General features: G+C 71.2%; 103 protein-coding genes, 5 tRNA genes and 2 pseudogenes (2 of these 110 only partly in view). 32 read left to right on the forward strand and 78 right to left on the reverse strand.

Annotation, left to right across the window (positions count from 1 at the left end; genetic code table 11):
• The 3 genes from ACWD1Z_RS24205 to ACWD1Z_RS24215 form a co-directional block, all read right to left on the reverse strand.
• Nucleotides 1-635: the 5' portion of an aldehyde dehydrogenase family protein gene (locus ACWD1Z_RS24205; RefSeq protein ID WP_451121699.1), read on the reverse strand. It extends 811 nt beyond the left edge of the window; the window shows 635 of its 1,446 coding nt (coding positions 1-635); the start codon lies at nt 633-635; its stop codon lies off the left edge, out of view.
• Nucleotides 636-769: 134 nt separating this feature from the next.
• Nucleotides 770-2,455, reverse strand: coding sequence for a PucR family transcriptional regulator (locus ACWD1Z_RS24210; protein WP_451121700.1), 1,686 nt, complete (start codon nt 2,453-2,455; stop codon nt 770-772).
• A 110-nt stretch (nt 2,456-2,565) separates the two neighbouring features.
• Nucleotides 2,566-4,656, reverse strand: coding sequence for an ATP-binding protein (locus tag ACWD1Z_RS24215; RefSeq protein ID WP_451121701.1), 2,091 nt, complete (start codon nt 4,654-4,656; stop codon nt 2,566-2,568).
• 241 nt (nt 4,657-4,897) lie between these two features.
• Here ACWD1Z_RS24215 and gabT point away from each other — a divergent pair, with 241 nt between their 5' ends.
• Both gabT and ACWD1Z_RS24225 read left to right on the forward strand, forming a co-directional pair.
• Nucleotides 4,898-6,232 carry a 4-aminobutyrate--2-oxoglutarate transaminase gene (gabT, locus tag ACWD1Z_RS24220; protein ID WP_451121702.1) on the forward strand — a complete coding sequence of 445 codons (1,335 nt, stop codon included), beginning with the start codon at nt 4,898-4,900 and terminating at the stop codon, nt 6,230-6,232.
• A 133-nt stretch (nt 6,233-6,365) separates the two neighbouring features.
• Nucleotides 6,366-7,208, forward strand: a complete 843-nt coding sequence (locus ACWD1Z_RS24225) for a phosphatase PAP2 family protein (RefSeq protein ID WP_451121703.1) — start codon at nt 6,366-6,368, stop codon at nt 7,206-7,208.
• Here ACWD1Z_RS24225 and ACWD1Z_RS24230 read toward each other — a convergent pair.
• The 8 genes from ACWD1Z_RS24230 to ACWD1Z_RS24265 form a co-directional block, all read right to left on the reverse strand.
• Nucleotides 7,147-8,940 (reverse strand): chitinase, encoded by a 1,794-nt coding sequence (locus ACWD1Z_RS24230; protein WP_451121704.1) that lies wholly within the window; start codon nt 8,938-8,940, stop codon nt 7,147-7,149. The two genes, ACWD1Z_RS24225 and ACWD1Z_RS24230, sit on opposite strands and share 62 nt — an antisense overlap.
• A 112-nt stretch (nt 8,941-9,052) precedes the next feature.
• The gene (locus ACWD1Z_RS24235) at nt 9,053-9,499 is read right to left on the reverse strand and encodes a hypothetical protein (RefSeq protein ID WP_451121705.1); all 447 of its coding nucleotides are present in this window, start codon (nt 9,497-9,499) and stop codon (nt 9,053-9,055) included.
• 113 nt (nt 9,500-9,612) lie between these two features.
• A complete protein-coding gene (locus ACWD1Z_RS24240) occupies nt 9,613-11,031 on the reverse strand; it encodes an NAD(P)/FAD-dependent oxidoreductase (RefSeq protein WP_451121706.1) in 1,419 nt (472 codons plus the stop codon).
• Between the two features lie 24 nt (nt 11,032-11,055).
• Nucleotides 11,056-11,856, reverse strand: coding sequence for an ABC transporter permease (locus ACWD1Z_RS24245; protein WP_451121707.1), 801 nt, complete (start codon nt 11,854-11,856; stop codon nt 11,056-11,058).
• Entirely contained in the window at nt 11,857-12,786 is a 930-nt protein-coding gene (locus ACWD1Z_RS24250) for an ABC transporter permease (RefSeq protein ID WP_451121708.1), read from the reverse strand.
• Entirely contained in the window at nt 12,786-13,943 is a 1,158-nt protein-coding gene (locus ACWD1Z_RS24255; protein ID WP_451121709.1) for an ABC transporter ATP-binding protein, read from the reverse strand. Before ACWD1Z_RS24255 ends, ACWD1Z_RS24250 begins: the two co-directional genes overlap by 1 nt.
• Nucleotides 13,940-15,187 (reverse strand): polyamine ABC transporter substrate-binding protein, encoded by a 1,248-nt coding sequence (locus tag ACWD1Z_RS24260; RefSeq protein WP_451121710.1) that lies wholly within the window; start codon nt 15,185-15,187, stop codon nt 13,940-13,942. The genes ACWD1Z_RS24255 and ACWD1Z_RS24260 overlap by 4 nt, the downstream gene beginning before the upstream one ends.
• Before the next feature lie 51 nt (nt 15,188-15,238).
• Entirely contained in the window at nt 15,239-16,774 is a 1,536-nt protein-coding gene (locus ACWD1Z_RS24265; protein ID WP_451121711.1) for a gamma-aminobutyraldehyde dehydrogenase, read from the reverse strand.
• 211 nt (nt 16,775-16,985) lie between these two features.
• Here ACWD1Z_RS24265 and ACWD1Z_RS24270 point away from each other — a divergent pair, with 211 nt between their 5' ends.
• Entirely contained in the window at nt 16,986-17,540 is a 555-nt protein-coding gene (locus ACWD1Z_RS24270; protein ID WP_451121712.1) for an NADAR family protein, read from the forward strand.
• A gap of 133 nt (nt 17,541-17,673) precedes the next feature.
• Here ACWD1Z_RS24270 and ACWD1Z_RS24275 read toward each other — a convergent pair whose 3' ends face one another.
• A complete protein-coding gene (locus ACWD1Z_RS24275; RefSeq protein WP_451121713.1) occupies nt 17,674-18,378 on the reverse strand; it encodes a DUF4190 domain-containing protein in 705 nt (234 codons plus the stop codon).
• A gap of 61 nt (nt 18,379-18,439) precedes the next feature.
• Between ACWD1Z_RS24275 and ACWD1Z_RS24280 the strand changes: the two are divergent.
• Together ACWD1Z_RS24280 and ACWD1Z_RS24285 are read left to right on the forward strand one after the other, a co-directional pair.
• Nucleotides 18,440-19,596, forward strand: a pseudogene (locus tag ACWD1Z_RS24280) (adenosine deaminase); the annotation flags it as partial.
• Nucleotides 19,597-19,604: 8 nt separating this feature from the next.
• Entirely contained in the window at nt 19,605-20,297 is a 693-nt protein-coding gene (locus ACWD1Z_RS24285; protein ID WP_451121714.1) for a glycerophosphodiester phosphodiesterase, read from the forward strand.
• Between the two features lie 69 nt (nt 20,298-20,366).
• Here the strand turns inward: ACWD1Z_RS24285 and ACWD1Z_RS24290 are convergent, their stop codons facing one another.
• The gene (locus tag ACWD1Z_RS24290) at nt 20,367-21,806 is read right to left on the reverse strand and encodes a gamma-aminobutyraldehyde dehydrogenase (RefSeq protein WP_451121715.1); all 1,440 of its coding nucleotides are present in this window, start codon (nt 21,804-21,806) and stop codon (nt 20,367-20,369) included.
• Nucleotides 21,807-21,976: 170 nt separating this feature from the next.
• On the opposite strand from ACWD1Z_RS24290, the gene ACWD1Z_RS24295 reads away from it, so the two are divergent.
• The 7 genes from ACWD1Z_RS24295 (at nt 21,977) to ACWD1Z_RS24325 (ending at nt 28,674) form a co-directional block, all read left to right on the forward strand.
• Nucleotides 21,977-22,507: an Lrp/AsnC family transcriptional regulator gene (locus ACWD1Z_RS24295; protein ID WP_451121716.1), complete on the forward strand. Its 531-nt coding sequence runs from the start codon at nt 21,977-21,979 to the stop codon at nt 22,505-22,507.
• Nucleotides 22,508-22,526: 19 nt separating this feature from the next.
• A complete protein-coding gene (locus ACWD1Z_RS24300) occupies nt 22,527-23,891 on the forward strand; it encodes an aspartate aminotransferase family protein (protein WP_451121717.1) in 1,365 nt (454 codons plus the stop codon).
• A 192-nt stretch (nt 23,892-24,083) separates the two neighbouring features.
• The gene (locus tag ACWD1Z_RS24305) at nt 24,084-24,824 is read left to right on the forward strand and encodes an ABC transporter ATP-binding protein (RefSeq protein ID WP_451121718.1); all 741 of its coding nucleotides are present in this window, start codon (nt 24,084-24,086) and stop codon (nt 24,822-24,824) included.
• Complete coding sequence (locus ACWD1Z_RS24310; protein ID WP_451121719.1) at nt 24,806-26,155, forward strand: hypothetical protein; 1,350 nt, start codon at nt 24,806-24,808, stop codon at nt 26,153-26,155. Before ACWD1Z_RS24305 ends, ACWD1Z_RS24310 begins: the two co-directional genes overlap by 19 nt.
• A 120-nt stretch (nt 26,156-26,275) precedes the next feature.
• Nucleotides 26,276-26,683, forward strand: a complete 408-nt coding sequence (locus ACWD1Z_RS24315) for a VOC family protein (RefSeq protein WP_389415603.1) — start codon at nt 26,276-26,278, stop codon at nt 26,681-26,683.
• A 26-nt stretch (nt 26,684-26,709) separates the two neighbouring features.
• Nucleotides 26,710-27,831, forward strand: coding sequence for an LOG family protein (locus tag ACWD1Z_RS24320; protein WP_451121720.1), 1,122 nt, complete (start codon nt 26,710-26,712; stop codon nt 27,829-27,831).
• Between the two features lie 150 nt (nt 27,832-27,981).
• Nucleotides 27,982-28,674 carry an LAETG motif-containing sortase-dependent surface protein gene (locus ACWD1Z_RS24325; protein ID WP_451121721.1) on the forward strand — a complete coding sequence of 231 codons (693 nt, stop codon included), beginning with the start codon at nt 27,982-27,984 and terminating at the stop codon, nt 28,672-28,674.
• A 66-nt stretch (nt 28,675-28,740) separates the two neighbouring features.
• On the opposite strand, the gene ACWD1Z_RS24330 is transcribed toward ACWD1Z_RS24325, so the two are convergent.
• The 10 genes from ACWD1Z_RS24330 to rpsB all read right to left on the reverse strand — a co-directional run bounded on the left by ACWD1Z_RS24330 (nt 28,741) and on the right by rpsB (nt 39,169).
• Nucleotides 28,741-29,760, reverse strand: a complete 1,020-nt coding sequence (locus ACWD1Z_RS24330) for an ABC transporter ATP-binding protein (protein ID WP_451121722.1) — start codon at nt 29,758-29,760, stop codon at nt 28,741-28,743.
• Complete coding sequence (locus ACWD1Z_RS24335; protein WP_451121791.1) at nt 29,760-31,361, reverse strand: ABC transporter permease; 1,602 nt, start codon at nt 31,359-31,361, stop codon at nt 29,760-29,762. The genes ACWD1Z_RS24330 and ACWD1Z_RS24335 overlap by 1 nt, the downstream gene beginning before the upstream one ends.
• Nucleotides 31,362-31,396: 35 nt before the next feature.
• Nucleotides 31,397-32,479 carry a thiamine ABC transporter substrate-binding protein gene (locus tag ACWD1Z_RS24340; protein WP_451121723.1) on the reverse strand — a complete coding sequence of 361 codons (1,083 nt, stop codon included), beginning with the start codon at nt 32,477-32,479 and terminating at the stop codon, nt 31,397-31,399.
• Between the two features lie 221 nt (nt 32,480-32,700).
• Nucleotides 32,701-33,807: a 23S rRNA (adenine(2503)-C(2))-methyltransferase RlmN gene (gene rlmN, locus ACWD1Z_RS24345; protein WP_389414722.1), complete on the reverse strand. Its 1,107-nt coding sequence runs from the start codon at nt 33,805-33,807 to the stop codon at nt 32,701-32,703.
• Nucleotides 33,808-33,892: 85 nt separating this feature from the next.
• Nucleotides 33,893-34,345, reverse strand: coding sequence for an SRPBCC family protein (locus ACWD1Z_RS24350; protein WP_451121724.1), 453 nt, complete (start codon nt 34,343-34,345; stop codon nt 33,893-33,895).
• Nucleotides 34,346-34,451: 106 nt separating this feature from the next.
• Complete coding sequence (locus ACWD1Z_RS24355) at nt 34,452-35,576, reverse strand: phosphatidate cytidylyltransferase (RefSeq protein ID WP_451121725.1); 1,125 nt, start codon at nt 35,574-35,576, stop codon at nt 34,452-34,454.
• Complete coding sequence (gene frr, locus ACWD1Z_RS24360) at nt 35,576-36,133, reverse strand: ribosome recycling factor (RefSeq protein ID WP_389414725.1); 558 nt, start codon at nt 36,131-36,133, stop codon at nt 35,576-35,578. Before frr ends, ACWD1Z_RS24355 begins: the two co-directional genes overlap by 1 nt.
• Before the next feature lie 144 nt (nt 36,134-36,277).
• Nucleotides 36,278-37,036, reverse strand: a complete 759-nt coding sequence (pyrH, locus tag ACWD1Z_RS24365; RefSeq protein WP_389414726.1) for a UMP kinase — start codon at nt 37,034-37,036, stop codon at nt 36,278-36,280.
• 186 nt (nt 37,037-37,222) lie between these two features.
• Nucleotides 37,223-38,059: a translation elongation factor Ts gene (gene tsf, locus ACWD1Z_RS24370; protein WP_451121726.1), complete on the reverse strand. Its 837-nt coding sequence runs from the start codon at nt 38,057-38,059 to the stop codon at nt 37,223-37,225.
• Nucleotides 38,060-38,242: 183 nt separating this feature from the next.
• On the reverse strand, nt 38,243-39,169 hold the full coding sequence (gene rpsB / locus ACWD1Z_RS24375) for a 30S ribosomal protein S2 (protein ID WP_451121727.1): 927 nt from the start codon (nt 39,167-39,169) through the stop codon (nt 38,243-38,245).
• A 272-nt stretch (nt 39,170-39,441) separates the two neighbouring features.
• On the opposite strand from rpsB, the pseudogene ACWD1Z_RS24380 reads away from it, so the two are divergent.
• Nucleotides 39,442-39,867, forward strand: a pseudogene (locus ACWD1Z_RS24380) (M23 family metallopeptidase); the annotation flags it as partial.
• A gap of 168 nt (nt 39,868-40,035) precedes the next feature.
• On the opposite strand, the gene ACWD1Z_RS24385 reads toward ACWD1Z_RS24380, so the two are convergent.
• The 18 genes from ACWD1Z_RS24385 to proS form a co-directional block, all read right to left on the reverse strand.
• The gene (locus ACWD1Z_RS24385) at nt 40,036-40,593 is read right to left on the reverse strand and encodes a TetR/AcrR family transcriptional regulator (protein WP_451121792.1); all 558 of its coding nucleotides are present in this window, start codon (nt 40,591-40,593) and stop codon (nt 40,036-40,038) included.
• A gap of 85 nt (nt 40,594-40,678) precedes the next feature.
• Nucleotides 40,679-41,521, reverse strand: coding sequence for an RNA polymerase sigma factor WhiG (whiG, locus tag ACWD1Z_RS24390; protein WP_451121728.1), 843 nt, complete (start codon nt 41,519-41,521; stop codon nt 40,679-40,681).
• 282 nt (nt 41,522-41,803) lie between these two features.
• The gene (gene dprA / locus ACWD1Z_RS24395) at nt 41,804-42,964 is read right to left on the reverse strand and encodes a DNA-processing protein DprA (RefSeq protein WP_451121729.1); all 1,161 of its coding nucleotides are present in this window, start codon (nt 42,962-42,964) and stop codon (nt 41,804-41,806) included.
• Entirely contained in the window at nt 42,961-44,586 is a 1,626-nt protein-coding gene (locus ACWD1Z_RS24400) for a YifB family Mg chelatase-like AAA ATPase (protein WP_451121730.1), read from the reverse strand. The genes dprA and ACWD1Z_RS24400 overlap by 4 nt, the downstream gene beginning before the upstream one ends.
• Nucleotides 44,586-44,948, reverse strand: coding sequence for a YraN family protein (locus ACWD1Z_RS24405; RefSeq protein WP_451121731.1), 363 nt, complete (start codon nt 44,946-44,948; stop codon nt 44,586-44,588). Before ACWD1Z_RS24405 ends, ACWD1Z_RS24400 begins: the two co-directional genes overlap by 1 nt.
• A gap of 88 nt (nt 44,949-45,036) precedes the next feature.
• The gene (locus ACWD1Z_RS24410; protein ID WP_003965949.1) at nt 45,037-45,345 is read right to left on the reverse strand and encodes a DUF2469 domain-containing protein; all 309 of its coding nucleotides are present in this window, start codon (nt 45,343-45,345) and stop codon (nt 45,037-45,039) included.
• A 56-nt stretch (nt 45,346-45,401) separates the two neighbouring features.
• Nucleotides 45,402-45,887, reverse strand: a complete 486-nt coding sequence (locus ACWD1Z_RS24415; RefSeq protein WP_451121793.1) for an NUDIX hydrolase — start codon at nt 45,885-45,887, stop codon at nt 45,402-45,404.
• Nucleotides 45,888-45,906: 19 nt separating this feature from the next.
• The gene (gene lepB / locus ACWD1Z_RS24420) at nt 45,907-46,671 is read right to left on the reverse strand and encodes a signal peptidase I (protein WP_451121732.1); all 765 of its coding nucleotides are present in this window, start codon (nt 46,669-46,671) and stop codon (nt 45,907-45,909) included.
• Nucleotides 46,672-46,722: 51 nt separating this feature from the next.
• Nucleotides 46,723-47,682, reverse strand: a complete 960-nt coding sequence (gene lepB, locus ACWD1Z_RS24425) for a signal peptidase I (protein WP_451121733.1) — start codon at nt 47,680-47,682, stop codon at nt 46,723-46,725.
• The gene (gene lepB, locus ACWD1Z_RS24430) at nt 47,573-48,664 is read right to left on the reverse strand and encodes a signal peptidase I (protein WP_451121794.1); all 1,092 of its coding nucleotides are present in this window, start codon (nt 48,662-48,664) and stop codon (nt 47,573-47,575) included. Before lepB (ACWD1Z_RS24430) ends, lepB (ACWD1Z_RS24425) begins: the two co-directional genes overlap by 110 nt.
• Nucleotides 48,657-49,352: a signal peptidase I gene (lepB, locus tag ACWD1Z_RS24435; RefSeq protein WP_451121734.1), complete on the reverse strand. Its 696-nt coding sequence runs from the start codon at nt 49,350-49,352 to the stop codon at nt 48,657-48,659. The genes lepB (ACWD1Z_RS24430) and lepB (ACWD1Z_RS24435) overlap by 8 nt, the downstream gene beginning before the upstream one ends.
• 45 nt (nt 49,353-49,397) lie before the next feature.
• Nucleotides 49,398-49,748: a 50S ribosomal protein L19 gene (gene rplS, locus ACWD1Z_RS24440; protein ID WP_030041016.1), complete on the reverse strand. Its 351-nt coding sequence runs from the start codon at nt 49,746-49,748 to the stop codon at nt 49,398-49,400.
• A gap of 132 nt (nt 49,749-49,880) precedes the next feature.
• On the reverse strand, nt 49,881-50,714 hold the full coding sequence (gene trmD, locus ACWD1Z_RS24445; protein WP_451121735.1) for a tRNA (guanosine(37)-N1)-methyltransferase TrmD: 834 nt from the start codon (nt 50,712-50,714) through the stop codon (nt 49,881-49,883).
• On the reverse strand, nt 50,714-51,256 hold the full coding sequence (rimM, locus tag ACWD1Z_RS24450) for a ribosome maturation factor RimM (RefSeq protein ID WP_250074586.1): 543 nt from the start codon (nt 51,254-51,256) through the stop codon (nt 50,714-50,716). Before rimM ends, trmD begins: the two co-directional genes overlap by 1 nt.
• Before the next feature lie 88 nt (nt 51,257-51,344).
• Nucleotides 51,345-51,584, reverse strand: coding sequence for an RNA-binding protein (locus ACWD1Z_RS24455; RefSeq protein ID WP_005479813.1), 240 nt, complete (start codon nt 51,582-51,584; stop codon nt 51,345-51,347).
• Between the two features lie 2 nt (nt 51,585-51,586).
• On the reverse strand, nt 51,587-52,006 hold the full coding sequence (gene rpsP / locus ACWD1Z_RS24460; RefSeq protein ID WP_451121736.1) for a 30S ribosomal protein S16: 420 nt from the start codon (nt 52,004-52,006) through the stop codon (nt 51,587-51,589).
• Between the two features lie 285 nt (nt 52,007-52,291).
• On the reverse strand, nt 52,292-52,888 hold the full coding sequence (locus tag ACWD1Z_RS24465) for a hypothetical protein (protein WP_186282930.1): 597 nt from the start codon (nt 52,886-52,888) through the stop codon (nt 52,292-52,294).
• 260 nt (nt 52,889-53,148) lie between these two features.
• Nucleotides 53,149-54,561: a proline--tRNA ligase gene (gene proS / locus ACWD1Z_RS24470; protein WP_451121737.1), complete on the reverse strand. Its 1,413-nt coding sequence runs from the start codon at nt 54,559-54,561 to the stop codon at nt 53,149-53,151.
• Nucleotides 54,562-54,759: 198 nt separating this feature from the next.
• On the opposite strand from proS, the gene ACWD1Z_RS24475 reads away from it, so the two are divergent.
• Together ACWD1Z_RS24475 and ACWD1Z_RS24480 are read left to right on the forward strand one after the other, a co-directional pair.
• The gene (locus tag ACWD1Z_RS24475; protein WP_451121738.1) at nt 54,760-55,617 is read left to right on the forward strand and encodes a class I SAM-dependent methyltransferase; all 858 of its coding nucleotides are present in this window, start codon (nt 54,760-54,762) and stop codon (nt 55,615-55,617) included.
• 154 nt (nt 55,618-55,771) lie between these two features.
• The gene (locus ACWD1Z_RS24480) at nt 55,772-56,377 is read left to right on the forward strand and encodes a hypothetical protein (protein WP_451121739.1); all 606 of its coding nucleotides are present in this window, start codon (nt 55,772-55,774) and stop codon (nt 56,375-56,377) included.
• 78 nt (nt 56,378-56,455) lie between these two features.
• Here the strand turns inward: ACWD1Z_RS24480 and ffh are convergent, their stop codons facing one another.
• From ffh to nsdA, 5 genes are all read right to left on the reverse strand, one after another.
• Nucleotides 56,456-58,009, reverse strand: coding sequence for a signal recognition particle protein (gene ffh / locus ACWD1Z_RS24485; RefSeq protein WP_451121740.1), 1,554 nt, complete (start codon nt 58,007-58,009; stop codon nt 56,456-56,458).
• A gap of 83 nt (nt 58,010-58,092) precedes the next feature.
• Complete coding sequence (locus ACWD1Z_RS24490) at nt 58,093-60,540, reverse strand: [protein-PII] uridylyltransferase (RefSeq protein ID WP_451121741.1); 2,448 nt, start codon at nt 60,538-60,540, stop codon at nt 58,093-58,095.
• A 27-nt stretch (nt 60,541-60,567) separates the two neighbouring features.
• Nucleotides 60,568-60,906: a P-II family nitrogen regulator gene (locus tag ACWD1Z_RS24495; protein WP_030990174.1), complete on the reverse strand. Its 339-nt coding sequence runs from the start codon at nt 60,904-60,906 to the stop codon at nt 60,568-60,570.
• Nucleotides 60,903-62,243: an ammonium transporter gene (locus ACWD1Z_RS24500; protein ID WP_451121742.1), complete on the reverse strand. Its 1,341-nt coding sequence runs from the start codon at nt 62,241-62,243 to the stop codon at nt 60,903-60,905. Before ACWD1Z_RS24500 ends, ACWD1Z_RS24495 begins: the two co-directional genes overlap by 4 nt.
• Nucleotides 62,244-62,568: 325 nt before the next feature.
• Nucleotides 62,569-64,059, reverse strand: coding sequence for a transcriptional repressor NsdA (nsdA, locus tag ACWD1Z_RS24505; protein ID WP_451121743.1), 1,491 nt, complete (start codon nt 64,057-64,059; stop codon nt 62,569-62,571).
• Between the two features lie 458 nt (nt 64,060-64,517).
• Between nsdA and ACWD1Z_RS24510 the strand changes: the two genes are divergently transcribed.
• Entirely contained in the window at nt 64,518-65,174 is a 657-nt protein-coding gene (locus tag ACWD1Z_RS24510) for a bifunctional DNA primase/polymerase (RefSeq protein ID WP_451121744.1), read from the forward strand.
• A gap of 613 nt (nt 65,175-65,787) precedes the next feature.
• Here ACWD1Z_RS24510 and ftsY read toward each other — a convergent pair.
• Complete coding sequence (gene ftsY / locus ACWD1Z_RS24515) at nt 65,788-66,996, reverse strand: signal recognition particle-docking protein FtsY (RefSeq protein WP_451121745.1); 1,209 nt, start codon at nt 66,994-66,996, stop codon at nt 65,788-65,790.
• Between the two features lie 105 nt (nt 66,997-67,101).
• On the opposite strand from ftsY, the gene ACWD1Z_RS24520 reads away from it, so the two are divergent.
• Nucleotides 67,102-68,073, forward strand: a complete 972-nt coding sequence (locus ACWD1Z_RS24520; protein WP_451121746.1) for an LLM class flavin-dependent oxidoreductase — start codon at nt 67,102-67,104, stop codon at nt 68,071-68,073.
• Nucleotides 68,074-68,153: 80 nt separating this feature from the next.
• On the opposite strand, the gene ACWD1Z_RS24525 is transcribed toward ACWD1Z_RS24520, so the two are convergent.
• The 4 genes from ACWD1Z_RS24525 to ACWD1Z_RS24540 form a co-directional block, all read right to left on the reverse strand.
• The gene (locus ACWD1Z_RS24525) at nt 68,154-69,569 is read right to left on the reverse strand and encodes a sugar porter family MFS transporter (RefSeq protein WP_451121747.1); all 1,416 of its coding nucleotides are present in this window, start codon (nt 69,567-69,569) and stop codon (nt 68,154-68,156) included.
• A 185-nt stretch (nt 69,570-69,754) separates the two neighbouring features.
• Nucleotides 69,755-73,312: a chromosome segregation protein SMC gene (smc, locus tag ACWD1Z_RS24530; RefSeq protein WP_451121748.1), complete on the reverse strand. Its 3,558-nt coding sequence runs from the start codon at nt 73,310-73,312 to the stop codon at nt 69,755-69,757.
• A gap of 214 nt (nt 73,313-73,526) precedes the next feature.
• A complete protein-coding gene (locus tag ACWD1Z_RS24535) occupies nt 73,527-73,730 on the reverse strand; it encodes a hypothetical protein (RefSeq protein ID WP_250074615.1) in 204 nt (67 codons plus the stop codon).
• A 377-nt stretch (nt 73,731-74,107) separates the two neighbouring features.
• Nucleotides 74,108-74,389, reverse strand: coding sequence for an acylphosphatase (locus ACWD1Z_RS24540; RefSeq protein ID WP_250074617.1), 282 nt, complete (start codon nt 74,387-74,389; stop codon nt 74,108-74,110).
• A gap of 159 nt (nt 74,390-74,548) precedes the next feature.
• Between ACWD1Z_RS24540 and ACWD1Z_RS24545 the strand changes: the two genes are divergently transcribed.
• Nucleotides 74,549-75,706, forward strand: coding sequence for a CAP domain-containing protein (locus tag ACWD1Z_RS24545; RefSeq protein ID WP_451121749.1), 1,158 nt, complete (start codon nt 74,549-74,551; stop codon nt 75,704-75,706).
• Nucleotides 75,707-75,768: 62 nt separating this feature from the next.
• Here ACWD1Z_RS24545 and ACWD1Z_RS24550 read toward each other — a convergent pair whose 3' ends face one another.
• The gene (locus ACWD1Z_RS24550; RefSeq protein WP_389414752.1) at nt 75,769-76,353 is read right to left on the reverse strand and encodes a flavodoxin family protein; all 585 of its coding nucleotides are present in this window, start codon (nt 76,351-76,353) and stop codon (nt 75,769-75,771) included.
• A gap of 107 nt (nt 76,354-76,460) precedes the next feature.
• Between ACWD1Z_RS24550 and ACWD1Z_RS24555 the strand changes: the two genes are divergently transcribed.
• Nucleotides 76,461-76,862 carry a winged helix-turn-helix transcriptional regulator gene (locus ACWD1Z_RS24555; protein ID WP_451121750.1) on the forward strand — a complete coding sequence of 134 codons (402 nt, stop codon included), beginning with the start codon at nt 76,461-76,463 and terminating at the stop codon, nt 76,860-76,862.
• Here ACWD1Z_RS24555 and mutM read toward each other — a convergent pair.
• The 8 genes from mutM to recG form a co-directional block, all read right to left on the reverse strand.
• Nucleotides 76,835-77,695 carry a bifunctional DNA-formamidopyrimidine glycosylase/DNA-(apurinic or apyrimidinic site) lyase gene (mutM, locus tag ACWD1Z_RS24560; RefSeq protein ID WP_389414754.1) on the reverse strand — a complete coding sequence of 287 codons (861 nt, stop codon included), beginning with the start codon at nt 77,693-77,695 and terminating at the stop codon, nt 76,835-76,837. The genes ACWD1Z_RS24555 and mutM overlap by 28 nt on opposite strands.
• Before the next feature lie 81 nt (nt 77,696-77,776).
• Nucleotides 77,777-78,583, reverse strand: coding sequence for a ribonuclease III (rnc, locus tag ACWD1Z_RS24565; protein ID WP_389414755.1), 807 nt, complete (start codon nt 78,581-78,583; stop codon nt 77,777-77,779).
• A gap of 7 nt (nt 78,584-78,590) precedes the next feature.
• Nucleotides 78,591-78,764 carry a 50S ribosomal protein L32 gene (gene rpmF / locus ACWD1Z_RS24570; protein ID WP_028802425.1) on the reverse strand — a complete coding sequence of 58 codons (174 nt, stop codon included), beginning with the start codon at nt 78,762-78,764 and terminating at the stop codon, nt 78,591-78,593.
• A 2-nt stretch (nt 78,765-78,766) separates the two neighbouring features.
• Nucleotides 78,767-79,414, reverse strand: coding sequence for a YceD family protein (locus ACWD1Z_RS24575; protein WP_451121751.1), 648 nt, complete (start codon nt 79,412-79,414; stop codon nt 78,767-78,769).
• A gap of 129 nt (nt 79,415-79,543) precedes the next feature.
• Nucleotides 79,544-80,590, reverse strand: coding sequence for a cell division initiation protein (locus tag ACWD1Z_RS24580; RefSeq protein WP_451121752.1), 1,047 nt, complete (start codon nt 80,588-80,590; stop codon nt 79,544-79,546).
• Nucleotides 80,591-80,648: 58 nt separating this feature from the next.
• Nucleotides 80,649-81,128: a pantetheine-phosphate adenylyltransferase gene (gene coaD / locus ACWD1Z_RS24585; protein WP_389415608.1), complete on the reverse strand. Its 480-nt coding sequence runs from the start codon at nt 81,126-81,128 to the stop codon at nt 80,649-80,651.
• A 26-nt stretch (nt 81,129-81,154) separates the two neighbouring features.
• Nucleotides 81,155-81,742, reverse strand: a complete 588-nt coding sequence (gene rsmD, locus ACWD1Z_RS24590; protein WP_451121753.1) for a 16S rRNA (guanine(966)-N(2))-methyltransferase RsmD — start codon at nt 81,740-81,742, stop codon at nt 81,155-81,157.
• Nucleotides 81,743-81,852: 110 nt separating this feature from the next.
• Nucleotides 81,853-84,060, reverse strand: coding sequence for an ATP-dependent DNA helicase RecG (recG, locus tag ACWD1Z_RS24595; RefSeq protein WP_451121754.1), 2,208 nt, complete (start codon nt 84,058-84,060; stop codon nt 81,853-81,855).
• 187 nt (nt 84,061-84,247) lie between these two features.
• Here recG and ACWD1Z_RS24600 point away from each other — a divergent pair, with 187 nt between their 5' ends.
• Together ACWD1Z_RS24600 and ACWD1Z_RS24605 are read left to right on the forward strand one after the other, a co-directional pair.
• The gene (locus tag ACWD1Z_RS24600) at nt 84,248-86,074 is read left to right on the forward strand and encodes an HSP90 family protein (protein WP_451121755.1); all 1,827 of its coding nucleotides are present in this window, start codon (nt 84,248-84,250) and stop codon (nt 86,072-86,074) included.
• The gene (locus ACWD1Z_RS24605) at nt 86,074-89,019 is read left to right on the forward strand and encodes a tetratricopeptide repeat protein (RefSeq protein ID WP_451121756.1); all 2,946 of its coding nucleotides are present in this window, start codon (nt 86,074-86,076) and stop codon (nt 89,017-89,019) included. The genes ACWD1Z_RS24600 and ACWD1Z_RS24605 overlap by 1 nt, the downstream gene beginning before the upstream one ends.
• A gap of 87 nt (nt 89,020-89,106) precedes the next feature.
• Here ACWD1Z_RS24605 and ACWD1Z_RS24610 read toward each other — a convergent pair whose 3' ends face one another.
• Complete coding sequence (locus ACWD1Z_RS24610; RefSeq protein WP_451121757.1) at nt 89,107-90,762, reverse strand: DAK2 domain-containing protein; 1,656 nt, start codon at nt 90,760-90,762, stop codon at nt 89,107-89,109.
• A 254-nt stretch (nt 90,763-91,016) separates the two neighbouring features.
• Between ACWD1Z_RS24610 and rpmB the strand changes: the two genes are divergently transcribed.
• Nucleotides 91,017-91,202 (forward strand): 50S ribosomal protein L28, encoded by a 186-nt coding sequence (gene rpmB / locus ACWD1Z_RS24615; protein WP_004924906.1) that lies wholly within the window; start codon nt 91,017-91,019, stop codon nt 91,200-91,202.
• Nucleotides 91,203-91,209: 7 nt separating this feature from the next.
• Here the strand turns inward: rpmB and thiD are convergent, their stop codons facing one another.
• Together thiD and ACWD1Z_RS24625 are read right to left on the reverse strand one after the other, a co-directional pair.
• On the reverse strand, nt 91,210-92,073 hold the full coding sequence (gene thiD, locus ACWD1Z_RS24620; RefSeq protein WP_451121758.1) for a bifunctional hydroxymethylpyrimidine kinase/phosphomethylpyrimidine kinase: 864 nt from the start codon (nt 92,071-92,073) through the stop codon (nt 91,210-91,212).
• Nucleotides 92,070-93,035: a thiamine-phosphate kinase gene (locus tag ACWD1Z_RS24625; RefSeq protein ID WP_389414764.1), complete on the reverse strand. Its 966-nt coding sequence runs from the start codon at nt 93,033-93,035 to the stop codon at nt 92,070-92,072. Before ACWD1Z_RS24625 ends, thiD begins: the two co-directional genes overlap by 4 nt.
• Before the next feature lie 206 nt (nt 93,036-93,241).
• Between ACWD1Z_RS24625 and ACWD1Z_RS24630 the strand changes: the two genes are divergently transcribed.
• A complete protein-coding gene (locus ACWD1Z_RS24630; protein ID WP_328678679.1) occupies nt 93,242-93,475 on the forward strand; it encodes an Lrp/AsnC family transcriptional regulator in 234 nt (77 codons plus the stop codon).
• A 20-nt stretch (nt 93,476-93,495) separates the two neighbouring features.
• Entirely contained in the window at nt 93,496-93,996 is a 501-nt protein-coding gene (locus ACWD1Z_RS24635) for a DUF3515 domain-containing protein (protein WP_451121759.1), read from the forward strand.
• A 1-nt stretch (nt 93,997) separates the two neighbouring features.
• Here ACWD1Z_RS24635 and ACWD1Z_RS24640 read toward each other — a convergent pair whose 3' ends face one another.
• From ACWD1Z_RS24640 to ACWD1Z_RS24650, 3 genes are read right to left on the reverse strand one after another with little or no spacing between them, the layout of a single operon-like run.
• The gene (locus ACWD1Z_RS24640; RefSeq protein ID WP_451121760.1) at nt 93,998-95,155 is read right to left on the reverse strand and encodes a D-alanine--D-alanine ligase family protein; all 1,158 of its coding nucleotides are present in this window, start codon (nt 95,153-95,155) and stop codon (nt 93,998-94,000) included.
• A gap of 58 nt (nt 95,156-95,213) precedes the next feature.
• On the reverse strand, nt 95,214-96,224 hold the full coding sequence (locus tag ACWD1Z_RS24645; RefSeq protein WP_451121761.1) for an NAD(P)H-dependent glycerol-3-phosphate dehydrogenase: 1,011 nt from the start codon (nt 96,222-96,224) through the stop codon (nt 95,214-95,216).
• Nucleotides 96,221-96,997 (reverse strand): lysophospholipid acyltransferase family protein, encoded by a 777-nt coding sequence (locus ACWD1Z_RS24650; protein ID WP_451121762.1) that lies wholly within the window; start codon nt 96,995-96,997, stop codon nt 96,221-96,223. The genes ACWD1Z_RS24645 and ACWD1Z_RS24650 overlap by 4 nt, the downstream gene beginning before the upstream one ends.
• Before the next feature lie 154 nt (nt 96,998-97,151).
• Here ACWD1Z_RS24650 and cofC point away from each other — a divergent pair, with 154 nt between their 5' ends.
• Nucleotides 97,152-97,790 carry a 2-phospho-L-lactate guanylyltransferase gene (gene cofC / locus ACWD1Z_RS24655; RefSeq protein ID WP_451121763.1) on the forward strand — a complete coding sequence of 213 codons (639 nt, stop codon included), beginning with the start codon at nt 97,152-97,154 and terminating at the stop codon, nt 97,788-97,790.
• A gap of 42 nt (nt 97,791-97,832) precedes the next feature.
• On the forward strand, nt 97,833-98,036 hold the full coding sequence (locus tag ACWD1Z_RS24660) for a cold-shock protein (protein ID WP_186282898.1): 204 nt from the start codon (nt 97,833-97,835) through the stop codon (nt 98,034-98,036).
• A 68-nt stretch (nt 98,037-98,104) separates the two neighbouring features.
• Here ACWD1Z_RS24660 and ACWD1Z_RS24665 read toward each other — a convergent pair whose 3' ends face one another.
• The 4 genes from ACWD1Z_RS24665 to leuC form a co-directional block, all read right to left on the reverse strand.
• On the reverse strand, nt 98,105-98,740 hold the full coding sequence (locus tag ACWD1Z_RS24665; protein WP_451121764.1) for an HU family DNA-binding protein: 636 nt from the start codon (nt 98,738-98,740) through the stop codon (nt 98,105-98,107).
• Nucleotides 98,741-98,877: 137 nt separating this feature from the next.
• Nucleotides 98,878-99,108, reverse strand: coding sequence for an SCO5555 family protein (locus ACWD1Z_RS24670; RefSeq protein WP_389414771.1), 231 nt, complete (start codon nt 99,106-99,108; stop codon nt 98,878-98,880).
• A 277-nt stretch (nt 99,109-99,385) separates the two neighbouring features.
• Entirely contained in the window at nt 99,386-99,979 is a 594-nt protein-coding gene (gene leuD, locus ACWD1Z_RS24675; protein ID WP_389414772.1) for a 3-isopropylmalate dehydratase small subunit, read from the reverse strand.
• Between the two features lie 6 nt (nt 99,980-99,985).
• Complete coding sequence (leuC, locus tag ACWD1Z_RS24680; protein ID WP_451121765.1) at nt 99,986-101,416, reverse strand: 3-isopropylmalate dehydratase large subunit; 1,431 nt, start codon at nt 101,414-101,416, stop codon at nt 99,986-99,988.
• Between the two features lie 193 nt (nt 101,417-101,609).
• On the opposite strand from leuC, the gene ndgR reads away from it, so the two are divergent.
• The gene (ndgR, locus tag ACWD1Z_RS24685; RefSeq protein WP_250074667.1) at nt 101,610-102,326 is read left to right on the forward strand and encodes an IclR family transcriptional regulator NdgR; all 717 of its coding nucleotides are present in this window, start codon (nt 101,610-101,612) and stop codon (nt 102,324-102,326) included.
• Nucleotides 102,327-102,508: 182 nt separating this feature from the next.
• Here the strand turns inward: ndgR and ACWD1Z_RS24690 are convergent.
• The 8 genes from ACWD1Z_RS24690 to ACWD1Z_RS24725 form a co-directional block, all read right to left on the reverse strand.
• Nucleotides 102,509-102,581 (reverse strand) — tRNA-Glu (locus tag ACWD1Z_RS24690).
• A 28-nt stretch (nt 102,582-102,609) separates the two neighbouring features.
• Nucleotides 102,610-102,681, reverse strand: a tRNA-Gln gene (locus tag ACWD1Z_RS24695).
• A 19-nt stretch (nt 102,682-102,700) separates the two neighbouring features.
• A tRNA-Glu gene (locus ACWD1Z_RS24700) sits at nt 102,701-102,773 on the reverse strand.
• 29 nt (nt 102,774-102,802) lie between these two features.
• A tRNA-Glu gene (locus ACWD1Z_RS24705) sits at nt 102,803-102,875 on the reverse strand.
• Between the two features lie 21 nt (nt 102,876-102,896).
• Nucleotides 102,897-102,968, reverse strand: a tRNA-Gln gene (locus ACWD1Z_RS24710).
• 255 nt (nt 102,969-103,223) lie between these two features.
• Nucleotides 103,224-104,708 carry a glutamate--tRNA ligase gene (gltX, locus tag ACWD1Z_RS24715; RefSeq protein ID WP_451121766.1) on the reverse strand — a complete coding sequence of 495 codons (1,485 nt, stop codon included), beginning with the start codon at nt 104,706-104,708 and terminating at the stop codon, nt 103,224-103,226.
• Nucleotides 104,701-105,477: a fumarylacetoacetate hydrolase family protein gene (locus ACWD1Z_RS24720; RefSeq protein WP_451121767.1), complete on the reverse strand. Its 777-nt coding sequence runs from the start codon at nt 105,475-105,477 to the stop codon at nt 104,701-104,703. The genes gltX and ACWD1Z_RS24720 overlap by 8 nt, the downstream gene beginning before the upstream one ends.
• Nucleotides 105,478-105,557: 80 nt before the next feature.
• Nucleotides 105,558-105,746 carry a hypothetical protein gene (locus tag ACWD1Z_RS24725; protein WP_451121768.1) on the reverse strand — a complete coding sequence of 63 codons (189 nt, stop codon included), beginning with the start codon at nt 105,744-105,746 and terminating at the stop codon, nt 105,558-105,560.
• A 570-nt stretch (nt 105,747-106,316) separates the two neighbouring features.
• On the opposite strand from ACWD1Z_RS24725, the gene ACWD1Z_RS24730 reads away from it, so the two are divergent.
• The 5 genes from ACWD1Z_RS24730 to ACWD1Z_RS24750 all read left to right on the forward strand — a co-directional run.
• Nucleotides 106,317-109,985 carry a nitrate- and nitrite sensing domain-containing protein gene (locus tag ACWD1Z_RS24730; RefSeq protein WP_451121769.1) on the forward strand — a complete coding sequence of 1,223 codons (3,669 nt, stop codon included), beginning with the start codon at nt 106,317-106,319 and terminating at the stop codon, nt 109,983-109,985.
• A gap of 9 nt (nt 109,986-109,994) precedes the next feature.
• On the forward strand, nt 109,995-110,408 hold the full coding sequence (locus tag ACWD1Z_RS24735) for a roadblock/LC7 domain-containing protein (RefSeq protein WP_023546525.1): 414 nt from the start codon (nt 109,995-109,997) through the stop codon (nt 110,406-110,408).
• 111 nt (nt 110,409-110,519) lie between these two features.
• Nucleotides 110,520-110,918: a DUF742 domain-containing protein gene (locus tag ACWD1Z_RS24740; protein WP_015657618.1), complete on the forward strand. Its 399-nt coding sequence runs from the start codon at nt 110,520-110,522 to the stop codon at nt 110,916-110,918.
• Nucleotides 110,899-111,474, forward strand: coding sequence for a GTP-binding protein (locus ACWD1Z_RS24745; protein WP_015657619.1), 576 nt, complete (start codon nt 110,899-110,901; stop codon nt 111,472-111,474). Before ACWD1Z_RS24740 ends, ACWD1Z_RS24745 begins: the two co-directional genes overlap by 20 nt.
• 379 nt (nt 111,475-111,853) lie before the next feature.
• Nucleotides 111,854-113,254, forward strand: the 5' portion of a protein-coding gene (locus ACWD1Z_RS24750; protein WP_451121770.1) for a sensor histidine kinase. It continues 1,809 nt past the right edge of the window; 1,401 of the gene's 3,210 nt are visible here — the first part of the coding sequence; it begins with the start codon at nt 111,854-111,856; its stop codon lies off the right edge, out of view.

A 113,254-nucleotide genomic window follows, 5' to 3' on the forward strand; every position in this document is an offset into this window, starting at 1 on the left:
CGGTCGTTGGCGACCGGCAGGATCGACCAGGAACCGGCGGGCAGCTCGGTCTCGGCGAGCAGGTCACCGAGGATCAGTCCGGAGAGCGGGGTCGCCGGGGCCGGCTTGAGGATGATCGGGGCGCCGGCGGCGATCGCGGGGGCGACCTTGTGCGCGCACAGGTTCAGCGGGAAGTTGAACGGCGCGATGCCGAGCACGACCCCCTTCGGGAAGCGCCGGGTCAGCGCCAGCCGGCCCTGGCCGCCGAGGTCGGTGTCCAGGCGCTGGGCCTCGCCGCCGTTGAAGCGGCGGGCCTCCTCGGCGGCGAAGCGGAACACCGAGACGGCACGGCCGACCTCACCGCGGGCCCACTTGATCGGCTTGCCGTTCTCGGCGGAGATCAGCTGGGCGATCTCCTCGGTGCGCTCGGCAAGACGGCGGCTGACGTGGTCCAGGGCGGCGGCCCGCACGTGCGCCGGGGTGGCGGCGAACTCGTCCCGCACGGCGTACGCGGCGGCCACGGCCTCCTCCACCTGGGCGTCGGTCGGCACGCTCACCTTGCCGACCACCCGGCCGTCCCACGGCGAGGTGACGTCGAAGGTGTCCGCGCCGGAGACCTGGCGGCCGGCGAGCCAGAAGGCGTGGGTGGAAGTCATGTGATTCCCGGCCCTTCCGCGTTGGGGGTGGGTGTTCCTCGGTTCGGGGTCCACGGTAGGGGGGCGGGGGCGGCGGGGCGTTTGTCCGAGTCGTAGTAGTGGCGGGGCAGGGCACTACGGATTGGCGCGGTGGGCTATTCGACGGAGGTCGCCTTCAGCGCCAGCCACAGCTCCATGCGGACGTCCGGGTCGTCCAGGGAGCGGCCGAGGATCTCCTCGACGCGCCGCATGCGGTAGCGCAGGGTGTGCCGGTGGACGCCGAGGTCGGCCGCGGCCGCGTCCCACTGGCCGTGCCGGGACAGCCAGGCCCGCAGGGAGGCGACCAGATCGCCGCGGCCGGTCGCGTCGTGGTCGTGCAGTGCCCTGAGCAGCCCGTCGGCGAAGGCCCGTACCGCGTCGTCCGCGAGCAGCGGCAGCACCGATCCGGCCGCCAGCTGCTCGTGCTCCACGCACACCCGCCCGCGCCGCCGGGCCACCGACAGCGCCTGCTCTGCCTGCTTGTAGGCGGCGGCCGCGGCGATCGGGCCGGCCGGCGCGGAGAGCCCGACGACCAGTTCGTCCTCCGCACCGGCCGCCGTCTCCCGTACGGCGCTGCCCGCCCGCGCCGCCTCCAGTGCCGTCGCGTACTCCGCGCACGCGGCCACCGCGGCGCCGCCGTCCGCGGCCAGCACCACCAGGCGCTCCCCCTCCGGTACGACGAGCACCGCCTCCCCGGCGCGCGCGGCGGCCGACTCGACGATCTCGGCGAGCGCGCCGAGCGGGTCGCCGTCGGTGCCGGAGGCGGCGGCGAGGGCGGCGGCCGAGGGCTTGGCGCCGGACGGGACGCGCGGCGGGTTCTCCACGGCGGCCAGGGCGGCCGAAGCGGAGCCCGACACCACCACCGACTCCGCGACGATCATCCGGAAGGGGGCGTCCAGCAGCACGCCGTACAGGTCCCCGGCGACCGCGCGGGCGTGGTCCGGCTCGCCCGCGAGCAGCATGCGCAGCACCGCGGTGCCGATCCGCTGCTCGGCGGCGTGCAGGGAGCGGGAGCGTTCGGTGGTCAGGGTGAGCAGCGCGATGGCCGAGTGGACGGCGTACCGCTCGGCGGTGCCGAGGGCCGCGGCGGTGCCGACCGCGAGCGCCGCGCGCGGCCGGCGGCCGGTGCCCAGGGAGTGCAGTTCGACCCGGTCCTCGTTGTCCGGGCCGCCGACGACCGACGAGGCGGGCGCGGGCCGTTCCCGCAGCCGTTCCACGTCCGCGGTGATCCGCGCCGCCCGGCGGCCCGCCCACTCCGGGGCGGTGGCGACGACGGCGCCGGAGGCGTCGTAGAGCGCGGCCCAGCCGTCGACCTGCGAGGCGAGCGCGGTGAGCAGCCCCTCGGGGCCGTCGGTCAGCGCCTGCCTGGTCAGCTCGCGCTGGGCGGCGAACCCCGCCGTCACCGCCCGGTACTGGTCGGCCGCGATGGCCGCCGACACGGCCTTGCTGATGGCGAGGAAGGGGGTGCGGCGCGGTACCTCCAGCAGCGGCAGCCCCTCCTGCCGGGCCGCCTCGACCAGGGCGGCCGGGATGTCCTCGTAGTTCACCCCGACGGCGAACCCGAGCCCGACGACCCCGGCGCCGGCCAGCCGCTTCACATAGCGGCGCATCGCCTCGGGGTCCTCCGCGTCCAGCTTCAGGGCGGTGATCAGCAGCAGCTCCCCGCCCTCCATGTAGGGGACGGGGTCGGCTAGCTCGCTGACGTGCGCCCAGCGGACGGGGACGTCCAGGTGGTCCTCACCCGCACGCACGGTCAGCTTGAGCGCGGAGTGATGGACGAGCGAGGCGAGCGTGGGGGGCATGGGGCCTTCAGTTCGATGAAGTCTGCGTGATCGTGGTGATCATTTGGCCGCCGCGTATGAACGGCCTATGCCGATTCTGCCTCACCGTAAGGTCGCCGCGCCGCCTCGAATCAGCCCCGGAGATCCACCAGCAGCGGCGGCGCGTGCTCGCCCCGCACGTCCGTCAGCGACAGCACCGCGTGTCCCGGCGGCACCGCGTGCGCCAGCTCGGAGGCCGACCACCGCTCCCGCTCGACCTGCCGTACGGTGACGGCCCGCGCGGTCGGCGCCTTGCCGGTGATCACCCGGCGCACCATGTGCACGGCTTTCCCGGCGGGTGTCTCGGCGATGATCTGCCGGTCGGTGACGTCCCGCGCCTCGGTCCACTCCTTGCCCCACACGTCGGCGAAGTCCTGCCCGTCCCACGGGGTGATCCCGGACAGCGCCATCCGGCACCCGGCGGCCCCGAGCAGCGGACCGCGCAGCGGCCTGGGTACGTCGTCCAGGGAGCGCAGGGTCAGTACGGCCCCGGCGTTCCCGGAGCGCAGCCGCTGGATGCCCCGGACGGCCTCGGGCGTCACGGCGCCCGTCGCGTCGTCGAGGATCAGACAGGCGAACAGCGAGCGGTCCTCGCGCACCGCCACGCTCGCCGTGAACTGGGCGAGCACCAGCCGGGTCAGCATGCGCGAGGCGTCCGCGTGTCCGCGCGCGGGCAGGTCGATCCGGACCCGCACGGGGTGGTCGAGGGCCTTGAGGGAGAAGGGCCGCGACTGTCCGGAGGTGTCGAAGAACCCGGCGAAGGCGGGCCGGTCCAGCAGGGCCACCCGGTCGGCGAGGACGCCCCCGACATCGCCGGGCTGCGCCATCTGCCGCTCCCGCGCGTCCAGCTCCCGCAGCAGCGACTCCTGCCCCGAGCCCTCCAGCGCGGCCCGCAGCGCGGCGAGCGGTCCGGGCGCGCCGTCGAGCAGCCGGCGCAGCTCCGGAACGGACGGGAAGCGTCCGTGCACCGCCCGGAACGGGCCGAGCAGCTGCGCCAGCACGGTGGTGGAGCGGCGGGTGTCGCTGCCGGGGTGCGGATCGACGAGGTCCCCGGCCAGCGCCTCGGCCAGGACGGCCGCGGCCTCGTCGGGGTCGGTGGTCCCGCCGTACAGGTCGAGGTCGTACACGGACTCCGGGTTGCCGATGCGTACGACGACGTCGTAGGCGTCCGCCGGGCCGAGCCCGGTGCCTGCGGCGCCGACCACCACGACCGCGGCGCGGCCGGCGAGGGCGTGCAGGCACAGCGACTCGGCGAGCGGGCGGACGACGGTGCCGGTCTTGCCGGAGCCGACCGGGCCGACGGCGAGCAGGGAGGTGCCGAGCAGCTCGGGGCCGAGGGCGAGACCGGTGCCCCGGTAGGCGTAGGGGTTGCGCGGGTCGTCGGCGGTGGTGCCGAGCCGGACCTGGCCGGTGACCAGGTCGTGCGGGGCGAGCCGGGTGGGCAGATCGCGGGCGCCGGAGGGGTGCGGGCAGGCGGCGGCGCCGTCCTTGAGCACGGCGCCGGTGAAGGTGGCGAGGCTGTGCCGCCCACTGCGCACGCCCTGCCAGGCCCGGACGATCCGAGCGTGATCCACATCCCGCATCATCCCGGCCCTGGCCTCCCCGGCCAGCCGCTCAGCAGCGTCAACGGCCCCCACGGCCCGAATCTGCGGCCACTCAGCGGGGTCCTGCTCGGGCGCGGGGGGCGGGGGGGCGGGCTGCCTGGGCCGGAGGTGGGGGGCGATGAAGCGCTGCCAGACCTCGGACCAGCGGCCGAGGCGAGCCAGGCTGACCAGGATCGTCAGCGCGACGATGGCGTACCACGCGTAGCTGAACACGACCCGGCTGAACGAATGGGGCGAGGTCCAGGAGTCCGTCATGGCCTGCAGGGGCAGCAGCCACCAACCGCCGAGGTAGCCGTTCCACAGCAGCGACCAGATCAGCCACCCCACCAGGAAGGCGATCACCGCGCCGCTGAAGAGCTGCCGCGCGGGGACGACCTCCGGCTCCTCGTCCGGCCTCGGCCGATGTCCGAACCGCCACACCCCTGGAGCCGCCTCCGGCCGGGGCGTGCGCAGCCAGGTCAGGAACGTTGAACCGTCCGGCATCGGCGGCGCCAAGGGTCTCGGTGGCACAGCGGAGCGTGATCGCGGCACCGGAGTCGCATGCGTACCCCGCGCGTCCTGCGTCCCGTCGCTGTCCATCGCCCTGCCCCCTGACCAGCCATCCCGTATCACCGTCAGCGAGCCAATCTAACGCGCCGGCAAAGGGAGTTCACCGCTAGCCACCCCGGCGGTCCGGGGGAAGCCGTACTCCCGCTATGTCCACCACGGACAACCCTCCCCCTCGACAACGCCCACATGGAGCATGCCCACCCCCCGTTCCCCGGCCTAGCCTGCGAGAAAAGAGAAGACAAGCGTCCGCAAGACCCCCCAGGAGCCCCTCATGTCCGACCTTCCGCAGGAGCGCCGCGTCGTCACCGCCATCCCCGGCCCGAAGTCGCAGGAGCTGCAGACCCGCCGCCTCGCCGCGGTGGCGCAGGGCGTGGGCTCCGTGCTGCCGGTGTTCACCGCGCGCGCGGGCGGCGGCATCATCGAGGACGTCGACGGCAACCGCCTGATCGACTTCGGCTCCGGCATCGCCGTGACGTCCGTCGGCGCCTCCGCCGAGGCCGTCGTACGGCGCGCGAGCGCCCAGCTCGCCGACTTCACCCACACCTGCTTCATGGTCACCCCGTACGAGGGCTACGTGGAGGTCGCCGAGGCCCTCGCCGAGCTCACCCCGGGTGACCACGCCAAGAAGTCCGCGCTGTTCAACTCGGGCGCCGAGGCCGTCGAGAACGCCGTCAAGATCGCCCGCTCCTACACCAAGCGCCAGGCCGTCGTCGTCTTCGACCACGGCTACCACGGCCGCACCAACCTCACGATGGCGCTGACGGCGAAGAACATGCCGTACAAGCACGGCTTCGGCCCGTTCGCGCCGGAGGTCTACCGCGTGCCGGTCGCGTACGGCTACCGCTGGCCGTCCGGCCCGGAGAACGCGGGCCCCGAGGCCGCCGCGCAGGCCATCGACCAGATCACCAAGCAGGTCGGCGCCGAGAACGTCGCCGCGATCATCATCGAGCCGGTGCTCGGCGAGGGCGGCTTCATCGAGCCGGCCAAGGGCTTCCTGCCGGCCATCGTGAAGTTCGCCAACGACAACGGCATCGTCTTCGTCGCGGACGAGATCCAGTCCGGGTTCTGCCGTACCGGCCAGTGGTTCGCCTGCGAGGACGAGGGCATCGTCCCGGACCTGATCACCACCGCCAAGGGCATCGCGGGCGGTCTGCCGCTCGCCGCCGTCACCGGCCGCGCCGAGATCATGGACGCCGCGCACGCGGGCGGCCTGGGCGGCACCTACGGCGGCAACCCGGTGGCCTGCGCCGGCGCCCTCGGCTCGATCGAGACCATGAAGGAGCTCGACCTCAACGCCAAGGCGAAGAACATCGAGGCGGTCATGAAGGCCCGCCTCGGCGCCATGGCCGAGAAGTTCGAGATCATCGGCGACATCCGCGGCCGCGGCGCGATGATCGCCATCGAGCTGGTCAAGGACCGCACCACCAAGGAGCCGCACCCGGAGGCCACCGCCGCCCTCGCCAAGGCCTGCCACGCCGAGGGCCTGCTGGTCCTGACCTGTGGCACCTACGGCAACGTGCTGCGCTTCCTGCCGCCGCTGGTGATCGGCGAGGACCTGCTGAACGAGGGCCTCGACATCATCGAGCAGGCCTTCTCCCGCATCTGACGGGGACCCGGGGGTCGGAGGGTGTGAAGAAGGTGTGCGAGGTCTCTGTCAGGACGCGAATCCGACTGTCTTGGGCCCACCCCCTGTCGTAGGTTCTACCCAGATGAGAGATACACCCCGCCCACAGGGGACTGTGGGCGACATCAGGACGGGGCCTCCCCAGCTTCGACCTGGTCGTGCCCTCGCGCACACACACGGGGCCTCCGGCTCCGGATCTCCTCACCGATCGGACAGCCGCCCGCCCCAAACCCCCCGGGGCGCGCGGCCACCCGATCCGGACGGCCGCCTCGGAACCACCCCCCCTGTTCCGGGGCGGCCGACCTCCCTCCTCTCCCTGCTGGGACTTCTCGGGCTTCCCGCCCTTCTCTTCGCGCTGATCACCTGGCAGGTCGTCGCCGACGGCCCGCTGGTGGACCTGGACGAGCGGCTCAGCAAGGCCCTCGTCCGCCCCGACCGCGCCGGCGAACTCCTCTCCGACCTGGGCAATGTCCAGATCGCGCTGCCCGTCCTGCTCCTCGGCGCGGGATACGCGGCCTGGCGGTCCCGGCGCGGTGGCACAGACCGGTGGTGGTGGCCGGCCGCCGGCGCCCTGCTGCTGATGGCCCTGGTCCCGGCCCTGGTCATCCCCCTCAAGGAACTGACCGACCGCCCGGGCACCCCGGCCGTACCGCCCGCCACCGGCTACTTCCCGTCCGGCCACACCGCGACCGCCGTCATCGCCTACGGCGCCGCCACCCTGCTGCTCCTGCCCCTGCTGCGTTCCACGGCCGCCCGCCGCGCCGTCGTCACCGGCTGCGCCGCCCTCGTGCTCGGCGTCTCCTACGGCCTGGTCCGGCGCGGCTTCCACTGGCCGCTGGACGTCGTGGCCAGCTGGTGTCTCGGTGCGGTCCTGCTGACCGGCTACGTCCTGCTCGTCAGCCGAAGTATCCGTCGAACGTCCGCTGGAACTCCCAGTTCGCGTAGCGGTCCCAGTTGATTGACCACGTCATCAGGCCCCGCAGCGCGGGCCAGGTGCCGTGGGTGGCGTACGAGCCGCAACCCACCTTCTTCGTCAGGCAGTCGAGGGTCTTGACGACCTCGGCCGGAGGGACGTGACCGTTGCCCGCGTTCGTGGAGGCCGGCATGCCGATGGCGATCTGGTCGGGGCGCAGCGGCGGGAAGACGTTGCCGGCGTCGCCGGCGACCGGGAAGCCGGTGAGCAGCATGTCGGTCATCGCGATGTGGAAGTCGGCGCCGCCCATCGAGTGGTACTGGTTGTCGAGGCCCATGACCGGGCCCGAGTTGTAGTCCTGGACGTGCAGCAGCGTCAGGTCGTCGCGCATCGCGTGGATGACGGGGAGGTAGGCGCCGGCGCGCGGGTCCTGGCCGCCCCACTTGCCGGTGCCGTAGTACTGGTAGCCGAGCTGGACGAAGAAGGTCTCCGGGGCCATGGTCAGCACGAAGTCGTCGCCGTAGCGGGCCTTGAGGGTCTTCAGGGCGGAGATCAGGTGGACGATCACCGGGGTCTTCGGGTTCTTGAAGTCGGTGTCGTCGGCGTCCAGCGACAGCGAGTGGCCCTCGAAGTCGATGTCCAGGCCGTCCAGACCGTACTCGTCGATGATCTTCGAGACCGAGCTGACGAACGTGTCGCGCGCGGCGGTCGTGGTGAGCCGCACCTGGCCGTTCTGGCCGCCGATGGAGATCAGCACCTTCTTGCCCGCCGCCTGCTTGGCCCTGATCGCGGCCTTGAAGTCTGCGTCGCTCTCGACGTTCGGGCACTCGGCGGCCGGGCAGCGGTCGAAGCGGATGTCGCCTGAGGTGACCGAGGTCGGTTCGCCGAAGGCCAGGTCGATGACGTCCCAGCTGTCGGGGACGTCGGCGAGCCGGGTGTAGCCGGAGCCGTTGGCGAAGCTCGCGTGCAGGTAGCCGACCAGGGCGTGCGGCGGCAGGTCGGAGGAGCCGCCGCCGCCCGCGGTGGTGGTCGCGGTGACCGGGGCGGACTTCGCGGACTCGCCGGCGTCGTTCACGGCGGCGACCTGGAAGGCGTACGCCGTCTGCGGTGCGAGTCCGGTCATCGTCGCCGAAGTGCCGCTCACCGTCCGGATCTTGGCCCCGTCACGGTAGAGGGCGTATCCGGAAGCGCCCGTCACCGCGGTCCAGGACAGGCCGACGCTGGAGGAGGTGACCGTGCCGGTGCGCAGGCCGGTGGGCGGGGCGGGCGGCTGACCGGGGTCGACGGACGGGCCGACCAGGGAGATGTCGTCGGCGTGGTAGGCGCCGGTGCCGTACCAGCCGTGGGTGTAGATCGTGATCTTGGTGGTGGCCGGGCCGGTGCGGAAGGTGGTGGTGAGCTGCTGCCAGGCCGGGGCGGACTGGGTCCAGGCCGAGACGTCGGTGGTGCCGGTGCCGCTCGCGCCGAGGTACACGTAGGAGCCGCGGACGTGTCCGGACAGCGTGTACTGGGCGTCCGGTCTCACGGTCACCGTCTGCGCGCACCGGGCGTTGTCGCTGCCGGCCGGGGTCGCCTGAAGCGCCGAACTGCCGCTGCGCACGGGTGAGGTGACGGGAGTGCCCGCCGTACAGGTCCAGCCGGCGAGGCCGGACTCGAAGCCTCCGTTCCTGGCCAGGTCCGCGTCGGCCGCACGGGCGGCCGACGAGAGCGCGGTGATGCCGGTCGCGGCCAGCAGAGCGGCCGTCAGCACGGCGACGAAAGGTCTGGAGCGGTCCACGAGTGCCTCCGGGCATGGGGGATGTGGAGGGGTGGAACGCGCTCAACTTGGTCCAGACCAATCAGGTTGTCAAGACTTCTCACCGTGACCGCGCATCCGTCACGGCACCGTTTCAGTCGTCATCGGCCAACCCGGCCGCCGCTTCGTGCATGGCGAGTTCCAGCAGCGCGGGATCGGTCAGCGTGCCGGAGCCGTCCGGCGGCACCAGCCAGCGCACGCCTTGGGTGGAACGCCCCGGATACGGCACCACGATCCAGGTGCCGGCGCCCGCGGTGCGGATGCCGGTGCCCAGCCAGCGGGCCGCGGTGCCCGGCGGTACGAAGAAGCCCATGCGCGCGTCGCCGAAGTCGACGAGCACCGGGCCGGGCCGGTCGAGAATGCGGGTGAGCACATCGAGGGTCGGGTAGCCGAGCCCGGCCGGCAGGACGAGCACGTCCCAGGCCTTCCCGGCCGGCAGCAGCGCGACCCCGAGCGGGTTGCGCTCCCATTCCCAGCGGCAGGCCTCGGGATCCGGTGCCACGGACGCGAGCCATTCGACCGCCGTCTTCGCCCCTGTCATGACGGGGACCTCCTTGTCCGTCGTGGACGCCTTGTGCGTCACGAGGGAGAGGGAGGTCCCCCGCCTGCCATTACGCGGGTTCCGCGCACCCGTAAGAGTGACGTGGGTCACCGTCAGCTGTCGAAGCCCAGCCCCAGCCGGTCCATCGTCCGCAGCCACAGGTTGCGCCGCCCGTCGTGCGCGTCGGCCCGGGCCAGCGACCACTTGGTGAGCGCGATGCCGGTCCAGGCGAACGGCTCGGGCGGGAACGGCAGCGGCTTCCTGCGGACCATCTCCAGCTCGGTGCGCTCGGTGGACTCCCCCGACAGCAGGTCCAGCATCACGTCCGCGCCGAACCGCGTGGCGCCGACGCCGAGCCCGGTGAAGCCCGCCGCGTACGCCACCTTCCCCTGGTGGGCGGTGCCGAAGAACGCCGAGAAGCGCGAGCAGGTGTCGATCGCGCCGCCCCAGGCGTGGGTGAAGCGGACGCCCTCCAGCTGCGGGAAGCAGGTGAAGAAGTGCTCGGCGAGCTTGGCGTAGGTCTCCGGGCGGTCGTCGTACTCGGCGCGCACCCGGCCGCCGTACGGATAGACGGCGTCGTAACCGCCCCACAGGATCCGGTTGTCGGCGGAGAGCCGGAAGTAGTGGAACTGGTTGGCGCTGTCCCCGAGGCCCTGGCGGCCCTGCCAGCCGATCTCCTTGAGCTGGTCGTCGGTGAGCGGCTCGGTCATCAGGGCGTAGTCGTAGACCGGGACGGTGAAGGCGCGCACCCGCTTGACCAGGTTGGGGAAGATGTTGGTGCCGAGGGCGACCCGGCGGGCGCGGACCGTTCCGTACGGGGTGCGTACGGCCATGCCGGCGCCGTACGGCTTCAGGTCCAGCGCGGGCGTGTGCTCGTACACCCGCACCCCGAGCCGGACGCAGGCCGCCTTCAGGCCCCAGACCAGTTTGGCCGGGTTGAGCATGGCGACGCCCCGGCGGTCGTGGAGCCCGGCCTGGAATGTCGGTGAGTCGACTTGTCGCCGTACCGCGTCGGCGTCCAGGAACTCGATGCCCTCGGCCAGTCCCCGGCGCTCGATCTCCTCGTACCACTCGCGCAGTTCGCGCGCCTGGTAGGGCTCGGTGGCGACGTCGATCTCGCCGGTGCGCTCGAAGTCGCAGTCGATGCCGTACCGGGCGACCGCCGCCTCGATCTCGTCCAGGTTGCGGGCGCCCAGCTCCTCCAGCTTGTGGATCTCGTCCGGCCAGCGGGTGAGTCCGTTGGACAGCCCGTGGGTGAGGGAGGCGGCGCAGAAGCCGCCGTTGCGGCCCGAGGCGGCCCAGCCCGCCTCGCGGCCCTCCAGCAGTACGACGTCCCGCTGCGGGTCGCGCTCCTTGGCCAGGAGCGCGGTCCACAGTCCGCTGTACCCGCCGCCGACGACCAGCAGATCGCAGGTCTCGGCGCCGGTGAGCGCGGGCTCGGGGTGGGGCCTGCCGGGGTCGTCCAGCCAGTACGCGACCGGCTGGGCATCGGAAAGTGACGTCGTCCAACGGCTCATGGCGCTTGGGGCCATGATTTCAACTCCCTACGACTGCGTTCATGCCTTGTGCTTGGTGCGGCGGTTGGTGATGACCATGGAGGTCAGGACGAGGAGTACGGCGATGACGAACATGGCGGTACCGATGACGTTGATCTGCACGGGCGTTCCGCGCTGGGCCGAGCCCCAGACGAACATGGGGAAGGTGACGGTCGAGCCCGCGTTGAAGTTGGTGATGATGAAGTCGTCGAAGGAGAGCGCGAAGGCGAGCAGCGCGCCCGCGGCGATGCCGGGCGCCGCGATCGGCAGGGTGACCCGCAGGAAGGTCTGCAGCGGGCCGGCGTAGAGGTCCTGCGCGGCCTGTTCGAGCCGCGGGTCCATCGACATCACGCGCGCCTTGACGGCCGTCACCACGAAGCTGAGGCAGAACATGATGTGGGCGATGAGAATCGTCCAGAAGCCCAGCTGGACGCCCATGTTGAGGAACAGGGTGAGCAGCGAGGCGGCCATCACGACCTCGGGCATCGCCATCGGCATGAAGATCAGCGAGTTCACCGCGCCGCGCGCCCGGAACCGGTAGCGGACCAGGGCGAAGGCGATCATCGCGCCGAGGACCGTGGCGCCCAGCGTCGCCCAGAAGGCGATCTGGAGGCTGAGGGTGAGCGAGGAGCACAGCCCCGAGACCCCGCACGGGTCGGTCCAGGCGTCGGTGGAGAACTTCTGCCACTCGTAGTTGAAGCGGCCCTTCGGGTCGTTGAAGGAGAACACCGTCACGACGACGTTGGGCAGCAGCAGGTACCCGAGCGTGAAGAGGCCCGCGAGGACGACCAGATTGCGCTTGAACCAGTTGACGAAGGCCATTTAAACCAGATCCTCCGTGCCGGACTTGCGGATGTACAGCGACACCATCACGAGGATCGCGAACATCAGGATGAAGGAGAGCGCCGCCGCCGTCGGATAGTCGAGGATCCTGAGGAACTGCGACTGGATGACGTTGCCGATCATGCGGGTGTCGGTGGAACCGAGCAGATCGGCGTTGACGTAGTCACCGGCGGCCGGGATGAACGTCAGCAGCGTGCCGGAGACGACACCGGGCATCGACAGCGGGAAGGTGACCTTCCGGAAGGTCGTGATCGGCTTGGCGTACAGATCGCCCGCCGCCTCGTGCAGCCTGCCGTCGATGCGCTCCAGCGAGGTGTAGAGCGGCAGGATCATGAACGGCAGGAAGTTGTACGTCAGACCGCACACCACCGCCAGCGGGGTGGCCAGCACCCGGTCCCCCGCCGTCATGCCGAGCCAGCTGGTGACGTCCAGGACGTGCAGCGAGTTGAGCGCGCCGACGACCGGGCCGCCGTCGGCGAGGATCGTCTTCCAGGCCAGGGTGCGGATCAGGAAGCTGGTGAAGAACGGCGCGATCACCAGGATCATGATCAGGTTCCGCCAGCGCCCGGCCCGGAAGGCGATGAGGTACGCCAGCGGGTAGCCCAGCAGCAGACACAGGATCGTCGCGGAACCGGCGTACAGCACCGACCGCAGGAACTGCGGGTAGTACTCGGTCAGCGCGTCCCAGTACGTCGCGAAGTGCCAGGTGACCTCGTAGCCCTGCTCCAGCGAGCCGGTCTGCACGGAGGTGGACGCCTGGTAGACCATCGGCAGCGCGAAGAACACCAGCAGCCAGGCCAGTCCGGGCAGCAGCAGCAGGTACGGCGTCCAGCGGCCCCTTTTCCGCGGGGGCTTCTTCTTCGGGGCGGGCGGCGCCAGGGGCGGCGGCGCGTCGGTGAGGGTCGCCATCAGACCGCCTCTTCCTGGATGCCCGCGTCGATGTCCTGCGTGGCGTCCAGGCCGAAGGTGTGGGCGGGGCTCCAGTGCAGGACGACGTCGGCGCCGGGGACCAGCCGGGCGTCGCGGTCGACGTTCTGGACGTAGACCGCGAGGTCGGCGCAGACCGGGCTGTCGATGACGTACTGCGTGGAGACGCCGATGAAGGACGCGTCGGCGATCGTGCCGGTGACGCGGTTGCGGCCGTCGGGGATCTCACCGGCGTCGTCGGCGTGCGTCAGGGAGATCTTCTCCGGGCGGATGCCGACCAGCACCCTGCCGCCGGTGGCGGTGGGGGCCGAGCAGCGCGCCTCGGGCAGGACGAGCTTGCCGCCGCCCGCCCGGAGCACGATGTCGTCGCCGCTCCTGGCGTCGACCTCGGCCTCGATGAGGTTGGAGGTGCCGAGGAAGTTGGCGACGAAGGTGGTCTTCGGGTTCTCGTACAGGTCGGCGGGGGCGCCGAGCTGCTCGACGCGGCCCGCGTTCATCACGGCGACCCGGTCGGCCATGGTCATGGCCTCCTCCTGGTCGTGCGTGACATGCACGAAGGTGATGCCGACCTCGGTCTGGATGCGCTTGAGCTCCAGCTGCATCTGGCGGCGCAGCTTGAGGTCGAGGGCGCCGAGCGGCTCGTCGAGGAGGAGCACCTTGGGGTGGTTGATCAGCGCGCGGGCGACCGCGACCCGCTGCTGCTGGCCGCCGGAGAGCTGGTGCGGCTTCTTGCGCGCCTGCTCGCCGAGCTGGACCAGCTCCAGCATCTCCTCGACCTGCTTCTTCACGCTCTTGACGCCGCGCCGGCGCAGACCGAAGGCGACGTTCTCGAAGATGTCGAGGTGCGGGAAGAGGGCGTAGGACTGGAAGACGGTGTTCACCGGCCGCTTGTACGGCGGCAGCCGGGTCACGTCCTGGTCGCCGAGGAAGACGGTGCCGGAGGTCGGCTCCTCCAGTCCGGCGATCATCCGCAGGGTGGTGGTCTTGCCGCAGCCGGAGGCGCCGAGCAGGGCGAAGAAGGAGCCCTGGGGCACGGTGAGGTCCAGCGGGTGTACGGCGGTGAAGGAGCCGTAGGTCTTGCTGATGCCGGTGAGGCGGACGTCCCCGGTGTGGTCGTTCGTCGTGGTCACGTCTGTCACGCCCCCGTCAGCTTCGCGAACTTCGTTTCGAACTCGGTCTCTTCCTTCGAGCTCAGCGAGCGGAAGGCGCGGGACTTCGCGGCCATGGCCTTGTCGGGGATGATCAGCGGGTTGTTCGCCGCGTCCTCGTCGATCTTGGCCAGTTCTTCCCTGACCCCGTCGACGGGGCAGACGTAGTTGATGTACGCGGCGAGCTGGGCCGCCGCCTTCGGCTCGTAGTAGTAGTCGATGAGCCGCTCGGCGTTCGTCTTGTGCCGGGCCTTGTTGGGGACCATGAGGTTGTCGGTGGACGTCACGTAACCGCTGTCCGGGATGATGAAGTCGATGTCCGGACTGTCCGCCTTGAGCTGGACGACGTCCCCCGCCCAGGCGATACAGGCGGCGAAGTCGCCGCTGGACAGGTCCGAGGTGTAGTCGTTGCCGGTGAAGCGGCGGATCTGGCCCTTGTCGACGGCCTTCTGGATACGGGCGATCGCCGCGTCGAAGTCGTCGGCGGTGAAGTCGCCAGGGTCCTTGCCCATGTCGAGCAGGGTCATGCCGATGCTGTCGCGCATCTCGGACAGGAAGCCGACCCGCCCCTTGAGCCTGGGGTTGTCGAGCAGGTCGGAGACCGTCTTCACCTCGACGCCGTCCAGCGCCTTCCGGTTGTAGGCGATGACGGTCGAGATGCCCTGCCAGACGTACGAGTAGGAGCGGCCCGGGTCCCAGTCGGGGGAGCGGAACTGGGACGACAGGTTGGCGTAGGCGTTCGGCAGGTTGGCCGGGTCCAGTTTCTGGACCCACCCGAGGCGGATCAGCCGGGCGGCGAGCCAGTCGGTGACGCAGATGAGGTCGCGCCCGGTGTCCTGGCCGGCCGCGAGCTGCGGCTTGATCTTGCCGAAGAACTCGACGTTGTCGTTGATGTCCTCGGTGTACTTGACCTTGATACCGGTCCGCTCGGTGAACGTGTCGAGCGTGGGGTGGTGCTTCTCGCTCTCGTCCACGTCCATGTACTCGGTCCAGTTGGAGAAGCTGACTGTCTTCTCCTTGGCCGAGTGGTCGTCCGAGGACACTTCGCCCTCGGTCTTGCCGGCGGCCGGGATGCCGCAGGCGCTCAGCGTGCCCAGACCGCCGACCGCGAGCGCGCCGCCGGTGGAGGCGCGCAGCAGCGAACGGCGGCTGAGGGCGGCCCTGCCGTTGCGGAAGCTGCGCCGCATGGCGGCCACTTGGGCCGGTGACAGGCGGTCGGGCTCGTACTGCTCCATGCGCTTGGTGCCCTTTCGGAGGGGGCGGCCGCGGGTCAGGCGGCCTGGCTGCTATCGGTCCCCGAAGATCGTGCGGTGCCAGTCCTTGCGGGCGACCGCCGTGTTGTCGAACATGACGTGCTTGAGCTGCGTGTACTCCTCGAAGGAGTAGGCTGACATGTCCTTGCCGAAGCCGGACGCCTTGTAGCCGCCGTGGGGCATCTCGCTGATGATCGGGATGTGGTCGTTCACCCACACACACCCCGCCTGGATCTCCCGGGTGGCGCGGTTGGCCCGGTAGACGTCCCGGCTCCACGCGGAGGCGGCCAGGCCGTACGGCGTGTCGTTGGCGAGCGCGAGACCCTCGTCGTCGGTGTCGAAGGGGAGGACGACCAGGACGGGCCCGAAGATCTCGGACTGGACGATCTCGCTGTCCTGGGCGGCGTCCGCGACGAGCGTGGGCCGGTAGTAGGCGCCCTGCTTCAGGTCCCCCTGCGGGGCCTCCCCGCCTGTCACCACGCGCGCGTAGGCACGCGCCCGGTCGACGAACCCGGCGACCCGGTCGCGCTGGACGTGCGAGATCAGCGGGCCGAGGTCGGTGCCGACGGCGAAGGGGTCGCCGAGCCGGACGCTCTCCATGAGGGCGGCGGTCCGCTCCACGAACGCCTCGTACAGCGGCCGCTGCACGTACGCGCGCGTGGCGGCCGTGCAGTCCTGGCCGGTGTTGATGAGCGCGCCCGCGACGGCGCCGTTGGCGGCGGCCTCCAGATCGGCGTCGTCGAAGACGACGAAGGGAGCCTTGCCGCCCAGCTCCAGGTGGATCCGCTTCACGGTGGCGGTGGCGATCTCGGCGACCCGCTTGCCGACGGCGGTGGACCCGGTGAAGGAGGTCATGGCCACGTCGGGGTGCCCGACGAGGTGCTCGCCCGCCTCCTTGCCCGCACCGGTGACGATGTTGACGACACCGTCGGGGATGCCCGCCTCGGTGCAGGCCTCGGCGAAGAGCAGCGAGGTCAGCGGGGTCAGCTCGGCCGGCTTGAGCACGATGGTGTTGCCCGCGGCGATGGCCGGGAGGATCTTCCAGGCGGCCATCTGGAGCGGGTAGTTCCAGGGGGCGATCGAACCGACCACGCCGATGGGTTCCCGGCGGACGTATGAGGTGTGGTCGCCGGAGTACTCACCGGCGGACTGCCCCTGAAGGTGCCGGGCGGCACCCGCGAAGAACGCCGCGTTGTCGATGGTGCCCGGCACGTCGAACTCACGGGTGAGCTTCAGCGGCTTGCCGCACTGGAGGGACTCGGCGCGGGCGAACTCCTCCGCCCGGTCGGCGAGCACGGCCGCCAGCTTGTGCAGCGCGTCGGACCGCTCGCCGGGGGTGGCTCCGGCCCAGGCCGGGAAGGCGGCGCGGGCGGCGGCGACGGCGGCGTCCACGTCGGCCGGGCCGGCCAGCTCGTAGCCGAGTACCTCCTCCCCGGTGGCCGGGTCGACGACCGCGTGGGTGCGGCCCGAGGTGCCCTGGGTGAAGCGGCCCGCGATGTACTGCGCACCGGCCGCGAAGCGCTCGGATGCGGGGAATCGTTCCGGGGTGGCGTTGCCCGGGTTGTGCATGTCGCTCTCCTCCGCCTTCGCCCCGCTGTCCACGGGGGCGGGTGGCGTAGCTCCAGCTCGATTTGAGTGCCGATCCTGACAGAGCAATAGCACTCCAACAAGTGATTCCGTTGTTGCCTTTTGGTTACGCGACGGAATCTGTCGACCAGGTGTCGAGTGAACGGGAAAAAGCCAGGACGGAGTGTCCGTGGTGCCTGCCAGACTCGCGTGCATGGGAAAGATCGATTCTTTGGATGCCCTGGTCAGGGAGGTCCGCGCGGGGGCGGACATCAAGTATCTGCACTTTTGGGGCCATCGGCCGAGAGCTGACGGCCGGGTCGGCGCGAGCTGTCTGAGTCAGTGGTGGCCGTCGCCGTTCACCGTGGACGGCGTGCGGTACGCGACGGCCGAGCACTGGATGATGGCCGGCAAGGCCCGGCTGTTCGGCGACCCCGACGCGGAGCGGAAGATCCTGGCGGCCGGGCACCCCTCGGAGGCGAAGAACGCCGGGCGGCTGGTGCGCGGTTTCGACGAGGAGACATGGGCGCGCGAGCGGTTCGGCATCGTGGTCGAGGGCAGCGTGCACAAGTTCGCGTCGGACGAGGCGCTGCGCGGCTTCCTGCTGGGCACGGGCGGGCGGGTGCTGGTGGAGGCGAGCCCGGTGGACCGTGTCTGGGGCATCGGCCTCGCGGCGACCGACGACGGGGCGATGAACCCGGAGCGGTGGCGGGGCCCGAACCTGCTGGGCTTCGCGCTGATGGAGGCGCGGGAGCGGTTGCGGGGGTAGGGGGGCGGAGGGCGGGTGTACGGGGTGGAGGGCGGGTGTACGGGGTGGAGCAAGAGGCCGCCGAGCCTCACGGCCCTCGCAGCGGCTCCCGCAGCGGCCCTCGCAGCGACCCTCGCAGCGGCTCCCGCACCGCCTACCGCGTAGCGATCACGAAGGCCAGCATCGCGAAGCCGAGGACGATGCCCGCGGCACCGCAGATCACCCCGGCCAGTGCCTGGCCGCCGTTGGTCGCCTCGCCCCGGCGGGTCTTGCCCCGGCCGATCAGGCCGAAGATCAGCGCCAGGATGCCGAGCAGGATGGCCACCGGCCACAGGCAGAACACCGCCGCCGAGATGATCCCGAGCACCAGCGCGGTCGTGCCCATGCCGTTGCTCGGCATCGGCACGGCCTGCATACCGGGCCAGGCGTACTCCCCGCCCGGGTAGCCGTATCCGCTCGGGTAGCCGTAGCCGCCCGGGTAGCCGTGGGGCAGTTGCCCGGGGCCGTCCGGGGCGATGGGCGGCGGCGGGACCGGCCCGCCCTGGCCGTAGGAGGCACCCGGAGCCGCGAAGGGGTTCTCCGGAGCGGGCCACGGCTGCTGCGGGCCCGGCGCGTCGGCGCCCGGCATGGCGGCCACCGTCGGCTGATCGTGCACGGAAGGCGCCGATGGAACCGAGGGCGCCGACCAGGTCCCCGACGCCGAGGCCACCGTGTTCCCGGGACCGTCCGCCGACGGTGGTGCCCAGGGGTTCGTCGCGGGCGCGGACGCCTCCGGTCCCTTGTCCAGCCGGACCTCGCGCGCGGGCCCGTGTCCCGACGGGTGCTGCGGTTCGCGCCGCGGCGGCGTGTCCTCGGACATGCGCGGGCCCCCCTCTGTCTGCCTCCCGTCATGCTACGGCGCGGCCCCGCACCCCGCGGCCCCGGCCTACGATGAGCCCGAGTCACCGATCAGCCGATCACCCGCGTCCCGCCGCGACCCGGCCGGGGACGCCGTTCCCGGGGAGGAACCTTGACCGACCGCACCGCCGCCGGCCTGGCGGGCGCCACGCGCGACCTGCACGCCTTCATCGCCGGACTGCCCAAGGCCGAACTCCATGTGCACCACGTCGGCTCCGCCTCCCCGCGCATCGTCTCCGAGCTGGCCGCCCGCCACCCCGACTCCAAGGTGCCCACCGACCCCGAGGCCCTGGTCGACTACTTCACCTTCACGGACTTCGCCCACTTCATCGAGGTGTATCTGTCCGTCGTCGACCTGATCCGCACCCCGGAGGACGTACGCCTGCTGACGTACGAGGTGGCCCGGGACCTGGCCCGGCAGCAGGTGCGCTACGCCGAGCTGACCATCACTCCCTACTCCTCCACCCGCCGCGGTATCGACGAGCGCGGTTTCATGGACGCGATCGAGGACGCCCGCAAGGCGGCCGAGGCCGAGTTCGGGACCGTACTGCGCTGGTGCTTCGACATCCCCGGCGAGGCCGGGCTCGACTCCGCCGAGGAGACCGTGCGGCTCGCCACCGACGACCGGCTGCGCCCCGAGGGCCTGGTGTCGTTCGGGCTCGGCGGACCCGAGATCGGCGTGCCGCGTCCGCAGTTCAAGCCGTACTTCGACCGGGCCATCGCCGCGGGCCTGCACTCCGTGCCGCACGCCGGTGAGACCACGGGCCCGGAGACGGTGTGGGACGCCCTGACGCATCTGGGCGCCGAGCGCATCGGGCACGGCACCAGTTCCGCGCGGGACCCGAAGCTGCTCACCCACCTCGCCGAGAACCGGATCCCGCTGGAGGTGTGCCCGACCTCCAACATCGCCACGCGCGCGGTGCGCACTCTCGACGAGCACCCGGTCAAGGACTTCGTCCGGGCGGGTGTCGTGGTCACGATCAACTCCGACGACCCGCCGATGTTCGGCACCGACCTCAACACCGAGTACGCGGTGGCCGCCCGGCTGCTGGAGCTCGACGAGCGCGGCCTGGCCGCACTCGCGCACAACGCGGTCGACGCGTCCTTCCTCGACGAGCCCGGCAAGGCCCGTGTCAAGGACGAGATCGACACGTACACCGCCGCCTGGCTCGCCCCCTGACCGCCCCGATGACCACCGAGGTGACCGCGGTCGCCCACCGCGGCGACCCCTATCGGTTCCGGGAGAACACGCTCGACTCCCTGCGTTCGGCGCTCCGCAGAGGCGCCGACGCCGTGGAGGTCGACGTACGGCTGACCCGGGACGGCACGCCCGTCCTGCTGCACGACGAGTCGCTGAAGCGGCTGTGGGAGCTGGACCGCCCGCTGTGCTCCCTGTCGGCGGACGAGCTGCCGGGACACACGGGCGGCGGGGTGCCGACGCTGGCCGAGGCGCTGGCGGTGACCGACGGTCACCGGGTGATGCTCGACCTGCCCGGGCGGCCGGATCTGCGCGCCGCCCGCCGGATCGTGGACGCCGTACGGGAGGCGGGCGCGTCGGACCGCGTGTACTACTGCGCCGGCGCCCCCGCCATGCTCGCCGTGCGCGCCGCCGACCCGGCCGCCGAGATCGCCCTGACCTGGACGACGCTGGCACCGCCACGGCCCGCGCTGCTGGAGGCGGTACGGCCGCGCTGGCTCAACTACCGTTTCGGCCTGGTCGACCGGGCCCTCGCGGAGCGCGTCCACCGGGGCGGGCACCTGCTGTCGGTGTGGACCCCGGACACCCGCCGCTCGATGCGCCGGCTGATCGCCCTGGGCGTCGACTCGATCACCACGAACCGCATCGACGCACTCCTCGCCGCCCGTCGCGGGAATCCCTGAACAACACCAGGGGTGCCGGGACTTCTCCCGGCACCCCTGGTGGGAAACGAAACCGCGAAGGAACAGCCGTCAGCCGTCCAGCGACGTCATCACGTGCTTGATCCGCGTGTAGTCCTCGAAGCCGTACCCCGAGAGGTCCTTGCCGTAGCCGGACTTCTTGAAGCCGCCGTGCGGCATCTCCGCGACCAGCGGAATGTGCGTGTTGATCCAGACGCAGCCGAAGTCCAGCGACTTCGACATCCGCATCGCCCGCCCGTGGTCCTTGGTCCACACCGAGGAGGCGAGGGCGTAGTCCACGCCGTTCGCCCACTCGACGGCCTGCGCCTCGTCCGAGAAGGACTGGACGGTGATGACCGGCCCGAAGACCTCGTTCTGGATGATCTCGTCGTCCTGCTTGAGCCCGGAGACGACGGTCGGCGCGTAGAAGTAGCCCTTGTCGCCGACCCGCCGGCCGCCGGCCTCGACCTTGGCGTGCGCGGGCAGCCGCTCGATGAAGCCGGAGACCTGCTTGAGCTGGTTGGGGTTGTTCAGCGGGCCGAAGAGCACGTCCTCGTCGTCCGGCTGACCCGTCTTCGTCTCGGCGGCGGCCTTGGCGAGCGCGGCCACGAACTCGTCGTGGATGGACTCCTGGACCAGGACGCGGGTGGCGGCCGTACAGTCCTGGCCGGCGTTGAAGAAGCCCGCGACGGAGATGTCCTCGACGGCCTTGGCGATGTCGGTGTCCTCGAAGACGACGACCGGCGCCTTGCCGCCCAGCTCCAGGTGGACCCGCTTGAGGTCCTTGGCCGCGGACTCGGCGACCGACATGCCGGCGCGGACCGAGCCGGTGATGGAGGCCATCGCCGGGGTCGGGTGCTCGACCATCAGGCGGCCGGTGTCCCGGTCGCCGGTGACGACGTTGAAGACGCCCTTGGGCAGGATCGAGCCGATGATGTCGGCGATCAGGACGGTCGAGGCCGGGGTGGTGTCCGACGGCTTCAGCACGACGGTGTTGCCCGCGGCGATGGCCGGCGCGAACTTCCACACGGCCATCATCATCGGGTAGTTCCAGGGCGCGACCTGCGCGCAGACGCCCACCGGCTCGCGGCGGACGATGGAGGTCATCCCCTCCATGTACTCACCGGCCGAGCGGCCCTCGAGCATGCGGGCCGCACCGGCGAAGAACCGGATCTGGTCCACCATCGGCGGGATCTCCTCGGACCGGGTCAGTCCGATCGGCTTGCCGGTGTTCTCCACCTCGGCCGCGATGAGCTCCTCGGCACGCTCCTCGAACGCGTCCGCGATCTTCAGGAGGGCCTTCTGGCGCTCGGCGGGGGTGGTGTCGCGCCAGGCGGGGAAGGCGCGGGCGGCGGCCTCCATGGCGGCGTCGACGTCCGCCTGCCCGGACAGCGGCGCGGTCGCGTACGCCTCGCCCGTCGCGGGGTTGACCACCTCGGTGGTCCGTCCGTCGGCGGCGTCCCGGAACTCACCGTCGATGTAGTTGCGCAGACGACGCAGCTCGGTGCTCACTGCCGGCCTCCTGTCAGGGGTTCTACTGTCCGATTGCTGAGACACCCACCCTAATCGGCAAGCCGACGTTTTCAACACCCCTGATCCCACTCGAACTGCGAAATCCGCAGGACTCACACACGTAAACAACGAATTTCATCGCCTTGGCCTTGCGAAACCGTCGAGACCTCGTGCACAGTGAGGTCGTGGCCAGTCGAAGCGCAGACCCCCGGGACTCTCGTGAGTCCCCCCGCGAATCCAGGAACGGCAGCTCGCCGCACCTGGACGCCGTCTCCCTCGCCATCATCGAACAGCTCCAGGAGGACGGCCGCCGGCCGTACGCCGCCATCGGCAAGGCCGTCGGCCTCTCCGAGGCGGCCGTGCGCCAGCGCGTCCAGAAGCTGCTCGACCAGGGCGTGATGCAGATCGTCGCCGTCACGGACCCGCTCACCGTGGGCTTCCGGCGCCAGGCGATGGTCGGCATCCATGTCGAGGGCGACGTGGAGTCCGTGGCCGACGCGCTCACCGCGATGCCCGAATGCGAGTACGTCGTGATGACAGCGGGCTCCTTCGACCTGATGGTGGAAGTTGTCTGCGAGGACGACGACCACCTGCTGGACGTCATCAACCGCCGTATCCGAGCCATCCCCGGAGTGCGCTCCACCGAGAGCTTCGTCTACTTGAAGCTCAAGAAGCAGACCTACATGTGGGGAACCCGATAGCCGTGAGGACCCGATAACCGTGAGCACCAAGGACCTCAGCCAGACCGCGTACGACCACTTGTGGATGCACTTCACCCGCATGTCCTCGTACGAGAACTCCCCCGTCCCCACGATCGTCCGGGGCGAGGGCACCTACATCTACGACGACAAGGGCAAGCGCTACCTGGACGGGCTCGCGGGGCTGTTCGTGGTCCAGGCAGGCCACGGCCGCCAGGAGCTGGCCGAGACCGCCATGAAGCAGGCGCAGGAGCTCGCCTTCTTCCCGGTCTGGTCCTACGCCCACCCCAAGGCCGTCGAGCTGGCCGAGCGCCTGGCGAACGAGGCCCCCGGCGACCTCAACAAGGTCTTCTTCACCACCGGTGGCGGCGAGGCGGTCGAGACCGCCTGGAAGCTCGCCAAGCAGTACTTCAAGCTGACCGGCAAGCCGACCAAGTACAAGGTCATCTCCCGCGCGGTCGCCTACCACGGCACCCCGCAGGGCGCCCTGTCCATCACCGGCCTGCCGGCCCTGAAGGCCCCCTTCGAGCCGCTGGTCCCGGGCGCGCACAAGGTCCCGAACACCAACATCTACCGCGCCCCGATCTACGGCGACGACCCGGAGGCCTTCGGCCGCTGGGCCGCCGACCAGATCGAGCAGCAGATCCTCTTCGAGGGCCCGGAGACCGTCGCCGCGGTCTTCCTGGAGCCCGTGCAGAACGCCGGCGGCTGCTTCCCGCCCCCGCCCGGCTACTTCCAGCGGGTGCGCGAGATCTGCGACCAGTACGACGTGCTGCTCGTCTCGGACGAGGTCATCTGCGCCTTCGGCCGGCTGGGCAAGACCTTCGCCTGCGACAAGTTCGGCTACGTCCCGGACATGATCACCTGCGCCAAGGGCATGACCTCGGGCTACTCCCCGATCGGCGCCTGCATCATCTCCGACCGCCTGGCCGAGCCGTTCTACAAGGGCGACAACACCTTCCTGCACGGCTACACCTTCGGCGGCCACCCGGTCTCCGCGGCGGTCGGCGTCGCCAACCTCGACCTGTTCGAGCGCGAGGGCCTCAACCAGCACGTGCTCGACAACGAGGGCGCCTTCCGCGCCACGCTGGAGAAGCTGTACGACCTGCCGATCGTCGGCGACGTCCGCGGCAACGGCTTCTTCTACGGCATCGAGCTGGTCAAGGACAAGCACACCAAGGAGTCCTTCAGCGACGAGGAAACCGAGCGCGTGCTCTACAACTTCCTCTCCAAGGAGCTCTTCAACAACGGCCTGTACTGCCGTGCGGATGACCGCGGCGACCCGGTCATCCAGCTCTCCCCGCCGCTGATCTCCAACCAGGAGACGTTCGACGAGATCGAGCAGATCCTGCGCGCGACGCTGACGGAGGCGTGGACGAAGCTCTAGCCCTGAAGGCCGAGCCGCGCGTACGGCCCGGGGTGCACCCATCCGAGTGAGAAGGGTGCACCCCGGGCCGCGTGCTGTCCGGGCTCCTGTCCCGGGATCCTTAGCGTGCCTGGTAACCGATCGGCCCTGCTGTCGTTCCCCCGCACGGGGGACCACGGCAGGGAAAACGGATCAGAACGAGGTGTTACGCGCATGGAGGCCCCGCCCGACAACGATGTGCTCTGGGCCCGTGCCCTGCACTACACCCACCCCGACGGCTCGCCCGCGCTCGGCGGTGTCTCGCTCGGCGTCCGCGAGGGCGAGATCCTCGCCGTCAACGGGCCCCGGGGCAGCGGCAAGTCGACGCTCCTGCGCTGCCTCTCCGGCCAGACACGGGCGCAGCGCGGCGAGATCTTCTTCAACAGCGCCCCGGTGCACACCCTGGGCCCCGCCGGCCGCGAACGGCTGCGCCGCGACCGCTTCGGCTGGATCGACCCCGAGCCGGTGCTGGTCCCCGAGCTCAACGTGTGGGAGAACGCCGCCCTGCTCCTGATGCTGCGCGGCACCGGCCGCCGCCGCGCCAAGACGGCCGCGTTGGAGTGGCTGGAGCGCCTCGACATCGGTGACAGCGCCCGCAAGCGCCCGCGGGAGCTGACCCAGGCGCAGCGCCAGCGGGTCTGCATCGCCCGCGCGCTGGCCCCGGCGCCCACGGTCCTGTTCGCGGACGAACCGACGGCGCCGCTGCACCGCGCCGATCGCGCGCATGTCCTGCGGACGCTCACCACGGCGGCCCGCTCGCACGGCATCACTGTGGTCCTGGCGACCCACGACACGGAGACCGCGGCCCTGGCCGACCGCACGGTGTCCCTGCTGGACGGGCGCCGCGTGAACACGGTGCACCTGCCCCCGATGGCCGAAGCGGAAGGCCGCGCCGCGTGCTCGCTCTCCGCCTGAGCCGCCGCGCCCATCCCGCCGTACAACTGCGCCGTCTGCTGGTGGCGACGGCGTCGGCGGGCACGGGCTTTCTGCTCCTGTGCACCCTGGGCCACGCGATGACCCACCCCGGCTCCCCCGGCGCGTCCTTCCTCCGCCTGACCTGGTGCGCGGCGCCGCTGGCCGCGACCGTCCACTTCGCGGTGGCGGTGGCCCGCACCGACCCGGGCACCCTCCCCCGCCCCGGTCTGTCGGCGATCGGTCTGGGCCCGGTCCGCCTGATGGCCATCTCGGTGACGACGACAGCCCTGTCGACGGTGCTCGGGTCCATGCTCGCGCTGCTGTTCTTCCTCCACCTGCGCGGCGACCTGACGGGCATGCCCTTCGACGGCGCGGCGGCGGACTTCCTGGCGGCGTCGCAGCCCCTGCCCCTCCCGGCGGCGCTGACCCTGCTGTCCCTGGTACCGGTGGCGGCGTCCCTGGCGGTGGCCGCGACGCTCCGGCCGAGGGACGCACGGCCCGCGGGAGAAGGGCTCCGGCGCTACGGCCGGTTCGGGGCCCGGAGCAGCTCGGCGGACCGGGAGACGTTCGGCGCGTACGGACGATTCGGCGCACGGTTCCGGCAGGCCACGGGCGGCCGGACGGCCGGGGCGGCTCCCGGCACGGACAGCGGCGGCGCCCCGCAGGCGCGGACGAGCGAGGAGACCCCGTCGGCGCCGGTCCCGCAGGCCCCGCAGGCCACGGCCACGCCCTCCGGCCTGCCCTGGGGCACCGCCATCCTCGCCGCGGGCCTGGCGGTGGAGGCGTACGCCAGCGCGGCCACCACGAACGCCACCAGGATGCCCTCGGGCCTTCCCACGGGTCCCGCCGCCGTCCTCGTCGGCTGGGCCCTGACCGCGGTCGGCCTCGCCCTGGCCGGCCCCGGACTCACCCATCTGTGCGGCCGGCTGCTCCAGGCGCTCCGCCCCGGCGCCTTGCGCCTCCTGGCCGGCCGGGTCCTCATGGAGGAGGCCACCAGGATCGGCCGCCCCCTCGGGATCGTCTGCGCCGTCGCCTCCGCCGGGTACGCCCTGGCCGTCCTGCACGACCCCGCGGCGGACGGACGCTCGCTGGGTCCGCTCACCACCCTCGGCGCGAGCGTGGTCACCGGCTGCGCGGTGGCCACCCTGTTCACGGCCGCCGTGGAAGCACGGCAGGCCCGCGCCGACACCACGGCCGCCCTGCTCCGCCTCGGCGCCCCGCCCACGGTCCTGCGCGGCGCCGCCGCCCTGCGCGCGGGCGCGCTGCTGGCCGTCTTCGGCCCGCTCACCCTGATCGTCGCCGAGCTGGCGGCGCTGCCGCTGGCCCGCTGAGCGGCCGCGGAACCGGCACCGGAGATCCGTACGAAAAAAATCACCGGACCGCGATGAGTTCCGCCCGGCCCCCCGGTCTACCCCATCGAACAGACCGACACCGAATGGGAGAGACCCCGGATGTACCAGCAGATGATCTTCGTGAACCTGCCCGTCGCCGACCTCGACGCCTCGAAGAAGTTCTTCACCGACCTGGGCTACTCGATCAACGCCCAGTTCAGCGACGAGAACGCGGCCAGTGTCGTGATCAGCGAGACCATCGTCGCGATGCTCCTCACCAAGCCGTTCTACTCGACCTTCACCGACAAGGAGATCGCGGACGCCACGAAGACCAGCGAGGTGCTGATCTGCCTGAGCGCCGAGAGCCGCGAGAAGGTCGACGAGCTGGTGGAGAAGGCGGTCGCGGCCGGCGGCACCGCCTCCGAGAAGGTCCAGGACATGGGCTTCATGTACGGCCGCGGTTTCGACGACCTCGACGGCCACAGCTGGGAGGTCGTATGGATGGACCCCGCCGCGGTCGAGGGCTGAGCAGTAGCCGTGTCTAGCATGGGCGCGTGCAGACGATGCCCGCCCATGCGGCCCACCACGACGACCGTGAGATCGAGACGCTCCAGGAGTTCGACGCCACCGTCTCGGCCCGCGGCACCCTCGCCGGATTCCGGATCCAGGCCGTCGATCTGACCGACCGGACCCGGGAGTTGCTCGCCACGGACACGGCGGGCGCCGTCTTCCTCGGCTGCCCGATGCGCGAGGACGCGGCCGTGAAGATCCGCGCGGACGGCGCCATGGTCTTCCCGCCGGTACCGGACCTCCCCTTCGACCCGTACCGCGGCCTGCTCTACTCCCCCGACGAGCTGTTCGCCGGCCTGGACCGGGGCTACGAACAGACCCCCGACGCCCTCGCGTACGCCTGGTTCCAGCAGACCAAGGCGGACGGCGACATCTTCGCGTCGATGCTCCGCTCGATCCATGACGACGCCGTCTCCGACGCCCTCGACGAACTCCTGCGCGGCACCCGGGTGGTGGGGGTGATGGGCGGCCACGCGATGGCCCGCGGCACACAGGCGTACGCCGGCGCGGCCCGCCTCGGCCGGGAGCTGACCCGTGAGGGCTTCACGGTCGCCACCGGCGGCGGCCCGGGCGCGATGGAGGCGGCGAACCTCGGCGCGTACGCCGCCCCGCACGACGACACCATGCTCACCGAGGCGCTCCAACTCCTCGCCAAGGAACCGATGTTCACCCCGTCGGTCACCGCCTGGGCGACCGCCGCCTTCGAGGTCCGCGCCCGCTGGCCCAAGGGCGGCGGCTCCATCGGCATCCCGACCTGGTTCTACGGCCATGAGCCGCCCAACGCCTTCGCGGCGCACATCGCCAAGTACTTCGCCAACGCCACCCGCGAGGACGGCCTGCTGGCCCGCTGCAACGCGGGCGTGGTCTTCCTGCCCGGCGCCGCCGGGACCGTGCAGGAGATCTTCGACAACACCACGCCGAACTACTACGAGTCGCGCGGCGAGCCCACCCCGATGGTGCTGGTCGACCGCGCGCACTGGACTCAGAAACTGCCGGCCTGGCCGCTGCTGCAGGCGCTCGCGCGGGAGCGGCAGATGGAGTCCCGGATCGCCCTGGTCGACCGGATCGAGGAGGCCCCCGAGGCGTTGAAACGTCTCGGCGGTTAATAAGCGGGCAAAGCCAAGGTCCTTGTCCGGCATATGCGTTGACACTGCTTACGCGGCGCTTATAAACCTGTGAGCCTCTGGGGAGTGGAGATGCCGGTGCGTCTGCGCTCCCTCAACCCCCCGCATATGCGCAACATGTGAAGGACCAACGTGGCAGTCCTGTCCATACCCCGCCGAACCATCGCCCGTTCCGCGCGCGTGCTCGGCATCGCCTCCGCCTCGGCCGCGCTCGTGCTCGGTCTCGGCGGCAACGCGTTCGCGTGCGACATCAAGGATTTCTCCGCCGAAGCGAAGTGCGACGGCGACAACGGTGTCATCACCGTCACCGACGTGGACCCCGGCGGTGTCCCCGCCACCGTCAGCGTCTACCTCCAGAACAACGGCGCCGACCTGAAGAAGGTCGGCGAGCAGGTCGTCGAGGGCTCGCGCGAGGGCGTCACCATCACCTTCGCCGAGAACTGGAAGCCGAACGCCGAGTACCGCATCCACGTCAAGGCCGCGGGCTACGTCGACGAGGACATCAAGCCCAACCTGACGACCCCGGCCACGGCCTGCAAGAAGGAGGACACCGACTCCCCGGCGCCGACTCCGTCGGACAGCGCGACACCGACGCCGTCGGCCTCCGCCCCGGCCGAGGAGACCCCGGCCCCCGCGCCCTCCGAGGGCGGCAGCACCGCCCCGGCGGACACTTCCAGCAACGTCCCGACCCCGGCCGGTGAGTCCAACCTCGCCGAGACCGGCGCCGACTCCAACACCGGCCTGATCGCGGGCATCGCGGTCGCGCTGGTCGCGATCGGCGGCGGCGCGGTCTTCTTCGGCCTGCGCAGGCGCGGCTCCCGCTGAACCCCCGGAGCGGGCCACCTTCCGGGCCGTACCGGAAGGTGGCCCGCTCCCCCACGATCGGGCCGGTCAGCCGAGCACCACGATGTCGGCCGCGTCGAACTCCACCCCGACCCGGTCCCCCACCTCCGGCGCCTCCCGCAGCGCGCACGCCGCCTCCAGCCGGGGCGCGTCCTCGGGCTGCAGGTGTACGGCGACATGGGTGCCCTTGAAGGTGCGCGCGGCCACCGTGCAGGGCAGGCCCTGGTCGGCCGCGACCAGGCGGACCCCGGCGGGCCGGACGAGGAGCGTGCGGCTGCCCTCGGCGGTGTCGTCGGGCACCGGCAGCTTGCCCCAGGGGGTGTCGGCGGCCTGCCCGGAGACCGTGGCGGGGACCACGTTGTCGAAGCCGAGGAAGCGGGCCACGAACTCGTCGGCCGGCCGCTGCCACACCTCCAGCGGCGTACCGGACTGGGCGATCCGCCCGTCCCGCATCACCACCACCCGGTCGGCGAGCGCGAAGGCCTCCCCCTGGTCATGCGTCACGGCCAGCACGGTCGTGCCCAACTCGCTGAACAGCTCCCGCAGTTCGACGACCAGCCGCTCCCGCAGCGAGCGGTCGAGCTGGCCGAGCGGCTCGTCGAGCATCAGCAGCCGGGGACTGGGCGCCAGCGCCCGGGCCAGCGCCACCCGCTGCTGCTCCCCGCCGGAAAGCGCGGCGACGGCCCGGCCCTCGGCCTCCGGCAGTCCGACGAGGTCGAGCAACTCCCGCACCCGTTCGGCCTGCTGACGCCTCGACGCCCCGTGCATCCGCAGTCCGAAGGCGACATTGCCGCCCACGTCCCGCTGCGGGAAGAGCTGATGGTCCTGGAACATCAGCCCCACCCCCCGCCGGTGCGCGGGAACACCGCCCTGGTCGCGCCCGTCGAGCGACACCCGCCCGGCGTCCAGGGGCTGGAGCCCGGCCACCACCCGCAGCAGCGTCGACTTGCCGCTGCCGCTGGGCCCGAGGACACAGACCACCTCGTGCTCGGCCACCGCCAGATCCACGGCGTCGAGCACGGCCCGCCCGCCGAACCGCACGGTCGCGTTCTCCAGGCTCAGCAGCATCAGAACTCCCCCGTCCGATCGGTCCGCAGCCGCTCCAGCACCAGCAGCGCCACCGCGCACACCACCATCAGAATCGTCGAAAGGGCCATCGCCTGGCCGTAGTTGAGCTGCCCGGCGCGCCCGAGCAGCTTGGCCACCGCGACCGGCAGCGTCGGATCGTCGGGCCGCGCGATGAACACGGTCGCCCCGAACTCCCCCAGCGACACCGCGAAGGCGAACCCGGCCGCGATCAGCAGCGCCCGCCGCACCATCGGCAGGTCCACCTCCCGCCACACCCGCCACGGCGACGCCCCGAGCACGGCCGCCGCCTCCCGCAGCCGGTGATCGACGGCCCGCAGCACCGGCAGCATCGTCCGTACCACGAAGGGCACGCCGACCAGCGCCTGCGCGAGCGGCACCAGGATCCAGGTGGCCCGCAGATCCAGCGGCGGCTCGTCCAGGGCGATCAGGAACCCGAACCCGACGGTCACCGCGGAGACCCCGAGCGGCAGCATCAGCAGCGCGTCGAACCCGCGGACGAACCGGCCCGCGTCCCGCCGGGTCAGCGCGGCGGCGGCGAGACCTCCGACCAGTACGGCGATGGCGGTGGCGACCACGGCGTACGACAGCGAGTTGCCGATCGCCTCGATCGGCGGGACCAGGAAGACCCCGCCGTCGGCCGACGTCAGCGCCCGGTAGTAGCCGAGCCCGGGGGCGCCCAAAGACCGCTGCACCAGCACGGCGAGCGGCAGCAGGAGCAGCACGGCGATGGTGGCGAGGACCCCGGCCAGCAGCGCCCACTGCCCGGCCCCGCGCGGCCTGCGCGCGGTCAGCGAGGCGTCCACCAGGCGCAGGGCGGTCTCCCGGCGCCGTACGGTCCAGGCGTGCAGGGCGAGGATCGCGCCGACGGCAGCGAACTGGACGAGCGTGAGGACCGCGGCCGTGGACAGGTCGAAGATCTCGGAGGTCTGGCGGTAGATCTCCACTTCGAGGGTGGAGAAGGTCGGGCCGCCGAGGATCTGCACGACACCGAAGGAGGTGAAGGTGAACAGGAAGACCATCAGGGTGGCGGCGGCCACGGCCGGCCCGAGCGCCGGCAGCGTCACCGTCCGCCAGGCCCGCCGGCGGGACGCGCCGAGCATCCGCGCCGCCTCCTCCTGCCGCGGGTCCAGCTGCGCCCAGAGCCCGCCGACGGTGCGGACGACCACCGCGTAGTTGAAGAAGACGTGCGCCAGCAGGATCGCCCACACGGTCGTGTCCAGCCGCAGGCCCCACAGCTCGTCCAGGAGTCCGCCGCGTCCGACGAGCGCCAGGAAGGCCGTACCGACGACGACCGTCGGCAGCACGAACGGCACCGTCACCACCGCCCGCAGGATCTGCTTGCCGGGGAAGTCGAAGCGGGCGAAGACATGGGCGGCGGGCAGCGCGAGCAGCAGGGTCAGCGCGGTGGAGGCGAGCGCCTGCCAGGTGGTGAACCACAGGACGTGCCGGACGTCCGGCTGGGTCAGCACGTCCGCGATCCGGCCGAGCTGCCAGACCCCGTCGACCCGCAGGCCGCGGGCGACGATCGCGGCGACGGGGTAGGCGAAGAAGACGCCGAAGAACGCGACGGGCAGGGCCATCAGGCCCAGCCGCGCCGCGTGCCGGCGCCGGCCGGCTACTTCAGTACGAGCGAGGTCCACGACTTGACCCACTCGTCGCGGTGGTCGGCGATCCTGGCGGGGTCCATGGTCAAGGGCTTCTCGGCGGCGGGCCCGTGCTCGGTGAACTCCGCGGGCACGTCCGCCTCCTCGACCACGGGGTAGACGAACATGTTCAGCGGCATGTCCTCCTGGAACTTCTTGCTGATCAGGAAGTCGATCAGCGCCTTGCCGCCCTCGCTGTTCCTCGCGTTGCCGAGCAGGCCCGCGAACTCGATCTGCCGGAAGCAGGTGCCCTCGGCGACGCCGGTGGGAGCGGTGGCCGGCTTCGGGTCGCCGTAGATCACCTCGGCGGGCGGCGAGGAGGCGTACGACACCACGAGCGGCCGGTCGGCCTTGGCCGCCTTGCCGCCGGCGGAGCCGGAGAACTCCTCATTGTAGGCCTGCTCCCAGCCGTCGACGACCTTGACGCCGTTGGCCTTGAGCTTCTTCCAGTACTCCGGCCAGCCGTCGTCGCCGTAGCGCGCGGCGGTGCCGAGCAGGAAGCCGAGGCCGGGCGAGGAGGTGGAGGCGTTCTCGGTGACGAGGAGGTTCCTGTACGCGGGCTCGACCAGGTCGTCGAGGGTCGACGGCGGGGTCAGGTCACGGTCCTCGAAGTACTTCTTGTCGTAGTTGACGCAGATGTCGCCGTAGTCGACGGGGGTGACCCGGTGCTTGTCCCGGTCGAGCTGGAACGTGGCGTCGATCTGGTCGAGGCCCTTCGCCTCGTACGGCTGGAAGAGCCCGTTGTCGAGCGCGCGGGACAGCAGGGTGTTGTCGACGCCGAAGAAGACATCACCCTGCGGGTTGTCCTTGGTCAGGATGGCTTTGTTGACGGCCTGCCCGGCGTCGCCGTCCTCCAGGACCTTGACCTGGTAGCCGGAGCTCTTCTCGAAGTCCGCGAGGACGTCCTTGGACACGGCCCACGAGTTGTGGCTGACCAGGGTGACGGTCCTGGCGGCGCCGCCGGACCCCTGGTCGTCGTCGGAGGACCCGCACGCCGAGAGCGTGACGAGGCCGAGTCCGACGGCCATGACGGTGGCCTTCTTGGTGATGCTCACTGAATTCCTCCTGGAGTGGACCAGGAAGAGACGCGGCCCTGCCCGGACCTCCCAAGAGTCCGGGCAGGGCGCAACAGCTCGAGTGACGACCGATCTCCCTACCCAGAATGACCTGGGCGAGGTTCAGAGGGTCTGCGGCCTGTCCCGCACTCTCAGCGCTGTGGCGCTCCCCTGTCGGAATATGAAGATGTACGTACGACGATCAGACTACCGCTCGCACACTACCGCTCGGTGGCCGCGAGCTGACCACACGCCCCGTCGATCTCCTGGCCACGGGTGTCCCGGACCGTCACCGGCACCCCATGGGCGGCGATGGCCTCGACGAACGCCTTCTCGTCCTCGGGCCGGGAAGCGGTCCACTTCGAGCCCGGGGTCGGGTTGAGCGGAATCAGGTTGACGTGCACGGGCTTGCCCTTGAGCAGCCGCCCGAGCCGGTCGCCCCGCCAGGCCTGGTCGTTGATGTCCCGGATCAGCGCGTACTCGATGGACAGCCGGCGCCCGGACTTCGCGGAGTACTCGAACCCCGCGTCCAGCACCTCGCGGACCTTCCAGCGGGTGTTCACCGGGACGAGGGTGTCGCGCAGTTCGTCGTCGGGGGCGTGCAGCGAGATCGCGAGCCGGCACTTGAAGCCCTCGTCGGAGAACCGGTGGATCGCCGGGACCAGACCGACGGTGGAGACGGTGATCCCGCGCTGCGACAGCCCCAGCCCGTCCGGCTCGGGGTCGGTGAGCCGCCGGATGGAGCCCACGACCCGGTTGTAGTTGGCGAGCGGCTCGCCCATCCCCATGAAGACGATGTTGGACAGCCGGGCGGGCCCACCGGGCACCTCCCCGTCCCGCAGCGCCCGCATCCCGTCGACGATCTGATGCACGATCTCGGCGGTGGACAGATTCCGGTCGAGCCCGGCCTGCCCGGTCGCGCAGAACGGGCAGTTCATGCCACAGCCGGCCTGCGAGCTGATGCACATGGTCACCCGGTCCGGATACCGCATCAGCACCGACTCGACGAGCGTCCCGTCGAACAGCCGCCACAGCGTCTTGCGGGTGGTCCCCTGGTCGGTCGACAGATGCCGTACGACCGTCATCAGCTCGGGGAACAGCTCCTCGCGCAGCTTGCCGCGCGCCGCGGCCGGGATGTCGGTCCACTGCTCGGGGTCGTGGGTGTACCGCGCGAAGTAGTGCTGCGACAGCTGCTTGGCACGAAACGGCTTCTCCCCGACCGCCGCGACGGCGTCCTTACGCTCGGCGGGCGAAAGATCAGCAAGATGCCGCGGCGGCTTCTTGGCTCCGCGGGGGGCGACGAATGTGAGTTCTCCGGGCTTTGGCATAACCCTTCCAGTGTCGCAGATCAACTGCGGGGACCCAGGCCGGAGGCTGGTCGCAGATCGATCGGTTGGCCAGGGCCACCCGATCTCACCCCCCGGCCCCCTCCAGCCGTACCTTCAGCAACGCCTCGTCCCGCGGCAGCTCCTTGCGGGCCTGGGGGCGGACCACGAGGGGCACCAGGGCCTTGCCCAGGCGGCCGTGTGCCTCGAAGTCGATCTCGATGGTCACGCGGCAGCGCCGGCCCTCGTCGAGCGGTTCGATCGAGCCGTGGGTGCGGGGACGGACCGGCCCTTCGACGCCGTGCAGCTCCCAGCTGCGCGGTGGGTCGAGGGCGTCGAACTCGACGGTCATCGGGACCTCGCGGGTGCCGATGCGGCGGGTGACCCGGACGCGCGAGCCGGGGTGCATCGGCCCCAGCTCCAGCGGCTCCGCCTTGACGGCGCTCAGCTGCCATTCGGGCAGATGGGAGGGGGTGGTGATATACGCGAACGCTTCTTCGGGCGTGCAGTCGAGGTCGATGGATTCGCGGATGGCGGACATGGTGGGACCCCCTTCACGGGCGTACACCTCAAGCGTCCCACCGCGTCGCCGCCGAGAACAGCGGAGCCCCCGCCGAGGCGGGGGCTCCCCGGGGTCCGTACGACGCTCAGCCGGACCCGACGAACAGCACGAGCAGCAGCCAGACCACGGGCGCCGTGGGCAGCAGGGAGTCCAGCCGGTCCATGATGCCGCCGTGCCCCGGCAGCAGCGTGCCCATGTCCTTGATGCCCAGGTCCCGCTTGATCATCGACTCGCCGAGGTCGCCCAGCGTGGCGCTCGCCGCGACCGCGAGACCGAGCAGGAGGCCCTGCCACCAGGCGCCGTCCTCGATCAGGAACTGCATGCACAGCGCACCCGCCACCATGGCGAAGGAAACCGCCCCGAGCAGCCCCTCGCGGGTCTTGCCGGGGCTGATCCGCGGAGCGAGCTTGTGCTTGCCGAAGCGCCAGCCGATGGCGTACGCCCCGGTATCGCTGACGACGGTCAGCAGCAGGAACGTCAGCACCCGGGCCGGGCCGTCGTCGGCGGTCAGCATCATCGCGACGAACGTGGCCAGGAACGGGACGTAGAACGCGGCGAAGACGCCCGCCGTGACGTCCTTGAGGTACCCCTCGGGCGGTTCCGTCATCCGCCAGACCAGCACGGCCAGCGCGGTCAGCGCCATCGCCACCCACGCGCCCTCGGCGCCACGGACGTACCCCGCGACGACCATCGCCGCACCACCGACCGCGAGCGGGACGAGCGGCGCCTTGATGCCCTTGCGCTCCTCAAGCCGCTTGGTCAGCTCCCACAGACCCACGACGACGGCGACGGCGACGACCCCGACGAACGCGGCCTTGTAGACGAACAGCGAGGCGACGATCACCGCGCCGAGCCCGATGCCGACCCCTATCGCCGCACCCAGATCGCGCCCGGCGCTCTTCTTCTGCGGTCGGGGCGCCGGCTGCGGGGCGTCGTGCATGGGCTCCGGATTCTGCGGCGCGTTGCCGTGGGGCTGCGCCCGCGGCGTCTCGTCGCGGAACAGGGGGCCACCCAGCCGAGCGGCCCCCCGATCGTCATCCTGGTCTCCGCCATACGCGGGTACGTCGGGCACGATGGGCATGGGGCGAGTCTGCTGCGCCTCGGGCGCATCGTACGTGGGACCCGCCGGGGCAGCCCCCTGGACAGGCCCCTGGTCGGACGGCCCCCAGTACCCGGCTTGTGGCGGCGCTCCCCAGGAAGAGTCGTTCATCAGACCTCGAGCAGCTCAGCTTCCTTGTGCTTCAGGAGCTCGTCCACCTGGGCGACGTACTTGTGGGTGGTGTCGTCGAGCTCCTTCTCCGCACGGCGGCCCTCGTCCTCACCGACGTCGCCGTCCTTGACGAGCTTGTCGATGGCGTCCTTGGCCTTGCGGCGCACCGAGCGGATGGAGACCTTGCTGTCCTCGGCCTTGCTCCGGGCGACCTTGATGTAGTCGCGGCGGCGCTCCTCGGTCAGCTCGGGGAACACCACACGGATGATGTTGCCGTCGTTGCTCGGGTTGACGCCCAGGTCGGAGTCGCGGATCGCCTGCTCGATGTTGCGCAGGGCGGTCTTGTCGAACGGGGTCACGACCGCCATGCGCGGCTCCGGCACGGAGAACGAAGCCAGCTGGTTGATCGGCGTCGGCGCGCCGTAGTAGTCGGCCACGATCTTGTTGAACATCGCCGGGTGCGCACGCCCGGTGCGGATCGCGGCGAAGTCCTCCTTGGCGACCACGACGGCCTTCTCCATCTTCTCCTCGGCCTCGAGGAGGGTCTCTTCGATCACCACTTGCTCCTGCGTGTCTTGAGTAGGCCCGGCTGCGGTTCCTTGCGGGAGGCGGCGGCCGGCTGCGTCGCGTCTTCTTCCTGCACGGTTCCCGACCGGCAGGACATTGTCCATCCCCCGGTCAGGCTCCGTAGGTGTTGCCCGTCAGTGGCGGCTGTCCTGGTCACCCACAAGCGTGCCGATCTTCTCACCCTTGACGGCACGGGCGATATTGCCCTCCGCCAGAAGCTCGAACACCAGGATCGGAAGCTTGTTGTCGCGGCAGAGCGTGACGGCGGTGGCGTCGGCGACCTTGAGGTCCCGGGTGATGACCTCGCCGTAGCCGAGGGAGTCGAACTTGACCGCGTCCGGGTTGGTCTTGGGGTCGGAGTCGTAGACCCCGTCCACGCCGTTCTTGCCCATCAGCAGCGCCTCGGCGTCGATCTCCAGGGCGCGCTGGGCGGCGGTCGTGTCGGTGGAGAAGTACGGCATGCCCATACCGGCGCCGAAGATGACCACACGGCCCTTCTCCAGGTGGCGCACGGCGCGCAGCGGGATGTACGGCTCGGCGACCTGGCCCATGGTGATGGCGGTCTGGACCCGGCTGTCGATGCCCTCCTTCTCCAGGAAGTCCTGGAGGGCGAGGCAGTTCATCACGGTGCCGAGCATGCCCATGTAGTCGGAGCGGGCGCGGTCCATGCCGCGCTGCTGCAGTTCGGCGCCGCGGAAGAAGTTGCCGCCGCCGATGACGACCGCGATCTCCGCGCCGTCGCGTACGACGGCGGCGATCTCGCGGGCGATCTTGTGCACCACGTTCGGGTCCACGCCGAGGCCCCCACCGCCGGAGAAGGCCTCTCCGGACAGCTTCAGCAGATACCGGCCGCGTACTTTGCCGTCGTCGCTCTTCTGGGCCTTGGTGGTCATCGGACTCTCACTTCTTTCCACGGGTCGCACATACGAAGAAGGCCACTGCCGGTGGGGATGGGTTCGTATCCCATACGCGGCAATGGCCTCCTCGTCAGATCTGCTGTCGTCCGCCACCGAGGTGACGGCGTACGCGGACGACTGCTGTCGACCCTATCGGGGTCGAGCGTCGATCGCGGTACGGACTCAGATGCCGACCTTGATGCGCGTGAAGCGCTTCAGGGTGACACCGGCCTCGTCCAGAACCTTCTGGACGGACTTCTTGTTGTCGAGCGCGTACGGCTGGCCGAGCAGCGTGGCGTCCTTGAAGAAGCCGTTGAGGCGACCCTCGACGATCTTCGGCAGGGCGGCCTCGGGCTTGCCCTCGGCGCGGGTGGTCTCCTCGGCGACGCGGCGCTCGGACTCGACGACGTCGGCCGGCACGTCCTCCTTGGAGAGGTACTTCGGCGCGAAGGCGGCGATGTGCTGGGCGACACCCTTGGCCAGCTCGGCGTCGGCCTTGTCCAGCTCGACCAGGACACCGATCTGCGGCGGCAGGTCGGGCATGGTGCGGTGCATGTAGGCGTAGACGAAACCGTCGGCGAACTGCGCGAAGCGGTCGAGGACGATCTTCTCGCCGAGGTTGGCGTTGGCCTCGTCCACGAAGGCCTGGACGGTCTTGCCGGCCTCGATCTCGGAGGCGAGCAGGGCCTCGATGTCCGCCGGGGAGGTGGCGGCCACGTGCTGCGCGAGCTGGTTGGCGACGGCCTGGAACTTCTCGCCCTTGGCGACGAAGTCCGTCTCGCACTTCAGCTCGACCAGGACACCGGAGGTGTTGTCGTCGGCGATGAGGGAGACCACGGCGCCGTTCTCGGCGGAGCGGCCCTCGCGCTTGGCGACGCCCTTCTGGCCCTTGATACGGAGCGCCTCGACGGCCTTGTCGACGTTGCCCTCGGCCTCGTCCAGCGCCTTCTTGCAGTCCATCATGCCGGCGCCCGTGAGCTCACGGAGCTTCTTGACGTCGGCGGCGGTGTAGTTCGCCATGAGTCTCGAAATCTTTCTCGAAGTCTGGAAGGTCGAAGATCTGCGGGGGTCCGCGCTCCACATGTAGACGCAGACCGACGACCCACCGCTGACCTAGGGGTGAACGGCGGGGGCGGACTTGCCCGCGCCGGGCGGCGCTATGGCTGCAGTACCGCCCCCGCCGTCACCTCTGACGCTGACGGGTCAGGCCTGCTCGGCCTCGGCGGCCGGGGCCTCGGCAGCGGCCTCGACCGGAGCCTCGGCGGCAGCCTCGGCGGCGGGAGCCTCGGCGGCGGCGGGAGCCTCGGCCGGGGTCTCGGCGGGAGCCTCGGCGGCGGCCGGAGCGTCCTCAGCCTTCTTCTCGCCCTCGAGCAGGTCGCGCTCCCACTCGGCGAGCGGCTCGCCGGCGGCCTTCTCGCCCTTGCCCTCCGTCGCCACGCCGGAACGGGCGATGAGGCCCTCGGCGACGGCGTCGGCGATCACGCGGGTGAGCAGGGTGACGGAGCGGATCGCGTCGTCGTTGCCCGGGATCTTGTAGTCGACCTCGTCGGGGTCGCAGTTGGTGTCGAGGATGGCGACGACCGGGATGTTGAGCTTCCGGGCCTCGCCGACCGCGATGTGCTCCTTCTTGGTGTCCACGATCCAGACGGCGCTGGGCACCTTGGACATCTCGCGGATACCACCGAGGGTCTTCTCCAGCTTGGCCTTCTCACGCGAGAGGACCAGGAGCTCCTTCTTGGTCAGACCCGAAGCGGCGACGTCCTCGAAGTCGATCTGCTCGAGCTCCTTGAGGCGCTGCAGACGCTTGTAGACGGTGGAGAAGTTGGTGAGCATGCCGCCCAGCCAGCGCTGGTTGACGTACGGCATGCCGACGCGGGTGGCCTGCTCGGCGATGGCCTCCTGCGCCTGCTTCTTCGTGCCGACGAACATGACCGTGCCGCCGTGGGCGACGGTCTCCTTGACGAACTCGTAGGCGCGGTCGATGTACGACAGCGACTGGAGCAGGTCGATGATGTAGATGCCGTTGCGCTCGGTGAAGATGAAGCGCTTCATCTTCGGGTTCCAGCGACGGGTCTGGTGACCGAAGTGGACGCCGCTTTCCAGCAGCTCCCGCATCGTGACGACGGCCATGGCCGTATCTCCTTGAATTTCTCGGTTGTGCCGCGGGTGCCGGACGGCTCCCGCGCCTGACGCCCACATGCGCCGTGCCACGAAGGACCGAGGAGCGCTGACACGGGTCGTTATGTCGGCCCGATGTCGGGGCGTGCGAAGTCGACCCGGTGACCCGGATCGCCAGAAGAAGTGTACGGGACCGAGAAGGCACCGGGTGACGCCGATGTCCACAAGCGGGGGGTGGTCCACAGATCGCGCCATGATCGACGGGGTGGCGGGAGCCTGTGGGCATGCGAGCGAAACGATGGGCGAGTACGGCGGTCCTGGCGCTGGCGGTCCTGGCGCCGCCCGGCGCGGGACCTGGGGCGCCTCTGTCCCCCGCGGCCACGGCCACCCCGGTTCCGGCGGCGGCCCGGAGCTGGCCGGTGCCCCGTCCCACGGTCCTGCGCGGCTGGGAACCGCCCCCGGCCCCGTACGCCCGCGGCCATCGGGGGGTGGACCTGGCGGCCCCCTCCGGTACCCCCGTACGGGCGGTGGCCCCGGGGCGGGTGAGCTTCGCGGGCCGGGTCGCGGACCGAGGCGTGCTCTCGATCGAACTGGAGAACACGGGCACCCCGCCCCTGCGCACCACGTACGAGCCGATCACACCGGAGGTGAGGAGGGGAGCCGAGGTGACGGCGGGCCAGGTGGTGGGGACGGTGACCGGCCCCATGCCCCACTGCCCGAGGAGCTGCCTCCACTGGGGCCTGCGCAGGGGCGACACCTACCTGAACCCGCTCGGCTTCCTGAGCAGGGCCCCGTCCCGGCTCCTGCCGGTACTGGACGTCCCGCCGCCCCAGCCGGCGCGGCCCTCGGCAGCCGTCCGGTACAGAAGGACGCCGTCCTCAGCCCCGCACGCCGCGCAACGCCATCGACACCGCCGCGTCCGTGATCGTCGACGGCTCCTCCGCCGCCCCCAGCTCGATCCGCCGCACGGCCGCGTCCACCACGCCCTGCAACAGCATCGCCGCGAGCCGGGGCTCCGCATGCCCCATGTCCCGCAGCGCCTCGACGATCATCGCGACCAGGCTGCCGTGCGCGGCCCGGATCTTCTCCCGGGCCCCCGCGTCCAGCTCGCTCGCGGAGATGGCGACCACGGCCCGGTGCCGCCGGTCGCCCACCAGAGCAAGCTGCGCCCGCACATACGCCTCGACCTTGCCCTCGGGCGACGCCGCCCCGTCCATCGCCGCGGCCACCTCCGCGGCCCACAGGGGGAAGTCGACCGCGCACAGCTCCTCGACCACGGCGGCCCGTGACCGGAAGTACTCGTACACGGACGACCGCGCGAGCCCCGTCCGCTCGGCGAGCGCCGGAAACGTCAGCGCTTCCGTCCCGCCCTCGGACAGCAGGGAACGAGCCGCGTCCAGCAGGGCGGCTCGCTGCATCGACCGGTGCTCGGCCACGGAGGCCGCTCGAATCCTTGGCACGTCAACCACTCTACGGACGCGCCGCCCACGACGGGAGTGACTCCCGGCCGCCCGCTCGGGCTCACCGGCCGAAACTCGCCAGCTTCGCCCGCAGCTGGAGCACCGACTTGGTGTGGATCTGGCTCACCCGGCTCTCGGTCACCCCGAGCACGTTGCCGATCTCGGCGAGCGTGAGCCCTTCGTAGTAGTAGAGCGTCACGACGGTCTTCTCCCGCTCGGGCAGCGTGTTGATCGCCCGTGCCAGGAACCGGCGCAGCTCCCGGTCCTCGGCCACCTCCACGGGGTTGTCCGCGGCGGTGTCCTCCAGCGTGTCCATGACGCTGAGCCCGTCCCCGCTCTCACCGCCCACATGCAGCAGCTCCTCCAGGGCCACCACATTGGCCAGCGACAACTGGCTGAACACGGCGTGCAGTTCGTCGACGCCGATGCCCATCTCGGCGGCCACCTCCCCCTCCGACGGGGTGCGCCGAAGCCGCGCCTCCAGGGTCGTGTAGGCCCGCTCCACGTTGCGCGCCTTCTGCCGGACCGACCGCGGGATCCAGTCGAGCGCCCGCAGCTCGTCGATCATCGCGCCCCGGATCCGGGTGATCGCGTACGTCTCGAACTTGATCTCCCGCTCGATGTCGAACTTCTCGATCGCGTCGATCAGCCCGAACACCCCCGAGGACACGAAATCGGCCTGCTCCACATTGGGCGGCAGCCCGACGCTCACCCGCCCCGCCACGTACTTCACGAGCGGCGAGTAGTGCAGGATCAGCTGCTCGCGCAGCCGCTCGTCCCCCGTCGCCTTGTACGACCGCCACAGCTCGTCGAGCGTCGAGGGAGCGGGGGGCCGCACGCTGCCACCGTCGCGGGCGGCTGGGGGGATCGCCGCCCGGTCGGCCCCGGAGGTGTGCTGGGGCATTCGTCGCCTTGTGCCGTTCTGCCGTGAAGTGCGGGTGCCTGGGTGAGCTGTCGGTCTGGTACGGGTCTGGTGCCGCGTTGCCGGTCTGCACCGGAATCCACGTGAGCGTAGCGTGACTGGACAGTCGCGGTGTGCGAAGTCCGGGGCTCGGAGCGTGCGCAGATACGTTCCGCTGGGCGTCCCCCCGGGGCATGGCGGTCGCTCTGCGTGATCATCCCGGCGCATCAACTCCGGGAATCCGCAAGGGCGTCACGGTTCCCCCGGACGGCCGAACACGCTCGGTCAGCACCGACTTCGATCTCCGCGGACCGAGATCATCGACTGGCGTGTCAACTTCCAGCCGTCGCCGTGTCGTTCGACGTAACCAAGTGCTCGTAGTTCGTACAGCCGGGCGATGGCGTCGTCGTCCGTGGTCCCCGCCCCGCGGGCGATCTCGTCGGGCAGGGCCGGGCGGCTCCCGGGCAGCGCGTTCAGCACCCGGCGGGCGCCCGGCGCCAGCAGGTCCCGCGGCAGGACGGGCCCGCGCCGGTCCGGAGCGAGCTCGCCCATGTCCCCGACGAGTTCGACGACTTCCGCGGCGTCGGTGACGAGGACGGCGTCTCCCCGCAGCAGTTCGTGCACCCCCGCGGAGAGCCCGCTGGTCGCCGGCCCCGGTACCCCCATCGTGTGGCGCCCCAACCGCTGCGCCGCCCGCGCCGTGGCCAGCGACCCGCTCCGGTGTGCGGCCTCGACCACGACGGTGCCCCTGGTGAGCGCGGCGATCACCCGGTTGCGCACGATGAATCTGCTGGGCGTCGGGTGGTCCCCGGGCGGCAACTCACCGATGACGAGCCCCTGTTCCGCGATCCTGTTGATCAACTGGGTGTGCCCCCGCGGATAGGGCCGGTCCACCCCGCAGGCGAGCACGGCCACGGTGGCCCCGCCGGCGGCGAGGGCCCCGCGGTGGGCGGCGCCGTCGATGCCGTAGGCGCCTCCGGAGACCACTACCCACCCCCGCTCGGCAAGCCCCCCACCGAGGACGGCCGCCATGTGGGAGCCGTACTCGGTGCAGGCCCGCGCCCCCACCACGGCCACGGACCGCAGCGCCCACATCCGCAGACTGGCCACGCCCCGCACCCACAGCCCCACCGGCCGCGCGTCGCCGAGATCGTCGAGCTGCCCCGGCCACTCGGTGCCCCCCGGGCGGACGAACCGGACCCCCGCGTCCCGCGCCACCGCGAGGTCCCGCTCGGGATCGGCCCGCTCGGCCCGCGCCAGCAGCCCGGCCCAGCGCCGCTCACTCACCCCCTCGGGCCTGGCCCCCTTCTCCCGCAACCGCCGTGCGACCTCCCGGGTCCCCCGTTCCCGCAGCCAGCGCCCCGCGGTCTCGTCGCCGGGTTCGAGAACCCGGGCGAGGAACACCCGGTCGTACAGCTCCTCGTCCGGATCGTCGGCGCGGCTCACGTCAACGCCCCGATGGCCATCGGCACCCCTCGGGGGACCCCGGTGCGCAGTTGCAGCGCCAGGGCGACGTCCGTCGCGTCGGGCCGGTCGTGGCTGACGAGGTCGGCGACGGTCCAGGCGACCCGGAGGACCCGGTCGAGGCCGCGTGCGGTCAGGGCACCCCGTTCCAGGCTGCGCTCGGCCTCCTCCATCGCGCCGGACGCGGCGTGCCAGCGGCTGCGCAGCTCCCGGCCCGGTACCTCGCTGTTCGTCCGCCACGGGGTACCGGCCAGCCGGGCCGCCGCCCGCTCCCTGGCCTGCCGGACCCGGGCGGCCACCGCCGCCGTGGACTCGCCCCGGGCCCCGCGCTCGGTCAGCTCCGCGCGCGTGACCCGGTCCACCTCGACCCGCAGGTCGACCCGGTCGAGCAGCGGCCCGGAGAGCCGGGCCTGGTAGCGGCGGACGACGGCGGGCGGGCATTCGCAGAAGTCGTCGTTCCGGGAGAACCTGCCGCAGGGACAGGGGTTGGCCGCGAGCACCATCAGGAACTTCGCCGGGAACCGGACGACACCCGCGCTGCGCGCGATCACCACGTGCCCGGCCTCCAGGGGCTGGCGGAGGGCATCGAGCGCCTGGCTGCTGAACTCGGGTGTCTCGTCCAGGAACAGCACGCCCCGATGGGACAGCGACACCGCGCCCGGCCGGGCGATGCCGGGCCCGCCGCCGACCAGTGCCTGCATCGTCGCGGAGTGGTGCGGGGCGCAGTAGGGCGGGACGTCGATCAGCGGCTTGCCCGCGGGCGGCAGTCCCGCCACCGAGTGCACCGCCGTGACCTCCAGGGACTCCTGCCTGGCCAGCGGGGGCAGGATCGCGGGCAGCCGCTCGGCGAGCATGGTCTTGCCGGCACCGGGCGGTCCCTCCAGGAACAGATGGTGTCCGCCGGCCGCGGCGACCTCCACGGCCGTACGCGCCGAGAACTGGCCCACGACGTCGGCGAGGTCATGGCCGCTGTCCTGCTGTGCCGCTCCGGCGCTGTGCATGCCCGTGGCCGCGCCCGTGCCGGGCACCCGCAGTCCGGCGAGCAGCGGATCGGGGCGCCCGGGTTCGTGCGGTTCCTCCTCGGGCACGGGTTCGTCGGCCAGGACGGCGATCAGCTGGCGCAGACTGCGCACCCCCAGCACGGAGACGCCCGGCACCAGGGAGGCCTCGGCGGCGGCGCTCTCCGGTACGACCACCTGTTCGTACCCGGCGTGGGCGGCGGCCAGCACCGCGGGCAGGATGCCCCGGACGGGCCGCACCCGGCCGTCCAGGCCCAGCTCCCCGATCATCACGATGTCGGCGAGGACCCGCGGATCGATCCGCTCCGCCGCGCCCAGGACCGCGCTGGCGACGGCCAGGTCGAAGCCGCTGCCGGCCTTCGGGACCGACGCCGGGCTGAGCCCCACCGTCAGCTTCTTCTGCGGCCACGGGGTCCCGGAGTTCACCACCGCCGCCCGGACCCGGTCCCGGCTCTCCGTCAGGCTCTTGTCCGGGAGGCCGACCAGGGTGAAGGCGGCGACGCCCGGTTCGAGGTCGGCCTGGACCTCCACCACCACGCCCTCGACTCCGACCAGGGCCACCGAGCAGGTGCGTGCGAACCCCATCACGCCACCCCCCGCACATGGTCGACCACGGGGGCGCCCCGCTGGGGAAGGAGGACGCCGACGACGTCGATGCGGACGCCGCCGGGTGGTGCTCCGCCGTGGGACTGGATCCAGCGTTCGGCCAGGTGTCGCAGGCGGTCCGCCTTCTCGGGCGTGACCGCGGCCATCGGGTGTTCGAAGCAGTCGCCCCTGCGGGTCTTGACCTCACAGACGACCAGCGCGTCCCCGTCCCGCGCCACGATGTCGATCTCGCCGGTCCGGCCGCAGCGCCAGTTGCGCTCCAGGACCGTCATCCCGGACTCGGCCAGCCTCCTGGCGGCCAGCCCTTCTCCGTACTTGCCGAGTGCACTGCGTGCGTTCATGTCGGCACCACCTCCGGCACCGACGATCACGCATCCGCCCCCAAGAAAAGGATCTTGGTGGACAAGTCACTGGCTGTGGATAACTCCGTCACCCGCCCGGGAGCTCCAGGTCGCTCTTGTTCAGCTCCTCGATGTTCACGTCCTTGAACGTGAGCACGCGCACCTGCTTCACGAAGCGGGCCGGCCGGTACATGTCCCAGACCCAGGCGTCCGCCATGGACACCTCGAAGAACACCTCTCCCTGGACCGAGTGCACCTGCATCTCGTAGTCGTTGGTCAGATAGAAGCGCCGCTCGGTCTCGATCACGTATTTGAACAGACCGACGACATCGCGGTACTCCCGGTAGAGCTTGAGCTCCATCTCGGTCTCGTACTTCTCGAGGTCCTCGGCGCTCATGGCATGTTCCCCTTCAGCCGTGCGATCCCCCCATTGTGCGCCAGTCCCGCGAGCCCCTAGACGATTTCGGTGTCCAGGGTCACGGGCCCGGCCGGGGGACCTTCGTCGAGCAGCCTGCGCAGCAGCTCGGCGAGTCTGGTCGGATACACCGTCTCATGTGCCTGGGTCAGTTCCTGACACGTCCACCAGCGTGCTCCGGCGACACTGCGCCGCTCCAGCTCGGTGAGGCCCCATGCCCCGGGAACCACGTCCCGCGCGTCCGCCGTACGGGCCAGGTAGTACCACTCGTCCTGGTCCCAGCGGCGCCCGGCGAAGGGGAACGAGCACGTGCGCCGCCACAGCACCGGGCCGAGTTCGACCTCGGTGATGCCGGTCTCCTCGGCGAGTTCCCGCAGCGCGGCCTGTTCCCGGGTCTCGCCGCCCTCGACACCCCCGCCGGGCGTGAACCACCAGTCGTCGCTCACGTCGTCCGGCTCGTGCCCGTGCAGCAGCAGGATCCGGTCCTCGGGGTCCAGCAGGACCACCCGGGCGACCTTGCGCATCCCGCCCGTGTCCATGTCCTCAGCGGGCACCCGCGGGCTCCGTCCCGGTACGGGAGCGCCCCAGCCACTTCGCCACGGGCCCGTACGCCGCCCCGCCGAGCACCAGCAGCGCGCCCACCACGATCAGCACGCCCATCGTGCGCAGCGGCCCCGGTGCGGAGATCGCGCCCAGCTCCTCGAAGCCGGAGGGGCGCTCCAGCATGCCGTCCATCGGCCAGACGACGGCGTCGACCCGGGCGGTCACCGCGCCGGCCGCCACCGTGCCGCTCGCGGCGTCGGTCAGATGGGCGGTGGAGTCCAGCGAGCCGTGCCGCTCGTCACCGAGCAGGAACAGCCGCCCCTGGGGAACGGTCACGGTCGGGAAGTCGGTGATCCCGGCCAGGCTGCCGTCGGCCAGATACGGTTCGTCGATCTTCTTGCCGTCGACCGTCAGCTTGCCGTCCGTGCAGCAGGCGACGGTGTCGCCGCCGATGGCCACCACCCGCTTGAGCACCGGCGCGTTCGCCCACGCCTCGTCGTTGAAGACGACGACGTCCCCGCGACGTATCTCGTCCCCGTCGACCCGCTCGGCCAGCACCCGGTCACCGGCACCGATGGTCGGCGCCATGGACGTGGTGGGCACGGTGTACGGCCGGTAGACCACCGCCGCCCAGGCGAAGCCGCCCAGGAACAGCACCAGGCCCAGCGCGACCGCGATGCCGGACAGCCGCTGCCCGGTCCGGCTGCCCGCCGGGCCCTTGCCTCCGCCGCTCGGCGTGGCCGTACGCGTAGTGGTCTCACCCATGGGTCCGCACCCTACCCGGGGGTACACCCCGGGGTCAGCCCATGGTCTGGATCACTCGGAGCCGTTGCGGGCCCGCTGACGACGCCACAGAACGAGCGGTACGGCACCGACGAGGGCGAGGCCGGAGGGGGCGACGGCCGCGGTGCGCGCGCTGAGGTTCTGGTCGAAGGTGTCCGGAACCGGCAGGTTGTCCCAGCGGTTGATCGGCCAGGCCACCACGACGGCACGCCCGACGACCTTGTCGACCGGCACCATGCCCTTGTTGGCGTCCGCCTGGTTGTAGCGCGAGTCCCGGGAGTTCTGCCGGTGGTCGCCCATGACCCAGATGTAGCCCTCGGGGATCTTCACCTTGAACTGGCCGCCGTCGCTGTCGTCGGTGCACGGGGTGTTGCCCGGGTAGACGTACGACGACTCGTTCAGCGCCTTGCCGTTGATCTTCAGCGGGCCGGTGCCCTTGCACTCGACGGTGTCACCGCCGACCCCGACGACCCGCTTGATCAGGTCCTTCTCCTCGGAGGACGGCATCAGGCCGATCCAGCTGAGGAAGGTCTGCAGGACGTTCGGTTCGGGCGTGGGCTCGCCGGCCAGCCAGTTGTCGGGGTCGTGGAAGACGACGACCTCGCCGCGATCGGGCTCCGAACCGAACCAGGGGGTGAGCTTGTCGACCAGCACCCGGTCGCCCTGCTGGAGGGTGTTCTGCATCGAGTCGGACGGGATGGAGAAGGCCTGCACCAGGAACGTCTTGATCAGCAGCGCCAGCACCAGCGCGATGCCGATCAGGATGGGCAGCTCCTTCCAGAAGGAGCGTGCCTTGTTCACCTTCGGGGCGGGCTCGCCCGGCCGCTGGTCATCCGTGCGGGCCTGCTCGCCGGCCGCCGTGTCCGCATCGGCCCGGCCGGGGTCATGTCCGGAGGTCACGGCGCCGTCCGCGCCCGGTCCGGTCGCCTCCGCGGGGCGTCCGCGGTCCTCGCCGTCGTGCCCGGATCGTGCGCCTACCGCCACATCCCCCACGCCAACTCCTTACTCTGTGCCACTGCCTGCCCCAAAGGCGGTGCAGGCCCACCACTCCCATAACGAGCGGGAGTTCCGCAGGGCTCGGGAGTCGGATCGGTTCGTTCGGATCGTCGGAGGCAACCCTATGCGACAGCCGGGAAGCCGCGGTCGACCCGGTGGCCGAGTCGGAGACGGACGCGTACGTTTTCGGTTCGTCCAGGGTGCCCCAGTGACCGAAGGGCCAGGCGATGACCACGGCGCGGCCGACCACCTCGTCCTCGGAGACCGTGCCGCCGTTCTGGTCCTGGTGGGAGCGGGAATCGGCGGAGTCGGCGCGATGGTCGCCCATCACCCACAGCCGCCCCTGCGGCACGGTGACGTCGAACTCGGTCAGAGAGGGGACGTTCCCGGGATAGAGGTAGTCCTCCTCCAGGGGGACGCCGTTGACGGTGACCCGCCTTTGCGCGTCGCAGCACGTGACCCGGTCCCCGCCGACGCCGACGACCCGCTTGATGAGGTCCTTCTCGTTGTCGGACGGCAGCAGGCCGATGAAGGTGAGCCCTTCCTTGATCTGCTTGACGACGACGGGGTCGTCCTTCTTGGCGGTGGGCTGCTCGTCCTGGAGCCAGCCGCCGGGGTCCTTGAAGACGACGACGTCCCCGCGCTGCGGCTTGGAGCCGAACCACGGGGTGAGCTTGTCGACCAGGACCCGGTCGCCGATCCGGATCGTCTGCTCCATCGATCCGGACGGGATCACGAAGGCCTGGACGAGAAAGGTCTTCAGGACGAGCGCTATGAGCACCGCGACACCGATGAGGAGCGGTATCTCCTTGATCGCGCTGCGCCGGCGCCGCCGCTTGACCTTGCGCTGCAGCTTGCGCCGCTCCGCGCGGGTCCGGCCGCCGCCGGAGGAGGAGGCGGAGGCCCGCCGTGAGCCGGTGGGCAGGAGGTCTTCGGCGGCGCTGCTGGGTGCCCCGCGCGGCTTGCCGCGGTTACCCATGGCCACCGGCCGGGCCGGGCACGCGCGCGTACGCGTCGGGGCGCTCCAGGCGGGTCCAGTGGGCGGTGGGCCAGACGATCCAGTCGGCGCGGCCGATCACGTCCCCGACGGGGATCATCCCGCCGCCCGGGGAGCCGAGGTGGTCGCGGGAGTCGCTGGAGGCGCTGCGGTGGTCGCCGAGGACGAAGAGGCTGTCCGCGGGCACGACGACGTCGAAGGACACGCCGGAGGGGCCGTCCCCGGGGTACAGGAACGCCGACTCGTCGACCGACCGGCCGTTCACCTGGATCCTCCCCTCCTTGTCGCAGCAGACCACCCGGTCCTCCCCCACCCCGACCACGCGCTTGATGTAGTCCGCGTCCCCGAAGTACCCGGTTCCGTCGAAGACCACGACATCGCCGCGCTGCGGCTGGGCACCGAAACGGTACGCCAACTTATTTACGAGAACGCGGTCCCCGATCCTCAATCCGCGTTCCATGGATCCGCTGGGGATCTGGAAGGGCTGGAGCACGAACGTGCTGAGCAGCAGCAGGAAGAGCAGGCAGATCAGCAGGGTCAGGGTGATCCGGCCGCCGGGCAGCCACTCGGAGATCCGCGCCACCAACGCGAAGCGCGACCGGCCCTCCGTGCCGCTCGGTGCGGTTGCGGAGGAGCGGTCGCGCTCCGTCGGCTGTGCTTCGGTGTCCATCGGGGCCAGATGCTATCCGGCCTCGCTGTGACGTCCGGAAAGCGCTCAGTTGTCGCGCTTCTCCTTGATCTTCGCGGCCTTGCCGCGCAGCTCACGGAGGTAGTACAGCTTGGCGCGCCGCACGTCACCACGGGTGACGAGCTCGATCTTCTCCACGATCGGGGTGTGCACCGGGAAGGTGCGCTCGACGCCGACGGAGAAGGAGACCTTGCGGACCGTGAAGGTCTCACGGACACCGGCGCCCTGGCGGCGGATCACCACGCCCTTGAACTGCTGCACACGGGAGCGGTTGCCCTCGATGACGCGGACGTGGACGTTGACGGTGTCGCCGGGGCGGAAGGCCGGGACGTCGCTGCGCAGCGACGCGGAGTCGACAGAGTCGAGCAGGTGAGACATTTCGTCTGCTTTCTTCACCCATGCCACAGGTCATAGGCGGGAGTAGTTTTCCAAGAGGATGCTGTTCGCGTCGGGGCGGGCGTCGTGTCCCCCTGTGGCAGGGGCGCACGCCGGACAGCGCACAACAGCGGCCTATTCTTCCACGGCCTCGGGCCTGCGCCAAAATCGGCCGTACCGCTCGCCGTCGGGATCCGGTGCCCAGCCGAGGATGGAGAGCATTTCGCGGTCCTTCTTGTCGAAGGCCTTGGGGTCGCAGCGCTCGATCAGGTCGGGCCGATGGGCGGCGGTCCGCTTCAGGGCCTCGTCGCGCCGCCAGCGGGCGATCTTCCCGTGGTGCCCGCTGAGCAGCACGTCCGGGATGCCGCGGCCGCGCCACTCGGGCGGCTTGGTGTAGACGGGCCCCTCCAGGAGGCTAGCCATGGCGCCGGGCGCGAAGGAGTCGTCGCGGTGGGACTCGGCGTTGCCGAGGACCCCGGGCAGCAGCCGGGCCACGGCCTCCGTCATCACCAGGACGGCCGCCTCGCCGCCGGCCAGGACGTAGTCGCCGATGGACACCTCGTGGACCGGCATCCGGGTCGCGTACTCGTCGATGACCCGTCGGTCGATGCCCTCGTAGCGGGCCGGGGTGAAGATCAGCCACGGACGCGCGGAGAGCTCCACCGCGAGTTCCTGGGTGAAGGGCCGGCCGCTCGGCGTGGGGACGATCAGCGTGGGCGCGTGGGAGCCGCTCTCGTAGCCGTCCGCGAGGACGGAGTCCAGCGCGTCGCCCCAGGGGTCGGTCTTCATGACCATGCCGGGGCCGCCGCCGTAAGGCGTGTCGTCGACCGTGTTGTGGCGGTCGTAGGTCCAGCCGCGCAGGTCGTGCACCTGGACGTTCAGCTGTCCACGCGCGCGTGCCTTGCCGACCAGGGAGACGTTCAGGGGCTCCAGGTACTCGGGGAAGATCGTGACGACGTCGAGGCGCATCAGGACTCGTCCCGCGAGGAGGCGATCTCCGCCTGGTCGTCGATCAGGCCGGGCGGCGGGTCGATGACCGCCTTCTGCTCGGCGAGGTCGATCTCGGTCACGATCTCCTGGACGAACGGGATCATCACCTCGCTGCCGTCGGGCCGCTCGACGATGAACAGGTCCTGCGAGGGCAGATGCGAGATCTCGGTGATCCGGCCGACCTCCTCGCCGTCCTTGGTAACCACGTCGAGGTCCATCAGCTGGTGGTCGTAGTACTCGTCCTCCTCCTCGGGCAGTTCGTCGGGGTCGACGTCGGCGATGAGGAGGATGTTGCGCAGGGCCTCGGCTCCGGTGCGGTCGCGCACGCCCTCGAAGCGCAGCAGCAGCCGGCCGCTGTGCACCCGGCCGGTCTCGATGGTGAGCGGGCCCGCGGATGCGGGATCGGTGGCCAGTACGGCGCCGGGGGCGAGCCGGAGTTCCGGCTCGTCGGTACGTACCTCGACGGTGACCTCGCCCTTGATGCCGTGGGCGCGGCCGATCCGGGCGACTACGAGCTGCACTTTTCGAAGATCTCCTGTCGTACGTACGACTGCGGGCCGGGGACGGCACAGTGGCCCTCCCCGGCCCGAGCCGGTGCTGCGTTCGGCGTCAGCGGACGTGGTCCACGTCGACGAGGTCGACACGGACACCACGGCCGCCGATGGCGCCCACGACGGTGCGCAGAGCGCGTGCGGTGCGGCCGTTGCGGCCGATCACCTTGCCGAGGTCGTCGGGGTGGACCCGGACCTCGAGCACGCGTCCACGGCGCAGGTCGCGGGATGCGACCTGCACATCGTCAGGGTTGTCTACGATGCCCTTCACGAGGTGCTCGAGAGCCTCCTCGAGCATGCTCAGGCCTCGGTCGACTCGGACTCAGCCGCAGCCTCGTCCTTCTTGTCGGCCTTCTTCTTCTGGGTGATGGCCTCACCCTTGCCCTCGTCGTCACCGCTCAGCGCCTCGAACGAGGGGCGCGCGGCCTTCTCGGCCGGCTGGAGCAGCGGCGCCGGGGCGGGCTCGCCCTTGAACTTCTGCCAGTCGCCGGTCTTCTTGAGGATGGCGAGGACGGGCTCGGTCGGCTGGGCGCCGACGGAGAGCCAGTACGCGACACGCTCGGCGTCGACCTCGATGCGCGACGGGTTCTGCACCGGGTGGTACAGGCCGATCTCCTCGATCGCACGACCGTCACGACGGGTACGGGAGTCGGCGACGACGATGCGGTAGTGAGGCGAACGGATCTTGCCCAGACGCTTCAGCTTGATCTTGACTGCCACGGGAGTGGGTTCTCCTGGATTTGACGTGGTTGGGCACGGCGAGATGGCCGCGTGGGGTTGCGGTACCCGAGTGCCCGACGGACGCGTCAGCCGGAGGAGAGAGGGGTCCTGTGCGGCTGTCGAGTACAGCTAGCCATTGTGCCACACCCCACGGCTCGCCTCGGACCGAGGGCCGGGGCGGCGGGCATGGCTGAGGCGCACCCGGCGCGGAGGTGAGGAACGTCGGGTGCGCAGCCGGCGCGAGCCGACCGCACCGGCAGCCACGAGATGCCGGTACCGGTCGGGTTACGCCGCGCCCACGACCTCGGGAATCCGGAACGGCTTCCCGCAGCCGCCGCAGACGATCGGGGCCTGGGCCAGCACCGAGGGGACCACGCGGACATTGCGGCCGCAGTCGCAGACCGCCTTGACGCGGACCCCGCCGCCGGAGGAGCCGTGCCGGGCCGCCGGCCCCCGGAAGGACCGGGCCGTGTCCGCCGACGTGGCCGCCGTGTGCGCCTTCAGGGCGCGCTGGAGGCGCTCGATCGTCGGGCGGTAGCGGCGCTTGGCCTCCGGATTGAGGGTGACCAGCGAGAATCCGCTGCTGGGGTGCGGTTCGTCGGGGTGGTCCAGGCCCAGCTCCTCGGCGATGGCCAGGAATCGGCGGTTGTGGTAGCGGCCCGCCCGGGAGGTGTCGCGGACTCCGCGGGCGGCGGCGATGCCGTGCACCGCCTCATGAAGCAGCCGCTCGAAGGAGAGTTCGTGTCCGCACGCGGACGACGACTCTCCGATCAGGGACTCTGGCGCGGCGAGATCCGGCAGCTCGGGGTGGTGCCGCTGAATGTCGGCCCACGCCTGCGCCAGTTCCGCGGCGAGAACAGGTGGTGTCTGTGTCGTGCTCACGTAATCACAACGAGCCGGGGTGCCCCTGTGTTCCGATTCCGGGCCATCCCAAATATTTTGCACGTACCCGTCAGTTGCCGCTGATGCGTCCTGACGAGGGCGGGTGCGCTGATCTGCGGAGAAGCCTCGCAGCTCACCACAAGCTGGTGCGTAGTCCGACGTACGCACCCGCGCGTAGGCCGTCTCCGCACGGCGGGGTGACAGTGTCGGGCGGCGGCGCAAGAGGCCTTTCGGTCGCTCTCGCGCCTTTCTGCCCCGTCTCAGTAAGCGCGCGCGACGATCGCGACGTTACCGGGCGCGTCCTCGTCCTCCGGCACCGACCCGTCCTCGGCGACCAGACAGCGTACGGTCACCGAGTGCTCGGCCAGCGCGGCCTCACCCGCCGCGCCGAGCGCGGCCCAGGGGATGCGCGCCCAGCCGGTCGCGGCGGCCTCGACGGCCTCCTCGATCGTCGACACCTCACTCGTGCGGGACTCGCGCCGCTCTCGGGACTGCTTGAGCAGCAGCGCCTGGTCGTCCTCCAGCATCCCCGGCAGCAGCTCCACCAGGGATTCCAGGGCCACCGCCGCCTTGCCGCCCGGGATCCGGCGCGCCAGCATCGCGGTGCCGTTCTCCAGGTCGCGCGGCCCGATCTCGATCCGCACCGGCACGCCCTTGAGCTCCCAGTCGACCGCGCGCCGCCCGAAGGGCGTGTCCGTACGGTCGTCGACCCGCACCCGGATGCCCGCCGCCTTCAGCCGGTCGCCGAGTTCGCGGACCTTGGCCAGAACCGCCTCGTCGCCCTTGATCGCGAGGACGACGACCTGGATCTGCGCCAGCCGGGGCGGCACCCGCAGGCCGTTGTCGTCCCCGTGCGCCATCACCAGGGCGCCGATCATGCGGGTCGTCGAGCCCCAGGAGGTCTGCCAGACCAGTTCCTGCGTGCCGTCCTTGGACAGGTACCGCGTGTTGAAGGCCTGGGCGAAGTTCTGGCCCAGCTCATGGCTGGTGGCCATCTGGAGCGCCTTGCCGTCGCCCATCATGCCTTCGAGCGTGAGGGTGTTGAGAGCCCCGGCGAACCGTTCCTTGACGGTCTTGCGGCCGGGTACGACGTCCATGGCGAGGAGGTTCACCATGAAGTCCTCGTACACCTGGCGATGGATGTGCGCGGCGAAGTCGCGGGCGTCCTCGTAGGTGGCGTGCGCGGTGTGGCCCTCCTGCCACAGGAACTCCGTGGTCCGCAGGAACAGCCGGGGCCGGAGCTCCCAACGCACCACGTTGGCCCACTGGTTGATCAGCAGCGGCAGATCGCGGTAGCTCTGCACCCACTTGGAGAAGTAGTCGTTGACGATCATCTCGGAGGTGGGCCGGACGACCGCCGGCTCCTCCAGCTCCTTGCCCCCGCCGTGCGTGACCACCGCCAGCTCGGGCGCGAAGCCCTCGACGTGGTCGGCCTCCTTGGCGAAGTACGACTGCGGGATGAGCAGCGGGAAGTACGCGTTCTGGGTGCCCGTCTCCTTGATGCGGGCGTCCATCTCCGCCTGCATCCGCTCCCACAGTCCGTACCCGTACGGTCGGATCACCATCGTGCCGCGCACCGGCCCGTTGTCGGCCAGCTCGGCCTTGCTGATCAGATCCTGGTACCAGCGCGGGAAGTCGTCCGCCCGCGGTGTGAGAACGGGTGCTTTTGCCATGGCGCGATGGTAAGGGCCGAGGTTGCCGGAATGTGAATTCTCGCCACAGGCACGTGCCGGTCCCAAGCCGGGCCCGACGACCCCTGGACGCCGGGTCGAGCGCGGAGTTACCTGGCATACGGGGGAAGAGCGAGCGCACGGCACGGGGGACACGGAAACGGGCACAGCGGCAACTCTCGGCGGATTGGGGCGCTTTCGATGACACCTACGCTCGTGCGGCAGCACCTGTCTCACACGGGATCCACGCCCCGTGTGGACCTGTGGGCACGCGCGCGTGACTGGTCGGAGATCCAGGAGCGGATGCTGGTACCGCTCTACGAGGCCGTCTACGAGCGGCTCGAAGTGGGCCCCGGCACACGGATGCTGGGCCTCGGCTGCGGTTCCGGGCTCGCCCTGCTGATGGCGGCCTCCCGAGGGGCCGCGATCGCCGGTGTCGAGTCCTCCTCCCGCGAACGGCTCGCCCTCGCCCGGCAGCGGCTGGCGTCCGGGGCGTGGGGCGCACGCGCGCGTACCGACGCCCGGTTAACCGACGGCTCACCGCGGGACGCGGCAGAGACGGAGGAGCCCGCGTACACCCTCGTGACGGCTTTCGAACCCGTCGGATGTCTCGCGGGCGACTCGGAGGGCCTCGGCGACCTGCTGCGAGGGGCGCGGCAACTCGCCGAGCGGGGGGCGCCCGTGGTGCTGGCCGGCTGGGGTCCGCCGGAGCGCTGCGCCACCTCGTCGGTGCTGCGCGTGGCCACGAAACTGGCCGATCCGCTGCGCGGCACGGGCAGTTGGCGCCCCGCCCTCCGGGACGACCTGGAGGAGGTCGCCCACCGCGCGGGCCTGCGCCCCGACGGCTCGGGGCGGGTGGCGTGCCCCTTCGGCTACGCCGACGTCGACAGCGCCGTACGAGGACTGCTGTCGACCGGGCTGTTCGACGCGGCGATCGCCGCCACCGACCGGGCACAGGTGGACAAGGAGCTGACGGAGGCCCTGCATCCGCATCGACGGACGGACGGGACCGTGTGGATGCCGAATGTGTTCCGGTACCTGATCGCCCGGGTCCCCTGAAATCCCCGCGCGGGCGGGCGAGTTCCTGGAAATGCACGTGTGAATGGTGTGAAGGATGCGAAGCGGGAGTCTTCACGCTTCGCTGAACTGCGCGCCTTCCCTTTAGCCTGACGAATCGCTCGGGGGAATTACACATCTGCATACAGGAGCTGTTGTGCTGTACCGCAAGACCGCGCTGCGTCTGGCCGCGCCCGTCGCCGTCCTCGCCCTGGCGCTCACCGCCTGCTCGGGCGGGGACGACGAGGCCGACGCGAAGAGCCCGGCCACCTCGCGGGCGAAGTCCTCGCCCGCCGCGCCGGAGCCCTCCTCCGGCGGCGCGATGAAGTCCGGCGAGAGCGCCACGGGGGTGTACGAGGAGGACCCGGGCACGGTCACGTACGAGATCCTCGCGGAGCAGGTGGACGTGGGCACCGAGGCCGAGGCCGCGCAGGCGGTGGCCGACCCCGAGAAGGCCGCGGGGCTCGTCCTGGCCGTCGCCCATGTGACGTTCACGCACAAGGGCGGCCCGGCGCTGACCGGCTCCCCCCGGGTCGGCGACGAGACCACCGTCTGGGCCGACGGACAGCGCGGCTCCATCCTCATCGGTGCCGCCGAGGACGCGGCCGGCTGCGAGGACCCGTACGACGTGGAGAGCTGGAAGCGGGGCGAGAGCCACACCTTCTGCGAGACCTACCTGGTGCCCGCCGGCGCGAAGAACGTCGAGGTGCACTGGCAGGAGGCCGAGGGAGAGCCGTACACCTGGACCTTCCCGAACGGCTAGCGGGGCTCCTGCCCCGGCAGGCGAGGAGGGCGCCCCCGGCCACCGGGGACGCCCTCCTCGTCGTACGGGGACTCGGTCTCAGCCCATGAACTTCTTGAACTCGTCCGGCAGTTCGAAGTCCTGCGGAGCCTGCTGGCCGGGCACGCCGAAGGCGCCGCCACTCTGCGCGGCGGCCGCGCGCCGGGCGGCCTCCTCCTGCTCCTGCTGCTTGCGCTTCATCGGGTTGCCGGAGCGCTGCTTGCCCTTGGCCTTCTTGGGCTGCTTCTTGCTCCGGCCGGGGCCGCCGCCCATGCCCGGCATCCCGGGCATCCCCGGCATGCCGCCGCCCTGGGCCATGCGGGACATCATCTTGCGGGCCTCGAAGAACCGCTCGACCAGGTTCTTCACCGCGCTGACGTCGACACCGGAGCCCCTGGCGATGCGGGCGCGGCGCGAGCCGTTGATGATCGTGGGTTCCTGGCGCTCGGCCGGGGTCATCGACTTGATGATCGCGGCGGTGCGGTCGACGTCCCGCTCGTCCAGGTTGTTGATCTGGTCCTTGATCTGCCCCATGCCGGGCAGCATGCCGAGCAGCTTGGAGATCGAGCCCATCTTCCTGACCTGTTCCATCTGGGACAGGAAGTCGTCGAGGGTGAAGTCCTGGCCCTTCTTGGAGGCCAGCTTCTCCGCCATCTTCTGGGCTTCGGCCTGGTCGAAGGTCTTCTCCGCCTGCTCGATCAGGGTGAGCAGGTCACCCATGTCGAGGATGCGGGAGGCCATCCGGTCCGGGTGGAAGGCGTCGAAGTCGCCGAGCTTCTCGCCGTTCGAGGCGAACATGATCGGCTTGCCGGTGATCTGCCGGATCGACAGGGCGGCACCACCGCGGGCGTCACCGTCGAGCTTGGAGAGCACCACGCCGTCGAAGCCGACGCCGTCGCGGAACGACTCGGCGGTGTTGACCGCGTCCTGGCCGATCATGGCGTCGACGACGAAGAGGATCTCGTCGGGGCTGACCGCGTCCCGGATGTCCGCGGCCTGCTGCATCATCTCCTGGTCGATGCCCAGGCGGCCGGCGGTGTCGACGATCACGATGTCGTGCACCCGCGACTTCGCGAACTCGATGGAGTCCTTGGCGACCTTGACCGGGTCACCGACGCCGTTGCCCGGCTCCGGGGCGTACACCGCGACCCCGGCGCGCTCGGCGACGACGCTGAGCTGGTTCACGGCGTTCGGCCGCTGGAGGTCACAGGCGACCAGCAGCGGGGAGTGGCCCTGCTCCTTCAGCCAGTGGCCGAGCTTGCCCGCGAGGGTGGTCTTACCGGCACCCTGCAGACCCGCCAGCATGATCACGGTGGGCGGCTGCTTGGCGAAGCGCAGACGGCGCGTCTCACCGCCCAGGATGGTCACCAGTTCGTCATTGACGACCTTGAGGACCTGCTGGGCGGGGTTCAGCGCCTTGGAGACCTCGGCCCCGAGCGCGCGCTCCTTGACGTTCTTGATGAACGTCCGGACGACCGGCAGGGCGACATCCGCTTCCAGGAGCGCGATGCGGATCTCGCGCGCCGTGGCGTCGATGTCCGCTTCGCTCAAGCGCCCCTTGCCGCGCAAGTTCTTGAAGGTCGCTGAAAGGCGATCGGAGAGAGTATCGAACACGGCGGCGTCGGTCCTCGGGGTCGGTGGCAGCTGGGAATCGCCCTCCAGGGTATCCCGGCGGCAGGAGTCACCGGGATCCCCGTTCAGCCACGCAACGTCTCCTCCAGCTTCCGGGCCACCGAAGCGGCCTCCTCGCGGGGCAGCGGCGCCCCCTCGGGGCCGGTGACGTAGAACGCGTCCACGGCGTTCGCGCCCAGCGTGCTGACATGCGCGCTGCGCATCCGCACCCGCGCGTCCTCCAGGGCCCGGCCGATCCGGAACAGCAGTCCCGGGGCGTCCTGGGCGCGGACCTCGATCACCGTGGCGAGGCGGGAGGCGGCCGGGTGGACGGTGACCCTGGGGGGCGGCGCCAGGACGCCCCGGCGCCGGGGATAGGCCGCGTCCCGCTCGGCCAGGCGGGCCGCGATGTCGAGGGAGCCGTCCAGGGCCCGGACCAGGTCGGCGCGCAGCCGGGCGGCCTGGGGCAGCGAGCCGTACTCGGCGGCGACCCGCCAGTTCAGCAGCAGGACCGAGCCCTCGACGCCGTCGGGGAGGTCCAGCGCGCGCAGTTCCGCGGTGCGGACGGTGAGGCGGTGCATCGCCAGGACGCCCGCGACGGCGGGCAGCACGCCCGGCTGGTCCGGTACGGCGATCAGCAGCTCCACGCCGAGCGGTTCCGGGTCCCCCGTCGGCCGGTCGTCCGTGGGGGGCTCGGTCTGGGCGCGCAGGGCCAGCACCGGGCTGCCGGTGGCGACGGCCTCGATGGCCAGCCGCTCCTGCTCGGCGGTGGGCGCGGCGGCCTCCGGTTCCTCGGAGGCGTCCCCCGCGAGCACCGCCGAGACGCGTTTGACCAGGTCGGTGACGAGGGAGCCGCGCCAGGACGACCAGGCGGCGGGGCCGGTGGCCAGCGCGTCGGCCTCGGTCAGCGCGTGCAGCAGCTCCAGCGTGGACTGGCTGCCGACCGCATCGGCGACCGAGCGGACCGTGGCCGGGTCCTCCAGGTCGCGCCGGGTGGCGGTGTCGACGAGCAGCAGATGGTGCCGTACGAGGGTGGCGAGTACGGCGACCTCCTCGCGGTCGAAGCCGATCCGGGCGGCCACGTCACGCGCGATGATCTCGCCGGCCACCGAGTGGTCCCCGGGCCAGCCCTTGCCGATGTCGTGCAGCAGCGCGGCGACCAGGAGCAGGTCGGGGCGGTGGACGCGGCGGGTGAACTCGGAGGCGCGGACGGCGGTCTCGATGAGGTGCCGGTCCACGGTCCAGATGTGCACGGCGTTGCGCTGGGGGCGGCAGCGCACCCGCTCCCAGTCGGGCAGCAGCCGGCTGATCAGGCCCTCGGCCTCCAGCGCCTCCCAGACCTCGATGGTGGGGCGCCCGGAGCCGAGCAGGGTCACGAGCTGTTCGCGGGCCTCGGCGGGCCAGGGCGTGGGCAGCGGGCGGGTGGTGGCGGCCAGCCGCCGTACGGCGTGCAGGGAGAGCGGGAGTCCGGCCTGCGCGGCGGCGGCCGCGGCGCGCAGCGGGAGCACGGGGTCGCGTTCGGGGCGCGCGGCGCGGGCGAGCACGACCTCGCCGTCCTGTTCCACCACGCCCTCGGCCAGCGGCGACCGTTCCGCCACCGGCTTGCCGCCGCCCAGCATGGCGCGCAGCCGGGGCCGCACCGCCCGCGACCGCAGGACGCGGCCCACTTCACGCCAGGTGACGTCACTGGCGTACGAGATGACCCGCGCCGCCTCGTACACCTGCCGCAGCAGGGTGTCGGCGTCGAGCAGGCCCAGCTCGGCGGCGACCTGGTCCTGTTCCTGGAGGGCCAGCCGGTCGGTGGCGCGCCCGGTGGCGAGGTGCAGTGCGTCGCGTACGTCGAGCAGCCGGCGCCGGGCGTCGTCGAGGCCCTCGCGGGGGGCGTCGGCCAGCCAGGAGGCGGCGACGGCACGCAGGATGGTGGCGTCGCGCAGGCCGCCCCGGGCCTCCTTGAGGTCGGGTTCCAGGAGGTACTGCAGCTCGCCCTGGCGCTCGGCACGCTCGGCGGTCAGTTCCTGGAGTTCGGGCAGGCGCTTGGGCGCCTGGTTGCGCCAGTCGGCGAGGACGGCCGTGCGCAGTCCCGCGGTCAGGCCGAGGTCGCCGGCGATGTGCCGGGCGTCCAGCAGGCCCAGCTGGACCTTGAGGTCCTCCGCGGCGGTCTTGCGGGCCTCGGCGGGCGTCCGCACCGAGTGGTCGAGGGCGAGACCGAGGTCCCAGACGGGGTACCAGATCCGGTCGGCCAGCGCGGCGACGGTGTCGTGGTCGGCCCCGTCGTGCAGGAGCAGCAGGTCGAGATCGCTGCGCGGGGACAGCTCGCCGCGGCCGTAGCCGCCGACCGCCACCAGGGAGACCCCGCGCAGGGTTCCGGCGCCGGCGGCGAACAGGCCGGTGAGCCAGTCGTCGGTGAGTTCCGCGAGGGCGGTACGGCGCGGCGGCCCGGACCGCGCCCCCTCGGTGAGGAGGCGCAGCCGGGCCGCCGCGTAGCCGCTGGGTCCCGAGTCATCTGCTTCTTCGCGCACGTCCGTACTCGTCACCCAGCGACTCCTGTCCGTCTTCTTCTGTTAGAGCGCGTCCGGTCCGCGCTCGCCGGTGCGGACCCGTACGGCCGTCTCGACCGGCAGGGACCAGACCTTGCCGTCACCGATCTTGCCGGTGCGGGCGGCCTTGACGATGACCTCGATCAGCTGCTCGGCGTCGTCGTCCTCGGCGAGGACCTCGATGCGGATCTTCGGGACCAGGTCGACGGTGTACTCGGCACCGCGGTAGACCTCGGTGTGGCCCCGCTGACGACCGTAGCCGCTGGCCTCGGTGACCGTCAGGCCGTGCACGCCGAACGCCTGGAGGGCTTCCTTGATCTCGTCGAGCCGGTGGGGCTTGACGACTGCGGTGATGAGCTTCATGCGTCCACCTTCTTGCTCGCGGTGTCGACGGCCGGGGCCGGGACAGCGGTCGTGCGGGCGGAGCCACCGCCGGCTCCGCTGAAGTCGTATGCGGTCTCGGCGTGCTCGGCCTGGTCGATGCCGGCCACTTCCTCGTCCTCGGCGACCCGCATGCCGATGGTCTTGTCGAGGAGGAAGGCGAGGACCGCGGAGACCACCAGCGAGTAGGCGAGGACCGCGAAGACACCGGCGCACTGCTTCCAGAACTGGTCCAGGCCGCCGCCGTAGAAGAGGCCCTCGACGTCGGACTGGCCCTTGCCGGTGGCGAGGAAGCCGACCAGCAGCGAGCCGACGATGCCGCCGACCAGGTGAACGCCGACGACGTCGAGCGAGTCGTCGTAGCCGAGCTTGTACTTCAGGCCCACGGCCATGGCGCAGAGCAGACCGGCGACGGCACCGACGGCGATGGCGCCGAGCGGGGAGACCGCGCCACCGGCCGGGGTGATGGCGACCAGACCGGCGACCGCGCCGGAGGCGGCGCCCAGCGTGGTGAACGCGCCGTGGCGGATCTTCTCGTAGAGGAGCCAGGCCAGCATGGCGGCGGCGGTGGCGACCTGCGTGTTGACGAACATCAGCGCGCCGACGCCGTCGTCGTTGCCGAGCCAGGAACCGGCGTTGAAGCCGAACCAGCCGAACCACAGCAGGCCCGCACCGAGCATGACCAGCGGGAGGCTGTGCGGGCGCATCGGGTCGCGCTTGAAGCCGACGCGCTTGCCGATGACCAGGATGACGCCGAGCGCCGCGGCACCGGCGTTGATGTGGACGGCCGTACCACCGGCGAAGTCGATCACACCGAGCTCGAAGGCCCAGCCGCCGGCGCCCCAGACCCAGTGCGCGACCGGGAAGTAGACGATCGTGGCCCACAGGGCGACGAACAGCGCCCAGGCGCCGAACTTCACCCGGTCGGCCAGGGCACCGCTGATCAGGGCGGGCGTGATGATCGCGAACATCAGCTGGAAGACCAGGAAGACGAAGACCGGGATCGTGTAGCCGTCCCACAGTTCCGTCAGGCCGATGTCACTGAGGCCGACCCAGTCGGAGTTCCAGCCGATGATGCTGCCGGAGTCCGTGCCGAACGCCATGGAGAAGCCGTACAGCACCCACAGGATGGTGACGATCCCCAGGCTGATGAAGCTCATCATCAGCATGTTCAGGGTGCTTTTGACACGGACCATGCCTCCGTAGAAGAAGGCCAGGCCCGGTGTCATGAGCATCACCAGGGCGGAGCAGATGAGCATGAAGCCTGTGTTGGCGGCAGAGAGCTCCGTCTCTGCGGCAAGCGTGATGGCTGGTGCCATCGGCGTCTCCTCGTCGTTGGTACGGCCCCGTGCGGGCGAAGCCTGAGCGGATTGAGGGGTGGGCCGGTTATGCGCCATGAGATTGGCGCAGCGCGGTTTCGGTGGAAGCCCCTCGTTGTTTCGCCGCCGTGACGAAGGCGCTGTGGGTGTTACGCGTCGGTGAACTGCCGGATGGCGGCCACCGCGATCGTTATCGTGGCGCAACCTTCGCAAGAAGGCATGGGCCGGCCGCGGACGGCCTTCCGATGACCTGGCATGGGGGAGCCGAGTCGGGCAGTTCGGGAGGGCCGGCCGCGGCCGGGGCTCGGGCGGTGGTGCGGGTGTGTCAGACGGCTTCGGCGGTCTCGGGCAGCTCTACGGCGAGCCGCTCGGTGAGGTCCACGACCTCGTGCAGATCACCGAAATCGCGTACGGCCGTGTCCACCGTCTTTCGGATACGAGTGTTGACCCGCTCGGAGCGCACCTTCTTGGCGATCGTCATGGCCTCGGTGGCGTACTGCGCGCTCCGCTCGGGCTCGCGCTGGAGCAGATGCACGGTGGCCATGCCGATGAGGTTGAGCGCGTAGGAACGCTGGTGCTCGGAGTCCTTGGCGAACAGGTCCACGGCCCGCTGCATCAGCGGCTCGGCGAGGGAGGCGTAGGTCGGGCTGCGGCCCGCGACATAGGCGAGGTCGCGGTAGGAGTGGGAGTTCTCGCCGTAGAGCTCGGCCTCGGAGAAGAAGCGGATCCAGTCGGGGTCGGACTCGTCCCAGTCCTCGGCCTCGCCGAAGGTGTCCTCGGCCATCCGCACGGCCCGCTTGCACTTGCCGGGCTGGCCCATGTTGGCGTATGCGCGGGCCTCCATCGCATACAGCATGGACTGGGTGCGCGGGCTCGCGCAGTCGCGGCTGCCGTACTGGGCGAGGTGGACCAGTTCCAGGGCGTCGTCGGGCCGGCCGAGGTGGATCATCTGGCGGCTCATGCTGGAGAGGATGTACGAGCCGAGCGGCCGGTCGCCGGCCTCCTTGGCGGCGTGCAGGGCGAGCACGAAGTACTTCTGCGCGGTGGGCTGGAGACCGACGTCGTACGACATCCATCCGGCCAGCTCGGCGAGTTCGGCGGCGACCTTGAAGAGCGTGCGGGTGGTGGACTCGGGCTGGGGCTCCTGGAGGAGGTCGGTCACCTCGTGCAGTTGTCCTACGACCGCCTTGCGGCGCAGGCCGCCGCCGCACTGGGCGTCCCACTGCCGGAACATCACGGTGGTGGACTCCAGCAGGTCCAGCTCGGGCCGGGAGAGCCGGCCGCGGCGGGCCTGGGTGGAGGGCTCGGGTTCGGTGCGCGGGGCGGCCGGGGCGGGGACGAGCCAGCGCTGCATGGGCTCGATGAGGGACGGGCCCGCGGACAGGGCCAGCGAGGTCCCGAGGAAGCCGCGCCGCGCCAGCATCAGGTCGCTGCGCGAGAACTCGCTGAGCAGGGCGACGGTCTGCGGGCCCGTCCAGGGCAGGTCGACACCGGACACCGAGGGTGCCTGGCGGGCGGCGCGCAGGCCGAGGTCCTCGACGGAGACGACACAGCCGAACCGCTCGGAGAACAGCTCGGACAGGATCCGCGGGATCGGCTCGCGCGGGTTCTCGCCGTCCAGCCAGCGGCGCACCCGGGAGGTGTCGGTGGAGATGTGGTTGGCGCCCAACTGACGGGCCCGGCGGTTGACTTGGCGGGCGAGTTCGCCCTTCGACCAGCCGCTGCGCACGAACCAGGACGTGAGCAGCTCGTTCGAGCGCTTGTCAGCGTGCGTCGCGCTGCCGGCGCTCGTGTCGCTTCCGCTGTTGCCGCTCACTGGAACGCCCCCATCCCTTGGACCACTTGTCACCGAGTGCGCCAAGCCCTATCAGAATGCCGGTAAATACGGCTTCCCGTCCGGCAGTTCTCACCCTTCGAACGGAAAGCCGAGTTGCCTCCGGCATACCCGCTGGTGCATGTGCCCCCAGGACTCGTGTACTCAAAGTAATCCTACGATCACCCGTCCAGCCATGGCGATCCCGGAAACGCCACCATTCGCCACCCCTTCGAATGAACTCACGGTCGTCTCCACACGATTCACTTGACAGAGGACGGCCAGCAGTGGGCGGAGCGATGCACTCAGGGGCGCGCACCGCCGCGCGCACGACCCAGGACGCTTCCGAGCGCCGCTTCGGATGTGTGGAGCCGGGCCGCAGAAGGCACAAGGTGGATACAGAGGGTCACGATCCGCATCCGCGTCGTAACCGAAGACGCGCCGGACCCGTTGGAGGGGGCATGGGCTTCACGATCGCCGGCATCCGCGAGATCCGCTCCGGCACGCGCCGACGCGGCCGGTCCTCGGAGTGCACCGCCGTCGCCGAGTTCACCGGCCTGTGGGGCTGGGACGTGGTGCCGGGCGCGCGTGCGGCGGCGGGCGCCTGCTCCTGCGGCCGCGCGGACTGCCGTGAACCGGGCGCCCACCCCCTGCACTTCGCCCCCCGGGTCCCGGCCGGCGCCACCCTCGACGAGGTGTCCCGCACCTGGTCCGAGTACCCGGGCGCCGCGGTGATGCTGGCCGTCGGCCGGGCCTTCGACGTCATCGAGGTGGCCGAACCCGCCGGGCGCCGCGCACTGGCCCGCCTGGAGCGCATGGGCCTGCCCCTCGGCCCGGTCGCCGCCACCCCCGACGGCCGCGCCCACTTCTTCGTCGCCCCCGGCGCCGCCGCCGAACTCCCCGCGCTGCTCTACCGGATGGGCTGGGACGACCCGACCTCCCTCGACCTGCGCGGCCTCGGCCCCGGTACGTACATCACGGCCCCGCCCTCCGACCGCGGCGGCCTCGGCCCGGTGCGCTGGCTGCGCTCCCCCGCGCTGGACTCGGCGACCAAACCCCCGGCGGCGCGGCTGCTGCTCGGCACGCTGGCGTACGTGGCGCACCGGTCGCGGGCCTAGCGGTTCGCGTCGCCCATCGGTCTCCGGCACAACCGACTCCCGGTTCCCGTCGCCCGACGGTCCGGGGCACAGCCGACTCGCCCCGTTCCCTGCCACAGCCGACTCCCGTCGCCCGACGGCCCGGGATCCAGCCGACTCATTCGCCCCCCGATCCCTGGCACAGCTGGCTCCCGTCGCCCGACGGTCCGGGGCACAGCCGACTCATTCGCCCCGGCCCCTGGCACAGCCGACTCCCGTCACCCGATGGCCCGGGATCCAGCCGACTCATTCGCCCCGGCCCCTGGCACAGCCGGGCCTCAGTCGCTCCGGCCCGGGCCGCAACCGGCTCGCGTCACCCACCAGCCCCCGGCACCACCGACCCGCATCACCCGACGACCCGAGACACAACCGGCTCAGACACCCCAATCGGGCACAGCCGCCTCGCGCCACCACCGCCCCCGGCACAACCGACCCGCATCACCCCACGACCCGAGACAACCGGCTCAGTCGCCCACCGGTCCCAGGCACAGCCGCCCCGCGTCACCCACCGGCCCCCGACCCTCCCCCGCCACAGCAGAGCGCCCGCCTCCAGGAGTGAACTCCAGGGGCGGGCGCTTCTTCGGACGGGGCGGAATCACTCGCCGATCAGGGCGTCGACGAACGCCTCCGGCTCGAACGGCGCCAGATCGTCCGCGCCCTCGCCCAGACCGATCAGCTTGACCGGCACGCCCAGCTCCCGCTGGACGGCGATCACGATGCCGCCCTTCGCCGTCCCGTCCAGCTTGGTCAGGACGATGCCGGTGATGGCGACGACCTCGGCGAAGACACGGGCCTGCACGAGGCCGTTCTGCCCGGTGGTCGCGTCCAGCACGAGCAGCACCTCGTCGAGCGGCGCGTGCTTCTCCACGACCCGCTTGACCTTGCCGAGCTCGTCCATGAGGCCGGTCTTGGTGTGCAGCCGGCCCGCGGTGTCGATGAGGACGACGTCGGAGCCCAGCTCCTTGCCCTCCTTGACCGCGTCGAACGCGACGGAGGCCGGGTCGCCGCCCTCCGGACCGCGCACGGTGTGGGCGCCCACCCGCTCGCCCCAGGTCTGGAGCTGATCCGCGGCCGCGGCCCGGAAGGTGTCGGCGGCGCCGAGGACGACGGTGTTGCCGTCCGCGACGAGGACCCGGGCGAGCTTGCCGGTGGTGGTGGTCTTGCCGGTGCCGTTGACCCCGACGACCATCACGATGCCGGGCTTGCGGCCCTCCGGCTCGGTCTTCACGGTCCGGTCCAGGTCGGTGCCGACCAGCTTGAGCAGCTCCTCGCGCAGCAGGGCGCGCAGCTCCTGGGGGGTCCGGGTGCCGAGCACCCTCACCCGCTCACGCAGGCTCTCGACCAGCTCCTGGGTGGGCTGGACGCCGACGTCGGCGGTGATCAGGATGTCCTCGATCTCCTCCCAGGTGTCGTCGTCCAGGTGCTCGCGCGAGAGCAGCGTGAGCAGGCCCTTGCCGAGGGCGTTCTGGGAGCGGGACAGACGAGCGCGCAGCCGCACGAGGCGACCCGCGGTGGGCTCCGGGACCTCGATCGCGGTCGGCGGGAGCTCTTCGATGACGGGCGGTTCCTCGACGGCGGTGGCCGGTCCGCCGGGGAGATCCACCTCCTCTATGGTCCGGCGCGGTTCGTCGCGCGGCGTCTCGGCCTCGTCGCCGACGTGCGGCTCGGCCGGAGGGGCGGTGATGTCGGGCGCCGCGGGGGGCGGTGGGGGCAGCGGCTTCTTGCGCCGGCTGCCGACCACGAGCCCGCCGAGCGCGCCGAGCACGACCACGGCGATGACTACAGCAAGGATGACGATGTCCATAACCCGTCCAGTATCAGCCATGGAGCCGGGTGACACCCCTCTGGATGTCTGACACACCGTCAGCTAACGTCCGCCTTCACAGCCGCCCGGTGAAGGGGGACTCCCATGCCCGTCACGGTCGTACGCTTCAACCTCGTCGAGCCCGACGCCACCCCCGCCTCGCTCGCCGCCCGTTATGCGGCGGCCCTGGAGATGGCCCGGTACGCCGACGAGCACGGCGTCACCACGGTGCAGACCGAGGAGCACCACGGCGCCGCGAACAACTGGCTGCCCTCCCCCTTCACCTTCGCCGGCGCGGTGTTCGGCGCGACCCGGCGGATCACCGTGACGGTCTCGGCGGTCATCGGCCCGCTGCACGACCCGCTGCGGCTGGCCGAGGACATCGCCGTACTGGACCTGATCAGCGGCGGCCGTCTGGTGACGGTCGCGGGGATCGGGTACCGGCCCGAGGAGTACGCGCAGTTCGACGTGGACTGGAAGCGGCGCGGCCGGCTCCAGGACGAGGTGCTCCAGACGCTGCTGAAGGCATGGACCGGCGAGGAGTTCGCGTACCGGGGGCGCCCGGTACGGGTCACCCCCCGCCCCTTCACCGAGCCGCACCCCCTGCTGCTGGTCGGCGGCTCCTCGAAGGCCGCCGCGCGCCGGGCCGCCCGCCTCGGCCTGCCGTTCTTCCCCAGCGCGCATCTGCCGGAGCTGGCGGCGTACTACAAGGAGCGGCTCATCGAGTACGGCACCGAGGGCTGGACGATGATGCCGGCCGCCGAGACCCCGCTGCTGCATCTCGCCGAGGACCCGGACCGCACCTGGGAGCGGTACGGCCGGCACTTCCTGCACGAGGCACGGACGTACGCCTCCTGGCAGTCCGGGGACATCCGCTCGGCCGTGCGGTCGGCGGCCACGACGGTGGACGAGCTGCGCGCGGAGGGCGTGTACCGGGTGCTCACGCCCGACCAGTGCGTGGCGCAGGGCCTGGACAGCCTCGTCCTGCATCCGCTGTGCGGCGGGATGCCGCCGGAGGAGGGCCGGCGCAGTCTGCGGCTGCTGTGCGAAGACGTACTGCCCCGGCTCAAGGACTGAGCCGGGGCAGTACGTCTTTCCCGGGACGAGGAGAGGGGCAGCGGGGACTTGGCCCTTCTCCCCGGGTCCGGGGGCCGGTGTCAGCCCATGTCCTCGAGCTTCTTGCCCTTGGTCTCGGGCACGAACTTGAGGATGAAGGGGATGGAGAGGAAGGCGAACACCGCGTACATCACGTAGGTGAGCGACAGGTTCCACTCCGACAGGTCCGGGAAGGTGATCGTGATGACCCAGTTGGCGATCCACTGGGCCGAGGCGGCGACACCGAGCGCGGCGGCGCGGATCTTGTTCGGGAAGATCTCGCCGAGCATGACCCAGACCACGACACCCCAGGACAGGGCGAAGAAGAGCACGAACGCGTTGGCGGCGATCAGCGCGACGGCACCCTGCGCGGTGGGCAGCGGGTCGTTGCCGTTCTGGTAGGAGAAGGCCCAGGCGGCCAGCGCCAGCGAGATGCCCATGCCGACGGAACCGATCAGGGCGAGCGGCTTGCGGCCGATCCGGTCGACGAAGATCATCGCGATGACCGTACCGATGATGTTGATGATCGAGGTCTCGAAGGAGTAGAAGAACGAGCTCGACGGGTCGACGCCGACGGACTGCCACAGCAGGTTCGAGTAGTAGAAGATGACGTTGATGCCGACCAGCTGCTGGAAGACGGACAGGCCGATGCCGATCCAGACGATCGGCAGCAGGCCGTACGTGCCGCCCAGCAGGTCCCGGAAGGTCGACTTGTGGTCGCTGCGCATGGCGTCGTCGATCTCGGTGACCCGGGCGTCGAGGTCGATGTCACCCTCGACGTCGGCGAGCACCTTCTTGGCCTCGGCGATGCGGCCGACGCTGATCAGGAAGCGCGGGGACTCGGGGATGGCGAAGGAGAGCAGGCCGTAGACCAGGGCCGGCACGAGCATCACGCCGAGCATCCACTGCCAGGACTCAAGGCCGGCGATCTTGCCGCGCTCCTCGCCGTCGGCCATGTTGAGGATGGCCCAGTTGACGAGCTGGGAGACGGCGATGCCGATCACGATGGCCGCCTGCTGGAAGGAGGCGAGCCTGCCGCGGTAGGCCGGCGGGGCGACCTCGGCGATGTAGGCGGGGCCGATGACCGAGGCCATGCCGATGGCTATGCCGCCGAGGACACGCCAGGCGGCGAGGTCCCACGCGGCGAAGGGAAGGCCGGAGCCCACGGCCGACACGGCGAACAGCACCGCCGCGATCTGCATGACGCGGATACGGCCGATACGGTCCGCGATCCGGCCGGCGATGGCCGCGCCCACCGCGCTGCCGAGCAGGGCGCAGGCGGCGACCGTTCCGGTGGCACCCGAACTCAGGTCGAACCTGTCCTGGATACCGCCGTTGGCGCCGTTGATGACAGAGCTGTCATAGCCGAACAGGAAACCGCCCATGGCGGCCGCGGCCGTGATGAAGACGACGTGCCCGAGATGTTCGGGGTGGCTCGCCTTCGCACCCGACTGGGGTGCCTGCGCTGTGCTGGTCACGTGTAACTCCTCGGACACCGGCAACGCTGCCGGGTGGGTCAGCTCCTCCAAGTCGAGATACCTGAAGGTAAAAGCAACGTTGCAGAGACTATGCCTTCAGGTTTCGAAGTCAAGAGGCGATTGATGTGACCTTTGAGGGCACGGATGCAGGGTTTGTGTTCATCTCTTGAATGAAGGGGGGAAGGTCAGCGCAGGCGCTGACTGATGACCTTCGACACACCGTCGCCCTGCATGGAGACGCCGTACAGCGCGTCGGCGACCTCCATGGTCCGCTTCTGGTGGGTGATCACGATGAGCTGGGAGGCTTCCTGGAGCTCCTGCATGATGCGGATCAGCCGCTGGAGGTTGGTGTCGTCGAGGGCCGCCTCGACCTCGTCCATGACGTAGAACGGGCTCGGCCGCGCCTTGAAGATCGACACCAGCAGGGCCACGGCGGTCAGCGAGCGCTCGCCGCCCGACAGCAGCGACAGCCGCTTGACCTTCTTGCCCGGCGGACGCGCCTCCACGTCCACGCCCGTGGTCAGCATGTTCTCGGGGTCGGTCAGGATCAGCCGCCCCTCGCCGCCCGGGAAGAGCCGGCTGAAGACACCCTCGAACTCCCGGGCGGTGTCCCGGTAGGCCTCGGTGAAGACCTGCTCGACCCGCTCGTCGACCTCCTTGACGACCTGGAGCAGATCGGCGCGGGTCTTCTTCAGGTCCTCCAGCTGCTCGCTGAGGAACTGGTGGCGCTCCTCCAGCGCGGCGAACTCCTCCAGGGCGAGCGGATTGACCTTGCCGAGCTGCTGGTAGGCCCGCTCGGCCGCCCTCAGCCGTTTCTCCTGCTCACCGCGCACGAAGGGCCTCGGCCGGTTGCGCGGATGCCCGGGATCCTCCGGCAGCTCCTCGCCCTCGGCGGGCGGCGAGGGCGGTACGAGCTGATGGGGGCCGTACTCCTCGACCAGCCCGGCGGGCTCCACGCCGAGCTCTTCCAGCGCCTTGGTCTCCAGCTGCTCGATCCGCAGCCGCTTCTCGGCGCCGAGCACCTCACCGCGGTGCACGGAGTCGGTCAGCTTGTCGAGCTCCGCCTTGAGGTCGCGGCCCGTGGTCCGGGCGGCGGTCAGCTCCTGCTCCCTCATCGCCTTGGCGGCCTCGGCCGCGGCCCGCTCCCGCTCGGCCCGGCCGAGGGAGACCTCGACATGTGCGAGCAACTGCCGGGCGCCTGCGGCGACGGCCCCGGCGACGGCGGCCTCGTGCCTGAGGCGCGCCCGCCGCTGCTCGGCACGCGCGCGTGTCTCGCGTTCCGCCCGGGCGGCCCGGTCCAGCGAGTCGGCCCGTCCGGCCAGCCCTTTGACGCGTTCCTCGTGCGTACGGACCTGGAGGCGGGCCTCCATCTCGGTCTGGCGCGCGTTGGCCCCGTCGGCGGCGAGCCGGTCCCGTACCGAGGTGTCCGGCTCCTCCTCGACCGGCATCTCCTCGGCGACGGCGAGCCGTTCCGCGAGTTCCTCGACCTCGGTGAGGGCTTTTTCCAGCGCGTCCTGGGCGCGCGCCGCGGCGGCCGTGGACCGCTCGGCCTCCCCGGCCGCGCCCCGCGCCTGCCCGGCGAGCCGGCCGAGCTGCTGGGCCACCGCCGACTTCTCCCGGTCGGCGGCCCGGCGGCGCTCCCCGAGCTCCTCCACGAGGGCCGCGCACTGGGTGCGCCGCGCGCTCGCCGCGTGCTGCGCCCCGGTCAGCTCCTCGCAGCGGACGGCCAGCTCCTCCAGCTCGGCTGCCGCCTCGTCCACGGACGCCTGTACTTCGAGGAGGCTGGGCGCGCCCGCGGAGCCGCCGTGCGCGAAGTGGGCGCCCAGGAGGTCGCCTTCGGCGGTCACGGCGGTGAGGTGGGGGTGGGTGTAGACCAGGTCCTCGGCGTCCTCGAGGGTGCTGACCACGACGATGTCGCGCAGCAGGCGGTGGACGGCGGGCATCAGCTCGGACGGGCCACGCACCAGGTCCGCCGCCCGGGGCCGGCGGTCGTCCGCGGGCCCACCGGGGGCCGGCGCCTCCGGCGCCCCCGTCAGGAGCAGTGACGCCCTTCCCCCGTCCTGCTTGCGCAGCAACCGGATCGCGTCGGCCGCCGCGGCCGGTGAGGTCACCGCCAGCGCGTCCGCCGCCGCCCCGAAAGCCGCCGCCAGGGCAACCTCGTGGCCCGGGGTGATCGTGAGGAGTTCCGCGGCCGGGCCGAGCAGTCCCGTGAGCCGGTCCTTCGCCTCCAGCAGCGCACCCGTGCCGTCCTTGCGGCGCAGGCCCAGTGCCAGCGCCTCGTGACGGGCCTGGGTCGCCGCGCGCCTGCGTTCCGCCGCCGTGGCCGCCTCCCGGGCCGCCGTCAGCGTGGCCTCCGCCTCCGCCAGGGCCGCCTTCGCCGCGTCGTGCCGCTGCGCCAGTTCCGCGTCGCCGGCGTCGAGGCCGTCGACCTCGGCCTGCAGGGCCTCGTACTCCTCCTGCGCGGCGGACGCCCGCTCCTGTGCCTCGTCGCGGGCGGCGGCGAGCCGGTCGATCTCGGCCTGGGCCGAGGCGGCACGCGAACGGGCCGCGTTGACCTGGCCGTTCAGTCGGGCCAGGCCCTCGCGGCGGTCGGCGATGGCTCGGGCGACATCCTTCAGGCGCCGCTCCTCGTGGGCGAGTTCGCGCTCCAGCTCGGCGCGGTGCGCGACGGTGTCCTCCAGGGCGCGCTCGGCCGCCTCCAGGGCCGCCTCCAGCTCGGCCTCCTGCTCACGGATCCGGGCGGCCTCGCGCTCCATGTCCTCGGGGTCACGGCCGCGCCGCTCGTCCGGGGGCGCGGAGGTGGCGCTCTTCACGCGCGCGTCGGCGAGCGAGACGGTGCCGCGGACCCGCTCGGCGAGCTGGGAGAGCTCGTACCAGGTCTGCTGGGCGCGCTGCAGGCGCGGGGTGAGCTGCCGTACCTCGTCCTCCAGGAGCGCCTCGCGCTGGAGCGCCTTCCTCAGCTCCCCTTCGGCGGCTTCCTTGCGTTCCTTCAGGGCGGCTTCGTCGGCGACCTCGGCGTTGAGGGCCTCACGCAGCCGTACGAGGTCGTCGGCGAGGAGACGGAGGCGGGCGTCGCGGAGGTCGGCCTGGATGACGGCGGCTCTGCGGGCTACGGCGGCCTGGCGGCCGAGGGGCTTGAGCTGGCGGCGCAGTTCGTCGGTCAGGTCCTGCACCCGCGCGAGGTTGGCCTTCATCGCGTCGAGCTTCCTGAGCGCCTTCTCCTTGCGCTTGCGGTGCTTCAGCACGCCGGCGGCCTCTTCGATGAAGGCCCTGCGCCCCATGGGGTCGGCATGCAGGACCGAGTCCAGCTGGCCCTGGCCGACGATCACATGCATCTCGCGGCCGATGCCGGAGTCGGAGAGCAGCTCCTGGATGTCGAGCAGCCGGCAGGTGTCGCCGTTGATCTGGTACTCGCTGCCGCCGTTGCGGAACATGATCCGCGTAATGGTGACCTCGGCGTACTCGATGGGCAGCGCCCCGTCGGAGTTGTCGATGGTCAGCGACACCTCGGCGCGGCCCAGCGGCGGGCGCCCGGTGGTGCCGGCGAAGATGACGTCCTCCATCTTGCCGCCGCGCAGCGACTTGGCCCCCTGCTCGCCCATGACCCAGCTGAGCGCGTCCACGACATTGGACTTGCCCGAGCCGTTCGGTCCGACGACGCACGTGATGCCCGGCTCGAACCGGAGTGTGGTCGCGGAGGCGAACGACTTGAACCCTCGGAGGGTCAGGGCCTTGAGGTGCACGCCGCTGGACTCTACCTTCCGGGGCTGTCTCACTCCATGAACCCGCGGTTTCACCCCTGAACGCGCAGGGCACACCAGACGTTAAGACGCTGAAAGGATGCCCGAGGGCAAGAAAGAAGGGACGCCGAAGCGTCCCTTGCAGTTTCTGACACAACTCAGCGGTGGATCCGGGCTTCCCAACCACTGCGTTCGCCGTTGTGGAGCGGTGCAGTGATCAGGTGAGCGCAGGCTCCGCCTGGTGTGCGTCGATGCTCTCCATGATCCTGTCGTGAGAAGCGGCAGCCGCCAGCGCGTCCTTCTCCGCCTGGATCCGTACGAGCTCGGATTCCAGGTCCTGGACGCGCTGCTGGAGCCGTCGCATCTCGGCGAGGAGTCGAGGGTCGGAGCCGCCGACGTAACCGAGAAGCGCCTTTGCCATGATGGATGGTCCTCCACAATGAGTGACCGACCGATGCGGTGTGGGTCGTGAGGGATTCGCACCCACGGTGCTTGGCACTCTTGAGTTCTTGCTGCCGTTCTTACATGCCAAACAGCTAAGGTGCGCGGGGCTTTCAGCGTCTCACCAAAAAGTTTGACGGTCAACACGATCACGCCCCGTATTGACGGGCGTCCCGGGGCGCGCGGCCGAAACGGCGGCGCTGCGACTCCTGCGGGGCCCTGAGGGCGTGGCGATCATCCTGGCGTGCCGAACGTGCCGACGCAAGCGTTTCTCGGCAACTACCTGCTTCTTTCCAGGGCGGGCGGCTGTCGGTGGCGTGCTTTCGGGGTTCCCCGGGGGCGGGTCGCGTCCGGTGATCACCGGATGGCGAAGCCGTCGTACCCGCCGCGAGGTGTGTCCCAGATCTCGGTGACCCCCTCCACTCGGCCGGGCGTGTCGTCGCCCTGGAGCCAGTCGAGGAGCCCTTGACAGCCGGGGCGGGGGCCTTCGGCGACCACCTGGACGCGTCCGTCGTCCAGATTGAGAGCAAAACCACTCAGGCCGCCGATCTCGAGTGCCTTGGCACGGGTGAACCAGCGGAAACCCACACCTTGGACCCGTCCACGCACCCAGGCAACCAGCCGTACATCCTCGCTCATAGCTGCAACCTAACCGGCCAATGTCTCACTGGGCACTTCCTCACCCCGCGCCATGCGGTACCGTCCCGACCCAATGAATCTCATATGAAACTCACTCGATCGGGTGAGTTGGTTGATCGCAGAGGACGAGTCGACCGCACGGACGAGGAAGGCCAGAACATGGGACGCCACCGACGCTCCGCCGCCGGCCGCGCCGCCACGGGCCGCGCCACGGGGGTCAATCGCACCGAGGGTTCCTCTTCGAGGAGCCGTGACCCGCTGAACTCGTATCCGGACCCGCACCCGGGCGAGCCGGTGGGCATCGCGCCCTATCTCCACCAGGACGCGTACGCCGGCGCCTATGCGCAGACCGAGGCCTACCTCTTCGCGGCCGAGGGCGGTCGCGGCGACGGCTACGCCGAGGACTACGCCCGCGTGACGGACACCACGGTCTTCGCGAGCGACTTCACGAGCGACTTCGCCGGCGACGGCTTCCTGCCCGACGACGGTCCCCGGCCGGCGAGCGGTCACCGCCGCAAGAAGAAGAAGGCCGCCACCCCGGTGCGCACCGGTCTGCTCGGGGTCTCCGCGGCCGTGGCCATCGGCACCGTCGCGGTCGCCACGGGCGTGCTGCCCGGCGGCGACACCTACACCCTCGGCGGGGGCAGCGGCGACAAGGTGCAGACCGCCGACTCCCCGACCAGCTCCCCGAGCGAGCAGGGCGGCACGTCCGGCAGCGTGGAGAACCAGAGCCGCGACGACGGCCCCCCGGCCAGCCGTGACCAGGAGCGGGCCGCCTCTCCGTCGGCAGCGCCTTCGACCACGCCCCCGTCGGCCGCGCCGACGAAGACGCCGTCGAAGGAACCGAAGGCGACCCCGTCCAAGAAGCCGAAGCCGACCCCGTCGAAGCCCGCCACCAAGGCGCCGGAGAAGACCACCCCGCCGGTGACGCTCACCGAGGAGGCCGTCGCCGCGGCCGAGGTGCTCAGGCTCGTCAACGAGGAGCGGGCGAAGGCCGGCTGCAACGCCGTCGCCGCCAACAGCGCCCTCGCCGACCTCGCCGCCGCCTTCAGCGAGGACATGGACAAGCGGGACTTCTTCGACCACACCGACCCGGACGGCGCGAGCCCCTGGGACCGTGCCGAGAAGGCGGGCATCACCGGCCTCGGCGGCGAGAACATAGCCCGGGGCCAGGCCGACGCGGCGGCGGTGATGGACGCGTGGATGAACAGCCCCGGCCACAAGGCCAACATCCTGAACTGCGACTTCAAGACGCTGGGCGTCGGCGTGCACATCGCGCCCGGCGGGCCCTGGTGGACGCAGAACTTCGGGTACTGACAGCACGCACACGTGAGGGCTCCCATCCGGTGACCGGGTGGGAGCCCTCACGCATGTGACCCTTACGCGGCGGCCCGGCCGCGCGCGAACGCCCGCGCGGCCTCGGCGACCCGGCGCCCGAGGTGCTCGGCGGTCGCCGCATCGGCCTTGTGGACACCGTCGGGACCCTCGTCGACGTTGGTCTGCGCGGCCGCGCCCGCGAACACACCGAGCCGGTTGAGGTCGTGCTCGGAGCCCTCGCTGCTGTTCCAGCCCGGGTGCAGCCCGAGGTTGATCCAGTGCATGCCGTGCTGGGCGGCGAGGATCTGGAAGAACTGCAGCGTGTGCAGCTTGTCGCCGCTCTTGGAGCCGGAGTTGGTGAAGCCGGCGGCCAGCTTGTCCTTCCAGTCCTGGCCGAACCAGCGCTTGGAGGTGGCCTCGGCGAAGACGTGGAACGGGCCGGAGGCGGTGCCCATGTAGGTCGGGGAGCCGAAGACGATGGCGTCCGAGCCGTCGAGGACCGTCCACTGCTCGTCGGTGATCTCGGCGACGTTGATCAGGTGCACCTCGGCTCCGGCGTCGGCGGCGCCGGAGCGGACGGCCTCGGCGAGGACGGCGGTGTGGCCGTAGCCGGAGTGGTAGGCGATGGAGACAACGGGAGTGGTCACGAGGGGAACTCCTGGAAGGGCAGGTCGCTGACGATGCCGAAATGAAAGCACTAACTTTTGGTTAGTGCAACCCCTCGGTTAGCGCTGCGCTGGAGTAGGCTTCAGACATGGACACCACCCAGGAGCGCACGGCGGAGCAGGAGCTGCCGTACAACGTGTTCGCGAAGGCCTGTCCCTCGCGCGGGACGCTGGAGCACGTCACCGGCCGCTGGGGCGCGCTCACCCTCGGGGCGCTGCACGAGGGGTCGCTGCGCTTCAACGAGCTGCGGCGCCGCGTGGACGGCGTGAGCGAGAAGATGCTGTCCCAGACCCTGCACGCGCTGGAGCGCGACGGCCTGGTGCACCGCGAGGCACAGCCGACGAACCCGCCCCGCGTGGACTACGAACTGACGCCGCTGGGACGCGGTATCGCCGAGCGGCTGCTCACCCTGATCCACTTCCTGGAAGGGCAGATGGACCACGTGCTCGACGCACGCGAGCGCTACGACGAGACGCGCGGCGCCCGCTGACACGTCGGGCAGAAGTAGCTCGACCGGTTCATCCACGGGCGGCGGCGCATCGGCGTACCGCATCTGCGGCACGGCAGGCCCTCGCGGCCGTAGGCGTCCAGGGACCGGTCGAAGTAGCCCGACTCACCGTTCACGTTGACGTACAGGGAGTCGAAGCTGGTGCCGCCCACCGCGAGGGCCGCGTTCATCACGTCCCGTACGTGGCCGAGGAGTTGGAGGCTGCGCGGCCGGGTGAAGGTGGCCGTGGGGCGGTCGTAGTGCAGGCGGGAGCGCCAAAGGGCCTCGTCCGCGTAGATGTTGCCGACTCCGCTGATCAACGACTGGTCGAGCAGGGCCCGTTTGATGGTGGTGCGCTTGCGGCGCAGCGACTGGTGGAACGCCTCGTCGTCGAAGAGCGGATCGAGCGGGTCGCGGGCGATGTGCGCGATGACGTCGGGCAGTCCGTCGGGGGTGTTCTCGTGCAACGACAGTCCGCCGAAGGTGCGCTGGTCGACGAAGCGCAGTTCGGTGCCGAGGTCGTCGGCGAACCGCACCCGGATGCGCAGATGCTTCTCGGCCGGTGCCTGGTGCGGCTGGACCAGGAGCTGGCCGCTCATGCCGAGGTGGGCCAGGACCGACTGGGTGGTGTCCTCCAGGGGCAGCCACAGATACTTGCCGCGGCGGCTCGGCACGCCGATGCGGTGGCCCTTCAGCCGGTGCGCGAAGTCGTCGGCGCCCGCGATGTGCCGGCGCACCGCACGCGGGTGCAGCACCTCGGCGTCGGCGACGGTCCGGTGGGCGACCCAACGCTCGAGACCGCGCCGGACGACCTCTACCTCGGGCAACTCGGGCATGGCATCCCCCGTACAAAGCCGGTGTACGAGCCGAGCGCCCGCCCCGGGACGGGTGCGGGCGCTCGGGTCGCGCTGTTCTTCTCAGGCGGAGGCGGACGCCTCGTCGGCTTCCGCTGCCGCGGCCTGCGCGGCCGCGGCGGCATTCTTGGCGCGCTCGTCCGCCGCGGCCCGGATGGACCGCCAGGCGGACTCGGCGGCCTGCTGCTCCGCCTCCTTCTTGCTGCGGCCGGTGCCGGTGCCGTACGAGACGCCTCCGACGCGGGCGGCAGCAGTGAAGGTCTTCTCATGGTCGGGGCCGGTCTCCGTGACCAGGTACTCGGGCACGCCGAGCCCTTCGGTCGCGGTGAGCTCCTGGAGACTGGTCTTCCAGTCCAGGCCGGCACCGAGATTCGAGGACTTCTCGATCAGGGGGTCGAACAGGCGGTGCACGAGCTCCGCCGCCGAGTCCAGGCCCTGGTCGAGATAGACCGCGCCGATCACCGCTTCCAGGGTGTCGGCGAGGATGGACGCCTTGTCCCGGCCGCCCGTGCCCTCTTCACCGCGGCCGAGCCGGATGAAGGAACCCAGGTCGAGCCCACGGCCCACCTCCGCCAGCGCACGCGAGTTGACCACCGCGGCCCGCAACTTGGCCAGCTGGCCTTCGGGCAGGTCGGGGTGGGTGCGGTACAGCGTGTCGGTGACGACGAGGCCGAGCACGGAGTCCCCGAGGAACTCCAGACGCTCGTTCGTCGGCAGACCGCCGTTCTCGTACGCGTAGGAACGATGGGTGAGCGCACGCACCAGAAGGGCGGACTCGAGTTGGTACCCGAGCCGCCCTTCCAACAGCGTGTGGGACGAGGCCGTGGTCTCCGCAGAGGTTTTCTTCGGCGTGGACACAGTGCCTCTCACCAGCCGCTCAGACCTCGAGGACCTGGCGCTTGTTGTAGGTGCCGCAAGCCGGGCACGCGATGTGCTGCTGCTTGGGCTCGTGGCAGCGCTCGCACGCAACCAGGGTGGGGACCGCAGCCTTCCACTGCGACCGGCGGTGGCGCGTGTTGCTGCGCGACATCTTCCGCTTCGGAACAGCCACGGCTACTTCTCCTGCTTCTCGTCGACGCCCGGTTCGGCGCCGCTCATCTCGTCCTTCTCGCCGTCTTCGAGTGAACCGGCGAGTCCCTGCAGTGCCGCCCAACGGATGTCGACGGCGTCATGGTGGTGGTCCGGGTCGTCCGCGAGGCGTGCGCCGCACTCGGCGCACAGTCCCGGGCAGTCTTCCTGGCACACCGGCTGCATCGGCAGTGCGAGCACCACCGCATCACGCAGCACGGGTTCGAGGTCGAACAGGCCGTCCTCGAGAAAGAGCCTGTCCTCGTCTTCCTCGGCGTCGTCGACGGGTTCCGCGTGGTGTGCGCGGCCCCGGTCGTCGGCGTCAGGGTACGAGAACATCTCCTGGAAGTCCGCTTCGAGGTCGAGCTGAAGCGGCTCCAGACACCTTACGCACTCCCCCTCGGCCGACGCATGGGCGGTGCCTGTGACAAGCACCCCTTCCATGACCGACTCCAGGCGGAGTTCGAGCTTCACCGGGGCGCCTTCCGGCACTCCGATGACGTCCTTCAGACCGAGGTCCTTGGGGGCGTCGATCGTGCGGGTCAGGCGCTGGAGCGCGCCAGGACGCCGCCCCAGCTCGTGTGTGTCGAACACGAGAGGGTTGCGGTGGTCGAGGCGGGCGTTCAGAGCCATTCCTGCTTTCGATCTTCTGAGCTCAGGTCACACTGCCCTCGGTGTCCCCGGGCAGCGCTGATCGCGGACGTACGCGCGACCGAAGAGCCAGGATACTGGACCTTTCGCCAACGGCCCAATCCGGTGGGCTCAGCCCTGGCCGCGGCCCTGCTCGTAGGCGCGCAGCTGCTCCGCGCTGATCATGCTGGTGTCGAAGAGGCTGGTCTCGTCCAGGGCGTAACCCTGCTGCGCCTGCTGGGGCTGCTGGGCCTGCTGGGGGGCCTGGTGCGGGTCGTAGCCCTGCTGCTGGGCGTCGTAGCCCTGGTAGGCGTAGGGGTCGGCCTGCTGGTGCTGGTAGCCGTACGGGTCCTGCTGGGCGTACGCCGGCTGCTGGTAGCCGCCATAGGTGTCGTACGCCGGCTGCTGCGGGGCGTAGTCCGGCTGCTGCGACTGCTGCTGTGCGGCGGAGGCGTCCTGCTCGGCCAGGGCCGCGAGGTCGGCGAGGTAGTCGGCGTCGCTGGAGTGCTGGACGGTGCTGGTGTCGTCGGCGAGGGCGCCGAGGTCGTCGCTGGCGATCCGGCCGTGCAGCTTCTGACGGCCGCGGCCGACGGCCTGAAGGGTCTTGGCGAGGACGGCCTCGAAGGCGCCGAGCTTGACGTCGACGTACTCGTCGGCCGTGCGGCGCAGGGTCTCGGGGTCGTGGCTGCGCTCGGGGGCGTCCTCGTCCTCGTAGCCCTGCTCGTCGACGCCGGGTCCGGTGCCGAGGAGCTTCTCGCGGCCGCGGCCGACGGAGCCGAGGGTCTTGGTGAGGACGACCTCGAAGTTGGCGAGCTTGGAGTCGACGTAGTCGTCGGCCTCGGCGCGGATGTCCTCGGCCTCCTTGCGGGCCTCGGCGAGGATGCGGTCGGCCTCCGCCTGGGAGCGGCGGGCGATTTCCGTGTCGGCGATCAGGGAGCCCCGCTCGGCGTGCGCGGAGCGGACGATCCGCTCCGCCTCCTGGCGGGCCTGCTCGACCATCTGCTCGCGGTCCCCGATGACCTCCTGGGCCTGCGCGAGGGAGCCCGGCAGGGCCTGGCGCACCTCTTCGAGCAGGGAGAGCAGCTCGGCGCGGTTGACCACGCACGAGGCCGACATCGGCATCGACCGGGCACTGGAGACCGCCGCGACGATCTCGTCGAGCTTCTTCTGCACGTCCACCGTGTGCTCGCCACTCTCTACAGCTGTGTTGGAGACGGACGGGACGACTGTAGCCCCATCAGTCCTTGAGCAGCCGGTCGTTCAGGGCTTCCAGCACGATGGGCGGGACCAGGTGCGAGACGTCGCCGCCCCAGGTCGCGACCTCCTTGACCAGCGAGGAGGACAGGAAGCTGTAGGTGGGGTTGGTCGGCACGAACAGGGTCTCGACGCCCGAGAGCCCGTTGTTCATCTGGGCCATCTGCAGCTCGTAGTCGAAGTCGCTGACCGCGCGCAGGCCCTTGACGATGGCCGGGATGTCGCGCTGCTTGCAGAAGTCGACGAGGAGGCCGTGGAAGGCCTCGACCCGCACGTTGCCGTACTCGGCCGTGACCTGGCGGATGAGGTCGAGCCGTTCGTCGACCTCGAACAGGCCCTTCTTGGCCTTGTTGATCATGACCGCGACGTAGACCTCGTCATACAGCCTGGAGGCGCGGGAAATGATGTCGAGATGTCCGTTGGTGATCGGGTCGAACGACCCGGGACAGACGGCGCGGCGCACTAGTGATCCCTCGCTCTCCGGTCCGGTCATCGTGCGTCTTCGCACGTAGAGGCGGCGCGACCGTACCAAAACGTTCCCTCGCCGTAGCGACGGGCCCGGAGCGCTTCGAAGCCGTCCGGCCAGTGGAATTCGCCGCCTCTGGTGCTGCGCTCCACGGTGACGAGCGCGTCGTCCGCGAGCCAGCCTTCCGAGCGGAGTGTGAGCAGAATCTCCCGAAGATCGTCGTCCGTGACGGCGTACGGGGGATCCAGGAAGACGATGTCGTACGGCTGTGCCGGGGCCGGGGTCCTGATGATCTGTTCGGCCTTTCCGGCCCGCACCTCGGCGCCGGGGAGACCCAGGTTCTTGACGTTCTCGCGGATGACGCGAGCGGCTCGGGCGTCCGCCTCGACGAGGAGGGTGTGGCCCGCGCCCCGGGAGAGGGCCTCCAGACCTACGGCGCCCGAGCCTGCGTACAGGTCGAGGACTCGTTCGCCCGCCAGGGGGCCGCCCAGGAGGGACTGCCAGGTGGAGAAGAGGCCCTCGCGTGCGCGGTCGGAGGTGGGGCGGGTGCCGGTCCCTGGCGGGACTGCCAGGCGGCGTCCGCCGGCTGCGCCGGCGATCACGCGGGTCATCTTCGGTCCTTCATTTGATGGCGGCTTCAGGTTCAGTGTGGCTGGTCGCGCCCGCGCGGCGGTAGCCGCATATGGGTACAGCCCCGCGCCCCTGTCGGGGCGCCTACGGTTCACCCCTTTTCCAGGTACTGCTCTCTTTCCTCGTCCAGGAGAGCCTGCAGGGCCGTGCGCAGGCCGGGGAGGCTCTGGAGGTCCGGGTCCGCCTCCACCACCGCTGTCGCCTCCTGCCTCGCCTCCGCGATGATCTCCTCGTCCTCGATGACCGTCAGCATCCGCAGGCTGGTGCGGGCGCCGGACTGGGCCTGGCCCAGGACGTCTCCCTCCCTGCGCTGTTCGAGGTCGATGCGGGAGAGTTCGAAGCCGTCGAGGGTGGCGGCGACGGCGTTCAGGCGCTGGCGGGCGGGGCTCGCCTCGGGCATGTCGGTGACCAGGAGGCACAGGCCCGGCGCCGAGCCCCGGCCGACCCGGCCGCGCAGCTGGTGGAGCTGGGAGACGCCGAAGCGGTCGGCGTCCATGATCACCATGGCGGTGGCGTTGGGGACGTTGACGCCGACCTCGATGACGGTGGTGGCGACCAGGACGTCGGTCTCGCCCGCGGCGAAGCGGCGCATGACCGCGTCCTTGTCGTCGGGGTGCATCCGGCCGTGCAGGACCTCCACCTTGAGCCCTCCGAGGGGACCCCGGGCGAGCTGGTCGGCCACGTCGAGGACGGCGAGCGGCGGACGCTTCTCCGCCGCCTCCTCGGCGGACTTCTTCTTGGGGTCCACTTCCTCGTCGCCGATGCGGGGGCAGACGACGTACGCCTGATGGCCGTTCTCCACTTCCTCGCGCACGCGCTCCCACGCGCGCGTGAGGAAGTGGGGCTTGTCGGCGGCCGGGACGACATGGCTGGCGATCGGGGAGCGGCCGGCCGGGAGCTGGTCGAGGACCGAGGTCTCCAGGTCGCCGAAGACGGTCATCGCGACCGTGCGCGGAATGGGCGTGGCGGTCATGACCAGGAGGTGCGGCGGCTGTTTGCCCTTGCCGCGCAGCGCGTCCCGCTGCTCGACGCCGAAGCGGTGCTGCTCGTCGACCACGACCAGGCCGAGGTCATGGAACTGCACCTTGTCCTCGATCAGCGCATGGGTGCCGATGACGATGCCGGCCTCGCCGGTGACGAGGTCGAGCAGCGCCTGGCGGCGGCCCGCGGCTCCCATCGACCCGGTGAGCAGGACCACCTTGGTGGCGTGCTCCGAGCCGCCCAGCATGCCGCCCTGGGCGAGGTCGCCCATCATCTCGACGATCGAGCGGTGGTGCTGCTGGGCGAGCACCTCGGTGGGGGCGAGCATGGCGGCCTGTCCGCCGGCGTCGACGACGGCGAGCATCGCGCGCAGGGCCACCATGGTCTTGCCGGATCCGACCTCTCCCTGGAGCAGGCGGTGCATGGGGTGTTCGGTGGCCAGGTCGTCGAAGATCTCCTTGGAGACGCGCTGCTGGCCCTCGGTGAGGGTGAAGGGCAGGCGGTCGTCGAAGGCCGCGAGGAGACCGTCCGGCCCGGGGGTGCGGGCCACCGCCGGGAGTTGGGCGTCGGTGTGCCGGCGGCGGGCCAGGGCGACCTGGAGGACGAACGCCTCGTCCCACTTGAGGCGGGAGCGGGCGTCCTCGACGTCCGCCTTGGTGTGCGGGCGGTGGATCTTCAGCAGCGCCTCGGGCAGCGTGACCAGGCCGCGGCCCTCGCGAAGGCTCTCCGGGAGGGGATCGACGGCGTCCTGGGCGCTCGGCAGCACCGTCTGGAGCGCCTTGCCGATCTTCCAGGACTCCAGCTTGGCCGTGGCGGGGTAGATCGGGATCAGGGACCCGGCCCAGGTCTCGACCGTCTCCTCGCCGTCGCCGCGCAGCAGCTCGTAGGCCGGGTGGGCGAGCTGGAGGCGGCGGTTGAAGACGGAGACCTTGCCCGAGAACATCGCGCGCGTGCCCGGCAGGAGCTCCTTGTGGGGCTTGTGCACGCCGTGGCCGAAGAAGACCAGTTGGAGCCGGCCGCTGCCGTCGGTGATGGTCACCTCCAGGCGCTGGCCCTTGCCGCGCGGGGCCTTGGCGGAGGCGAAGGTGTGCAACCGGGCGTCGGCGACCTGGGCGACCACCGTGACGTGCTCGTCCATGGGGAGGTCGGCGAGGTGGGTGAGCTGGCCCCGCTCCTCGTATCTGCGCGGGTAGTGGTGCAGGAGGTCGCCGACGGTGTGCAGGCCGAGGTGCTCGGCCATCACCTTCGCGGTGGCGGGGCCGAGCACCGACTTCAGTGGCTGCTGGAGTGGTTCTTGCAGTGCGGGCACGAGATCCATTGCACACCACGGCACTGACATCGCCGCAGACGCCCGCCGGAGGGCCCGGATCCGTCTGAGGAAACCCCTGGTCAGACGGGTGGTCCGGGCCATAGGATGACGCGCCTCCGGCCATCCTTCGCGGTCACCGCCTCACACGGACCGCCCGACCCCGCGCCGACGCCTTCCCCCCACCGGCGCAGCGACGATGGACTCCCAGACCTCACAGCCATCCCAGGCATCCCAGTCCCCTCATACCTTCCAGGTCGACCTGCGTGGTCTGGTGGACCTGCTCTCCCATCACCTGTACTCCAGTCCGAAGGTCTACCTGCGCGAACTGCTGCAGAACGCCGTGGACGCCATCACCGCCCGGCGCGCCGAGCAGCCCGACGCCCCGGCGCGGGTGCGGCTGTCCGTCGACGCCGGCGGGCTGCGGGTGGAGGACTCCGGTGTCGGGCTGACCGAGTCCGATGTGCACAGCCTGCTGGCCACAATCGGCCGCAGCTCCAAGCGGGCGGACGGACTGCAGGCCGCCCGCTCGGACTTCCTGGGCCAGTTCGGCATCGGGCTGCTGGCCTGTTTCGTGGTCGCCGAGCGGATCCGGGTGGTCAGCCGCAGCGCCCGTACGCCCGATGCGCCACCGGTGGAGTGGACGGCGGCGGACGACGGCTCGTACACCGTGCGGACGCTCCCGGACGCCGAGCGGCCCGAACCTGGCACCACCGTGCATCTGGTGGCGCGGGCCGGGGCCGGGGAGTGGCTGACGGAGGAACGGGTGCTCGCGCTGGCCCGGGAGTTCGGCTCGCTGCTGCCGTACGACGTACGGGTGGGCGAGGAGGAGGTCACCGACCTCCCGGCGCCCTGGGACCGTGCTTACCCCTCCCCCGCCAACCGGCGGGTGGCGCTGGCCCGGCACTGTCATGAGCTGTTCGGGTTCACTCCGCTGGACTCGATCGAGCTGAACGTTCCGCTGGCGGGCGTCCGCGGGGTGGCCTACGTGCTGCCGGCGGCGGTCAGCCCGGCCCAGCGCGCCGGTCATCGCGTCCACCTCAAGGGCATGCTGCTCACCGAGCGGGCCGAACAGCTGCTGCCCGACTGGGCGTTCTTCGTGCGCTGCGTCCTGGACACCGACAGCCTGCGGCCCACCGCCTCGCGCGAGTCGCTGTACGAGGACGAGACGCTGGCGGCCGTACGGGAAGCGCTCGGGGAACGGATCCGGTCGTGGCTGACCGGGCTCGCCGCGGGCGATCCGGAACGGCTGGCGGCCTTCCTGTCGGTGCACCACCTCGGGGTGAAGTCCCTGGCACGGCACGACAAGGAGATGCTGCGCACGATGCTGCCGTGGCTGCCCTTCGAGACCACCGACGGGCGGCTGTCCCTGGAGGAGTTCGCGCAGCGCCATGCGGTGGTGCACTTCACCCGGACCGTCGAGGAGTACCGGCAGGTCGCGCCGATCGCCTCGGCGCAGGGCGTCGGGGTGATCAACGGCGGTTACACCTACGACAGCGAACTCGTCGAGGCGCTGCCCTCGGTGCGGCCGGGAACGGTGGTCGCCGAGCTGGACGCGGACACCGTGACCGCCCATCTGGACGCCGTCGACCCGGCCGAGGAGCTGGCGCTGTCCGGCTTCCTGGCGGCCGCGCGGGCCAGGCTCGACCCGCTGGGCTGCGATGTGGTCCTGCGGGCCTTCCATCCGCTGTCCGTGCCGGCGCTGCACCTGGACGACCGCGCGTCCCGGCACGAGCAGGCGCGGGCCGACGCCGAGGAGCAGGCCGACGACCTGTGGGCGGGCATCCTCGGCTCGCTGCGCGGCAGCGCGCCGCGCGCGCGGCTGGTGCTCAACCACCTCAACCCGCTGATCCGGCGGATCAGTTCCCTCAGCGACGCGGAGCTGATCGGCACCGCCACCGAGTCGCTGTACGGACAGGCCCTGCTGATGGCGCAGCGGCCGCTCAGGCCCGCGGACTCGGCGCTGCTGAACCGGGCCTTCATGGGCCTGCTGGAGTGGGCCACGAACGGCGAGGAGGGTCGCTGATGACCGGAACCGACGGGGGCGCGGACTTCGACGCGCTGCGCCGGGCGATGGCGGAGAACTCCGAGGAGCCGGAGGGACCGGCCCGCAACGCCCGCGCGGAGCAACTGCTCGCCGAGGCCGAGAAGCTGAACGTGCCGCTCGCCGTGATCGAGGCGCTCGGGCACCAGCTGAAGGTCTACAACTACAGCTCCGAGAAGGACAAGATGTTCGTCCCGTTCGCGCGGCTGCTGCGCATGTGGGACGAGCGGCCCGAGGACTTCGACGAGTACGAGGCCCATTCCCTGCACTGGGTCTTCAAGTGGATGACGGCCGGCATGCTCGACCAGCCGCACGTCCCGCTCGCCTCCATAGAGAAGTGGCTCGGCGAGATGGAGCACCGCTACCGGCTCGCCGGCCACTCCGAACGGGCCGTGCGCAGCGCCGAGTTCAGCGTGGCCGCGCACATCGGGGACCTGGAGCGGGCCGAGCGGGCGTACGCCGCCTGGCTGGCCGCCGACCGGGACAGCATGGCCGACTGCCACGCCTGTGAACTGCACGGGCAGGGCTGGTGGCAGGCGGAGCGGGGCCGGGACGAGCGGGCGCTGGAGCTGTGGGCCCCGGTCCTGGAGGGCGAGTACACCTGCGCCCACGAGCCGCACACCGTGCTGGCCTCCTCGCTCGCGTCCCTGCTGCGGCTGGGCCGGGTGGACGAGGCCCGCGCCCACCACCTGCGCGGCTTCCGTCTGGTACGGCCGATGGAGAGCATGCGCGGCGCCTACGCCGACCACGTCGAGTTCTGCGCGCTGACCGGCAACGAGGCACGCGGCCTGGAACTGCTCGCCGAGCGGCCCGCCTACTTCACCGACACCGGGCAGCCGCGCAGCAGGCTGGAGTTCCTGACCGTGGTGACGCTGCTCATGGAGCGGCTGACCGGGCTGGGGCTCGGCGGGCAGCGGGTGCCGGGACCCGCGGGCCGGACCTGGACGGCACACGAACTCGCCGCACACGCGCGTGCGGAAGCACTGGAACTGGCCGGACGGTTCGACCGGCGCAACGGCACCGGTCGCGTCAGCGAGCTGGCCCGCGCGCGCATGGCCCAGGAGCCGCTGGCGGAGCGGCTGCCGCTCGGGGTGCGCTCGGCGCGGTCCACCGTGGCGTCCGCCGCTGTTCCGGTGCCGGAGGTTCCGGCGCAGGATGAGCCCGTGGAGGCGGACCTGCCGACCCTGCTGGCCGAGGCCCGGCGGCTGTCGGACACCTTGCAGCCGCACGCCGTGGAGGCGTGGGCGGCGGTGGCGCGGGCCGCCGAGGGCGCCGAGCTGGACGTGCGCGACCTCGCGGAGATCGTCGACCACCGGGCGATGGAGCTCGGCCCCGACGGGGTCGAGCTGTTCGAGCGGGCCGCCGAGCTGTACGCCGAGGCGGGCGACCCGGGCGAGGCGCTGGCGGCACGCACGCGTGCGGCGTACGTACGCGCGCTCACCGGCCATCTGCGAGAGGCGCTGGCGGCGGTGGCCGAGCCCTACGACCGGGTCCTCGCGCTGTACGCCGAGGACGGCACGGGACTGCGGCAGACGGCGTCGGTGCTGATGGGACGCGCGCGAGTGCTGATGCGGCAGGTGCACGAGGCCGACGAGCCGGTGGACCCCGTGATCGCGGGCACCGCCGAGGGCGCCGCGCGCGAACTCCTCGCACTGGTGGACGGGCGCACCGGGGACGACGTACGGCTCGCCTCGCGGGCCGCCGAGGCGCAGGCGATGCTCGCCGAACTGGCGGCGCTGGCCGGGGACGTGGAGGCGGCCGCGGGGCTGTTCGCGCGGGCCGCGGCGGCCTTCGTCGAGGCGGGTCTTCCGTGGTTCGCGGTGGAGTACGAGGCCCGGCTGGCCGGACTCGCGCACCACCTCGGCGACACGGCTCAGGCCGAGCGGGCGCTGCGGGCGGCCCTGGAGCACGGCGGACCGCACCTGGAGGCGCCGGGCCGGGCACAGCTGCATCTCCAGCTCGCCGAGGTCCTGGGCGGCCGGGGTCTGTCGGAGGAGGCCGCCGAGCACGCCCTGGAGGCGGCGCACTGGGCCGACGAGGCGGGCGAGGGCCGCACGCTCGGCGCCTGGGCGCGGCATCAGCTCGGCGGGTTCCTGCTGCGCCAGGGGCGCTGGGCGGAGGCCGCCGAGGTGCTGGAGTCGGCGCTGCCCGATCTGTCCCCGGAGACGCACGGCGACGGTGCTCTCGTGCAGACGCAGTGGTGGCTCGGCGACTGCCTGAGCGAGCTGGGCGAGCACCGGGAGGCGGCCGAGCGGCGTCTGCAGGCCGCCGAGATCGCCCGGCACTGGCCCGAGCAGCACGACCACGCCACGCTCGCCCACCTCGCCGCCGAGTCGCTCGGTCAGGCGGAGCTGCACGAGGAGGCGGACCGCGCCTACACGCGCGCGGGCGACCTGTGGCGGGAGCTGGGCAACGTCCACGGGCTCGTCCGCTCCCTGCGCGCCCGCGCGTGGCTCGCGCTGCGCGCCGAGGACGGCGCGGCCGGGGTGGGCGCGGCCCGGGAGCTGATGGCGGCCGCGGTCCAGGAGTGCGCGCAAGCGCTGGACGCGGCGCCCGACGAGGAGGCGTACGCCCGGCTCACCGCCGAGCTGGGCCACACCCACCGCCAGTTCGGCGACCTGCTCGCCCGGTCCGCGGCCGAGGACGACGAGGACGACTCGATCCGGGCCGCCCTGGAGGGGGCGCTGTCCCGGATGACGGAGGCGGTCACGGTGTTCGCCACGCTCGGGGAGGCCGGCCGGCACGCCCGGACCGGCGCCGAACTCGCCGCGGGCTGGCTGGAGGCGGACCTGGGCCGGACCGCTCAGGCGGCGGCACGCGCGCGTGCGGTGCTGGCGGCCTACGAGGGTGTGCCCGCGCAGGACGGGGCGGCCGGGGAGCGGCGGGCGGAGGCGGAGCAGCTGCTCCAGGTGACCGAGGAGGACTGAAGCGGGCTGGGGAGGACTGAGGCGGACTGAGCGGGCCGTGCGGGCTGAGGGCGCTGCGCCCTGTTCCCGCCGATCAGCAGCAGCGCCCTATTCCACGCCGATCAGCAGCAGCGCCCCTTGCCGCCCGCCCCGGTAGACCACCGTGTCGACGGCGAGGTAGGACTCCCGTACCCGCGCTTCGAGGTGTCCGGCGATCCCGTCGGGCGCCTCGTCGCCGAGGACGAGGGTGACCAGCTCGCCGCCGGCCGAGAGCATGCGGTCCAGGACGGTCTCGGCGGTGGCCGTGACCTCCGCGCCGATGACGGCGACGTCGCCGTCGATGAGGCCGAGCACATCGCCGGCCTGGCAGATGCCGGCCATGGTCCAGGACTGGCGCTCGGCGACGGCGACCTCGGCGTAGCGGGTGGCGCCGGCCGCCGAGGTCATCGACACCACGTCCTCGTCGAAGCGCCGGTCGGGCTCGTGCACGGCGAGCGCGGCGATCCCCTGGACCGCGGACCGGGTGGGGATCAGCGCCACCCGGATGCCCTCGGCGCGGGCCTGCTCGGCGGCGGCCGCCGCGGTGTGCCGCAGCTCCGCGTCGTTGGGCAGCAGCACGACCTCGCGCGCGTGGGCCCGTCGTACGGCCTCCACCAGCTCCCCGCTCGCGGGCGGCTCCCCGGGGCGCGCGAGCACGGTGGTCGCACCGGCCTCGGTGTACAGCCCGGCCAGGCCCGGCCCCGGTACGACGGCCACGACCGCACGCTGGGCCCGCTCCCGGGGCGGCCGCTCCCCTCCGGTGGTGTGCACGTCACCGACGCCGAAGTGGGTGATCCGGATCCGGTGCGGCCGGCCCGCCTCGACGCCCGCCTCCACGGCGGCGCCGGCGTCGTCGACGTGCACATGGACGTTCCACAGCCCGTCCCCGCCGACCACGACCAGCGAGTCCCCGAGGGTGTCGAGCCGCTCCCGGAGCCGGGTGACGGCCTCGTCCTCGGCCTCCAGCAGGTAGATCACCTCGAAGGCGGGCCCGCCCTCCGGAAGGGACGCGCACTCGCCGGGACTGTCGACGGGCCCGCGCGCGTAGGTCACGGTCGCGGCCGGCTTCTCCCCGGTGAGCGTCTGCACCAGGGCCGCGAGGACGGTGACGAGACCGCGTCCCCCGGCGTCCACCACCCCCGCGCGTTCCAGCACGGCGAGCTGGTGCGGGGTCGCGGCGAGGGCGGTGCGCGCGCCTTCGTAGGCGGCCCGGGCGACGGTCCCGCAGTCGCCCTCGGCCTCCGTGGCGGCGTCGGCGGCGGCCGAGGCGACGGTGAGGATCGTGCCCTCGACCGGGTGGGCCACGGCCTGCCGGGCGGAGTCGGCGGCGTGCCGCAGGGCGAGTCGGAGCCCGCCCGCCCCGGTGTGCGCCGTGTCACCGTCGGCGGCGAGCACCTGGGCCATGCCGCGCAGCAGCTGCGCCAGGATCGTCCCGGAGTTCCCGCGCGCCCCGATGAGCGCGCCGTGGGCCATCGCGCGCACGGCCTCCGCCAGGGACGGCGCGGAGCCCGCGGAGCCCGCCTCGTGCCCGATGAACACCGCGTCCACGGCCGCCGCCGCCGACTCCACCGTGAGGTACAGGTTCGTGCCGGTGTCCCCGTCGGCCACGGGGTAGACGTTGATCGCGTCGATCTCCTCGCGCGCGCGCCCGAGCGCCTCCAGCGCGAGGCCGCACCAGGTGCGTACCGCGAGAGCATCGAAGAATGTCTGCGGCACCTGCGCCACCTGCGCCTCCCTGAGCTGGACGTGGACGCAGCGTAGACCCAGGGACCGGGCCCGCCGGAAGAGGGCCGGGCGTGGAGCCCTGAGCAGCCATGGTAGTTTCGTTGTACTGGCGCAGTCGTTGTATGCTGCTCCGGTTGCCCGATGCAGATCGGGCCATTCCCCCTGGCAACGCCACTCAGATCTCTGATCCTGCGATCTTGATCCCGGCCTGCCGGGTTCAACCGTACGTGCATCTGAAGTCTTTGGAGTGACCCGTGGCTGCCAACTGCGACGTCTGCGGCAAGGGGCCGGGCTTCGGCAACAACATCTCGCACTCGCACCGCCGTACGCCCCGTCGCTGGAACCCGAACATCCAGCGCGTCCGTACCGTGGTGGGCGGGACGCCGAAGCGCGTGAACGCTTGCACCTCGTGCATCAAGGCCGGCAAGGTCTCGCGCTGACGCACAGCTAAGCGCGCGGCCACTGCTGGTTCGCTGCTCTGAGCCGGTCCACCTCGCGTGGACCGGCTTTTTGCATGCCCCACGCGCGGGACCGCCACCCGTGATCCACGGGCCCGATCCCCCCGCCCAGCGCGAACCCGGCCGCGATGGCCCCCGTGACGTACTCCTTGGCCGCCGTCACCGCCTCCGGCACCGGCTGTCCCTTCGCCAGCTGGGACGCGATCGCGGAGGCCAGCGTGCAGCCCGTGCCGTGGGTGTGCCGGTTGTCGTGCCGCGGCGCGCGCAGCCAGTACTCCTCGGAGCCGTCGGTGAGCAGATCGACCGCGTCCCCCGCGAGATGGCCGCCCTTGATCACCACCCAGCGCGGCCCGTACGCCAGCACGGCCGCCGCGGCCCGTCGCAGATCGCCCTCGGACTCGACCGTGATTCCTGTGAGTTGGGCCACTTCGTCCAGGTTCGGGGTCGCGACGGTGGCCACCGGCAGCAGCGTGCCGCGTACGGAGTCCAGCGCCGACGCGGCCAGCAGCGAGTCCCCGTGCTTGGACACCCCCACCGGGTCGACCACCACCGGCGCGTCCGTGCCGCCCAGCAAGGCGGCCACCGCCTCGACGAGTTCGGCGGAGGCCAGCATGCCGGTCTTCACGGCCTGCACGCCGATGTCGTCGACGACACTGCGGTACTGGGCCCGCACCGCCTCCACGGGCAGCGGCCAAGCGCCCTGCACGCCCAGCGAGTTCTGCGCGGTGACCGCCGTGATCACGCTCATGCCGTGCACGCCGAGCGCCAGCATCGTCTTCAGGTCGGCCTGGATCCCCGCCCCGCCCCCGGAGTCGGAGCCGGCGACCGTCAGCACCCTCGGCGGCGCGCTCACGACTCGATGTCCCCGAAGTGGTCCCAACCGCCCTTGCTGGTCCACGGCGCCCCGTCGACCGTCACCTGGGGCAGCGCCGAGGGGTTGAGGACCTCGCCGATGACCTTCCAGCGGGCGGGCAGCTTCACGTCCGGCGGGAAGGTCGCCACGATCGCGTGGTCCTCTCCCCCGCTCAGCACCCACTGCATGGGATCGACGCCGACGGCCTGCCCGATGTCGTTCATCTGGGAGGGGATGTCGATCGCGCCGGAGCGGATGTCGATCCGCACCTTGCTGGCCTCGGCGATGTGCCCGAGGTCGGCGATCAGCCCGTCACTGACGTCGCACATGGCCGTCGCCCCGAGCCCGGCCGCCGCGGGGCCCGCGTGATACGGCGGCTCCGGGCGCCGGTGCGCCTCCACGAAGGCCCGCGGCGAGCGGAACCCCCGGGACAGCACCGCGTACCCGGCCGCGGACCAGCCCAGCCAGCCGGTCACCGCGACGAGGTCCCCGGGCTGCGCGCCGCCCCGGGTGACGGGCTCCTGGTTGCGCAGGTCGCCGAGCGCGGTGATCGACACCATGATCGTGTCGCCGCGTACGACATCGCCGCCGACCACGGAGGCGCCGGCCACCTGGCACTCGTCGCGCAGGCCGTCCATCAGCTCGGTCGCCCAGGTCACCGGGAGTTCGGCGGGGACCACCAGGCCGAGCAGCAGGGCGGTCGGCACGGCGCCCATGGCCGCGATGTCCGCGAGGTTCTGCGCGGCCGCCTTGCGGCCCACGTCGTAGGCGGTGGACCAGTCGCGGCGGAAGTGCCGTCCCTCGAGCAGGATGTCGGTGCTCGCCACGACCCTGCGGTCGGGCGCGGCGACCACCGCGGCGTCGTCGCCGGGGCCGACCCGGACCGCCGGGGTGGTGGTGAGACGGGAGGTGAGCTCCCTGATGAGCCCGAACTCCCCGAGCTCACCAACAGTGCCCTTCATTGCCCTTACGCCCCTTCTGTCCCTATGCGTTCCCGGTCGCGTGTCTCTACTGTCCTCGATACGGTCGAGGTGACCGTCAACCACTGTCGTGCCTGCACCCCGGCGCGGGACCCCCGGGCACCGCGGGTCTCCCCGCGACGAGCGACGACGCGATACCGTGGCGTTCCTTTTCCCCACATGATCCTCGTGGCCGCCCTGGAGGTTCCGTGGTACAGGCGTACATCCTGATCCAGACGGAGGTCGGCAAGGCGTCGACCGTCGCCGAGTCGATCAGCAAGATCCCTGGAGTCATCCAGGCCGAGGACGTGACAGGACCGTATGACGTGATCGTGCGAGCGCAGGCCGACACCGTAGACGACCTCGGCCGCATGGTGGTCGCCAAGGTCCAGCAAGTGGACGGCATCACCCGCACCCTGACCTGCCCGGTCGTCCATCTCTAGCCCCCGTCTACCCTTGGCCGGTGAACTCCTTGCGTCACCGGCTCATCGGTCTGCCCGCGCTCGTTGTGTCGATCACCGTCGCGGGCTGCTCCTCAGCAGACGACAGCGGGTCGGCGGCGGTTCCCTCGCCGGGGGCGCGAACCACCGAGCTGTGCCAGAACCTGGACAAGGTACTGCCGTCGAAGGTGGCCGGTGAGAGCCGCCGTGACCCCGGGCCCGCCTCCGCGCTGACGGCGGGCTGGGGAAACCCGGAGATCATACTGCGCTGCGGTGTGTCCCGGCCGCCGAAGATGATCGACCCGAAGGTCGCGGAGGGGCGCGACTCCGACGCGGTGGCCGGCGGTGTGAACGGCGTCGACTGGCTGATGGAGCAGCGGGACGGCGGGGCGTACCGCTTCACCTGCGCCAATCGCGAGGCGTACGTCGAAGTGACCGTGCCGGAGGGGGTGGACAGCTCGGCCGTGCTGATCGACCTGGCGCCGGCCGTGAAAAAGGCGATCCCCGCGGGGATCGCCGGCTAGCTCAGCGCAGCCCCGTGGAGCGGCGCAGCGCCGCCTGGATCAGCCGGTCCACCAGCTCCGGGTAACCGACCCCGGTCGCCTGCCACATCTGCGGGTACATCGAGATCGGGGTGAAGCCGGGCATCGTGTTGATCTCGTTGATCACGAACTCGCCGTCCTCCGTGAGGAAGAAGTCCGCCCGTACGAGTCCCTCGCAGGAGGCCGCGTCGTAGGCGTCCACGGCCAGGCGCCGCACCTGAGCCGTCTCCTCGGGCGTCAGCGGCGCCGGCACGATCCCGGGAGTCGAGTCGATGTACTTGGCCTCGAAGTCGTAGTACGCGTGGGCGTCCGGCGGCGGGATCTCCGCGGGCACCGAGGCGCGCGGGCCGTCCTCGAACTCCAGCACCCCGCACTCGATCTCACGGCCCCGCAGCGCCGCCTCGACCAGGATCTTCGGGTCGTGGCGCTGGGCCTCCGCGATCGCCTCGTCGAGGCCCGCCAGGTCCTCGACCTTGGTGATGCCGATCGACGAACCCGCGCGCGCGGGCTTCACGAAGAGCGGCCAGCCGTGCTCGCCGGCGAAGTCGACGATCTTCTTGCGGGCGGCCGGCTCGTCCCGCTCCCACTCCCGGGGCCGGATCACCACGTACGGGCCGACCTTGAGCCCGAAGGAGGTGAACACCCGCTTCATGTACTCCTTGTCCTGGCCGACGGCCGAGGCGAGCACACCCGAGCCCACGTAGGGGACACCGGAGAGCTCCAGCAGACCCTGAAGGGTGCCGTCCTCGCCGTAGGGGCCGTGCAGGACGGGGAAGACGACGTCGACCTCACCGAGCGCCTTGGGCACCGATCCCGGCTCGCTGTAGACGACTTCGCGGTTCGCGGGGTCGACGGGGAGCACCACGCCGCCCTCGGTCGACTCGGCGAGCTCCGCGACGCTCGGGGTGCGGCGGTCGGTGATCGCCATGCGCTCCGGTTCGTCGGCGGTGAGCGCCCAGCGGCCGTCCTGGGTGATGCCGATCGGCAGGACGTCGTACCGGGTCCGGTCGATGGCCTTCAGTACGGCGCCGGCCGTGACCACGGAGATCCCGTGCTCGGAGCTGCGGCCGCCGAACACGACGGCCACGCGCGGCTTGCGAGGCGGCTGCTGAGGGCTCTGGGGGAGGTTCTCGGTGCTCATATCGCGTTGAGGGTACCCGGTGGCAGGGCGTGATACAGCGCCGCGGACCCCGCGTCGCTCAGCGTCGTTCGGGCTTCGCGCTGCGTGACATCAGCTCCTTGAGCGCGACCACCGGAGCCTTGCCCTCGTGCACGATGCCGACGACGGTCTCGCAGATCGGCATGTCGACGCCGTGCCGGCGGGCCAGATCCAGCACCGACTCGCAGGACTTGACGCCCTCGGCGGTCTGCTTGGTGACCGCGATGGTCTCCTGCAGCGTCATGCCCTTGCCGAGGTTGGTGCCGAAGGTGTGGTTGCGCGACAGCGGCGAGGAGCAGGTGGCCACCAGGTCGCCGAGGCCCGCGAGTCCGGCGAACGTCATCGGGTCGGCGCCCAGCGCGACACCGAGCCGCGCGGTCTCCGCGAGGCCGCGGGTGATCAGCGAGCCCTTGGCGTTGTCGCCGAGCCCCATGCCGTCCGCGATGCCGACGGCGAGCCCGATCACGTTCTTCACGGCCCCGCCCAGCTCGCAGCCGACCACGTCCGTCTCGGTGTACGGCCTGAAGTACGGCGTGTGGCAGGCGGCCTGGAGGCGCTGGGCGACGGTCTCGTCGGTGCAGGCGACCACGGCGGCGGCCGGCATCCGCGCGGCGATCTCCCGGGCCAGGTTGGGTCCGGTGACCACGGCGATCCGGTTCGGGCCGACCTTGGCGACGTCCTCGATGACCTCGCTCATCCGCATCGCGGAGCCGAGTTCGACGCCCTTCATCAGCGAGACGAGGACCGTGTCCGGGGCGAGCAGCGGGGTCCACTCGGCGAGGTTTCCGCGCAGGGTCTGCGAGGGGACCGCGAGGACGGTGAAGTCGGCGCCGCGTGCCGCCTCGGCGGCGTCGGTGGTGGCCCGCAGGTTCTCCGGGAGTTCCACGCCGGGGAGGTAGTCGGGGTTGGTCCGCGTGGAGTTGACCGCTTCGGCGAGTTCCGGGCGGCGCCCCCACAGGGTGACCTCGCACCCCGCGTCGGCGAGCACCGTGCCGAAGGCGGTGCCCCATGATCCGGTGCCGAAGACGGCCGCCTTGACGGGCTTGCTCACGTACCCTGCCCCTCTTCCTGCTCGACCTTCCGCTGCGTCTGCGCCATGGTCCTGCGGCGCTGCTCGATCCGCTCATGACGCGGGTCGTACGGCGTCACCGGTGCCTTCTCGCCGCGGATCTCCTCGAGCTGGGCGGTGATGGCGGCCATGATGACCTCGGTCGCCTCCTTCAGCAGCTCGGGGGTCATCTCCTTGCCGTAGAACCGCGTCAGGTCCACGGGCGGGCCCGCCAGCACGCGGTGCGTCTTGCGCGGCAGCAGGCTGGGCTTCCTGGCGTACGGCGGCAGCACTTCGTTGGCGCCCCACTGCGCGACCGGAATCACCGGGCACCGGGTCTGCAGGGCGACCCGCGCGGCGCCGGTCTTGCCGGTCATGGGCCAGCCGGCCGGGTCCCGGGTGAGGGTGCCCTCGGGGTAGAAGGCGACGCATTCGCCGCGCTCCACCGCGTCGATCGCGGCCCGGAAAGCGCTCAGCGCGTCGGTGCTCTCGCGGTAGACGGGGATCTGCCCGGTGCCACGCATCGCGGCCCCGACGAATCCCTTCTTGAAAAGCCCGCTCTTCGCCAGGAATCGCGGAACACGACCGGTGTTGTACTGAAAGTGCGCGTAGGCGAAGGGATCGATGTGCGAATTGTGGTTCACCGCGGTGATAAATCCACCCACGGCCGGAATGTGCTCCATTCCGCGCCAGTCCCGCTTGAGCAGAACCACCAGTGGCGGTTTGCACAGGACCGCTGCGAAGCGGTACCAGAAGCCGATTCTGCGGCGGGGCACGCGGACACCTTCCTCCAGGGCCTGGGGGGCCGCACAAGTGTCGCCCCGGGCCGACCGTCTGTCGAGAACACCGTACGCCCCGCGGACCGGACCACCAGATGGCCCAGGGGAAAGCCGGGTGACAATGGCCGTGACAAGAGAGGGACGAACACGCGTGCAGTGGACCTTGGTCATCCCCCTGAAGCCGCTGACGCGGGCCAAGAGCAGGCTCGCGGACACCGCGGCCGACGGGTTGCGCCCGGCCCTGGCGCTGGCCTTCGCCCAGGACACCGTCGCGGCGGCGCTGGCCAGCGCCGCGGTACGGGATGTGGCCGTCGTCACGGACGACGCCCTGGCCGGCCGGGAGCTGGCGGCCCTGGGCGCGCGGATCGTCGCGGACGAGCCGGGGGACGGCCTGAACGCCGCCGTGGCGCACGGCGAGGCGGTCGTGCGGGCATCGCGTCCCGAGGTGGCCGTGGCGGCCCTGAACGCGGATCTTCCGGCGCTGCGCCCGGTGGAATTGACCCGGGTCCTGGACTCGGCGGCGGAATTCCCGCGCGCTTTTCTGGCCGACGCCGCCGCAATCGGCACGACACTGCTGGCCGCGACTCCGGGAAGGCAATTGCACCCGGCATTCGGGCTGGATTCCCGCGCCCGCCATCGCACGTCGGGAGCCGCGGAACTCGGGCTCGCCGAGGTGGATTCCGTACGCCAGGACGTGGACACCGGCGATGACCTGCGGGCCGCACTGGCGCTGGGGGTGGGCCCGCGCACCACGGCCGCGGCGGCCCGCCTGCTGATCAAGGGACAGTAGCCGCCCCATCGCGACGCGACCGGCGCAGCGTACGCTGACGCCATGCAGGCCACCGCATACACGTACGACCCAGACACGCGCAGCGGCCAGGTGCTCCTGGACGACGGCACCCCGGTCCCCTTCGACGCCGCGGCGTTCGACGCGGGCGGGCTCCGCCTGCTGCGCCCCGGCCAGCGGGTACGCATCGAGGTGGAGGGCCCGAAGGACGGGCCGCGCATCACCCTCGTCACGCTGCAGACCCTGTAGGCCCCGGAAAACGCCGCGGGCCGGACTCCCCAGGGAGTCCGGCCCGGCGCGTGAGTACCCGTGCGCCCCTACCTCTTGCGGGCGGTGGTCTTCTTGGCGGTGGTCTTGCGGGCCGTCGACTTCTTGGCCGGGGCCTTCTTGGCGGTCGCCTTCTTCGCGGGGGCCTTCTGGGCCGTCTTGGCGGTGGTGGCCTTCTTCGCGGTGGTCTTCTTGGCGGCGGCCGTGGTCTTCTTCGTGGTCGCCTTCTTCGCGGTCGCCGTGGTCTTCTTCGCGGTGGCTGTGGTCTTCTTCGCGGTCGCCTTCTTGGCGGTGGTGGCCTTCTTCGCGGTGGTCTTCTTCGCCGCCGCCTTCTTGACCGTCGCGGAAGCTCCGCCGGTCAGGCTGCCCTTGGGCGCCTTCTTCACGGCGACGTCGTTCTTCGGGAGCTTCTTCGAACCGCTCACCAGGTCCTTGAAGCCCTGGCCGGCGCGGAACCGCGGCACAGAGGTCTTCTTGACCCGAACCCGCTCGCCCGTCTGGGGGTTGCGGGCGTAACGCGCCGGACGGTCGACCTTCTCGAACGACCCGAAGCCGGTGACCGAGACCCGGTCCCCCGCGACCACCGCACGGACGACGGCGTCCAGAACGGCGTCGACAGCATCGGCAGCCTGCTGGCGGCCGCCCATCTTGTCGGCAATCGCTTCTACGAGCTGCGCCTTGTTCACGTCTTCCCCTTCGGAGACATTGCCCGAACGAAAGTGTTCAAGCTTTTTCGCACGTTAGGCAGATATATACCGCAAATCAAACACGAAACGGGCTTATCACCCTTGTGCCGCAACGGACTCGACTGTCTTCGGAGCCTTCAGCGTTCCTCGTCGGGGATTCGCCCCGCTTCGAGGTCCGCCGAGAACGCCTCCAGTCGCCTTGCCGCATCGGCGAGATCGTGCTTGGCCGCGGCCGTAATGACCAGCAGCTTCCGGGTCAGCGCCATCCGTACGCCCTCCGGGACTTGCAGTGCGCGCACTCTTGTGTGCGCTTCCTTGAGTTGGTCCGCGACCGCCGCATAGAGCTCGAGTTGGCCGTCGTGTTCCATGCACAGATTGTGCCATCTGGGGCGAGTTGTCGCCTGCTCAGGGTGCAACTGCCGCCTCAAACGGCCGTCCGGGCACCGGCGTAAGCCGCGGCTGTATCACCCGGCTACCCCGGCAACAGCCGCCGTAACGTGGGAAGTTGACGGCCCCCGGGGGCGCGCGCGGGGCCGTTCGGGTGCAGACATGGCCGTACCCCCGATCGGGCTGATCGGGGGTACGGCGGGGGTCTTGGGGTGGCCGAAACTCGACCTGTTCAGTTGCTCCGGAGGGCTCCCGGCGTCACGCCTGGAGCGTCTGCGGCTTGTACGACGGCCGCTTGGCCTCGTACGCGGCGATGTCCGCCTCGTTCTGGAGGGTGATGGAGATGTCGTCCAGGCCGTTCAGCAGCCGCCAGCGGGAGTTCTCGTCCAGCTCGAAGGAGGCGGTGACGCCCTCGGCGCGCACCTCGCGGTCCTCCAGGTCGACGGTGATCTCGGCCTCGGGGTTCTGCTCGGTGAGCTCCCACAGCGCGTCCACGATCTTCTGCTCCAGAACCACCGTGAGCAGGCCGTTCTTGAGCGAGTTGCCCCGGAAGATGTCGGCGAAGCGGGAGGAGATGACGGTCTTGAAGCCGTAGTTCTGCAGCGCCCAGACGGCGTGCTCACGGGAGGATCCGGTGCCGAAGTCGGGTCCGGCGACCAGGACGGTGGCGCCCGCGCGCTCGGGCTGGTTGAGGATAAACTTCTCGTCCTTGCGCCAGGCCTCGAACAGCCCGTCCTCGAAACCGTCCCGGGTCACCTTCTTGAGCCAGTGAGCAGGGATGATCTGGTCGGTGTCGACGTTGGAGCGGCGCAGCGGGACGGCCCGGCCGGTGTGCTTGGTGAATGCTTCCATGACTTCTCAGACTCCAGCGGGCGTACGGGTCTCGGCGTCGGACAGGTCGGCCGGGGAGGCCAGGTGGCCCAGCACGGCGGTCGCGGCGGCGACCTGCGGCGACACCAGGTGCGTACGGCCGCCCTTGCCCTGCCTGCCCTCGAAGTTGCGGTTGGAGGTGGACGCGGAGCGCTCGCCGGGGGCCAGCTGGTCGGGGTTCATGCCCAGACACATCGAGCAGCCCGCGTGCCGCCATTCGGCGCCGGCCTCCTTGAAGACGACGTCCAGGCCCTCGGAGACGGCCTGCAGACCGACCCGGGCGGAGCCGGGGACGACCAGCATCCGTACCCCGTCGGCGACTTTGCGGCCCTTCACGAGCTCCGCGGCGGCGCGCAGGTCCTCGATGCGGCCATTGGTGCAGGAGCCTACGAAGACGGTGTCCACCTTGATGGAGCTGAGCGGCTGTCCGGCCTCCAACCCCATGTATTCCAGGGCCTTTTCGGCGGCGAGGCGCTCCGAAGCGTCTTCGTACGAAGCGGGATCGGGGACGTTCGCCGAAAGCGGCGCGCCCTGGCCCGGGTTGGTGCCCCAGGTGACGAACGGCGACAGTTCGGCGGCCTCGATGACGACCTCGGCGTCGAACTCGGCGTCGTCGTCCGTGCGCAGCGTCTTCCAGTACGCGACGGCCGCGTCCCAGTCCTCGCCCTTGGGGGCGTGCGGACGGCCCTCGAGGTAGTCGAAGGTGGTCTGGTCAGGGGCGATCATGCCCGCGCGGGCGCCGGCCTCGATCGACATGTTGCAGATGGTCATCCGGGCTTCCATCGACAGTTTCTCGATGGCGGGGCCGCGGTACTCCAGCACGTAGCCCTGGCCGCCGCCGGTGCCGATCTTGGCGATGATCGCCAGGATCAGGTCCTTGGCGGTGACGCCGTCGGGCAGCTCGCCGTTGACCGTGATGGCCATGGTCTTGGGGCGGACGAGGGGCAGCGTCTGGGTGGCCAGCACATGCTCCACCTGGGAGGTGCCGATGCCGAACGCCAGGCCGCCGAAGGCGCCGTGCGTGGAGGTGTGGGAGTCGCCGCAGACCACGGTCATGCCGGGCTGGGTCAGACCCAGCTGCGGGCCGACGACGTGCACGACGCCCTGCTCGACGTCGCCCAGCGGGTGCAGCCGCACCCCGAAGTCGGCGGCGTTCTTGCGCAGCGTCTCCAGCTGGATCCGGGAGACCGGGTCGGCGATGGGCTTGTCGATGTCGAGGGTCGGGGTGTTGTGGTCCTCGGTGGCGATGGTCAGGTCGAGCCGGCGGACCTGGCGACCGCTCTTGCGGAGGCCGTCGAAGGCCTGCGGGCTGGTCACCTCGTGCAGCAGGTGCAGATCGATGAAGAGGAGGTCGGGCTCGCCCTCGGCGCGCCGGACGACATGGTCGTCCCAGACCTTCTCCGCGAGTGTCCTACCCATCGCTTTCCCTCCGGCCGGCCAAGGTGCGCCGACCCAACTAGAGATCTGAGGAAGCGGCGCCCGCGCCCCTGTACCCGGGCGTCCGCCGCCGGGCCCGTCGGTCTGCGGGCCGCTGCCTTCGTGCCATCCAGAGTGGCGTGTTCCACGGAAAATTGAACTTGCGTTTCACAGAGTGAGACGCGAGTATCGTTGCATGGACAACAGTAGCGGCGTCGGCGTGCTGGACAAGGCAGCCCTTGTCCTGAGCGCCCTGGAGTCCGGTCCGGCCACCCTCGCGGGTCTGGTGGCGGCGACCGGGTTGGCACGACCCACGGCCCACCGGCTGGCCGTGGCGCTGGAACACCACCGCATGGTGGCGCGCGACATGCAGGGCCGTTTCATTCTGGGCCCGCGCATGGCCGAGCTGGCCGCGGCCGCGGGTGAGGACCGTCTCCTCGCCACCGCGGGCCCGGTGCTCACGCACCTGCGTGACGTCACGGGCGAGAGCGCGCAGCTCTACCGCCGCCAGGGCGACATGCGCATCTGCGTCGCCGCGGCGGAGCGCCTGTCCGGACTCCGGGACACGGTCCCGGTCGGCTCGACGCTCACGATGAAGGCGGGCTCCTCCGCGCAGATCCTCATGGCCTGGGAGGAGCCGGAGCGCCTGCACCGGGGCCTGCAGGGCGCCCGCTTCACGGCGACGGCCCTGTCGGGCGTACGGCGCCGCGGCTGGGCCCAGTCGATCGGCGAGCGCGAGCCGGGCGTCGCGTCCGTGTCCGCGCCGGTGCGCGGCCCCTCCAACCGCGTGGTGGCCGCCGTCTCGGTCTCCGGCCCCATCGAGCGCCTGACCCGTCACCCGGGCCGGATGCACGCCCAGGCGGTCATCGACGCCGCCGCCCGCCTCTCCGAGGCCCTGCGCCGCACCGGCTGACACGTCCCGGGCACCACAGCGGGAGGGTCGCCCCAACGCCGCGGCAGACCCTCCCGTAGATCCGAAATACCCGTGCCCCATGCCCGGTTGGTGCACCGGGTGGCCGAGCCGGACATGGGGTTCAGGCGCTGCCAGGAGCACGCGAAGGGCCCTCCACCGAAGTGGAGGGCCCTTCTTTTCTGTACCCCCGACCGGATTCGAACCGGCGCTACCGCCTTGAGAGGGCGGCGTGCTAGGCCGCTACACAACGGGGGCGTGGATCCTGCGTTTCCGCAGGTCCGAGCTGGTCTACCTGGACTCGAACCAAGACTAACTGAACCAGAATCAGTCGTGCTGCCAATTACACCATAGACCAATGTGGTTTAGACCAGCAGTACCCCCGACCGGATTCGAACCGGCGCTACCGCCTTGAGAGGGCGGCGTGCTAGGCCGCTACACAACGGGGGCCCTAGCGATCATCTCGAAGGAGATCACCGTACCCCCGACCGGATTCGAACCGGCGCTACTGCCTTGAGAGGGCAGCGTGCTAGGCCGCTACACAACGGGGGCTTTGCAGATAAGCTCTGCGAGCTGGCCTACCTGGACTCGAACCAAGACTAACTGAACCAGAATCAGTCGTGCTGCCAATTACACCATAGGCCACTGGAACGCAAGCCCCTGAGGGGATCTTGTTCTAGCTTGCGCCCTCCGGTTACCGGCCTTTCGGCCCGCTCCTCGGCGGCGCAGGAAGAACATTACCCGAAGGTGGACGGGGCTCCAAAACGGGTATCGGCGCCGAGGATCACCGGGAGTTCGGCCCACAGGGCCCGGACCGCGCCACCGGGCCCCTGATCGGCACGCGAACGCCGAGGGGCGGCACCCGCAGTCCCGGGCGCCGCCCCTCGGCCGTGGGTCAGCTCACGCGGCGAGCCTCGCCAGCGCCGCGTCGATGCGGGCCAGCGTCTTCTCCTTGCCGAGGATCTCCAGGGACTCGAAGAGCGGCAGGCCGACGGTGCGGCCGGTGACGGCCACCCGGACCGGGGCCTGGGCCTTGCCGAGCTTGAGGCCATGGGCCTCGCCGGCCGTCAGGACGGCCTCCTTCAGGGACTCCGGGGAGGTCCAGTCCGCCGCCTGGAGCTTCTCGCGGGCGGTGACCAGCAGGGCGTCCGAGCCCTCCTTCATCGCCTTCGTCCAGCTCGCCTCGTCGAAGACCGGCTCGGGCAGGAAGAGGAAGTCGACGTTGTCGGTGATCTCCGACAGGACCTTCAGGCGGGTCTGCGCGTGCGGGGCGACCGCCGCCCACTTGGTCTCGTCGAAGTCCTCCGGCGCCCAGGGGGCGAAGGGGGCCTTCAGCCAGGGGGCGCAGCGCTCGGTGAAGTCCTTCACATCGAGCATGCGGATGTGGTCGCCGTTGATCGACTCGCACTTCTTCAGGTCGAAGCGGGCCGGGTTGGGGTTCACGTCCGCGATCTCGAAGGCCGCGACCATCTCGTCCATCGTGAAGATGTCCTGGTCGGCCGAGAGCGACCAGCCGAGCAGGGAGAGGTAGTTGAGCAGTCCCTCGGGGAGGAAGCCACGCTCCCGGTAGAGGTTCAGGGACGACTGCGGGTCGCGCTTGGAGAGCTTCTTGTTGCCCTCGCCCATGACGTACGGCAGGTGCCCGAAGTCGGGGATCCGCTTCGCGATGCCCAGCTCCATCAGCGCCTTGTACAGGGCGATCTGACGGGGCGTCGAGGACAGCAGGTCCTCGCCGCGCAGCACGTGGGTGATCTCCATCAGGGCGTCGTCGACCGGGTTCACCAGGGTGTATAGCGGGGCGCCGTTGGCGCGGACGATGCCGTAGTCCGGGACGTTCTCCGGGGTGAAGGTCAGTTCGCCGCGGACCAGGTCGGTGAAGGTGATCGTCTCGTCGGGCATCCGGAAGCGGACGATCGGGGCGCGGCCCTGGGCCTGGTACTCGGCGACCTGCTCGGCGCTCAGCTCACGGCAGTGGCCGTCGTAGCCGGAGGGCTTGCCGGCCGCGCGGGCGGCCTCGCGGCGGCTGTCCAGCTCCTCCTGGGAGCAGTAGCAGTGGTAGGCGTGGCCGCCGTCCAGGAGCTTCTGCGCGACGTCCCGGTAGAGGTCCATGCGCTGCGACTGGCGGTACGGCGCGTGCGGGCCGCCGATCTCGGGGCCCTCGTCCCAGTCGAAGCCGAGCCAGCGCATCGAGTCCAGCAGCTGGTCGTACGACTCCTCCGAGTCGCGGGCCGCGTCGGTGTCCTCGATGCGGAAGACCAGGGTGCCGCCGTGGTGCTTGGCGAACGCCCAGTTGAACAGGGCGGTGCGGACCAGGCCCACATGGGGGTTGCCGGTCGGCGACGGGCAGAAACGGACACGGACTGCTGGGGCGGATGCGCTAGCCACGCTTGACAACCTTGTTGGTGAGAGTGCCGATGCCTTCGATGCTGACGGAGACCTCGTCGCCGACAGCCAGGGGGCCGACCCCCGCGGGGGTGCCCGTGAGGATCACGTCGCCGGGGAGCAGCGTCATGGCCTCGGTGATGTTGACGATCAGATCCTCGATGGAGTGGATCATCTCGCTGGTGCGGCCGAGCTGCCGCTGCCCGCCGTTGACCGTGAGCTGGACGGTCAGGTCGGAGGGGTCCAGGTCCGTCTCCACCCAGGGGCCCAGCGGGCAGGAGGTGTCGAAGCCCTTGGCCCGGGCCCACTGCTTCTCACGCTTCTGCACGTCACGTGCGGTGATGTCGTTGGCGCAGGTGTAGCCGAGGATGACGTCCTTGACGCGCTGGCGCGGGACCTCGCGGCACATCCGGCCGATGACCACGGCCAGCTCGGCCTCGTGGTGCAGCTCCTGTGAGAAGGAGGGGTACTGGATGTCGTCGCCGGGGCCGATCACGGAGGTCGACGGCTTGAAGAAGGCGAAGGGCGCGTCCGGGACCTCGTTGCCCAGTTCCTTCGCGTGCTCGGCGTAGTTGCGGCCGAAGGCCACGACCTTGTTGGGGAGCACCGGGGGCAGCAGCCGGACCTTGCTCAGCGGGACCTTGGTGCCGGAGAGCTCGAATTCCGCGAACGGGATGCCCTTGATGATGTCGAGGACGAGTTCGTCAGGCTTGTCGCCTTCGACCACGCCGAAGGCGACGTTCCCGTCGATGGAGAATCTGGCGATGCGCACGGGATGCTTGGCCCCTTGAGTTAAGCGGCTGGAGTCTGACGCTCCAGGCTAACGTGGCCAGGGGCCCGCACCTCGCGGTGTTACTCCGCGGCGGTGGCGGCGACGGGCGCCTCGTCCAGGATCGTGCGGCGGGGGTTGGCCGTCTGGGCCGGAAGGTCGACGGAGTGGTCCGGCTGCTCCATGGTCAGCAGGTCGCCGGCGCCCTCGAGGTGGGCCAGCGTGGTGCGCCGCGGGTTGGCTATCGTGCGGATCATCGTCGTCGTCTTCACGGTTCTACGTAACCCTGTCGTGTGCGGTGGTCGGAGAGTTGGCGGTTTGCGCCGTCTTGTAAAGCGTCAGGCTAAACACGCGATTCCCCGGGGAAGCCGTGAAGACTCCATGATCCCCGTGTGAGTTTGCTCACGAGTTCATTCCCAAACCGGTCAAATCAGGCCCACACTCCACCGCAACGAAACGGACATTGACCCCCTGAACCCATCATTCCGCTCCTGATCATGGCGACTGGGACACCCCCACCCCCCTGACGACTCGCTCTTATAAGTCCGTTTTGGGGTGGATCACTTTCTACGACCGGTGACCCCCTACTCACAAGGTGTCACCTAGGTCACGGCTCGGCTCACGGCCCTTGTTGGAGATCCTGCACTGTGCTGGAATTCCACGGACCGCCGCGGGATCGAACCGGCGCGCAGGGGCGCTACGCAGCGCCGAGCGGCGGTGGAAGGGGGAGCCAGCGCCGGTCTCACGACCACCAGGGGACGTAATTCAGGACGCCCCCTACGACGCCGACACCGTCCTTCCGTTCACGCGGAGGGGCGCCTGGTCCAGAGGTTGCGACGCTAGTGCAGGGACGTTTCAAGAGGGATGGCAGTGCTTCGGCGGAGCCGGAGCTGCACGGCGGGACTGGCCCCAATGCCGGCAGTCCCTCGCCCCAGCACGCCCAGAACCCGGGCCCGGCCGGTGACGGCTCGGGGCGCCCCGGCGCACCCGGCGGACCCGCTTCCTCGGGCCCGGCCGCCGCGCCGGTCAAGCCGCCGAAGAGCTCGACCAACCCCGGCCCGCGAATAGCCCTGCGCAACTGGCGTATCTCCACGCGTCTGGTGTCGCTGCTCGCCCTCCCGGTGGTCGCGGCCACCTCGCTGGGCGCCCTGCGTATCAGCGACTCCATGGACGACATGCAGCAGCTCGACAACATGAAGCTGCTGACGGACATGACCAAGCAGGCCACCGAGCTGGCCGCCGCGCTCCAGGAGGAGCGCGACCAGTCCGCCGGCCCCCTGGCGCACGGCGAGAAGGCCACCGGCTACACGGTCAAGGGCTACACCGACAAGACCGACCGGCTGCGCGAGAACTTCATCGAGTCCGCCGAGGAGGTCGACACCTCCAGCGAGGACGGCACCCTCCAGGGCGTCCACGACACCCTCGTCGGCGTGGTCCGCGACCTGCGCACCCTGAGCAGCATCCGCAAGGACGCCTACCAGGCCGAGGACAACTCCACGCAGACGGTCGAGGCCTACCACCGGCTGATCGAGCACCTGCTGGACCTCTCCCAGGACATGGCCGAGGCGACCAGCAACCCCGACATGATCCAGCGCACCCGCGCGCTCGCGGCCTTCTCCTCCGCCAAGGAGTACGCCTCCATCCAGCGCGCGGTGCTCGCCGCGGCCCTGCCGGTGAACACCAAGTCCACCGGCAGGCTCTCGGACAACGACCGGCTCTACGCCCAGTCGGCGCTGGCCAGCCAGACCTCCGAACTCGCCAGCTTCAAGGCCATCTACGGCGGTGAGGACGCCGCCGAGCTGCTCAAGCCGGTCGAGGAGGGCAACTCCACGATCCAGGCCACCGACACCTACGGCGACCGCGCCATCACCAGTGGTCTGGCCACGGTGGACCGGCGCTCGTACAAGGACTGGGTGGACGACAGCTCGATCAAGATCGAGCAGATGGGCAACATCGAGCGCACGCTGCTGGAGCAGATGGAGCAGAAGGCCCGCGAGCTGCGCAACGAGTCGGAGCGCGACGCGATCATCTCCGGTGCGCTGATCCTGCTGGTGCTCGGTGTGTCGCTGGTCGGCGCCTTCGTGGTGGCCCGCTCCATGATCCGCTCGCTGCGCCGGCTGGAGGAGACCGCCACCCGGGTCGCCTCGGACCGGCTGCCCGAGCTGGTCAAGCAGCTGTCCGAGGCCGACCCGCAGGACGTCGACACCTCCGTGGAGTCGGTCGGTGTGCACTCCCGGGACGAGATCGGCAAGGTGGCCGCGGCCTTCGACGACGTGCACCGCGAGGCGGTCCGCCTCGCCGCCGAGCAGGCCCTGCTGCGGGGCAACGTCAACGCGATGTTCACCAACCTCTCGCGCCGCTCCCAGGGCCTCATCCAGCGTCAGCTGTCGCTCATCTCCGAACTGGAGTCCCGCGAGGCCGACCCGGACCAGCTGTCCTCGCTGTTCAAGCTCGACCACCTCGCGACCCGCATGCGCCGTAACGGCGAGAACCTCCTCGTGCTCGCCGGTGAAGAGCCCGGCCGCCGCTGGACCCGCCCGGTCCCGCTGGTCGACGTGCTCCGCGCCGCCGCCTCCGAGGTGGAGCAGTACGAGCGCATCGAGCTGTCCTCCGTGCCCACCACCGAAGTGGCCGGCCGGGTCGTCAACGACCTCGTCCACCTGCTCGCCGAGCTGCTGGAGAACGCCACCTCGTTCTCCTCGCCGCAGACCAAGGTCAAGGTCACCGGTCACGCGCTGCCCGACGGCCGCGTACTGATCGAGATCCACGACACCGGTATCGGCCTCTCCCCCGAGGACCTCGCCGCGATCAACGAGCGGCTCGCCTCGCCGCCCACCGTGGACGTGTCGGTCTCCCGGCGCATGGGTCTGTTCGTGGTCGGCCGGCTCTCGCAGCGCCACGGCATCCGCATCCAGCTGCGCCCGTCGGACTCCGGCGGTACGACCGCGCTGGTCATGCTCCCCGTCGATGTCGCCCAGGGCGGCAAGATGCCCGCTCCGGGCAAGCCCGGCCAGGGCCTCCCCTCCGGCGGTCCCGCCGCCGCGCAGGCCGCCGCCGGTGCGGCCGCCGCACGCCGCTCGGCCGGCCAGGGCGGCGGTGCCCTCGGCGCCGGTGCCCCCTCCGGTGGCCTGCTCGGTGCCGGTCAGGGACCGCGCGCCGCGCTGCCCGGCCGTGACTCGGGCGGCCGTCCCAACGCCCCGCGCGGACCGCAGGGCCAGGGCGCGCCCCAGGCCCCGGCCGGACCCCCGAGCCGCCAGGCTCCCCCGGCCCCCGCCACCTTCGGCCAGGCGCCCGGCGTCCCGCAGGGCCTCCAGGCCCAGGGCCCCGGTGCCCCGCAGGCCCAGGACGCCTTCGGTGGCGGCCGCCCCGCCTCCGCCGCCCCGCAGCAGGCCCCCGACCCGGGTGCCGAGAAGAACGGCGGCGGCCGGCGTGGCCGTCGGCCGCAGCTGCCCGGCGGCCGTGGTGGCCCGCGGGCCGAGCTGCCGGGCGCCGGTGCCTCGCAGCCGCGTACGCCGAGCTGGAGCGACGACAACGCCCAGCCGCCGGTGCCGCGCGCCTCGCTGGACACCCCGCGCGGACACGACGAGCAGGACCCGGCGCAGACCTCCCGGATGCCGCGGATCGACGACCGGCAGGGCCCGGGCGCGACCACGCAGATGCCGGCGATCCCGCGCGGTGACGGCCGTCAGGCCCCCGCGGGACCGGCGGACTTCGGCTCCTACGAGGCCCCGCAGAACACGGGCCAGTTCCCGCGTCCCAACGCCCCGCAGGGCCAGCACACGGGCGAGTTCGTCCGCCCGGACGTCTACGGCACGGGCGGCGGGCAGTCCACGGGGCAGTTCCCGGCCCAGCAGGGCTACGACAACGGCTCGACCGGACAGCACCAGCTGCCCGGCCGGCAGAACCCGTCCACCACGGGTCAGTACGAACGGCCCCAGCAGGGCGGGCCCGCCGACTTCGGCGCCCCGCGCCCGCCGGCCCCACAACGTCCGCAGCAGCGGCCGAACCGTCCCGAGCCCGAGGCCCTGCCCCCGGCTGGTCCGGGCGACGGGCGTACGCCGCTGTACGACACGCTGGAGACCAACTGGTTCCGCGGCCAGCAGGGCCAGCCGGATCAGGGTCAGCCGGGACCGGGCCAGCAGCCCAACGGCGCTGCTCCCGCTCCGGCTCAGGCGCCGCAGGCTCCGGCCCCGGCTCCCCAGCGTTCCGCCAACACCGGTTCCTGGCGCAGCTCGCCGAACGACGATCTCGTACGGCAGGCAGAACGCGTCCGGCAGCCGGCCGCGGGCGGTGTCACCACCTCCGGCCTTCCGCGCCGGGTGCCCAGGGCGAACCTCGTCCCGGGCACGGCTCAGCAGCAACAGCACCAAACCGGTCCGCAGGTCTCGCGTGCGCCTGATGACGTGCGCGGGCGGCTGACCAATCTCCGTCGGGGCATCGCGCAAGGTCGACAGGCCGGCAACGGCCAGACCGGCAGCTTCCCGAGCCCCACTCACCAGCAGGAGCGTTAGTTGAGCCCGATGAGCCAGGCGGCACAGAATCTGAACTGGTTGATCACCAACTTCGTGGACAACACCCCAGGGGTGTCCCACACCGTCGTCGTGTCCGCCGACGGCCTTCTGCTGGCGATGTCGGAGGGATTCCCGCGCGACCGTGCCGACCAGCTGGCGGCCGTGGCGTCCGGACTCACCTCGCTCACGGCGGGTGCCTCCCGGATCTTCGAGGGCGGCACCGTCGCGCAGACGGTCGTCGAGATGGAGAGAGGATTCCTCTTCCTGATGTCCGTCTCCGACGGCTCGTCGCTCGCCGTGCTCGCGCACCCCGAGTGCGACATCGGCCTCGTCGGCTACGAGATGGCGTTGCTGGTCGACCGGGCGGGCGCGGTGCTCACGCCCGACCTGCGTGCCGAGCTGCAAGGCAGTCTGCTCCACTGACCGATCTCGGATCCACCCGCCTCACCAAATCACCGTCAGGCCGCCACAGTCCCCCCACCGGCCCCGTCAGACGGCACGACTGACCAACTTGCTGTCCCGCCCGGAGGATTCATGACCCCGCCCAACGCCTCTCATGATCCGTACGCGGAGCCGTACGAGGATGAGGGCGACCAGCCGCTGGTACGTCCGTACGCGATGACCGGCGGCCGGACCCGGCCGCGCTACCAGTTGGCCATCGAGGCCCTGATCAGCACCACGGCCGACCCGGCAGCGCTCATGGGGCTGCTCCCGGAGCACCAGCGCATCTGCCATCTGTGCCGAGAGGTCAAGTCGGTCGCCGAAGTCTCGGCGCTGCTGTCGATGCCTCTCGGTGTGGCCCGGATCCTCGTCGCGGACCTCGCGGAGGCCGGGCTGGTCGCCATCCACCAGCCGGGTGGCGACGAGAACAACGGCGGTGCACCGGACGTGACACTGCTCGAAAGGGTGCTCAGTGGACTTCGCAAGCTCTGACGGAGGCCGGGCGACCACCTCCGCGAAGATCGTGGTGGCGGGCGGCTTCGGCGTCGGCAAGACGACGTTCGTCGGCGCCGTCTCCGAGATCAACCCGCTGCGCACGGAGGCCGTGATGACGTCCGCGAGCGCGGGCATCGACGACCTCACCCACACCGGGGACAAGACGACCACCACGGTCGCCATGGACTTCGGCCGCATCACGCTCGACCAGGACCTGATCCTGTACCTGTTCGGCACCCCCGGCCAGGACCGCTTCTGGTTCATGTGGGACGACCTGGTGCGCGGCGCGATCGGCGCCGTCGTGCTGGTCGACACCCGGCGCCTGGCCGACTGCTTCCCGGCGGTCGACTACTTCGAGAACAGCGGACTGCCGTTCGTCGTGGCCCTCAACGGCTTCGACGGGCACCAGCCGTACGCTCCCGAGGAAGTGCGCGAGGCCCTGCAGATCGGACCCGACACCCCGATCATCACGACGGACGCCCGGCACCGCTCGGATGCCAAGAGTGCGCTGATCACGCTGGTCGAGCACGCCCTGATGGCACGCCTGCGGTAGTGGATCAAGTGAACGGTCGCGTACGGCAGTTGTCGTAGATGTCCCGGAGCCGGCTGTGGCCTTTGACACGGTCGGCTCCGGTGTTCATAACGTTTCGGCAGAGGAATCGGGTGGTACGGCCACGCGTCGCGGTCAACCGGTCTCACTGCGCTCACGAAGGCCCCGCCTTTTGGCGGGGCTCGCTCTTTATGACCGTTTTATCTGAGGCTCGCGTCACGTGAAACCAGCGCTCTCCACTGTTTGGAACTGCGCTGGTCCACGTGCTGGAATGCCTGAACTGCCCAATAGTCAATGACGTACTCCCCAGCCGAGGACGTACCGGGCTCTGAGACACTGCGGCACAACGACAGGTGCCGACCGCCGAGAGGTTGTTGGTCGAGTGAGGCGAAGCAAGAACAGTCCCGAGCCGTCGGCCCGGGGCAACTTCACCCCGCCGCCGCGCGGAGCGGCGCCCGCCCCTGTGCCCGGTTCGGAGCCGACGGCCGGCCCCGCTCCGAGCGGCGGCCGGCTCTCCCCGCGCAACTGGCGGGTGCCGACCCGGCTGAACGCGATCCTGCTCATACCCGTGCTGGTCGGCCTCGTCATGGGCGGCTTCCAGGTGAAGAGCTCGATCGACACCTGGCAGGAGGCCGAGGACGCGGAGAACACCGCCGTTCTGGTGCGGGCCTCCCTCAACTACGCGGACGCGCTGTACAACGAGCGCGACATCACCGCGGCACCCCTCCTGCTGGACCAGGACAAGGACGTCGTCACCGCGGCCCGCAAGAAGACGGACGCCGCCGCCGACGCCTTCGACGAGGCGGCCCGGAGCATGCCGGCGAAGGTCGGCCTCGAACGCCGTCTGACGCTGTTCCGCAAGGTCGAGCCCCAGCTGGCGATCCTGCGCGAGGAGGCGTACACCACCAAGCGCCCCGGCGTGCAGACCGAAGAGGGCTACGTCGACGTCGCCCACCCGCTGACCGAGTTCGCCAACGAGCTCGGCCTCGGCACCGGCAACATCACCTCCTACGGCCGTACCGTCTACGCGATCGAGCTGACCAAGGGCGCCCTGTCGCTCCAGCGCTCCATCGGTATGCACATGCTGGTCGACCCCGGTCCCGGCGCCGGCAGCTTCACCAGCCAGAAGGTCGCCCTGACCTCCTACGCCTACCTGGAGGGCATCGCCGTCCAGGAGTACCTCGGCGGTGGTACCGAGGCGGACGCGCAGAAGCTGGAGAACGCCAAGGCGGACATCCAGGCCAAGGGCGCGGCCATGGCCAAGGAGGCCAAGGCCAAGAACCCGGACTACGTCTCGCCGCCCGAGGACCCCACCGACATGGTGCGGCTCGTCGCGGGCCTGCAGACCACCGACCCCGCCGAGCGGCTGGCCCTCGCCGAGAAGGGCGTCACCGCCGAGAACTGGTGGGCGGTCAACACCCTCAAGTACGACGCCTACGGGCAGATCGAGTCCGACCTCGCCGACAGCGCGGTGAGCGAGGCCGCGGCGATCGCCGACGAGGCCAAGCGGGACGCCTTCATCGTGGGTGCCGCCGTCGTGATCGCCCTGCTCGCCGCGTTCATCCTGGCCGGCATGGTGGCCCGCCAGATGTCCCGCGCGATGCGCCAGCTGCGCAACGCCGCCTTCAACATCGCCGAGCAGCGGCTGCCGATGCTGGTCGACCAGCTCTCGCGCACCGACCCCGGCCGGGTCGACACCCGGGTCCAGGCCATCCCGATCACCACCACCGACGAGATCGGCGAGGTCGCCCGCGCCTTCGACCAGGTCCACCGCGAGGCGGTC

The sequence above is a fragment of the Streptomyces sp. NPDC002784 genome, from assembly GCF_053592135.1.

What these genes read in the sequence shown, in the direction of transcription:
- ACWD1Z_RS24605 (WP_451121756.1), top strand. Translation starts at nt 86,074, where the DNA reads ATGACCGGAACCGACGGGGGCGCGGACTTCGACGCGCTGCGCCGGGCG.
- ACWD1Z_RS24670 (WP_389414771.1), bottom strand. Translation starts at nt 99,108, where the DNA reads ATGGAACACGACGGCCAACTCGAGCTCTATGCGGCGGTCGCGGACCAA.
- ACWD1Z_RS24270 (WP_451121712.1), top strand. Translation starts at nt 16,986, where the DNA reads ATGGGAAAGATCGATTCTTTGGATGCCCTGGTCAGGGAGGTCCGCGCG.
- ACWD1Z_RS24350 (WP_451121724.1), bottom strand. Translation starts at nt 34,345, where the DNA reads ATGTCCGCCATCCGCGAATCCATCGACCTCGACTGCACGCCCGAAGAA.
- tsf (WP_451121726.1), bottom strand. Translation starts at nt 38,059, where the DNA reads ATGGCGAACTACACCGCCGCCGACGTCAAGAAGCTCCGTGAGCTCACG.
- ACWD1Z_RS24625 (WP_389414764.1), bottom strand. Translation starts at nt 93,035, where the DNA reads ATGAAGGGCACTGTTGGTGAGCTCGGGGAGTTCGGGCTCATCAGGGAG.
- rsmD (WP_451121753.1), bottom strand. Translation starts at nt 81,742, where the DNA reads ATGACCCGCGTGATCGCCGGCGCAGCCGGCGGACGCCGCCTGGCAGTC.
- ACWD1Z_RS24235 (WP_451121705.1), bottom strand. Translation starts at nt 9,499, where the DNA reads ATGACAGGGGCGAAGACGGCGGTCGAATGGCTCGCGTCCGTGGCACCG.
- ACWD1Z_RS24600 (WP_451121755.1), top strand. Translation starts at nt 84,248, where the DNA reads ATGGACTCCCAGACCTCACAGCCATCCCAGGCATCCCAGTCCCCTCAT.
- mutM (WP_389414754.1), bottom strand. Translation starts at nt 77,695, where the DNA reads ATGCCCGAGTTGCCCGAGGTAGAGGTCGTCCGGCGCGGTCTCGAGCGT.
- ACWD1Z_RS24400 (WP_451121730.1), bottom strand. Translation starts at nt 44,586, where the DNA reads ATGGGGTTCGCACGCACCTGCTCGGTGGCCCTGGTCGGAGTCGAGGGC.
- ACWD1Z_RS24415 (WP_451121793.1), bottom strand. Translation starts at nt 45,887, where the DNA reads ATGCGCAAGGTCGCCCGGGTGGTCCTGCTGGACCCCGAGGACCGGATC.
- ACWD1Z_RS24740 (WP_015657618.1), top strand. Translation starts at nt 110,520, where the DNA reads ATGACCCCGCCCAACGCCTCTCATGATCCGTACGCGGAGCCGTACGAG.
- ACWD1Z_RS24330 (WP_451121722.1), bottom strand. Translation starts at nt 29,760, where the DNA reads ATGCTGCTGAGCCTGGAGAACGCGACCGTGCGGTTCGGCGGGCGGGCC.
- ftsY (WP_451121745.1), bottom strand. Translation starts at nt 66,996, where the DNA reads ATGGACATCGTCATCCTTGCTGTAGTCATCGCCGTGGTCGTGCTCGGC.
- ACWD1Z_RS24405 (WP_451121731.1), bottom strand. Translation starts at nt 44,948, where the DNA reads ATGAACGCACGCAGTGCACTCGGCAAGTACGGAGAAGGGCTGGCCGCC.
- ACWD1Z_RS24245 (WP_451121707.1), bottom strand. Translation starts at nt 11,856, where the DNA reads ATGGCCTTCGTCAACTGGTTCAAGCGCAATCTGGTCGTCCTCGCGGGC.
- lepB (WP_451121734.1), bottom strand. Translation starts at nt 49,352, where the DNA reads ATGGACACCGAAGCACAGCCGACGGAGCGCGACCGCTCCTCCGCAACC.
- ACWD1Z_RS24285 (WP_451121714.1), top strand. Translation starts at nt 19,605, where the DNA reads ATGACCACCGAGGTGACCGCGGTCGCCCACCGCGGCGACCCCTATCGG.
- ACWD1Z_RS24510 (WP_451121744.1), top strand. Translation starts at nt 64,518, where the DNA reads ATGGGCTTCACGATCGCCGGCATCCGCGAGATCCGCTCCGGCACGCGC.
- lepB (WP_451121794.1), bottom strand. Translation starts at nt 48,664, where the DNA reads ATGGGTAACCGCGGCAAGCCGCGCGGGGCACCCAGCAGCGCCGCCGAA.
- ACWD1Z_RS24250 (WP_451121708.1), bottom strand. Translation starts at nt 12,786, where the DNA reads ATGGCGACCCTCACCGACGCGCCGCCGCCCCTGGCGCCGCCCGCCCCG.
- ACWD1Z_RS24410 (WP_003965949.1), bottom strand. Translation starts at nt 45,345, where the DNA reads ATGAGCGCCGAGGACCTCGAGAAGTACGAGACCGAGATGGAGCTCAAG.
- ACWD1Z_RS24495 (WP_030990174.1), bottom strand. Translation starts at nt 60,906, where the DNA reads ATGAAGCTCATCACCGCAGTCGTCAAGCCCCACCGGCTCGACGAGATC.
- ACWD1Z_RS24545 (WP_451121749.1), top strand. Translation starts at nt 74,549, where the DNA reads ATGGGACGCCACCGACGCTCCGCCGCCGGCCGCGCCGCCACGGGCCGC.
- trmD (WP_451121735.1), bottom strand. Translation starts at nt 50,714, where the DNA reads ATGCGCCTCGACGTCGTCACGATCTTCCCCGAGTACCTGGAGCCCCTG.
- rplS (WP_030041016.1), bottom strand. Translation starts at nt 49,748, where the DNA reads ATGTCTCACCTGCTCGACTCTGTCGACTCCGCGTCGCTGCGCAGCGAC.
- ACWD1Z_RS24735 (WP_023546525.1), top strand. Translation starts at nt 109,995, where the DNA reads ATGAGCCAGGCGGCACAGAATCTGAACTGGTTGATCACCAACTTCGTG.
- pyrH (WP_389414726.1), bottom strand. Translation starts at nt 37,036, where the DNA reads ATGACCACCAAGGCCCAGAAGAGCGACGACGGCAAAGTACGCGGCCGG.
- ACWD1Z_RS24215 (WP_451121701.1), bottom strand. Translation starts at nt 4,656, where the DNA reads ATGGACAGCGACGGGACGCAGGACGCGCGGGGTACGCATGCGACTCCG.
- ACWD1Z_RS24535 (WP_250074615.1), bottom strand. Translation starts at nt 73,730, where the DNA reads ATGGCAAAGGCGCTTCTCGGTTACGTCGGCGGCTCCGACCCTCGACTC.
- ACWD1Z_RS24455 (WP_005479813.1), bottom strand. Translation starts at nt 51,584, where the DNA reads ATGCTCGAGGAGGCTCTCGAGCACCTCGTGAAGGGCATCGTAGACAAC.
- ACWD1Z_RS24335 (WP_451121791.1), bottom strand. Translation starts at nt 31,361, where the DNA reads ATGGCCCTGCCCGTCGCGTTCTTCGGCGTCTTCTTCGCCTACCCCGTC.
- whiG (WP_451121728.1), bottom strand. Translation starts at nt 41,521, where the DNA reads ATGCCCCAGCACACCTCCGGGGCCGACCGGGCGGCGATCCCCCCAGCC.
- ACWD1Z_RS24475 (WP_451121738.1), top strand. Translation starts at nt 54,760, where the DNA reads ATGACACCTACGCTCGTGCGGCAGCACCTGTCTCACACGGGATCCACG.
- ACWD1Z_RS24260 (WP_451121710.1), bottom strand. Translation starts at nt 15,187, where the DNA reads ATGGAGCAGTACGAGCCCGACCGCCTGTCACCGGCCCAAGTGGCCGCC.
- ACWD1Z_RS24315 (WP_389415603.1), top strand. Translation starts at nt 26,276, where the DNA reads ATGTACCAGCAGATGATCTTCGTGAACCTGCCCGTCGCCGACCTCGAC.
- proS (WP_451121737.1), bottom strand. Translation starts at nt 54,561, where the DNA reads ATGGCAAAAGCACCCGTTCTCACACCGCGGGCGGACGACTTCCCGCGC.
- ACWD1Z_RS24275 (WP_451121713.1), bottom strand. Translation starts at nt 18,378, where the DNA reads ATGTCCGAGGACACGCCGCCGCGGCGCGAACCGCAGCACCCGTCGGGA.
- ACWD1Z_RS24305 (WP_451121718.1), top strand. Translation starts at nt 24,084, where the DNA reads ATGGAGGCCCCGCCCGACAACGATGTGCTCTGGGCCCGTGCCCTGCAC.
- ACWD1Z_RS24540 (WP_250074617.1), bottom strand. Translation starts at nt 74,389, where the DNA reads ATGAGCGAGGATGTACGGCTGGTTGCCTGGGTGCGTGGACGGGTCCAA.
- recG (WP_451121754.1), bottom strand. Translation starts at nt 84,060, where the DNA reads ATGGATCTCGTGCCCGCACTGCAAGAACCACTCCAGCAGCCACTGAAG.
- ACWD1Z_RS24660 (WP_186282898.1), top strand. Translation starts at nt 97,833, where the DNA reads ATGCAGGCCACCGCATACACGTACGACCCAGACACGCGCAGCGGCCAG.
- ACWD1Z_RS24555 (WP_451121750.1), top strand. Translation starts at nt 76,461, where the DNA reads ATGGACACCACCCAGGAGCGCACGGCGGAGCAGGAGCTGCCGTACAAC.
- gabT (WP_451121702.1), top strand. Translation starts at nt 4,898, where the DNA reads ATGTCCGACCTTCCGCAGGAGCGCCGCGTCGTCACCGCCATCCCCGGC.
- ACWD1Z_RS24240 (WP_451121706.1), bottom strand. Translation starts at nt 11,031, where the DNA reads ATGGCCCCAAGCGCCATGAGCCGTTGGACGACGTCACTTTCCGATGCC.
- rlmN (WP_389414722.1), bottom strand. Translation starts at nt 33,807, where the DNA reads ATGCCAAAGCCCGGAGAACTCACATTCGTCGCCCCCCGCGGAGCCAAG.
- ACWD1Z_RS24640 (WP_451121760.1), bottom strand. Translation starts at nt 95,155, where the DNA reads ATGAGCACCGAGAACCTCCCCCAGAGCCCTCAGCAGCCGCCTCGCAAG.
- ndgR (WP_250074667.1), top strand. Translation starts at nt 101,610, where the DNA reads ATGGACAACAGTAGCGGCGTCGGCGTGCTGGACAAGGCAGCCCTTGTC.
- leuC (WP_451121765.1), bottom strand. Translation starts at nt 101,416, where the DNA reads ATGGGTAGGACACTCGCGGAGAAGGTCTGGGACGACCATGTCGTCCGG.
- rpsB (WP_451121727.1), bottom strand. Translation starts at nt 39,169, where the DNA reads ATGGCCGTCGTCACGATGCGGGAGCTGCTGGAAAGCGGCGTCCACTTC.
- ACWD1Z_RS24520 (WP_451121746.1), top strand. Translation starts at nt 67,102, where the DNA reads ATGCCCGTCACGGTCGTACGCTTCAACCTCGTCGAGCCCGACGCCACC.
- ACWD1Z_RS24500 (WP_451121742.1), bottom strand. Translation starts at nt 62,243, where the DNA reads ATGGCACCAGCCATCACGCTTGCCGCAGAGACGGAGCTCTCTGCCGCC.
- leuD (WP_389414772.1), bottom strand. Translation starts at nt 99,979, where the DNA reads ATGGAAGCATTCACCAAGCACACCGGCCGGGCCGTCCCGCTGCGCCGC.
- ACWD1Z_RS24355 (WP_451121725.1), bottom strand. Translation starts at nt 35,576, where the DNA reads ATGAACGACTCTTCCTGGGGAGCGCCGCCACAAGCCGGGTACTGGGGG.
- ACWD1Z_RS24575 (WP_451121751.1), bottom strand. Translation starts at nt 79,414, where the DNA reads ATGGCTCTGAACGCCCGCCTCGACCACCGCAACCCTCTCGTGTTCGAC.
- lepB (WP_451121732.1), bottom strand. Translation starts at nt 46,671, where the DNA reads ATGGGTGAGACCACTACGCGTACGGCCACGCCGAGCGGCGGAGGCAAG.
- ACWD1Z_RS24265 (WP_451121711.1), bottom strand. Translation starts at nt 16,774, where the DNA reads ATGCACAACCCGGGCAACGCCACCCCGGAACGATTCCCCGCATCCGAG.
- ACWD1Z_RS24210 (WP_451121700.1), bottom strand. Translation starts at nt 2,455, where the DNA reads ATGCCCCCCACGCTCGCCTCGCTCGTCCATCACTCCGCGCTCAAGCTG.